We start from the raw sequence: 115,343 nt of genomic DNA, 5'->3' as shown, positions 1-115,343 counted from the left end.
ATAAGTTGATACTGCCCCTACACTTGAACCATCAACCAACACATCTTTTATGTGGTAACCACTATTTGCACTAATTGTGAAGCTTATATCCACTCCTTCGTTTACTGTTACATTTCCGCTTGGGTTTATTGTTCCACCTGTTCCCGCTGTTGCTGTTATTGAGTATGTGATCTGACTATTTGCTTCAAATTGGGCCTCTATTGAGTGATTTGATGTTACACGCTGAAATGTATAGCTTGATACTGCCCCCACACTTGAACCATCAACTAATACATCCTTTATATGGTAACCACTATTTGCACTAATGGTGAAGGTTATGTCATCTCCTACATTTACTGTTACATTGCCACTTGGACTTATTGTCCCACCTGCACCTGCACTTGCACTTATTGTACATGTGTTTTTGTTGTTAAATTTTAATACAAAAGCCACATAACCATGTGGAATGTTAGAGTCATAGGTCCCCTGTGTTTTAGGAAAATCTGATGAATTTGTATATCCGCAAACATAAGCATTGTGAGATGAATCTATTATTATGGAGGTCGCACGATCAGACTTACTCCCACCTATGTATGTTGAATAAACTAAACTACTCCCATCATTGTTTAATTTAAATACAAATCCATCTTCATAACCATCGTTATAAGTTATTTGATAAGCATCTGTAGTTGTTGGAAAATCAGAGGATTGTGTATATCCGCAAACATAGGCATTGTGAGAAGAATCTACAGCTATGGAATTTGGTAATTCCCAATCACTTCCACCCACATAGGTTGAATAAACTAAATCACTTCCATCACTATTCAACTTAAATACAATTGCATCATAACTACCATTATTAGTTGTTTGATAAGCCCCTGTAGTTGTTGGGAAACCAGATAATGTTGCTCCACAAACATAAGTATTACCAGAAGAATCTAAACTTAAAGAGTATGCGAAATCACCATCAATTCCACCAACATAGGTTGAATAAACTAAACTGCTACCATCACTGCTTAATTTAAATACAAAAGCATCATAGCCACCGTTATTAGTTGTTTGATAAGCTCCTGTAGTTGTAGGGAAATCAGAGGATTGCGTAAAACCACAAACATAAGCATTGCCAGAAGAATCTAAACTTAAGGATGTTGCACGATCATTATCACTTCCACCAACATAGGTTGAATAAACTAAATCACTTCCATCACTATTCAACTTAAATACTAGTGCATCATAATCCCCATTATTACTTGTTTGATAAGCATTTGAAGTTGTGGGAAAATCAGATGATCCTATATATCCGCAAACATAAACATTGCCAGAAAAATCTATGGCAATGCTCTCTGCATAGTCAGCACCGCTTCCACCAACATAGGTTGAATAAATTAAGTCGCTTCCGTTACTATTAAGTTTAAATACGAATGTGTCATAATATCCATCGCTAAAAGTTGTTTGATAAGCGCCTGTAGTTGTTGGGAAATTAGATGATTCTGTGTATCCGCAAACATATATATTACCAGAGGAATCTATTGTTATGGAATTTTTACGCTCACCATCCCACTCTCTATCTCCTCCAACATAGGTACTCCATTCTAATACAGGATCAATTATCAATTTATAATTGGGATTATAGTTCCCTAATTCAAATGTATATCTCCCGTTTGATAGAATTTTGAAGGATACTTTTACATCAACCCTTTTCCCGTCTATCTCCTGATAGGCTAATGGTTTTCCTATGTATAACTTGCCTCCGTCTAATTCTGCTATTAAGTTTCCTTCTTCTGTTAGTTCTAAATCTTCAGCACCTGTTATCATTATAATGTTATCCGGGTTAGCATTTGGATTTAAAATCACCCTGTATTCTAATTTATCCATATAGCCTATGTATTCAACATCTATCCCGTCCCATACATTTTCATATACAAGTTTTCTATATGTTGGGATGTTTCTCTGCCAGTTTTCTTTTTCCCCTATTAAGAAGTTTACTTTTGCTTTTGTTTTTTCTTCTAATTCTGGAGTTATTGATTTTGATTTTCCTTTGTTTTTTCCTTCAAAGCCTAACCCTATTACTATTAATTTAGCATCTTTTCCTCTTTCATTTTCTATTTGGTCTATTGGCATTTTGCTATTTTTTTTGTTTGTTCTTCGTCTTTCAATTTCTTTTGGGTTTTTTGGCACTGTTATTCCTATAAATGCACCTTTAGGGGTAAAGAGTATTCTTCCCTTTTTTGTCTGCACAAAGGCTGTTACCTCATTGTTGTCTATTATCTTTTTACCCCCTTTTACTTTTGATCTGTTAGGAATAAAGTATGATGGCGCAAGTTTCAATGTTTTTGAAAGTTTTATCTCTTGTTTGTTAGTTGTATTAGAGTTTGCATTATGATTTATGAGATTTGATTTTCCAAATGTGTCAAATCTTTTCATTTTCTCCTGTGCCTGTGACAAATTAATTGACATACAAAAACCAAGTAATAATAAAAAAATAAAAATACTTTTTGATTTCGCATTAAATTTCACCCCCAAAATTTTGTTTCAAAATTAATATTAAAAAATATAAAATGTTGTTTCAATAAAAATTTTTAATTCCCAATTTATGAACTCAAGTAAACATTTTGAACTGCATGATTCTCTTATATGTTAATTGATTTTTCGTTTTACTATTTATTATTTTTTCTTGATTTTTGTTATAATTAAAAAAAATGGGGATGGGGTCCCCCTTAAAGCGCCTGAGGCTGATGACTCCTGCCTGCTAATTTCAGGAGGTAGATATGGTTAATTCTCATTCTCCGTCCCCTAAAATTTGCGATTGCTTAGCCTTTATTGAAAAATCAAAATCAGTTATAGGAAACCTGAAAGGTGATTTTTTTGAAAATGAGTTAAAGAAACTTACTCTGCTTGAAGAAAGGTTTTCAGAGGGGAGGCTTAACCTTGCTGTTTTAGGCCAGTTTAAGAGAGGTAAGAGCACTCTTTTAAATGCGCTGTTAGGTGTTGATGTACTTCCCTCTGCTGTTGTGCCTTTGACAGCAATACCCACCTTCCTGAAAAGCGGGAAAAACCTGTCGGCAAAGATTGTTTTTAATTCAGAAAGGAAACCTGAAATTTTTGAGGTTGAAAATATATCTCAATTAAGGGTTTTTGTTGGCCAATTTGTTACTGAGGAAAACAATCCTGAGAATGAGAAAAATGTTCTTGAGGTTGAAATTAAAATTCCGGATAATCCACTTTTAAAAAACAGAGTAGTTTTAATTGATACTCCAGGGATAGGTTCAACCTATAAGCATAACACTGAGGCAACCTTGAATTTTCTGCCCCAGTGTGATGCCGCCCTTTTTGTCGTCTCTTCAGACCCGCCTATTACAGAGGTTGAACTTGATTTTTTAAAAAAGGTTAAAGAAAAGGTTCCAAGGTTGTTTTTTGTTTTAAACAAAATTGATTACCTTGATGAAGATGAGAGGGGAGAAGTTTTAGATTTTTTGAAAAAAAACCTTGAAAAGGCCGGGATTGATGGCAATTTAAAGGTTTTCCCTGTGTCTGCAAAGCAGGCTTTAAAGGGGAAATTAAAAAATGATGAAAATTTGTTAATCTCAAGTAATATTCAGGAAATAGAGGAACACCTTGTTGGCTTTCTTGCAAAAGAGAAGTCAGAGGCTCTTTCAAAGGCTATTGCATTGAAGGTTTTGCATTCATTAAATGAAGTGCTTTTAAATGTTGATATTGAATTAAAATCTCTCTTAATGCCAATTGATGTGCTTGAAGAAAAGCTTACTTTGTTTGAGAGAAAGATTGATGAGTTAAAGTATGAAAAACAGGCTGCTTTTGATTTGCTAAAAGGTGATAACAACAGGCTTCATCAGTTTTTAGAGGAGTATTCATCAGAGTTAAGGGAAAAGTCTGAGGAATACCTTGAAGGGGTTATGGACGAGGTAATTGCTTCAAGTAATAAAGAGAAGATTGATGAGATTGAGATTAGAAATAAGCTTGCAGAGGTTATTCCTGTTTTTTTTGAAAAGAAAATGGGAGAAACAACAGAACTTTTTGAAAAAAAGGTTAGTGATTTACTTAACAGGCATAAGGAGAGAGCAAACAGTCTTATAATTTCAATTAAAAACATTGCAGCTGAATTGTTTGATGTCTCTTATTCAAAGTTGCAGGAAGACAGGCTTTTTGAATTAACCCATGAGCCCTATTGGGTTACCCACAAGTGGAATACCACCTTTAATCCTATTCCCCCTGCTGTTGTTGATAAGGTTATGCCTTTAAAGGTGAGAAATAGAAGGATTGTAAAGAGAATTAAAGAGCAGATTCATTCCCTTGTTATTTCAAATATTGAAAATATTAGATGGTCTATTTATCAGAGCATAGATAAAAGTTTTAGAACCTTTGAACGGACACTTGAAGAGAAATTTGATACCACATTAAAGTCAACTTACGGGGCTGTAAAACTTGCAATGAAAAAGAGAGTTGAGCAGAAGGAGAAGGTTGAAAAAGACATTGAAAACCTTGAGTTGATTAAACAACGATTAAACGGTTTGATAGATGAATTAAATTTATTTTTAAAAAGTGGTTAAAAATCTAATAAAAATGGTGCTATCGCTAAAACAATATCACCGACTATTTCAATTACTATATTTGAAAAAAAGTAAGGCCAGAATGTAAGAACTGCTCCGAAAATAATAAAGTTCCATCTTTCTGATTTTTTCCCGTAAATAAAGTATGCCATCCCTAATACGCTAAAAATAAGGTTAATGGTTATTTTTACTGGGTCCATATATCCCTCCTTTTTTCTTTAATTATAACTTATTAAATAAAATTTTGAGTAACCTGTTCTAATGTTTTAAAATCATATTAAGTGAAAACTAAATTAAAGGTGGTAGCCATGAGTAGATTTAAGTGGATTGCTATTGCGTTTATAGGCTTCCTTTTGATAATACTATTCCCAATACAGGGATTGAATTTTAATCAAAAGGCTGTTTTAGCAACAACCTTTGCAATGGCTATTTTATGGTTAAGTGATGCTATCCCAATGGGTGCAACTTCACTTTTGCCCCTTGCACTGTTTCCCCTGTTAGGGGTATTAAGTGCTTCAGAGGTTGCAAAGCCCTATGCCCATAGGCTTATTTTCCTGTTTTTAGGCGGGTTAATTATTGCCCAGGCTATTCAAAAGTGGGGGTTGCATAAGAGAATTGCAGTGAATATTGTGGATTTTTTAGGGGCAAATCCAAATACCATTATTTTGGGATTTATGGTTGCGACAGCGTTTCTTTCAATGTGGATGTCAAATACTGCAACAACATTGATGATGATGCCAATAGGTCTTGCCCTTATTCAGAGTTTTTCCGAGAAAATGAAAGATAGTCTTGATTTTTTAAATTTTTCAAAAACATTGATGTTGAGTATTGCCTTTGCAGCATCAATAGGGGGTGTTGCAACTTTGGTGGGGACACCACCGAACCTTGTTTTTGCGGGGATGTATAATAAACTCTTTGGTGCTCAAATTTCCTTTGCAAGGTGGATGGAAATAGGCTTGCCGATAAGTTTGTTCTTGCTTGCTTTTGCATGGGTTTATATGGTTTTCTTTTGCTTCCCCTTTAAAGGTTTACCAAAAGAGAATATGAAAAAAATTATTGATATTGAAAAAGAGTCTCTGAGTAAAATGAGTTTTGAGGAAAAGATAGTTCTTGTTATTTTTGCTTTAACCGCAATTGGCTGGATAACAAGGGCAGGCTTTAATTTTGGTTCTTTTAAGATAAGGGGGTGGGTTTCATTCTTCCCTTATGGAAAATATATAAAAGATTCAACAGTGGCGATGTTTTTTGCAACATTAATGTTTTTTCTCCCTGCAAAGGAAAAGGGCAAAGCTATAATTGATTTTTCAGATGTGGTAAAGATTCCATGGGAGGTTTTATTCCTTTTTGGTGGTGGATTTGCACTGGCAGAGTCTTTCAAAGCAACTGAATTGACACACTGGGTTGGGCATAAGTTTGCATTTATAACTCATTTGCATCCATTGGTGCTTGTTTTTCTTGTGATTTTAGTTTTAGGCACTTTAACTCAATTTACATCAAATACGGCAACAACAACGATTATGCTTCCAATTCTTGCAGGTATTGCTCAAACGGCAAATATAGATCCTTTGATTCTGCTTATCCCGGCAACATTAGGTGCATCTTTTGCCTTTGTTCTCCCTGTTGCCACTCCACCTAATGCAATTGTAATGGGAAGTGGGGTTATTTCTGTTAAGGATATGGCTAAAGCAGGGATTTGGCTTCAGGTTTTTGCAACAATTTTTGTTACAATTTACTGTTATTTCTTTCTTATGTAAGGTTTTTGATTACAAGTATTAGACCGTTAATCAGTAAAACGGCGGCGGTTATTTTTTTAAATTTGGTTTCAGAAAATGTTAGGTGAATTTTATTGCCAAGGTAAAGCCCTAACATTACAAATGGAAATGTAAAAATTGCAGTTAATAGTATTTTAATGTTGTACAAGCCTAAAAATGTGTAAATTACTGTTCTTAATATACTCATTGAAAAGAAAATTGAGAGAATTGTTGCCCTGAATTCACTTTTATTTAATTTTAATCCCTTTAAAAAAATTATTATCGGTGGGCCTGATATTCCGTACACTCCCCCTAAAATCCCTGTAATAAATGAGAGTATCTTACCTGCAAATCCGTTTTTTTTAAAACTGAATGCTAATTTTTTCTCAAAAAACAGAAAGTACAGGGCAATAATAGAGATTGTTATTCCAAGGTAAATAACAAGTTTTTCTGGAACAGCGTTTTTTAACAAATAAGAGCCAATTAAAAGCCCTGCAAAGAGGAATAGAACAAACTTTTTAACAAATGAAAAATCTATTGTTTTTCTATTTTTGTAAACAATTGCAATTTCGGTGGGTATGCAAAGCAGGAGAAAATAGGGGATTATTTGAGATAAATCTCCAAAAACAAGTGATAAAAGGGTTATAGATACCATTGCAGAGCCAAACCCCAGTGCTGCGTAAATTACCTGTCCCAGGAAAATAATAATTCCTGCGATTAGGAAAACCTGAAAGGAGTTGAAAATTAGATATTCCATTTTATTCTATATTTTGAACCTGTTCCCTTATCTTTTCAATTTCTGTTTTAAGTTCAATTACCAGTTTTGATATATTTTTGTCTTTACCCTTTGAACCTATTGTATTTGATTCTCTCATCATCTCCTGAAGTATAAAGTCAAGTTTTTTGCCTATTGCTTTTTCTTTTTCTTCCATAGTTTCCCTGAAAACTGATACATGGCTTTTAAGCCTTGTTAATTCCTCGCTAATGTCAAGTTTGTCGGCAAGTATTCCTGCTTCAATCATTATTCTGTTTTCGTCACCCTCTTTTACAAGGCCTCCAATCAATTTTCTGTATTTTTCAAGCTGTTTTTCAAAAAAGCCGTCTCTCTGTTTCTCAATCTCTTCAAGCAGAATTTCAATCCTGTTTAGCCTTTCTTTAAAGTCTTTTTTAAGAAATTCCCCTTCCTTTTCCCTTGATTTATTAAAAGTATCAAGTATTGAATCAAGGGTTTCAAGAATTGCTTGTTTAATTTTCTCTTTTAATTCATCGGTTAATTGGTTTTCAAAAAAGCCATTGTTTTGAGATAAAAATACATTTAAAGGCACATTAAAATCAAAAGAGGGGAATTCTTTCTGAATTTTTTCTATCTGCTCTAAAATGGGCTTTACCTTTTCTTCGTTAACAATTACAGGGTATTTAGATGTGTCAAATTCAATTGTTATAAAAATGCTTACCCTTCCCCTTTTAACCTTTGTTTTGACAATTGAAATTATATCGTTTTCAAATGATTGAAAGTTATCATCAATTTTTACATTTGCATCAAGGTATTTACTATTAATGCTCTTTATTACAATATTTACTGTAAAACCATCAAATTCTCTTTTTGCTTCTGCAAATCCTGTCATACTTCTCATACTAAAACTCCCAATTGTCCGCTATTGCGGTTACTTTGTTTAATCTTTCAGTTATTATTTCAAGGTTTTCTTTCACACTTATATTTTTATCTGCAAAGAAAGGTTTGTCATACACATAGACAAAATCAGAGCAGGGAAGGGGGATTATAAAGTTATCCCAGGAGTTTGCCACAATCTTTTTTGATGCATTGTATGCAAAGCAAACTATCGGTTTCCCTGTTGCAAGGGCTATTCTTGCAACCCCGTCTTTAGCTACATATTTTGGTCCTAATGGGCCGTCGGGGGTAACTGCCACAACATAGCCTTTGTCTTCCATTTTTAAGTGCTCAATAGCACTTTGATAGGCATTTTTACCATACCTTGATGAAGAGCCTCTTGCATATGCTTTAACCCCTAATTTTCCTACCGTTCTTGCAATAAATTCTCCGTCTTTAGACTTTGATATTATTGGAACATATTTATGGATATATTCAGGGACTCCAAATGATGCCATAAATATTCTGTTGTGCCAGAATGCATAAATAAAACCCTGATTTTTTTGGTACATGTCAATTACAGGCTCAACATTTATCATTGTTCTTGACAAAGCGGTATAATGGCAGATTTTCATATAAGTGGATACAATTGTTGGAACTAACTTTAAGGCTAAATCACTCATTTTTTGCGCCAAATTGAATATTGTAAAGCCTTTTGTAAACTCCGTTTTTTTTCAACAATTCTTCATGGGTACCAACTTCAACAATTTTTCCCTTGCTTATAACATAAATTCTGTCAGCGTTTCTTATTGTTGAAAGCCTGTGCGCTATAACAAATGTTGTTCTATTTTTCATTAAATTTTCAAGGGCTTTTTGAACAAGCACTTCAGATTCAGTATCAAGTGCGCTTGTTGCCTCATCAAGTATAAGTATTGGCGGGTTTTTCAATAATGCCCTTGCAATTGCGAGCCTCTGCCTCTGTCCCCCTGAAATGAATAACCCGCTTTCTCCAATGTTGGTATCATATCCTTTTTTCATTTTTTTTATAAAATCGTGTGCATAGGCAAGTTTAGCAGCGTATTCAACTTTTTCTAATGGGATATCACTTCTTCCATAAGCAATGTTGTTAAATACAGTATCGTCAAAGAGTATTGTTTCCTGAGTTACAATGCCTATGTTGTTTCTTAAATCTTTCAAATCAAATTCCCTTATGTCAATACCGTTTATTGTAATCTGGCCATCTGTGCAATCGTAGAATCTGGGAATTAGATTTACAAGGGTTGTTTTACCGTCTCCACTTGAACCAACAACAGCGATAGTTTCTCCCCTTTTTGCTTTAAGGTTTATATTGTCCAGCACTTTTTTCTTTCCATCGTAAGAAAATGATACATTTTTGAATTCAATCTCTTTAATCTCTTCGGGAAATTTAACAGGTTTGGTTGGAGATTTAATCTTATTTTTTTCATCCATTAATGAAAAAACTCTTTTTAAAGCACTCATTGCTTGTTGCATTTCATTATTTACCCTGTTTAGCCTTCTGATAGGGGAGTATAAGAGCAATACATTCATTACATATGTCATAAATGTACCTGTTGTCATTTCCCCTGATTTAATTTTCATATTCCCGTACACAATAACAATACTTAAACTTATTGCACCTACTAATTCCATTATTGGGGAAGACATAACGGTTGCAGCCACAAGTTTTACATTTGCTTTAAAAAATTCGTAATTTTTGTTAACAAATTTCTTTATTTCAAAGTTTTCCATTGCAAATGCTTTTACAATTCTACTGCCAGATATAGTCTCTTTTAAGATATTCATCATTTCAGCCATTTTCATCTGGCTTAATGTGGTTGCTTTTCTTATTGCTTTTGAAATGAGGATAACAGGCACAACAATTAGTGGGAAGATTACCATTAAAAGAAAGGAGAGTTTGTAGTCAATATAGAATATTGCAGCCACAATTAAGATTAGAAAAAGGGTTTCTTTAAATAAATCACCTATTTTGCTTGTAACAGCGTTCTGGATTATATAAACATCGTTTGTTATTCTGGATATAAGTGTGCCTGAGTGGTATTTATCAAAGAACGAAACAGATTGATTGATTATTGAGGAATACAAATCGTTCCTTAAATCCCTTATCACCTTGTGCCCTGTAACACCTAAAAGAAAGTACCCCCAGAATGTTGTAATTCCTTTTAAAATGTATAAGATAAGGATTAAAATAACAATTACGGCAACATCCCCGCTTGATGCGTTTTTTAAATTAAGTTTTTTTCCAAATCCCTTTTTTTCAAGATATTTTTTTACCTTATTCTTAAAGTCTGTTACAAATTGAAGCCTGTCTTTTTTATATGTTTTAGTCTTTTCTATTTTTGAAATTGATGTTTTTTCCTTTAATGGGCCGTCCATTATTAGTTTTGCAACTGCTGTGTTTACTTCCCATAAAACTGCAACGAAAAAGAGAATGATAAACGATAATATCAATGAACCCCAGTAAGGCTTAAAGTATCTCAAAAATCTCTTTACTACAGGCATCAGTCCATAATTTCCTTTGTAATGTTTTCTAATATTTTATCTTTGTGAAGCATTGTACCTAATTTATCCAACTTTTTCTTTAATGCCTCACTAAATTCAGGATTATACAACACTTTTTCTGTATAATCCATTATATTTTCTGGGGTTAAAGTGAAATTAATTAGTTCTTTAAAAACTTCTTCTTCAAGAATAATGTTTGGAATTGTAATAAAATCACTTCTTACAACGCATAATCCAAAAAAGTATGTAAGGTTGGAGAGTTTGTAGAGTGCAGCCATAGGGGTTTTTAAAAGCCCGCATTCAAGGGATACTGTTCCTGAACTGCCTATTGCAATATCTGAATACTTTATTGCCTCATACTTATCTTGAGGTTGAATTTCGTAAAGTTGAGTGCTGGTTTCTTTTGTAAATTCCGCTTTAAACAGATTAATAACTTCTCTTTCAAGTGAGGGGGATGGAAGAAATAGAAAATCAATATCGTTGTGTTTTTGTAAAATTAATGTTGCAAAGTCTGTCATATGTGGAGTTAGTGAAATAACCTCTTTTTTTCTGCTTCCTGGAAGCAAAAGCACTCTTTTTTTATCTGATTCAAGGGAGTATTTTTTTTCAAATTCGTTTTCAGAAGACTTTACCTCTATCATTTCTGTTAGAGGGTGTCCATAGTATCTGGCGTTTTCGTACAGTGGTTTTTCAAATGGAAATAAAACAATCACCCTGTCAAAGAGGTTTGAGATAAACTTTGCCCTGTATAGCCTCCATGCCCATACCTGTGGGGGTATAAAATAGACAAGCTTTCCCACATACTTTTTTACTTTTTTTGCAAGGCGAATATTGAAATCAGGGAAATCTATGCATATTAGAATGTCAGGCTTTAATTCTTTTATTTTTTCTACTAAAAGGTTAAATGCTTTTTTTAAGTGCGAGTAATGTTCAATAACCTCCGTTAAGCCGACAACAGAGAGTGCTTTGTAATCAAGAACAACATTTGCCCCAGATTTTTTTAATAAATTCCCACCTAAAGCATATACTTCATAGCCTTGTTTTTTAAAAAATGGGACAAGTTTTGCGGCGTATTGCTCTGCTGACAATTCACCGCAAAGAATAAATATTTTTTTATTCAAATTTGTCTCCGTCTTTCAAATAGCCTCCGTTTACAGCAGATTTACCATCCATAGGTTTTTTTGATTCAGGCTGAACAACCATAAGTTTTAAAAGGTGTTTGTCTCCGCATACCATAAATGGAATCCCGTTTTTTATAACAATTGTCCCCGGCTCTTTTTCAGAAGTCATCTCTGATGGAAATGTTTTTAAAATCTTCATGGTTTTTCCGTTTATCTTTCCGAAAACTGAGGGCCACGGGTAAAATCCCCTAACTCTGTTGTGTATATCTATTGCAGGCAAATTGGGGTCAAGTTTTCCATCACTTTTTTTTATTATAGGAGCATAACTTGCGTGTTCTTCTATTTGGGGGATAGGAGTTATTTTTCCTTCAACATAGTCAAATAATGTGGTTTCAAGAAGTTTTAACCCCTTTTCTGTAAGCCTTTGAAATAAGTCTTCTGCGTTGTCGTTAGGGTCAATCTTTTCGCTTAAACATCCAATTATGGGACCTGTATCAAGACCTTTGTCCATTTTCATCAAGCAAACATCGGTAATAACCTCACCGTTTACAATTGCCCAGTTAACAGGTGCCGCACCTCTGTATTTTGGTAATGCTGAAAAGTGAATGTTTAAACATCCATATTTGGGAAGGTTTAGTATATTTTCTGGAATAATTTTCCCATAAGCGACAACAAGAATTAAGTCTGGGTTAATTTTTTTAAGTTTTGATAATAATTCTTCGTTTTTCTTTATTTTTTCTGGCTGAATTACTTCTACATTAAGTTTTTCAGCCTCAACCTTTACTGGAGGGGGAGTTAAAACCCTCTTTCTTCCTTTAGGTTTGTCAGGCTGGGTTATAACAAGCTTTACATCGGTTAATTCATTCAGTTTTTTTAAAAAAGGTACTGCAATTTCAGGAGTGCCCATAAAAACAGTTTTTAATAACCCCATCTTCCTTCCTTCATAAGTTTTTTAATCTTTTTCATTACAAGCTGTCTTTTTACCGGTGCAAATTTAAATATAAACAATTCTCCGTTTAAATGGTCAATTTCATGGCAGAGTGCCCTTGCAAGAAGACCTTCCCCTTCAATTATTTTTTCATTCCCGTCTAAATCAGTGTACTTTACCTTAACCTTTTCAGGCCTTTCAACAAAACCAAAAATTCCAGGAAAGCTTAAACAACCCTCTTCTTCCTTTTGCAAACCCTCTTTTTCAATAATCTCTGGATTTATCAGGACAAGCCTTTCTTCGGGATTTTCTCCTGCACTTAAATCTATTATTGCAAGTTGAAGGCTTTTGCCTACCTGAGGGGCAGCAAGTCCTATTCCAGGTGCTGCAACCATTGTTTCATACATATCTTCAACTAATTTTTTTATTTCTTCGTTTATCTCTTTAATCTTTTCCCCCTTTTTTTCTAAAACAGGGTCACCGTAAACAACGATAGGGAGCTTCATTTATTTTCATCCTCCTCTTCTTCAATCATCTTTTTCATTTCTTCTTTATGTTTTTCAATTGTTTCTAAAACCTTGCTTTTAATTTCAATTGTTTTTTTCTTTACCCCCTGAGTAACTAAAAATGCTGAAATTTTCGGATGGGTTGCATAATCTTTTATTGTCCAGTCTGTTACATCAACATAAATTTCCTGAAAAGTAGGAGGATTTTTCTCCATAAAGTAAAAAGACATCCCTTTTCTTATTACCGTATATTTATAAGCAGTAAACAGAAAGGTAAAAACAATTAATAATAGAATGATATTCAAAACCTTTTTCATAATCACCTCCGCTATATAATTATAGTAGATTTAGATTAATTAGGAAAATTTTAAATTTTTACTTTTTTTTCATGATTGACGGAGTTGTTTAGCATATTATAATTACTTTAAGTTCAGGAGGTGTAATATGAAAAGCTTAAAAGGGACTAAAACTTTAGAGAATTTATTAAAAAGTTTTGCCGGTGAATCTCAAGCAAGAAACAGGTACGATATGTACGCAAAAATAGCCGGTAAAGAAGGTTATAAGCAGATTGAGGCTTTATTCCTTGAGACTGCAGATAATGAAAGGGTGCATGCAAAGACTTTTTACAAACACATTGTTGAGAATTTAGGGTTAAATGAGCCACTGGGGATTGAGATTCAGGCAGAATACCCTGTTCAGTTAGGCAATACTCTTGAAAACCTTAAAGCTGCTGCCATGGGAGAGCATGAAGAATTTGTTGAGCTTTATCCGACATTTGCAAAGATTGCGCAGGAAGAAGGTTTTCCTGAAATAGCCGCATCCTGGAATGCTATTGCAAAGGTTGAGATGTGGCATGAGAAGAGGTTTTTAAAGCTTGCAAAGAATATTGAGGATGGCACTGTTTTTGTAAAAGATGGCAAAGTTTACTGGAAGTGCAGAAAGTGCGGTTATGTCCATGAAGGGATTGAGGCACCTAAGCAATGTCCCGCCTGCAAGCATCCACAGGGGTACTTTGAACTTTTAGCTGAAAATTATTGATAACGCAACCTATTGATATTGCAAGCGGGGATTTTCCCCGCTTTTTTTGTTTTTTTAAAAAATTTACTTGACTGCTTTATAGTTATGGCTATAATTTATAGGGTAAACTATAAAGGGGGTCGTTAATGAGGATAAAACTTGCTTTGCTATTATTAGTTTTTGGTGTTATTTATAGTACTAATGTCTCAGCCTTTAATTTGTTTGATAATTTTTCTTTAAACGGAGGAACAGTTATTTATTTTCAGGGGGCAAATCCATCTATTACCTCTCAATTGCCTTCTCCTCAAAAAGGATTTGGTGAAGTTTTAGACCTTGCATTAAATTACGAGGGGAAATATTTTAACTTTTATTCAAGGTTTCACAATGGAAATGGGCAGGGGGCTGATAAGCTTTTTGCTGATTACCTTTTTGCTAATTTAAACACCCTTGCAGACGACAACACAGACGATAACTATGACTTAAAATTGCTTGAGGCATATTTAAGTTTTAATTTTTTTAACGACAATTTAAACATAATTTTAGGTAAAACAGAGCCCTTTCTCTTTATTGACCAGAATGAGTTTGCAAACGATGAAATAACCCAGTTTATAGGAAAGCCTTTTGTCAACAATATTTTCTTTGATGTGGAGGACAGGTATTCTCCAATTTTAGGTTTTGCATACACTTCCGGAAGTTTTGAGTTTTCTGGGTTTTTGCAGTCAATTGAAAACCACAAAGTCTTTTTTGATGGAAAAGAATGGGTTATGGAAGAGACAGGGGTGCACCATTATGATGAGAATTTAGCAAGCGGTTTTCAGGTAAATTATAAAGCTGACTTCCATGGATTAAAGGGGAATTATAGATTCTTTATATACAATAACACTGTTCCCCATTTCAGATGTTATGATGATTTATCAGACCCAGATAGAAAACCTTCACTTATCAGGGCAAGTGGTTTTGGATTATCTTTTGACCAGTATGTAAGTGAGAAGATAGGTGTTTTCTTCAGGTATGGTAAATCCTATCACAATGTGCACCATTACGACAATTTCTATTCATTTGGATTTTCTATTGATTGTTTAATGTTTGAAAATGATTCAATATTGATTGGTTTTTCAAAAATAAATGGAAATGAAAAGGGTTTCAAAGATGAAAATCACTTTGAAATGCAGTATAGGTTTTTTTTGAATGAAAATATGCTTGCTGCATTTGACTATCAGTATGTTGAAAATTTGATTGATTTTCCAAAAGCTGATTTGACTGCAATAACGGTGAGGCTTACTTTAAGTTTTTAGGGGGCTTTTGTTCCCTCCCTTTTTACATAACAGCTTTTTCTTTTAATTCTTTTATTTTTTCCCTTATTTTTGCAGCTTCTTCAAATTTCAAATCTTTAGCAAGTTTTTTCATCTCTTTTTCAAGTTTTTTAATATGCTCTAATAAAGCCTCTCTTGAGTAATCCTCAATTTTGCTTTCCTCTTCAAGTTTTACTGTAAAGTAATCCCTCTCAAATATTGAAGAGAGTATATTTTCGTAAGATTTAACAATTGTTTTTGGTGTTATACCGTGTTTTTTGTTGTACTCAATCTGTTTTTTTCTCCTTCTTTCACTCTCTTTAATTGTGTTTTCAATAGCCTTTGTCATTCTATCTGCATAAAAGATTGCTGTGCCGTTTACATTTCTTGCAGCCCTTCCTGAAACCTGAATAAGGGAAGTTTCACTTCTCAAAAATCCCTCTTTGTCTGCATCAAGCACTGCAACCAATGAAACCTCCGGCAAATCAAGTCCTTCCCTCAATAGGTTTACTCCAACAAGCACATCAAATTCTCCCTTTCGTAAATTTTTGAGAATTTCAACCCTTTCAAGGGTATCTATGTCTGAATGAAGGTATTTAGCTTTTATTCCTGCTTCAATTAAATACTCGCTTAAATTTTCAGCCATTTTTTTTGTTAAGGTTGCAACAAGCACCCTCTCATTTTTTTCAACCCTTTTTCTTATTTCTTCAAGCAGGTCATCAACCTGATTTTTTGCAGGTTTTACAATAATTTTAGGGTCAATTAACCCTGTTGGCCTTATTATCTGCTCAGCTGTAATTCCCCCTGTTTTTTCTATTTCATACTTTCCAGGCGTAGCAGAGACAAATAGAATCTGGTTAATCTTTTCTTCAAACTCTTCAAACCTTAATGGCCTGTTGTCAAGGGCTGAAGGTAACCTGAAGCCAAACTCAACCAGGGTTTCCTTTCTGCTTCTGTCCCCCCTGTACATTCCCCCTATCTGGGGAATCGTTATGTGGCTTTCGTCAACAATAACAAGAAAATCGTCTGGGAAGTAGTCTAAAAGTGTAAAGGGTGGTTCTCCCTCATTCCTTCCCTCAAGGTGTCTTGAATAGTTTTCAATTCCCTTGCATATCCCTGTTTCTAATAACATTTCAATGTCGTAATTTGTTCTCTGGGCAAGTCGTTGTGCTTCAAGAAGTCTTCCCTTTTTTTCAAAAAAATCAAGCCTTTCCTTTAACTCTTCCTTAATCCTCTCTATTGCAAGCATTAGCCTATCTTTGCTTGTTACATAGTGAGAGGATGGATAAATTTCCACTGAATCCAGTTTTTTAATTGTTTTTCCTGTAAGAGGGTCAAATAATTTAATTGACTCAATCTCATCGTCAAACATTTCAATCCTTATCCCCTCATCCTGGTATGAGGGGAAAACCTCAATTGTATCTCCCCTTACCCTGAAAGTGCCTGCCTCTGATTCAAACATACTTCTTACATACTGGATTTGTGCAAGTTCCATTAAAAGCCTTCCTCTGTTTTTAATTTCTCCTTGAGCTATTGAAATAGCCATATTTTTGTATTCCCTTGGGGAGCCTAAACCGTATATGCAGGAAACAGATGCAATAACAATTACATCTCTTCTTGTTAAAAGGCTTTTTGTGGCTGATAGCCTTAATTTTTCAATCTCTTCATTTATTGAAGAGTCTTTTTCAATGTACAAATCGCTTTCAGGCACATATGCTTCTGGCTGGTAATAATCATAGTAAGAAACAAAGTATTCAACAGCGTTTTCAGGGAAAAATGTTTTAAACTCATTGTAAAGCTGGGCTGCAAGTGTTTTATTGTGGGCAATTATCAGGGTTGGTTTTTGCCATTTGCTTATTATGTTTGCCATTGTGAAGGTTTTTCCAGAGCCTGTAACTCCAAGAAGAGTCTGATACCTGTTCCCTTTCTCAAGGCTTTTTAGTATTTTTTCTATTGCCTCTGGCTGGTCTCCAGTTGGTTTGTAATCGGAAACAAGTTTAAATCTATTCATTTTTTTTTGAAAGGCTCAATTGTTTCAAGGTATTTTTTCATTTTAACAGGGTAATTTGTAATAATTCCGTTAATTCCCTGATTGTAAAAGTATAAAACATCTTTTACATCGTCAACAGAGTAGCAGTAAACCTGTTTTCCATTTTCAATAAGTTTTTTTATCTCTTTTTCAGAGAAGAATTCGTGTTCAAAAACAACTCCGTCAACCTTGTGTCTTGTAATATAGCTATGTAAATCAAAAAAATCTCCGCTAATAAGAAAGAGGCAGGGAATATCTGGAAATATTTTTTTTAGTTTCTTTACCGTATGGTGATGAAAGGATGAAAGTATAAATCTCCCTGGATTATTTTTTAATTCAGGGAAATCTGTTAGTTTTTCAGCAACAGCACTCTCTTTTAATTCAAGGTTAAAGTTTAATTGGGGGAAAGAATTTAAGGCATCTTTCAGTTTCGGCAAAAGCCTGAAATTTTTTGGTTTGTTCGCAATGTGGTTTTCATATTTTTTATCGTGGTGGAGAACAACTTCTCCATCTTCGTTAAGCCTTAAATCAATTTCAGCCCACTGTATCCCATTTTTCAAGATATATTCAAAGCCTTCAAGGGAGTTTTCTGGCATTTCCCCCTTTGCCCCCCTGTGGCCTATAATTCTGAATTTTTCGTTCATTTTTCTTAGTCTAATTCAAATGGCGAATTATCTGTAAGAATGTTATCCTTTTCAAGCGCCTCTTCCATATTCTCCTGAGCAATATCGCTTGTTGACTGAATTCCCTGAATTTTAAGTTTAAATTCATCAGGATTTGATGCTCTTCTCATTGCTTCGTCAAGGGTAATTAAACCCTGTTTGTAAAGGAAGTAAAGAGACTGGTCAAATGTTTGCATACCGTACTGAGAGGTGCCTCTCTCAATTGCATCGTGTATAAGCTTTGTTTTTTCTTTATCTTCTATAAGGGTTCTAATGTACGGGGTAACCCTCATAACCTCAACAGCTGGTACCCTGCCTTTTCCATCAGCCCTTGGCACAAGTCGCATTGAGATAACAGCTTTTAAAACCTGAGCAAGCTGAAGCCTTATCTGTTTTTGCTGGTGAGGTGGAAAAACTGAAATAATACGGTTAATTGTTTCAGTTGCGTCTAATGTATGCAAAGTTGAAAGAACAAGGTGGCCTGTTTCTGCTGCCGTTAGGGCTGTTTCTATTGTTTCATAGTCTCTCATCTCACCGACAAGTATTACATCAGGGTCCTGACGGAGTGCCCCCCTTAAAGCATTGGCAAAGTCTCTTGTGTCTACACCTATTTCTCTTTGGTTAATAATAGATTTTTTATCCCTGTGCAAAAACTCAATCGGGTCTTCAATTGTAATAATATGCTCTGTTCGTGTTGAATTTATAAAATCAATCATTGCAGCAAGGGTTGTTGATTTTCCTGAACCTGTTGTTCCTGTGCAGAGAACCAATCCTCTCTGTTCTTCGCATATTTTTTCAATAACTTTTGGAAGGAGAAGTTCCTTTATTGTTCTTATCTTCACAGGAATTACCCTTAAAACAAGGCCTACCGTTCCCCTTTGCTGAAATATGTTGCATCTAAACCTTCCAAGCCCTGGAACAGAATAAGCAATGTCTATTTCAAGATTTTCTTTAAACTTCTGCTTTTGCCTTGCGTTCATAAGAGAGAATGCCATTGCTATTGTATCTTCCTGCATTAGTTTTTTTAGTTCAGTTAAGGGGGTAAGCTTACCGTTAATCCTTAAAACAGGGTATGAGCCTACTTTTAAGTGAAGGTCGGATGCCCCTCTTTGTGTTGCAATCTTTAGCAAATCGTTAATGTGCATAAGTCCTCCAAATATTTGATTATCTATAAATAAGTTAACATAATTTCAAAAATGATTAAATACCAAATTTTTTCATATTGTAAGATGAAATGGCTTGAAATAAATTAATCAGAAATTCTAACATAGTTAAAATTTTAATCAATAGTATATTTTATTTTTTAGGTAATGATTTATGCAAAGATTAGATTTTTTAAATAGGTTATGCAATATCTTGAAAAATAAGAATTTTTTAAAGGCATGGCATTGGCTCTTGTATTAAAAAACATAATAATTAGCCTTTGTAAAAAAGTTAAAAAAAGTGTTGACTTAAAATAGGCTGATTTTACAATTGCCATGCCTGAAAAAGGCTTAACAAAATTAAGAGGAGGAAGGTTAGATGAAAATTTTAAAGTCAATGAGGTTTAAATTTAGTATTTTAGTTTTGCTATTGATTAGCAGCGTTGTTTTTGCAAAGCCACCTGTTATTAAATCTTTCAAGGCAACAGGGTGGAAGGATTTAACCCTATGACTGTTAAATTTACAGTAGATGCTTATGACCCGGAGGGGGATGCACTTTTTTACACTTTTCATATCTTTAATGAAAATGGTGAACAATATGACATAATTTCAGAATCAAATATTTTTTATTACACTTTTTACGCAGATGGAAATTATACCGTGAAAGTGAGCGTATCAGGGTCTCATAACGAAACCACTTTAAGCAAGGCTTTATCCGTTAAAGTTTTACCTTCAAATACACCTATTAAAATCTCAGTATTAACATCAAGGCAGCTTGCGGGCATTTTGAATGAAGATTTTGGGAAGGTTAGCGCAAAAACGGTTTTTTACAATGACAAAGACTACAATGTAACAATTAACATAAAAGGATACAATAACGGAGAGCCTGTTATTGATAAGAATGAAACAATTTTACCCAACCAGACATTTGTAATTACCGAACACTACCTTGTTGTGCCTACCACAGATGTTATTGTTTATTCTTCTGCACATATTAAGGTTTCTGCATCGATTTTTACACCGGAAGGCATTGCAAGGGCATGGTACAAATATGACAACACAATTCAAATGTATGTCCCTTATATTGAAGAAAACACAGGTTTTAGAGATAGTTATGTTTACATTTCAAACCCTTATGTTAAACCTGTAGCTTACACTTTTAATGAAACAATCAATGAACTTCCTGAAGATTACACAATTATTTTAAATGCAGGAAGTTATGTTTCTCCTCTTATGGATAGCAGCAAGTGCTGGGGATTGGTGAGAGACGAGATTATCCAGACATTTAATAATCTTGTTGAAGAAAAAACTCTAAACGGGCTTGGCATTTCGGTTGATTTTGATAAAAAGCCTGCAATGTACGAATTGAAACAGGATGGAAGCACAAGGTTGTATCTTCCTTTTATACCGCATATTGATTGCTATAACGACCTTGTACTTTTGAATACTGGAGACAGAGAGTCTGATGTTGTTATCAGGTTTTTCGATAATCACGGCATTAAAACAGGAGAATACACTGTTAATATTCCTGACCAGCAGAGGGTTAAAATTTACCTTGAAAAGGTGTTGTATGACCTTGATATTAATGCTGACTATGCTGTTATTGATTCAATACAGCCTATAATTGGTGTTAATGAAGTAAAACTTCTTTACGGTGGAGAGTACGCTTTCACTCTTCCTTCATATGGGGAGATAGGTGGTTATTCTTCAGTTGTATTAAGTGATGATTATTATTGGACTGCATTTTCATTGGTAAACACTACAGACCAGGAGATTTCCATTACCTTTGCCCTTTATACTGCAAGCGGAAATTTTAAGGTAAATAAATTTATTACTGTTCCCAAGAGGGGAATGCTTGCTTCATATATAAAGGATATTTTCAATGATGTTGAAATTCAAAACGGCGATTCGGTTGTTATTATTTCAACAAAGCCAATATCGGGTTTAACCTTGCAGGGAAATTACTCTCTGACAAGGGTAAGCGCCCTCCCGATATTTTAAGGCGGCTTTTTGCCGCCTTTTCCCCTTTTTGAAAAATTCCTTTATAATAAAAAGGAAATTAATTTCAAAAAGGGGGTTTTTTATGAGTTTTCCTAAAATGTTTCATAGATTCAGGCCTCATCCATGGCATGGACTTGAGGCTGGTAAAGACGCACCAAGAATTGTAAATGCCTATATAGAAATAACGCCTTTTGATTCAGTTAAGTATGAACTTGACAAAGAAACAGGGTACATAAGGGTTGATAGGCCACAGAGAACTTCTTCCCAGCCTCCAGCACTTTATGGATTAATACCAAGAACATACTGCGGGAGAAGGGTTGCAGAGCTTTCCCCCACCGTGAAAAAGGCAGACGGAGACCCTCTTGATATATGCGTAATAAGCGAAAGGCCAATAACAAGGGGAGAGATAATTTTAAGGGCAAAGGTAATTGGGGGAATTCAAATGGTTGACCATGGAGAGGCTGACGATAAGATAATAGCTGTTTTAGAAAAAGATAATATCTGGGGAAATGCTGAGAGTATAAAAGATATTCCCGATATAATGGTTGACAGGTTAAGGCATTACTTTGCAACATATAAGATTTTACCGGGAGAAAATTCAGCCGCTGTAAGTGTTGAATTTGTCTATGATTTTGATCATGCTGAAAAAGTTATAAAAGCCGCTATGGAAGATTACATAGAGATGTATGGAGAATAATTTATAAAATAAAAAAATCACCCCTAAAATTGATTTAAATCAAAACTTTATTTTAAAGTAAAGATTAAAATATCGGTGTAAGAATTTATATTGGAGGATTTTATGAGCGGTGTAAATGGTAGCGAAAAACTTACGGAATTATTTGACAAGTATCCTGATTTAAAGGGCTTTTTTATAAACAATGGTTTTAAAGAGGTTGATGATACTAACTTTTTAAAAACAACTGGAAAGTTTCTAAAACTTTCTTCTTTTTTAAAACTAAAAAAGAGGGATGAAAAGGATTTTATTAAAGCAATAAACGATTATTTAAATAAAGACCAGGTTGAAGATATAACTTTAAAGGAATCTTTAAAAGAAGGTGATTTTTCAGTCGAGGGGCTTCTTCCATGCCCTGTAAGAATTCCCCTTCTTGAAGGGTTAAACAGGGTAATTGAGCAAAGTAAAAATAAAGGGCTGACAGTTTCCACCAAACTTGAAGCTGCAAGCACGGGAGCAAAATGGCTTGAAGAAAGGTTTAGAGATGTAAAAAGCGCAGATGATTTGCCTGACCTTTTTATTTCAGCTGGCTTTGATGTTTTCTTTTCAAATAAAGGTATAGGTGGCATTATAAAGGAAAGCGGTGAGTTTATTGATATTTCATGGGATAAGTACAATAAATCATTTAAAGACTATCAATTGAAAGACCCTTCAAAAATATACTCCCTCATAGGTTTTGTTCCAGCGGTTTTTCTTGTAAACCTTGAGATTTTAGGAGACCTTCCTGTCCCTGAATCCTGGGAAGACTTGCTTGAGGGGGATTACGACCAGATGGTTTCCCTTCCTGTTGAAGATTTTGATTTGTTTAACGCATTGGTGCTTGGAATATACAAGCTTTACGGTGAAGGGGGTGTAGCAAAACTTGGGAGATTGCTTATAAAGGCAATGCATCCCTCTCAGATGGTTAAATCTGTGCAAAGGACAAAGGCTCATGTTAGGCCAGCAGTAACTATTATGCCTTACTTTTTCTCAAGAATGATGCAGGGTTCAAAAAAGGTTAAGGTTGTTTGGCCTAAAGACGGCTCAATAGTTTCTCCAATCTTTGTTGTTGCAAAAAAGAAGCTTGTTAAAGAGTTAAAAGAGGTTGCAGATTACTTTGTGTCAAAGGAAGTGGGGGAAATACTTGCCCATAAAGGATTATTCCCTTCAACCCATCCGGAAGTTGAAAACATACTTCCTGATTATGCGCCTATTAACTGGATAGGGTGGGATTTTGTATACGGAAATGACATTCAGGGGTTAATTGACAATTTATTTACTGTTTTTAACCAAAATGCAAAGGAGATATCATAATGAAACTTATAACTGTTTCTGGACCACCTTCTTCAGGTAAAACTGCAGTAATCATGAAGGTGATAGAGTCTTTAAAGGCTCAAAATAAAAAGGTTGGTGTGGTTAAGTTTGACTGTTTGTTAACCGATGACGATTTGTTGTTCAAAAAGCAGGGGATTCCTGTTTTAAAGGGGTTATCCGGTGCTCTTTGTCCTGACCATTACTTTGTTTCAAACATAGAGAAGTGCTTTAACTGGGGAAAGGAAGAAAAACTTGATATCCTCATTTCTGAAAGTGCAGGGCTTTGCAACAGGTGTTCACCTCATATTAAAGATATTACTGCTGTTTGTGTAATAGACAATTTAAGTGGCTTAAATACCCCAAAAAAGATTGGCCCTATGCTTAAATCTGCTGATATTGTGGTAATAACCAAGGGAGACATTGTTTCCCAGGCTGAAAGGGAGGTTTTTGCGGCAAAGGTAAGGCAGGTTAATCCAACTGCAAAGATTTTACATGTAAACGGATTGACAGGGCAGGGTGCCTACGAACTTACACTTCTTTTAAACCAGAGCCAGGATGTTGAAACCCTTGAAGGAAAAAGCTTAAGGTTTTCTATGCCTTCTGCTTTATGCTCCTATTGTCTTGGAGAGACAAGAATAGGGGAAAAGTATCAGGTTGGAAATGTAAGAAAAATGGATGTGTGAGGTAAATATGAATGTTGTCGAAATGAAATTAAGAGATATTTTTGAAAAACAACCTGTCGCAAAAGACTTTTTTGACTCTATAGGGATTGAAATTACAGATGATAACCTAACACTAAATCAATACATAGAAAATGTTGATGAAGAAAAGCTTGAGGATTTGGGGCTTTCAAAAGAGTTTATTATTGAGAATTTTAAGGAATTTTTAAACAACTTGCAGGATATTGAGTCAAACGAATTACAACAGGTAAAGTCTATAACCATTATTGGAGGATACAACAAATTAGGCGAAAAAGAGGATATTGAAATTGAAATAAAAGCCGGGGAGATTGTATCAATTGTTGGCCCAACAGGTTCAGGGAAGAGCAGGTTGCTTGCAGATATTGAGTGGATGGCGCAGGGAGATACCCCAACTAAAAGGCATATCCTATTAAACGGTGAGGTGCCTGACAGAGATTTGAGGTTTTCTTCAGAGTTTAAGCTTGTTGCCCAATTGTCTCAAAATATGAATTTTGTTATTGATTTAAGCGTAAGAGAGTTTTTAATTCTTCATGCTGAAAGCAGATATGTACAGAACAAGGAAGAGATTGTTGAAAAAGTTATTGAAAAGGCAAATCACCTTGCTGGAGAAAGTTTTACTGGTGACACCCCTTTAACCTCTTTAAGCGGAGGGCAGTCAAGGGCTTTAATGATTGCAGATACGGCTATTTTAAGTAAATCTCCAATAATACTTATAGATGAGATTGAGAATGCGGGAATAGACAGAAAAAAGGCTTTAGATTTGCTTGTGGAAGAGCAGAAGATTGTTTTAATGGCAACCCATGACCCTATTCTTGCATTAATGGGGGATAAAAGGTTTGTTATAAGCCATGGGGGAATTGTTAAAATCCTTGAGACAACAAAAGAGGAAAGAGAATTGCTGAAAAAATTGGAAGAGTTAGATAAAACCCTTCTTGAATATAGAAACAGGTTAAGATTAGGGGAAAGATTATCTTAAAATTTATTTTAATTTTTTTAAGGAGGCTTTATTATGCACGATGGATGCATGGGAAGTTTTGAAAATGGTAAACAGGTTGTTATGAAATTGAGAATGATGGGATTTTCAAATCAGTTTATGCCAATGCCATTTGAAATCACCTGTGAGAAGTGTAATCATACATTTTTAATGGAGACATTTGAAACAAAGTGCCCCGAGTGTGGAATGGTTTATGGGGTTACCCCCTGCCATGCATTTGACCCTTCAAATGTAATGGCTGCAGGCGACGATATTTAAAAGACAAAGATTTTTTAATAGATTTTAATCTAAAAAAAGTGGGAATATATATTTGAAGGTTAAGTTTGCATTTTCTCCGTAATTTGTGTAAATTATAGATACGGAGAAAGCAGTGATAGAAAAATTAAAAGAAAATGAAATTACATTTAAAAAGATTATTTTCCAGTGTATGGAAAAAAATGAAACTACAAGGGCATTGTTGTATGTAATGGATGAGGGTAGTGGAGAGTTTGTCCTCATTGCATATTACGGTTATTTGAAATTAAATCCTAATTTAAAGGTATATGACTTTTCCCATCCGATTGTGGAATTGGTGAGACAAAAAAGAACTCCATTCTTTATAAATGACATTTCGACCGAGCCAATTGTAGAGGATTACTATAGAGATCATGCTATTTATAATGTTCAAATCACTCCAATTTACCATAAAGATAAAATCTACGGTTTTCTTGAGGAGAGAAACAGAGCGGCTAAGCAGCAATACGATGAGAAAACATTGGAAAACTCAAAGAAAATAGTTGAGGAAATTAATGAAACTCTTTTATTTTTTGATAAAAAAGAAGAAAAACCAGTAGAGAAAAAGAAACAAACAGATAGAAAAGAAGAGTATTTAAAAACTATAAAAGAGATTATAATTCGTTTCTCCTCTTTTAAAAAGTATATACCTGTAATTAGTGATTTTTTTGTTTCTTCAGCAGAGGTTTTTGCCTCTGCTGTGAATTACGACATAGCATTTTTGTCAATTGGAATAGGAAACAACAGTATAAACCTTGTTTACAGCAAAGCTCCTATAAGCATTAGAGGCAAAAAAGCCTTAATGAGTTCGTTAAAGGATTTATTTCCTTACGATTATTCAAAGGGAGAGAGTTATTCCCAATTTTTTTATGGAAAATTAAGAGGTGATGAGATAAGGGATGTTCCTAAAACCTTTTATACAGTGAAAATTGCAGATAAAAGAACTTTAAGGGTGCATCTTTGTTTGTTGAGAAACTCAAGTGTATATTTTGATGCAGAAGAACTTGTTCACATAAGCAATTACAACAAAATGCTTACCTCTTATTTTGAAAGGCTTTTCAGGGATTACAGGTGCAATGAAACATTTATAGGGCTTATTTTAAACCTTCTTGAACTTTCAAAAAAGAAGTCTGAGGTTTTTGAAAGACACTCTTTAAATACTGCAAAATATGCAAGACTAATTGCTGAAAAAGTAAGTGATGATATGGATTTTATAGATTCAGTTACAATAGCAGCATTGCTTCACGATATTGGTATTCTTCTTATTGATTCAAACCTATATGAAAAATTATATTTAACTGAAGAGGATGTTGAGAAAATAAGGCAACATACCCTTGTTTGTATGAAATTTTTAAGTAAAATAAGAATGCCTGAGGAAGTGAAGGATATGATAAAGTACCATCATGAGAGGTATGATGGTTTTGGGTATCCTGAAGGCTTAAAGGGAGAGGAAATTCCTTTAGGAGCAAGGGTTATAGCAGTTGCTGAAGCGTTTGAAACAATGACAGGGGAAGATAGTTATAAAGAAACCCTCTCCTTAAAGGAGGCAATAGAAGAGTTGAGAAAGAATGCAGGAGACCAATTTGACCCTGAACTTGTTGTTGCTCTTGAGTCAGTAGTTAAAGAAAGGATGAATAAGGAGAATGGTAAAGATTCTGGCAAAAAATAAAAAAGCCTATCATAATTACTTTATTGAGGAAAAAATTGAGGCTGGTATTGTTTTAACAGGGACTGAAGTAAAGTCATGTAGGGAAGGTAAAATTAGTTTTAAAGATTCTTACTGCGATTTTGATAACGGAGAATTGTATATTAAAGGGCTATATATTGCTCCATATAAACACGCATCTCCAACCTTTAACCATGACCCTGAAAGGGACAGGAAATTACTTCTCCACAAAAACGAGTTAAGAAGGTTAATAGGCAAAATTAAAGAAAAGGGGTACACAATTATTCCCCTTGCTTTTTATCTTAAAGGAAAGGTTATCAAGGTTGAAATTGCTCTTGCAAGGGGTAAAAAGCTTTACGATAAAAGGGAGACTGAGAGAAAGAGGGATTTAGAGAGAATGGTAAGAAGTGAGTTAAAGAAAGGGCTCTTCAAATAGATAAATGATTCAATATATTGAAAAAGACAGAATTGTTATAAATGAAAAATTTAGAATAAGAAGTGAGTTAAATAATTCAATTGCAAAATCTGTACGAGAATTCGGGATTGTCTCTCCTGTAATTCTTTTAAATGATTTTACGCTGATTGATGGTTTTTCAAGGTTAAATTTTTCAAAAGAGGATAAAATCCCGGCAATTATTGAAGAAGACAGTAAGAAAGCCTTTTTAAAATCAGTTGAATTGAATATGCTTGTAAATCCTTATTCTGAGTTTGAAAAGGCAAGGGTTATTAAATTTGCAGTTGAGTATTTTAATTTTTCAGAAGAGTTTATAGTTAAAAAACTCAATCCTGTTTTAAAATTTGCAAAAAAGGTTTCGGTTGTTTACGATTGTTTTAAAATTTTTGATTTAGATAAAGAGTTATTCTCATTGCTTGAAAGCAAAAAATCTCCTATATCATTTGCCCTTTCCCTTTCAAGAGAAGATAAAGAAAACCAGGTTTTTCTTGCAAAAGTCTTTAAAGAAAAAAGGTTATCATTTTCAAGAATGCAAATTGCATACGATTTAATGTTTTACATAAGAAAGAGGGATAGTATTGATTTTAAAGAAATTGCTAAAAAATGCAAAGAAGAGGATTTTGTTTTGTGCCTTGAAAGGATTCGCTCTCCAAAATACTCTGAATTTAAAGATGAATTAAATGAAATTTTATCAAAATACAAAGGCTATCTTAACTTTCCAAAGGATATGGAGGCAGGCTTTTTTTCCTTTTCTTAAAAATTTCTGAGCAGGCAGATATTGACAATGGAAAAGAAATACTTGAAAAAATAAAAAACGATAAAAAATTATGGGAATTTTTAAAAAAGGCAAAGGGTAATGATTAAAAGGATTTTTATAACAGAAGAGGCGAAAAAATATCCCTATTCCTTTGAAATATGCGAAAAAGCAGAGATTGAGCCTGAAATAATACCTGACGAAGAGTATTACAGGGAAAAAATTGAGGCTTTTTTAAAGGATGACATAAAAGAGGGAAAGTCTCATCTTGTTTTAACCGTTTTCAAAGGTGATTTTTTTAGAAAGTGCCCCGGCACAAGGGGGAAAATATGCTGCAATTACTATGTAATTGACCAGACAACAAATTGCCCTTTTGACTGCTCATACTGTTTTTTGCAGAGTTATCTTAACTTCAGGGCTATAAGGTTTGCTGTAAATGTTGAAGACTTATTTTCAGAGCTTGACGGAATTTTAAAAGATGGAAGGTTTATAAGAATTGGCACTGGAGAGTTGTCGGATAGCCTTGCATTAGAACCTATAACAGGTTTTGCAAACAAATTGATTGATTTTTTTGAAAGCTATCCAAATGCAATGCTTGAATTAAAGACAAAAAGCAATAATGTTTACTCTCTTCCTGATTTAAAGGAAAGAAAGGCAAAGGTTGTAATAGGCTGGACAATTGCCCCTCAAAAAATAATTGATAATGAGGAAAAGCTTGTTGCATCCTTAAAAGAGAGACTTGATTCAAGCAGGCATTCTGCTCACAAAGGCTATCTTGTTTCATTTCACTTAGACCCGATAATCTTTTATCCAGATGCGCAAAGTTTGTATATTGAAATGCTTGAGGATGTCTTCAAAATACACAAAAAACTTGCCTGGCTTTCAATGGCAGGCTTCAGGTATGAGCCTGATTTAAAGTGGTATGTTGAAAACAGGTTTGAAAAATCTCGTTTGCTTGACGGTGAGTTTGTTAAGTGCAGCGATGGGAAATACAGGTATTTATTTCCTGAAAGGATAAAGTTTTACAGAAGATTGATTGATTTTGTCTCCAAAAAATCCCCTGATACACCTATTTATTTCTGCATGGAAGATAAAAATGTCTGGGAATTGGTTTTTCCCCAAAATTACCTTTCAAAAGAAAAGATGAAAATCCTATTTTAAACTTTTTTTATCCCGTATTTTTGCATTTTGCTTCTTAATGTTGTTCTTGGGATTTTCAAAAATTCCGCTGTTTTTGAAATATTCCAGTTGAATTTTTCAAGGCTATTTAAGATTATCTCCCTTTCTCTTTTGCTAATATATTCGTCAAGGGGGATTTTTCCGTCAAAAATAGCACTGTTTTCATCTGTTTTTTCAAAGTAATTATATGGAAACTCAGGGAAAGCGCATATTCTCTGGACAAAGTTTTCCAATTCCCTTATGTTTCCCGGCCAATTGTATGCCATTAAAACATCTATATGTTTTTCTATGATTTTTTCTGTAGTTTCATTTCCATTGTATTTGTTTATAAAATGCTTGATAAGTAAGGGGATGTCCTCTTTTCTCTCCCTTAGAGGGGGTAATTTCAGGTTAACAACATTTAATCTATAAAACAAATCTTCCCTGAATTTCCCTTTTTTAACAAGTTCCCCAAGGGGTTTTTTTGTTGCACTTATAATTCTAATGTCAATTTTTACCGGGAATTCAGAGCCAACAGGGAAAATTTCCCTCTCCTGAATTACCCTTAAAATCTTTACCTGAACATTTTTAGGCATATCATCAATATCATCAATAAACAGAGTACCCCCGCTTGCTATTTCAAAAAACCCCTTTTTGTCCGATACGGCGCCTGTAAATGCCCCCTTTTTGTAACCAAATAACTCTGATTCAAAAAGTGAATCTGGAATTGCAGAGCAGTTTATTCCGACGAAGGGTTTGTCTTTCCTTTCGCTAAAATTATGAATTGTCCTTGCAAGCACTTCCTTACCTGTTCCGCTTTCTCCTTCAATTAGCACAGTTGCGTCAGTTTCAGCAACGATTTTTGCCTGGTTAAGTAATTTTTTAATTTTATCAGATTCTCCAACAAAGTCGGGAGTTTTCAAACTTTGAGCCTCTCTTTTTAACTTTTCATTTTCTTCTTTTATTTTAAGATACTCCTCAATCTGCTTTACTTTGTTCATTAATTCTTCAAGTGGGTATGGTTTTATTAAATAATCGTAAGCTCCTAATTTTAAAGCTTTAACCGCTGTTTCCACAGTTGCATATCCAGTTATTACAATGACAAAGCATTCTTTATTCTTTTTTTTGGCAATTTCAAGCACCTTTATTCCGTCAAATCCAGGTAGTTTTAAATCTGTAATTACCAGGTGGTAATTGTTTTCCTGAATTTTGTGCCCTCCTTCATTCCCGTTTTCAGCCACATCTACGGTGTAACCGTTTTTTGTTAAAGCATTTTTCAGGGCAATTCTATTTATTTTATCGTCTTCCACAATTAAAATTCTCAATTCTTGTCCCCTTTCTTAAATATTAAAGTTACTTTTGTGTACTTATCTTTTTCACTTTCAATTTTTATGTCACCTTTGAGTGTTTTCATAATTCCTAAAGCAACATACAATCCAAGGCCAGTACCTTCTCCTACAGGCTTTGTTGTGAAAAATGGGTCAAATATTTGAGTTAAATATTCTTTTTCTATTCCTCTACCATTGTCTTTAATTTCAAGAATGATTTTTTCATTTTCTTCTTTTGTTAATAATGTAATCTTTTTGTTTTCTCTTGTCTTTAGGGCATCAATAGAGTTTTGAAGTACATTCATTATAACTTCCTGTATTAAAACTTTGTTCCCTGAAACAATATATTCTTTTTCGTCAATTTTCTTGTTTATTTCAATGCTTTCTTTGTTTAGGTGATAGTCAATTAAGGAAAGTACTGAATCCAGGCATTCTTTTAACAAAACTTTTGTTGTATCTTTTTGAGAGCTCCTTGCAAACTCAAGCAATTTTTTTACAATTTCGCTGATATAATCCACTCCTTCGTTGATTAAATCAATATATTCTTTGTTTGTTTCTCTGTCTTCAGGGTTTTCTTTAATAAGGGTGATACAATGTTTAATTCCATTTAAGGGATTGTTAATTTCATGAGCTACTCCAGAAGCAAGCCTTCCTATACTTGCTAATTTTTCAGCCTGAAGTATTTTTCTTTCAGCAATTTTAACATTTTCCTTTGCTTTGCCAATCTTATTTTGAAGTTCATTTAGCTTTCTGGATATTAATCCTGTTTCGTCTTTAAATTCAGGGAATTTCACAAACCTGTCTTTTTCCACATCAATATCCTCAAGCAAATTGGAAAGTGTAATTATAGAGCGGGTAAATTTTTCAGTTACAATGTAAATGATTAAGATTACGAAAAGCAGGATAAATAATGTTGAGATGTAAAACATTTTTGAGACAAATTTTACCTCGTTTGCAAGGTAAGAGGCATTCATTCCTATGTGAAGTATTCCTAATTCCTTTTCCCCTGATTTTATTGGATAATAACATTCCCCTATCCACCCATAAGAATGGTTTTTATAGATTCTTACTGAAATATCTTTAATGTTTTTGCTTAATTCTTTTGCTTCATTTAATTTGATTTTAGGTATTTTTTCGCTTGAGATTAAAACTTTACCTGAAGGAGAATAAACAGCAATAAAGAGTGCATCTTTTTCGTCTTTCAAAAAAGCTAATATTTCCCCTGCAAGAATATCCTCACTTTTTTCAAGTTTGTTCTGTTTAAGTATCAGTTTATTTTTCACATCAACAGCAAATGCCCTTGCAGTTGATTTTATAGCGTTAACATAGTTTCTTACAATGAGTTTTTTCCAGATAAAACCAAAGTATATAAAGATTAAAAAAAGGAAAAAGGTTAGGGTAAATCCAAGGAAGACAAAAAGTTTTGTTTTTATGCTTGAAAGTATATTACTTCTCATAAACAATCCCGTTTTTTTTCAAATAGTTTTCAAACTTTAAATACAGTGATTTTTCAGGAATAGTAAATCCATAATAGAATTCTTTGTCTATCAACCTGTTGCTGTTTTTAATTCCTTTAAATTTAAGCAATTTTTTTCTTACCTCTTTTATTATTTGTTTATCTGTTGAAGAAAGGGCAACGAGGGGGGGAGAGGGAATAGGGGGAGAAAAATCAGCAAGCTTTATCCCCTTTTCCTTAAATTCTTCAGCAACATATTCTCTGACCACTCCTGCGGCACAAACGCCGTTTAATACCTGAAGCACAACAGTATGGTGGAAGTTGAATTTCTTGATTTTCACCTGAATACCGCATTTTTTTGTTTTTAATATTCCCCATTTAAAGGAGAATGAAGATTCTGAGGGTAGAGCCAATTTCTTACCGTTTAAATCACAAAAGTTATTTATTTGTGAATCATCTTTTGTTATAAGAACCACTCTTAAATATGGCTTACCTTCTTTGTTTACAGGGCACACTACGGGAATCAGGTTTAACTTTTTTCTGTTTGCAATAAAAACCATATCCCCTAAAAAAGCCAGGTCAATTTCTTTATTTTTCAGTTTTGAAACTGTTTCATGATAGTTTTTGCTGAGCACAAGTTCAAAATAGTAGTTTGTATTTTCGTTTAGATAATCTATTATAGGCTGGTATCCATCGTAGATAAGGGAAGGAGAATACCTTGAGACAACCCCAATTTTAATTATTTTTTTGCTGATTTTTGTTGTTGAGGGGGGGGTTGTTTTAAAACCTTCCATGTATGATATGTCGGTAAGAAAATTGTATGCAATAAATGATAGAAGAGAGATGGTTAATATGAAAATCAAAATTAAAAGACCAAAAAATTTTTTCATATATTTCCCCTTCTCAATCTTTTCATTTCTCATAAACAACTCCGCAAGAATTATGCCTGGTATAATTTTACCTTATCAAAGCTTTTTGATAGAAAAAAATGACGAAATTTAGTCAAAATGGCGAATTTTAGTCAGTGCGCTAAGGCTTTTTTGCCTTTATATAGTGGGAATTGTGTTTTGTTTCCTGTGGCATATATCTTGCTGAAAATATGATAAGTAGTTGCTCTTTATAGGGCAAAAAAATAGGAGGTTGCTATGAAATCAAGTTTTTTTGTTTTTTTGCTTATTGGCTTAATGTCAATTAGTTTTGCTTTCTCTCAGAACAGGATTAAAATGGAAAACTATTTTGACAGCGGTTATTTTGTAACCGCAAGTGAAGATGGTTCTTTCAAACTCTGGATTGACGGAAGGGTTATGATTGATTCTGGTTTCTTTTTCGGTGATGACAACAATTTTGCAAACGGAACGGAGACAAGAAGAGCAAGGGTTTCCTTTAAGACTACTTTATATGACCAGTGGGCAGGAGAATGGGATATTGATGTAGCAGATAACGAAGTTGAAATTAAAGACTTCTGGATGGCTTATATTGGTTTTGATAACACAATTATCAAGTTAGGTAACCACAAAATGCCTTTCTCAATGGAAGAGGTTACCTCATCAAGGTATATTGTTTTTATGGAAAGAGCTCTTCCCAATGTTTTTACGCTTGGAAGAAGAATCGGTGTCTCTTATACAAAGTGGGCTGACAATTGGAGAATTCAGGCTGGTTTCTACGGTCAGGAAGTTGGAACAGGGGAAGAATCAGGACACAATGAATCCTGGGCTTACGCTGCAAGGCTTACCTATGACCCTATTTCCGAAAAAGGTAAACTCCTTCACTTTGGTGCATCTTACCAGTATGCAATTCCTGACGCTGAAGATGACAACAAAATTAAATTTAAAGAAAGACCTGAGCTTCATTTAACAGAAAAGATTTTGAACACTGGAAAAATTAAGAATGTTGACGATTTTTCAGCTTACGGTTTAGAGTTTGCATGGCAATTGGACAATATAATGGTTCAGGCTGAGTATATTTCTCAGGATGTAAATAGATATGACGGAAAACCTGATGCATCTTTTGACGGTTATTACATTTTTGTTAGTTACTTTGTAACAGGTGAAACAAGGCAGTGGAAAAAGAGTGAATCAGAATTTGCAGCAGTCACTCCTAATAGCAAGAAGGGTGCACTTGAAATTGCTTTGAGGTATAGTTCACTTGATTTAAATGATGAGTCTGCAGAAATTTTTGGTGGTAAAGAAGAAAATGTTACATTAGGAATAAACTATTATTTTAATGCAAATGTAAGATTCATGATGAACTATATTTTTGTGAACAACGATGAATATGCAGATGGTGATGGAGACTTTATAGGAAACGACGATTTCCAGATACTTGCTTTCAGATTCCAGTACTTATTCTAAAGATTTAAAAAAAGAGGGGGAATTTTCCCCCTCTTCCATTTAAAAAAGCCAATAAAATCAGGAGGTTTTCATGGGTAAAGAAATAGAGAGGAAATTTTTAGTTAAAGGAAATTTCCCTAAAGAAAACGGAATCAGGATAATTCAGGGTTATCTCTCTTCCGTCCCTGAAAGAACTGTAAGGGTAAGAATAAAAGGAGATAAAGGCTATCTGACTGTTAAAGGAATTGGCAATGAATCAGGTGCATCAAGGTTTGAATGGGAGATTGAAATACCTGTTGAAGATGCAAAGCAATTGTTAAATATATGCGAGCCAGGCGTTATAGATAAAACAAGGTACAGAGTTAAGGTTGGAAACCACCTGTTTGAAATTGATGAATTTTATGGAGACAACGAAGGGCTTGTAATTGCAGAGGTTGAGTTAAGTGACGAAAACGAAGAGTTTGAAAAACCTGAATGGTTAGGTGAAGAGGTTACAGGAGATGTAAGATATTACAACTCAATGCTTATGAAAAATCCTTATAAAAACTGGCGGGAAAAGTAAAGAATGAAAGGTAAAAACGGAGAAAACGGGGTTATAGATTTAAACGGTAACGGTTTTGATCCCCTTGATATGAGCAATTACAAATTAAATAAACTCCCTAAAAGAGAGTTTTCTAAGTTTGAAATCTGGATGCATAAATTAGGGGGGCCATTAGCCATAATCGTTTTTATTACTTTAAATTACCTTGTTAATTTCTCCTTTTTTCAGCATATAGATGCATCAATTCTTCCTAAGGAGGCACAGCAGGTGCTTCAAACTGTTGGGCATAATGCTTTTGTTGCAAAAAACATTTCAATGCTTGCCCTGTTTGTTGCTTCTCTAATTTTGTGGATTACCGAGGCTATTCCCAACTATTTAACTTCACTGATTTTGATAATCGGTTTAGTTCTTTACAAAGTGTTGCCAGAGGTTGAGGCTTATCACCAGTTGGGGCACAAGGTAATGTGGCTCAATATTATGTCATTTATTCTGGCAAGTATGCTTGTTAAAACAAGGGCTGCAAAGAGGTTTGCCCTCTGGTTTATTGTAAAATTTGGTAAAACAGCGTCCTCAATTTTTATAAGCTTTATTGTAATTAATGTTATTCTTTCAGCCTTTATCTCTGCAACAACTGCAAAAGCTGCAATTCTTCTTCCTATTATGATGGTGGTTGCTGCTATTTACGGTGCAACAGGTGGTAAGAATAAGAATAACTTTGGAAGAAACCTGATTTTACAAAACCTTTTCCAGATAAACATGGGGGCAAGTGCTTTTGTAACAGGGTCAGGTGCAAATTTGCTTGCTGCTGCGTTTATAGGAGAAGCCATAGGGAAAGATATTTATTTTTCCGACTGGATGAAGGTTGCATTCCCAATCTCCATTCTCATTATGTTTATAGGCTGGATTGTCGGTACAAGGTTGGTTTTCCCCTTGTCTGATAAAGAGAAAACTCCACACATTAAAGGAGGAATGGAGAGGTTAAAGCAGGAATTGGAAAAAATGGGGAAAATTTCAGTTGAGGAGATTAAAGCAGTTGCTATTTTTGTTACAGTTTTACTTCTTTGGGTTACAGACAGGTGGCATGGTATAAGCCCCACAGCGGTTGCTTTCTTAGGGGGTGTTGTAGCTTTAACTCCAAAAATTGGAGTGGTTGAGTGGAATGATGTTGATATCCCCTGGCACTTACTTTTATTCTCCGCAGGTGCTTACACTCTTGGGGCTGGATTAAAGCACACAGGTCTTGCCACAATTTTGGTTGATGCAATGTTTAACTCATTAGGTTTTGGACCTCATACACCTTTCTGGGTGTTGTATCTGATTTTAACAGGGGGCATGCTTTTTAGTGCTTTGTTTTTCCAGTCAAAAACAATGAGGACTTTGATATTTATCCCTATAGCCATAGGGGTTGCAAGAAAGTTTGGCTATCCTGTAATGAGCCTTGCTTTTCCGGTTGCACTGTTGATAGAGCATGTTTATGTTCTCCCCTTTAACAGTAAACCTGCGGCTTTACTTTATGTTACAGACCAGTACAGCTGGTCAGATACATTTAAATTCGGCATAACAATGATGTTAATAGCATGGGCTATAAGTATTGTTTCAGCAATGACATATTTCAAATGGTGGGGGATTACTCCACACGGATTGTTCTTTTAGATTTTTAAGGAGGTGAAAAATGGCTAAAGAAAAACTTGAAATAGGACAAATTTCAAAACCAAGGTTTGAATTTAGAACATTCGGCCAGAGGTTTGATAAGGAAATTTACAGAATGCAAAGGTTGTCTGTTCCTGTACCTGAAAAGGTCTGGGAAAGGTATTCAGAAGAGATTTACATTGTTTCAAAGACAAATGATAAAAACAATACCAAAATAAGAGATGGGAAAATGGATATAAAAACACTTGTTCAGGTGAAAGATGGCCTTGAACAATGGAATCCTTTAATGAAGGGGGAATTTCCAATAAAAAGAGAGGTTCTTGAAAAAGAAGTCTTCCCTGCATTTATGGTTGAGGGGATGCCTGAATTGACAAAGGATGAATATACACTTGAAGAGTTTCTTGAAATGATTAAGAATCACCCTGATTTACAGGCTGTAAGGGTTAAAAAGCAAAGATTTGGATATATGGTAAATGATACCATCTGTGAGGTTGCAAATGTTTTAATAAACGGTGCTAAAGTAACCACTTTAAACTCTGAATCAACTGAAATTGATGATATAAAGAAAACTCTGAAAGATATTGGGTTAGACAGGTTTGAAAACATAAACTATCTTCAGGCAATTAAAAGGGTTATTGGTATGATAGACAAACCTCTTGCAAACGAGGAGTTTTACAAATAATATGTGGTTTTTGGGAGGGGCAGACAAGCTTCAAAAAGAGATAGATATACTTCTTGAAAAGATTAAAGAAAGTGCATCTATTTTTTGTACCGGTATTGAAGCATATATGAATAAGGACAATGAAAACTTTTTGCTTTCTCTTGAAAAAGTTAAAAACCTTGAAAGTGATGTTGATAAATTAAGGAGAAGCATTGAGCAGGAATTGTATCAAAAATCTCTCATCCCTGAAAACAGGGGAGATGTTTTAGGCCTTCTTGAAACACTTGATGATATAATTGACGCGGCGGAAAGTACTATGGAAAAGTTTGAAACAGAGATCCCTGATATACCTGCAAAATGGCATTCCGATTTTGTGAAGCTTGCAGAAAAATCTAAGGATGCGGCATTCTCATGTGTTGATGCTGCATCCGCTTTCTTTAAATCAGTTTTTGAGGTAAAATTTTATCTGAATAAAGTTTTTCTATATGAGAAAGAAGCAGATAGGGTGAGTAGGGAATTGAAGAGAAAGATTTTTAAATCAGATTTAAAACAGAGTCATAAGATTCATTTAAGGTATTTTGCTTTAAGTATTGAGACAATGTCAGATAGGGCTGAAGAGGTTGCGGATCGACTTGCTATCTATGCCATTAAGAGGGAAATGTGAAATGTCTATAATTTTTCTGTCAAGTGGGTTGTTTTTAGGCTGGTCTTTAGGAGCAAATGATACAGGAAACATCTGGGGAACTGCTGTTTACTCAAGAATGGTGAGGTTTAAAACCGCGGCTATTCTTGCAAGTATTTTTGTTATATTAGGTGCAGTTATAAGTGGGGCAGGAGCAAGCCAGACTTTAGGGAAATTAGGTGCTGTTAACGCTATTGCAGGTTCTTTTACAGTTGCGTTTGGTGCTGCTTTAGCGGTTTATTTGATGGTAAGGAACAAACTTCCGGTTTCAACATCTCAAACAATTGTTGGCGCTATTGTAGGCTGGAATTTGTTTTCAGGAATGCCAACAGATTATAATTCATTAACAAAAATAGTTTCAACCTGGATAATTTGCCCTATTCTTGCAGGAATTTTTGCTGCAATTTTATACTATATTTTTAGATTTGTTTTAAAAAGGTTTGCAATCCATCTTTTAACCCTTGATTTTTTTACAAGGTTAGGGCTTATTTTGATAGGCATTTTCGGTTCTTATTCCCTTGGTGCAAACAATATAGCAAATGTTGTTGGGGTATTTGTTCCTGTTAACCCTTTTCCCAATGTTAAATTTTTAGGAATGGCAATCTCTTCAACCCAACTTTTATTTTTTATGGGGGGGGGTTGCCATTGCAATAGGTATTTTTACATACTCCCACAAAGTGATTTCAACAATAGGTGGTGGTATTTTCAGACTTTCTCCAGAAACTTCGCTTATTGTAGTGCTTGCAGAATCTCTTGTATTGTTTTTATTTGCATCCAAAGGGCTTGAAAAATTTTTGATTTCTCACCACCTTCCCCCAATTCCACTTGTTCCTGTGTCTTCCACACAGGCTGTTGTGGGGGCTATTACTGGCATAGGATTGGTTAAAAGCAAAGGCAGGAATATTCAGTACAGAACATTGGGAAAGATTATGGCAGGCTGGGTTATTGCCCCTGTATTTGCAGGATTTATAACATTTTTTTTCACTGTTTTTTATGCAAAATGTTTTTATGCAAAAGGTTTATATAGATAAGAAAGTTTCGGTAAAAACTGAAATGCAGTTAAAAACGCTACCTGGTAAAAATCTTAAAAAGTAAGATCTATTCTTTTGATTTTTTGCATCTTTTAAAATATAATTGCTTAGCATTACCAAAAGGGGGAAATATGAAAAAGTATGCTTTATTATTTATGGTAATATTTTCATTCACCATATTTGCAGGGGATGTAATTGTTATTAAATACAAAGACGGGTCAAGCGAGAAAATTGTGATTAAGCAACAACTATCCGCTATAAAATCTATAAAATTTGTTTCCTCTAACAGTGAGAAAAAAGAGGCAGTTAAAACTGAAAACAAACCTAACAAAGTTGTAGTTAAAAAGAAGGTTCAACCTGCAAAGAAAGTTGAAAAGAGTAAAGATAAAAATGACGAATTTGCTAAATTTGAAAATGAAATGAAAGCAAAATTAAAGCCAACCTTTGAAGGTATGTGGAAAACAAATTTTGGAAATATGATTATAAAGATAAAGGGCAATAAAGTTTTAGGTTATTACAAGAACGGGAAGGGTAAAATTGAAGGCACTCTCTCTGAAGATGGATACACAATAACAGGCAGATGGGCGGAAGTTCCAGACTTTAAACCGCCAAAACACGCAGGGAAATTTATTTTTCACCTGTCTGAAACAGGGGCAAGTTTTCACGGAAAGTGGGGTTTTGGAGACGAAGAACCTGATTCGGAGTGGGTTGGCAGAAAGATTGACTAAAATTTACAGGGAAACATAATATTTTTAAGAAAAAATTAATTTTAGTTTTCCCAGTCTAAAAGCCTTTTTTCACCTTCAAGGGATTTTGTGTTTGTTATGTCCTGAGTTACCTCAAGCACTCCCTTATACTCCCCCTTTTCGTTTCTAACAGCAAAGTATTGAATAAGGATAAACTTACCTTTAAAGTTTATCCAGAAATCTGCCCTATCTTTTTCCCCATTTTTAAAGCTTTCAACAATTTTGTTAACAGTGTCTATACTCTCTGGTGGATGGCAGTTTTGAACCTTTCTCCCTAAAACTGATTTTGTTCTCGGGAAAATCCTCTCTTTCGGGGTTGAAAAGAATTTAACCTCATTGTTTTCATCAACATAGGTTATATCAACGGGCAGATGATTGAATATGAGAGTTATTTGTTCAGGTTTGAGTTTTCCTGTACCTAAATCTACAAATAAATCATTAGTTACAGTGTTTTCTTTATTTTTTAAATCTTTTTTTTCAACCTTTACAAAAGGTAATCCCATTTCATACACTTCATCAAGCATAAGGTTTATCTCTTTCTCTTCCGCAATTTCAAGTAAGTATGGGAAAAGTATCTTGTTCTCCCTGAAAGAGATTGCAAACATATCAAAGAAAAGCCTTCCTGATAGAATGTTAAAGTCTTTTAAGTTAAACTCTCCTTCAAGCAGGGTCAAAATGTTTTTTATGTTTTTCTTAATGTCATCGTCAAACGACCACATTATTTGAGTGCAGCCAAAGAATTCGCTTTTTTTCTCTAAAAAAGGGAAAATAGTATTCTCCTTAACAACATAGTGAAGGGAGAATTCTGAAATTTCGGAAAACATTTTATGTAGTTTTTTTATTGTTTCTTCGTTATGCTCCTTGTTTAAACTTTTTATTAAAGGTTTGATTTTGTTAAGCCTTTTCTCCATCTCAAGGTTGTCTTTAACAAGTAAATCTATTAGCCCGTTTTCAGAAAATGGAAGGCTTTTGTAATCTCTTAAAGGAATGTAAACAGTGTGCAAGATTTTATTTACAGCCTTTTTAATTTTCTCAATAGGGTATTTGTCTTCAACAAGAAAATGAAAAACCTCAATCACATCCCTTGGGGTAATTGTTTCAAGAAGACTTTTATTCTTTTCAAACAATTCTTTGCCGTTTTGCCCTTCTAAAATCCCTTTACAGTACTGGTAAAATTTCTCTCTTTTTTCTTTATTGTATCCACTCATTTAATCTCCCATATCATTTTTATACCAAAAATATAATACTATTGCTTAAATCCTTTGTTAATTTATTTTTTCTAACTTTTTGAAATCTATTCAAAAGAATAGGGCAAATCTTTTTTTTCTTTAAACTCCCCCTTTTTTGGAAAACTAAAAAGTAAAGCAATGAGAGACAAAACAAACATAGGGATAAAATAAATTGATTCCCCTGTTCTAAACGCTGAAATCAAGCCTAAAAGAGCAGGAAATTCAGCAAATGCCCATAAAATTAAATATTTACCAAGGGGATTAAGTGATTTTAGAAGTGTGATTTTTCCCTTTTGAATTGTGAAAAAGAAAATAAATTCAATTAGTCCAACGAAAAATAAAATTTTTACAAAGTGAGGGGCATTATAGTAAAACATTTTAAAAAACATTTTGTAATCTTCAATTTTTGTTGAAAATCCTCCCATACTAATACCTACCGGGATTCCATAAAGGAATATTGAAACAAAGAATGAATACCATATCATTAAGCTTGTTCTATATGCTTGTTCTTTGTTTTCCATTCTATTCCCCCTTTGATTTTTTCTTTATATACTCAAGGATTTCCTTTGGGTTTCCCTCAGGGTTTACACTTCTATAAATTTTTTCAATTTTGCCTTCAGGGTTAATCAAGATTGTATCTCTTCTGCACATACCGAACAATGACTTTACTCCAAAAAATTTTGATACTTCCCCTGTCTTATCGTATAAAAGAGGAATAGTAATGTTGTGTTTCTTTTTAAATTTTCTATGGCTTTCAAGATTGTCTTTATTTATGCCGAAAACAATAGCATTTACCTTTTCAAATTCTTTTTTTAGTTCTGAAAAGGTTATTGCCTCTTTTGTGCAGCCTGATGTGTCGTCTTTAGGATAAAAGTAAAGAATAACCCATTTTCCTTTAAATTTTGAAAGTTCAATAAACTCACCGTTATCAGCCTGAACCTTGAAATTAGGGATTGGGTCCCCTTTTTTTGCACTTTTAGCATAAATATTAAAACTGAATAAGCCTGAAATTAATAATACAGTCATAAAGACTTTCATTTTTAAACTCCTTTGTGTTTTGTATTTGTATTATAACAAAAAAAGCGGGGAATTATTCCCCGCTTCTGTCTTTGACTTGTTAATTATTTTTAATAAACTCCAACAGCATCCCATCCAGTCTGAACAATATTATATTCAGTGCTGTTTTCACCATACATCTCTGCTGCAGTCTGCAATGTAACCTGTCTTGCTACAGAGAAATCTGCGTCTGCTGGCATATAATTAGTAAAAGCGTTGAAAACAAGGTCTCTTGCTTTATCAAGCCCCATCCCATCTACTTTAATACCAGAGTAGGGGTTTGTTCCGCCGTGTGCAATAAGGTAGAACCAGTGTGAAACAATTGTAGAATTAATATGAACCCCACCATTATCCTGAGTTCCTGTGTATCTTTGGTCATAATGGCAAGGGTCACCAGCTTTTGTTGGGTCATCAAGATACCTTAAAGCATCACCAAAAGGTTCGTTAGGATACCAGATATCCTCACCCATCCAGTAATCTGCTTTAAGAAGCCCAAATCCTTCAGGCTGAAAATAGAATTCAACGCATGTTCCCATAATGTCTGAAAATGCCTCATTTAATGCACCAGATTCGTTTGAGTAAATTAAATCTGATGTGTAATCTGTTACCGCATGGCTTAATTCGTGAGCAACAACATCAAGTGCACCTGAAAGATAAGTAGCCTGAACGCCATCTCCGTCTCCAAAAACCATCTGTTGCCCATTCCAGTATGCATTAACATAATTTGTTCCATAATGAACAGTAGCTATCATAGCTGAGTCCATATCGTCATAACTCTTTCTGCCGTAAAGTGTGTAATAGAAATCATAAACATCTTCAAGATATTTGTGAGCACATACAGCTGCACTGTCTGTCCAGTAATTGTCATCATCAGTTACAATATTTCCAGGGAGGCTTCTTCCCACCGCTTTGTAAGTTTTAATTTCAGCTCCTCTTGTCCTATTTATCATCTGATAGCTTGACCCGTCAAAAACAACATGAAGGTCTGAATAAGTTTCCCCATTAACTCCAATTCCTGTTCCAGTTACATCTGTTAATGTGGTTGAGCTGCCTCCTCCTACCCATGAAGGTTTGCCTTCTTTAACATTTTCATATTTAAATAAAATTGTTCCAGTTTCGGCATCAACAAAGTAAATCATATTTGAATCAAATTTAAAACTATCTACTTTATATGCAAGGTAGTAAACATCGTTTTTAGGGAATATAACAAGTTTGGTGTTCCTTATTTTATATTCAGGGTTATTTAAGTCCTGAACAACAATTTTTGTTGCATCGTAGTTGGATAAAACAGGAACAGTTCCTACATTAATGTTTTCAAAAATTATTCCGTTAACTGATTCAAGATTTTTCCCATTGTAATGCTTTATAAGTTCACCGCCAAAAACCTCAATCCCATGATAAGTTTGGCTAAACCTTATGTGGGTTTTTTTGCCAGTTTTTAGAATTCTTTTTTGAGAGAATTCAACTTCCAATGGAAGCATGGCTTTAACATTTTTACCATTTGCTTTGTAATTAAAATAGTGACCCTTAGAAAAACCAAGTGTGGAAAAAATAAATACAAAGGTGAATACAAAATACACAAATTTTTTCATTACGCGCCCTCCATTAAGAAAATATAATTTTTTAATATCACATTGAATTTTTAAAGTCAAAGAATTTTTTATTTTTTATAATAATTAATATTTAAATTTTAAATTTTTTGAAAGCTTAATAAAACTTTTGCTCTTTTTAATTTTTATTTTTTTATTTTGTTGTGAAGTAGATAAAAAGTTACCTATAAAATATTCCCTAAAATCCCCTTTTTCTTTTTCAGTTTTTCTTTTAATTTGTTTTTGTATTTTTTCTCTAATTTTTTCTTCTTTTTGTTTAGTTTTTCTTTTGCTTTGTCTTTCCAGACTGATTTTATTTGTTTAAGCAGGGTTTTAGTGTCAACTTTAACCTTTGGGTTGTCAAGTTTTCCAGTAAGATAAAGGGGGAATTCTAATTTTTCAACCTTTTCTTCCCCTAATTTTGAAATTTTCATTAAAGAGTTTTCAATTGTAATATTCAAAACAGCATCAATCATAACATCCTGTTTTTCAAAAATTTTCCCCTTTCCTGAAATTGTGATTGTACCGCCTTTGAGGGTATTCTGGTTTTTTAATTTAATAGATTGAAGGAGTTTGTCTGTATCTATTTTGTTTACTGAAAAATTAAAGTTATTTTCCCCTTTTTGAGAGGATAACCCTGTAAAAATTCCGTTAAAATCAAATGTGTTTTTTGAAGATTTAATATGAATTTCCGGGGCGATGGGTGAAAGGTTAGGATTTGTTGAAATCTCTTTCATTTTAAGTTTTAAAGTTTCTTCTTTTAATAAGTCAAGGGTTTTTATATTATCTGCTTCAAGATTGCTTATTGCAAATTGAGGAGATTTTCTAATTAAGTGCTTTGCAATTACATTTCTGTAACCCAGGCTTTCAGCCTCTCTTTTTAGCCTATCCGAAAGGCTTTCTCCCTTTTGCCCGGTGTACTTTTTAATCATTTCACTTGATTCTGATAGCTTTTTATACCACCTTTTTGCTTTTTTCAATTTTTTCTTTATTTCTTTAGCGTTTGAAATGTAATAGTCAAGTGATTTTGCTTCTCCCTTTTTCTCACTTTCTTCAACTTTCAGAGGTTTTAAAAGTTTCCCTTTTTTCTTTCTTTTACTTTCAATTTCTGCACCAATGATTTTGACATTATCAAGCCTCAACCTTTTTGCTAAAAGGCTTTTGCTGCTAACATCTGCCATAATCTCTTTTGCTGCAAAAAGGTTTTTATCAAGGTGTTCAGGGTCGCATATTGCAAGGTTTTGTACAATGAATTTGCCCTCTTTTAAGTTAATATAGGCTTTTCCTATATCAACTGTTGCACCGTTTGCCTCTTCAAGCCCCATTTTCATATACTTTTTTATAAAATTTCCTGCAAAAAACTGCTGGGTAAAGAAAAGGATTAGAAAAGCTATAACAACAAATACAATGCCTGAAATTCTAAAAGGAAAGGATTTTTTTTTCAAAATTTCTTCGTAATCTTCAACCTTCCCCTTTCCGAAAAGAATATAAATAAGGGTTTTCCCAAACTTCGATTCTGTAAAGGCTAAAACTTTTGAATCTTTTTCTTTTGTCTTTACCATTGTTTTTCTATATTTTTGTACAGAGTAAACCACAAAAATACCCCATATAATTCCGATTAGAATACCTAAAACAAACCCTCCGCTTGTTACATAGTATTCAAATCCGCAGAGGGCAAAAACTGGGGCATTTATAAGGTATATGAACAGTTTTTTTGCGAAACCGTCCATAAGAATATGTCCAATTTCAAAGGTGAGAGGGGTGAGAATATATGACAGAATTTTTGTAAGTGCAAATGTTGTTAATGCAAGGCCTAAATTTGCGTTAAGGATAATTAAAAGGGTAATTGCAAAAACAGTCAACCCTGGTGCCCTGCTAAAGCCTGGAAGAAATCCTAAAATTGAACCTAAAAAACAGGCAAAGAATATCTGCACAGGTGTTGCATTTCCCCTTAAAATCTTCCCTATCTTTCTGGTAAAAACCATATTTCCCCCTTTTTCTTTCTTATCTTAATCAAATTATACAACTATTATAGGAGTGAAAATGAGTATTTTTAAATCTTATTTATATAAATGAAATCAAAGTTTTATTAATGGTATGTTTAAATTAATTGTTGACATTTAAGGTTATATCATTATAATTATTAATTGCCTGTCGCGGGGTGGAGCAGCCAGGTAGCTCGTCGGGCTCATAACCCGAAGGTCGTGGGTTCAAATCCCACCCCCGCTACCATTTTTATTTCCCCTGAAAAACTTAAAAAATCCCTTAACAAAATCAAATCTCTGTGTCTGGTATATATCTTTAACTTAATGTATAATACTTTTGATGTTATTGCAGGAGGATAGTATGAAGATTTACAACACTTTAAGTGGTAAGCTGGAAGAGTTTAAAACATTGAGAGATAAAGAGGCAAGAATTTATACCTGTGGCCCTACTGTTTACGATTATGCACATATAGGTAATTTCAGAACATTCTGTTTTGAGGATATATTCAGAAGGTATTTGAAGTACAAAGGTTATAAGGTTATTCAGGTTATGAATTTAACAGATGTTGACGACAAAACTATTAGAAGGGCAAATGAAGAAGGTTTGTCTTTGAGGGAGTATACAGAAAAGTATGCAAAGGCTTTTTTTGAAGATTGCGAAACTTTAAATATAGAAAAGGTTGAGTATAATCCAAGGGCGACAGAGCATATTGAAGAGATGATAGAGCTTGTAAAAACCTTAATTAACAAAGGCTTTGCTTATGAGAAAGATGGGTCTGTTTACTTTGATATATCTGCTTTTAATGAGTACGGGAAGCTTTCCAAACTTGATAGAAGGGAGATTAAGGAAGGGGTTTCAGTTGACGCTGACGAGTATGAAAAGGACGATGTGAGAGACTTTGTTTTGTGGAAAGCTAAGAAGGAAGGAGAGCCTTCCTGGCCATCACCCTGGGGAGAAGGGCGTCCAGGCTGGCATCTTGAATGCTCTGTTATGGCAATGAAGTATCTTGGCGAAACAATAGATTTACACGCAGGGGGTGAGGATTTAATTTTTCCTCACCACGAAAATGAGATAGCACAAAGCGAGGCTGCAACAGGCAAGCCTTTTTCAAATTATTGGCTTCACTGCAAGTATTTGATTGTTGAAGGAAAAAAGATGAGTAAATCCCTCGGCAACTTTTTTACCTTGAGGGATTTGATTAAAAAGGGCTATAACCCGAGGGCAATCAGGTATGTGCTTATTTCTTCCCATTATAGAAAACAGTTAAATTTCACTCTTGAAAGTGTTAAGGCTGCTGAGAAGGCTATTGAAAAGGTTGAGGGATTTTATCAGGCCGTAAGTCAAACAAAGAATAAGGCAGATTACGATGAGAGAATAAAAGAATTGATTGAAAAATACAGAAAAGATTTTGAAGAAGCAATGGATGATGATTTAAATGTTTCAGGTGCATTAGGGGCACTTTTTGAGTTTATAGGAGAGGTTAACAAGCTTTATCCAGATTCTAATATCCCTGAAGCAAACAGGGATAAGGTTTTGCAATTTCTTGAAAAACTTAACAGTGTTTTTGCTGTATTTGATTTTTCAACTGAATTGCCTGATGATGAGATTTTGAAACTTATTGAAGAGAGGAATGAAGCAAGGAAAAACAGGAATTTTAAAAGGGCAGATGAGATAAGGGATATGCTAAAAGAGAAGGGAATTATTCTTGAAGATACAAAGGATGGGACAAGGTTTAAGAGAATAAAATAAATTCGGGGGGATTATGAAGAAGTTTATTTTGTTTGCTGTATTGATTTTATTGACTGTTTCTTGCAATACAAAGATTGACAGGGAGAATGAAATGAGACTTTTTATAGAAAACTATGTTAAAAAGGTTGCACCTTTAGTTAAAAAGGCAAACCTTGCATACTGGGAGGCATCTGTTACAGGAAATCCAGAAAAGTATAAAGAGGCTGCAAAGTATGAGTTTGAGATAGCAAAATTACATTCAAATAGAGAAGAATTCCTTAAGCTTAGAGAGTTTTTGAAAGAAGACATAAAAGATGAGTTGTTAAAGAGGCAGATTGTTTTGATTTACCTTTCCTATGCGGGAAAGCAGGGAGACCCGAATTTAGTTAAGCAGATTATTGACAAGCAAAACGAGATTGAGGAGAAGTTTAATACCTTCAGGGCTGAACTTAATGGTAAAAAGGTAACAGACAATGAACTAAAAGAGATTTTAAGAAGTGAAAAGAAAAATATGGCTTTGAGAAAGGAAGCCTGGCTTGCATCAAAGCAGATTGGCAAGGTTGTTGCAAAAGATGTTCTTGAACTTGCAAAGTTGAGGAATAAACTTGCTAAGTCATTGGGTTATAAGGATTACTTTGAAATGGCTCTTAAACTTCAGGAGCAAACACCAGAGGAGATTATTGGGCTTTTTGACAAGCTTGATAATGAGATTTCCCCTGAATACCAGAAGGTTAAGGCAGATATTGATAAAATGCTTGCAAGAAGGTATAAAATTTCTTCTAAATCAATTATGCCCTGGCATTATGAAGACCCGTTTTTTCAGGAAGGGATTTCATTTGATAGTGTAAACCTTGATAAATATTACAAAGGCAAAGACCTTGCAAATATAGCAAAGGATTTTTATGCTTCTATTGGGCTTGATGTTACAGATATTCTTGAAAGAAGCAGTTTGTATGAAAAAGAAGGCAAGATGCAGCATGCTTTTTGCACCGATATTGACAGGGAAGGGGATGTCAGGATTTTAACAAATATTAAGGACAATGAATCCTGGATGGATACTGTTTTACACGAGTTAGGACACGCTGTTTATGACAAATACCTTGATAAAAATTTGCCCTATGTTTTAAGGGAAGCCTGCCATACCTTTACAACAGAGGCTGTTGCAATGCTTTTTGGAAGGCAGTCTAAGAACCCTGAGTTTTTGAAAAAATACTGCGGTTTGTCTGATAGAGAGGCAAAGAATATTGCCCCTCAACTTTACAAAATGCAGAAATTCCAGCAACTTGTTTTTTCAAGGTGGTGTCAGGTTGTAACAAGGTTTGAAAAAGAGATGTATGCTCACCCTGAGAAGGGAGTGGATTACTTTAACAATTACTGGTGGCAGTTAAAGGAAAAGTATCAACTAATTAAAAAACCGAAAGACAGGAATAATCCAGATTGGGCGGCTAAAATCCATATTTCAGCCTATCCTGTTTACTATCACAACTATATGTTAGGTGAATTATTTGCTTCACAGATGAATTTCTATATTGCAAAGAACATAATCCACACTGACAATATAAAACAAACATTTTTAGGTGATAACAAAGAGATAGGCAAATACTTTATTGAAAAGATATTCAAGCCCGGGGCAAGGTATAGGTGGGATAGATTTGTAAAAGAGGCAACAGGGGATGAACTAAATCCAAAGTACTATAAACTTCAATTTGTTGATTAAACTTTATGTTTTTTAAGAATTATTTTTCTTCAAAGGCAGACAAGTTTTACAACCTGATGAAGTATCATGTTCAGGATGTATTGCTTGTTGCATCCCCTTACGATGCTTACATACTTGAGGAAGACGGTGCATTAACAAAGAGGATTTTTAACGATTTTCTTGAATTGGATTTGCACTATATCCCGAGAATAACAAGGGTGTTTTCAGCAAAAGAGGCTCTGTCTGTTCTTAAGAATAATAGTTATGATCTTGTTATTACAATGCCAAGGCTTTCTGAAATGACCCCAATTGAATTTGGGAAAAAGGTTAAAGAGATTAAAGATGATTTACCGGTTGTACTTTTAACCTATTTCCCTGTTGAAAAGGATGTGTTAATCCTTGTAAGAGAGAAGAAATACATAGATAAGATTTTTTACTGGATGGGGGATTCAAAACTTTTTCTTGCAATAATTAAATATATTGAAGATAAGAAGAATGCGGACAGAGATACAGAATTAGGGGTTAATGTTATCCTTGTTGTTGAGGATTCTCCAAGGTACTATTCATTTTTTCTTCCGTTGATATACACAGAAATTTTAAAGCAGACAAGAAAGATAATTAAAGATTCAATAAACGAATCTGATGTGATTTTTAGGGTAAAGGCAAGGCCTAAAATTCTGACTGCTGAGACTTTTGAAGATGCAATCAAGATTTATGAAAAATATAAAAAAAATCTTTTAGGGATAATTTCAGATGTTCAGTATCCCAAGGGGGGAAGGTTAGATAAGGAGGCAGGTTTTGAGTTAGTAAAAAAGGTAAAAAGTGAGGTTAAAGATTTAAGCGTTATTCTGCAATCTTCAAATTTAGAAAATAAAAAAGTAGCAAAAAAATTGGGCGTTGACTTTTTCCATAAACATTCAAAAAACATGGTAGGGCAGCTGAGAAAGTATATACTTAAGGATTTTGGTTTTGGGGATTTTGTTTTTAAATTTCCAAATGGAAGGGTAATTGACAGGGCTAAGACTTTAGAAGAGTTTGCTGAAAAGATTTTAAATATACCTGACGAAAGTGTGCTTTACCATGCATCTCACAATCACTTTTCAGTCTGGTTCAGGGCAAGAACGCAGTTTGAAATTGCAGAGGTTTTAAGGCCTAAAAGTATTGAAGATTTCAAAGATGCAATGGAGATAAAGAAATTCCTTAGAGACACAATAGTAAATTTCCTTAAACATAAAAAACAAAGTTCTGTTATTAGTTTACAAGCTTTGTCTGATGCAGAATCAACCATTTTTGTAAAAATAGGAGATGAATCTTTAGGGGGGAAGGCGAGGGGGCTTTCTTTTATTCAGGCTGTGTTATCTGAAACAGGGTTTGAAGAAAGATTTTCCGATGTTGACATAAAGGTTCCCTTTTCAACAGTGCTTGCAACTGACATTTACGAAGATTTTATGAATAAAAATAAGTTATTGGACAGGGCTTTTGAGATTGAAAGCGATGAAGAGATAAAATATCTGTTTTTAAATGCAAAATTGCCTAAAGGGGTGGAAAAAGACCTTATTAAACTATTAAAAAAATTAAAAACGCCTATTGCTGTCAGGTCTTCTTCCATATTTGAAGATTCTCAAACACTGTCTTTTGCAGGGGTTTACAAAACCTATATGCTTGCAAACAATGAGCAAACACTTGAGCACAGGCTTGCTAATCTAATTGCCTCAATTAAACTTGTTTATGCTTCTGTTTTTTCTTCGGTAGCTAAAAAGTTTATAAAAAACACAAATTATAATTTAGGCGAAGAAAAGATGGCTGTTTTAATACAAAAGGTTGTGGGTAAAAATTACGGTAAATACTTTTTCCCGACAATTTCTGGCGTTGCGCAAAGTTACAATTACTATCCGGTTTCAAGTTTAAAACCTGAAGATGGAGTTGTTTACCTTGCATTTGGCCTTGGGAGAATAATTGAAGAGTCAAATTTTATAAAAAGAATTTCTCCTAAAAATCCTTTAGTTGATCCTGTTTGTGTAACCCCTGAAGAATGTTTGAAGAATAGTCAGAAGTATTTTTATGCTCTTAATCTTGAGGAATCAGAATTTGATGCAAAAAAGGGAGAATTGTCAGGCCTTGAGAGGTTAAAGGTTTCTAAATTTGAGAAAAACGAGGCTTTAAATTTTGTCTCTCAATACTATTTACCTGAGGAAAATATGCTTTCTGACTTTGAAAAACCTGGGGCGAAAAGGGTGTTAACCTTTAAACATTTTCTTTCAGACAGGTTTTTCCCCTTTTCTCAATTGATTTCTGAGTTGCTTACAATTTCTTCAGAGGCTATAGGAGAGGCTTCAGAGATAGAGTTTGCAATTAATTTAAACAGGGATAAAAACCATCAATTCTTCCTTCTTCAAAACAAGCCGTTGGCGTCTGGAAGCGGGATTGGAATGGTTTTAATTGGTAAAAAGGAAATTGAAAATTCCCTCTGTTTTTCTAATGAGGTTTTAGGAAACGGAATTTTTAACAACTTGAGACACATTATTGTTGTTTCCCCTGAAAGATTTAATAGAAAGCACACAGTTGAGATAGCAGATGAGATAGCAAAACTAAATGCAGAATTTAAAGAAAATAGAGAACACTATATTTTAATTGTTCCAGGAAGGTTAGGCTCAAGCAATCCACTAAACGGTATTCCTGTTAATTTTAATGATATATCAAATGCACAGGTTATTGTTGAATACACAAAAGAGGATTTCAGGGTTGAACCTTCAAAGGGAAATCACTTTTTCCAGAAAATGCTTGCTTCAAAAATAGCGTACTTTTACATTGACCATTTGAACAAAGAGCAGAGGTTAGACTGGGATTTTATAAAGAAATTGAATATTTTAAATAAAACTAAATACCTCGATGTTTATTCTTCAGATTTGCCTTTTATTACAAAAATAGACGGTAAAAAAGGGATAGGACTTATAAAAAAGCCTGTTTAAGGGGGGATTATGAGAGATTTTATTTTTTTTAACCCTGTTAAAGTATACTTTGGTAAAAAATGTATGAAATACTTTGGAAATGAGGCTAAAAAACACGGTAAAAAGGCTTTACTTGTTTACGGCAAAGGCTCTATAAAAAAGAATGGTGCATACCACGATATAGTTAACTCTCTTGAAAAAGCAGAGATAGAGTTTGTTGAATTTTCAGGCGTAAGGCCAAACCCTGTGCTTTCCCATACAAAAGAGGGTATTGAGTTGGCAAAAAAAGAAAAGGTTGATTTTATAATTGCAGCAGGGGGTGGAAGTGTTATTGACGAATCAAAGGCAATTGCCGCTGGTGCAGTTGTTGATTTTGATGTCTGGAATTTTTATACAGGTGAGAAAACTCCTGAAAAGGCATTGCCTTTAATTACTGTTTTAACTTTGCCTGCGACTGCATCTGAAATGAATATGGGATCAGTAATCACAAACGAAGAAAACGGCCTTAAACTCTCAACAGGTGCAGAGGTTTTATATCCAAAGGCATCTTTTCTAAATCCCAATTACACAATGACCTTGCCTGAAGAGCAGATAGTTTACGGCACTGTTGATGCCATTTCCCACATAGTTGAGCCATACTTTAACCATACTGCTGAATACAATATCCTTTCTTTGAATGTTGCAGATGGGGTATTGAAATCTTTAAAGGAAAATTGCGAGAATATTTTAAATGAGCCAAATAATTACAATTTCAGGGCAAATCATATGTGGTCTGTAACTGTTGCATTTAATGGATTGATTAGAACAGGTCTTGGAAGAAGTGAATTTCCAAACCATGCAATAGAGCACGCAATAAGCGGATTATTCCCTGATGTTGCCCACGGTGCAGGGCTTGCAGTTGTAATGCCTGCATGGATGAGGTTTGTTAAAGAAGAAAAAGAAGAGTTGTTAAAAAGGTTTGGGCAAAACCTGTTTAAACTTGAAAATCATAAACCTGATCATACAATAGAAGCATTCAAAAACTGGCTAAAATCAATCGGTGCACCTGTTAGTTTAGGTGAAATAGGGATAAAAGAGAATGATATTGAAAAAATTGCAGAAAAAGCCTATGAAGTAATGCAATTCTGGGCAATGGATACAGATAAGTACTCAAAAGAAAATATAGAAAAAATCCTTACCTTTGCACTTTAACAATTAACAATTGATTTATTTATGTAATTTTTTTAATTTTTTAACTTTAATTTTTAAAGTTCGTATTTTACAATTTTTTTGTATAAAGCCGATTAGTAAGGAGTTGTTTATGAAAAAGTTTTTTGTTTTGTTTCTGATAATGAGTTTTATTTTTGTGTCCTGCGGTAAAAAAGAATCTGTTAAAACTAAATTGCCGCAAAACAAAAAAGTGTCAGAATTTAAGGAGATGGGAAATCTAAAATGGTTTACAGAACAAAGCTTTGACAAAGCTTTAGAAAAAGCAAAGAAGGAAAATAGAAAGCTTTTTGTTGTTTTTGCAAGTAAAATGTGTGGAGGCTGCGAATTATTAAAGTATAAGGTTTTTATGAGAGATGATTTTAAATTTGTTTTAAAAGACCTAATCCCTGTTTATGTTGAAGAAACGACAGATTTAGGTAAAGAGTTATTTGAAAAGTATAAGGTAACAAAAGTTCCAACTTTAATAGTCTTTGATTCAAATGGCAAAAGAATAATTTCCACCTTGGGAGTGCAGTTAGATATTGATTTTTATAAATCCTGGCTCTCAAAGGCTGGGGTTTTTATTTCAAAAGATAATATTTTAAACCTTGTAAAAAACAATAGGGTTAGTTTTGAAGATGCTTATTATTTTGCCAATTCTTTAAGGGTTTCGGATTTAGATTTATCTGTTAAGGTTTTTAATGAGATTTTTAAAAATTTAGATACCAAAAATCTGAAATTGAAAACCAAAGCATTGCTAAGTTTTATTTCAGCACTTAAAAATCGTTATAGAAAGAATACTAAAAATAAACAAGAAATAATGACTTTTTATAGAGAGATTAAATCATTTGCTGAAACACTTCCCGATAGATATGAGAATCTTGTTCTTATTGATTTATTTGATTTGTCTAACCAATACAAAGGTAAAGTTGATAATGCGGATAAACTTTTTTCCGATTTTTCATTAAAAATATTGCTGGAAAAATATCCCAATCAACTTGCCAATGCTTTAAAAATTCTTTATGCAAATGGTGAAAAGAAAAGGGTTTTTGAGACTTTAGAAAGATTAGAAAATGTTGTACCAAAAGATTTATCCAAAGTTGAATGTAGTCATCAAATTAATTCTGTTGCTTTTATATACTGTAAATTGGGATTGTTGGCTAAAAACGAGAAAAAAATTGAAGATGTAAAAGAAATAGGGATAAAGCTTATTGATTTTGATTCCAGAATAAAAAAGATGTTTAAAACAAAACAGTCTTTGATTGGCCCGATTATAATTTATTATTGTCAACAAATAGGTTGTATTGAGAATGAGTGTTTAACTTTTTTTAAGCAAAGATTAAAAGAGTGTGATTTAGCCTACAAAAAAATTGTCTATGGAGAAAGAAGCTATCTGGAAGTAAAAGTTTATTCAAAATTGGTAATTAGTTTTCTTTTGAAAGAAAATAGAATAGATGATTCAAAACATTTTATAGATTTTGTGTTAAATAAATTAAGCCTTGTAAAAAAGATGAAAAAGAATACTATTGCAGATTTTATAAATAATATGTGCTGGAATTTTGTGGAGGCAAAGTATTCAGACGATTACTTAATATCCCTTTGTCAGAAGGCAATCTCTTATGATAACCATCCCCTTTACCTTGATACTCTTGCCAATTTGTATTTTTTAAAAGGTGAAAGAAACAAGGCTATTGAAACTGAAAAACAGGCAATTGATTTGCTTAAAAAGGCAAAGAATATAAAGGAAATGAGAAAGCAGGCATATTTAAAGGATATGGAAAAAACATTAAAAAAATTTGAGGGGAAAAAATAGAGAAGATTGTAAAAAAGGGGCAAAAGCCCCTTTTTTTATTTTGAGATTCTTATTCCCCTTAATCTATTGATTGCAGCCATTATTTCGTATTTTCTTGCAAGTGCTAAATTCCCGCTTTTGTATTTAACAAAGCCGTCTTTTTCTATTTTGCTTAAAATGTGTTCAATTTTGTCAACTGTTGGATTTTCTGTTTTATCCATATAAAGAAACCTTAATACAAGGCCAATAAATTCAGTCTGGTTTGCTTCGGCAATCTGTTCAACAAGGTTTAAATCTATACTGCTTTTCCCGAATTGAATTGAGTTTTTCCCCTTTGAAGCAATCTTTTCCCTTTTCCCCTTTTGGGGGGAGGGAAGGGTAATAACCCTTTTTTTTATCTCAATATTTGCTTTTTTGTTAAACCTATTTCTGTGTTTTACAGCATTGTCTGTAACATCGTATGGCAAATATTCATCCATTAAAATTACTCTGTCGGCAACATCAAAGTAATCTCCGCTTCCCCCTGTAATAATGATTGTTGAGATACCGTAATCTTTGTAAAGGGATTTTGCAACATCAATATAGGGGGTAATTGGCTCTTTTTTTACTATTTCCCTTATTTTTTCATCCCTGATTAAAAAGTTTGTTGCTGATGTGTCTTCGTCAATTAAAAAGAGTTCTGCCCCACACTCAATAGCCTCAACAATATTTGCCGCCATTGATGTTGAACCGCTTGCATTTTCTGTTGAAAAGTTTTTTGTATCCTTTTTAAATGGAAGGTCTTTTATAAAAAATGAAATGTCAACACCTTCAATGTTTCTGCCGTCTTCTGCCCTTATTTTTACAGCATTTTCAACTGTTGCAACAAGTTCTCTTCCATCCTCGGGGATGTGCCCGTAAATCCCCCTTTCAATTGCCTTTAAAAGGGTTGATTTCCCGTGAAATCCCCCGCCTGTAATAACGGTTACTCCCTCAGGTATTCCCATACCGTGTATCTTTCCATAGTTAGGCAAATCAAACTCAACCAAAAGGCTTTCAGGTGATTTAAAGGGAATGATAGTTGTCTTGTTTAATTCAGGCGGTCTCTCGTCAATACCGCTTCTCCTTGGCAAAATGCTTCCGTTTGGGATAAATGCAACAAGTCTTTTTTCTTTTAATGATTTTTTAATAAAGCAGTAATCCCCATACACTTTTATATGCTTTAGCAGATTGTTGTAAGTTGTGTCGTCAAAATGTGTGGAATAGTAAACAATGTCAACAATCTCTTTAAAAAACATTTCCTCAGCAATCTTTCCTAAAACACTTCTCCCCCTTGCAGGTAGGCCTGCGTAAAACCTGAATTCAAGGGCTTTATTTTCAGTATCTATTACAGCGGAACTTCTTTCTAATATTTCCTGACCGCACTTTTGGATTGATATTATTCCGCTGTTTCCTGTGCCCCTCAAGCCCCTGCTTAACCTTTTGCAGTTTTTATCAAACAACCTTGTTAAAAAATCGCAGGTTGCTATTCTTCTTTCCTTTGTTTTATAGGTATCTTCTGTTAACTGGGTGTTGTTTAATTTTATAGTTGCAATCAGGCTTGAAGGGGACGCAAAGGGGTCTCCCTGTACATGGGTTATCTCAAGGGTAAAGTTTGTAAATTCATAAATTCCTTTAATGTCTTTGTAAGCCTTGTATCCTCTTCCGTTTATTCTTCTTAAAATTTCTTTTAATCTATTTGAATTTGCCATATCACTCTCCTTTTTTTAGTCTTTATAATTATACTCTATTTATTACATTTTTTTCTTGTTTAAGATAGGTTATAATTTTAGCGATATGGAGAATGTAAAAAATCAAAGTATTTACAAGAGGATTTTTAAGAAGTTTGTTTATTCAATTCTTGAAGTTGATAAGGTGTGCGGGTTTTTAGGCAAGGATGTTGTTGTCGGGGTGTCTGGTGGGCTTGATAGCCTGTCCCTCTATACATTTTTGAAGGAATACTATAAGTTGAGAAAATTTGAAGGAAGGGTTTACGGGGTGAATGTTGTTTTAGGGAAGGGTGATTTAAAGCCGGTTAGGTTTGACGATGTTATAAATATTTTTCCTGAAAGAAAAGACTTTGATAACTTTAATTGCAGTTTGTGTGCAAGGTTGAGAAAGATAGAGGTTTTTAAGTTTTGTGAGGGAAGAGGGATAAAATTTGTTGCCTTTGGCCATATTGCAAACGATTATGCAGAAAATTTTATCTGGAATGCTTTGTATCATAAAAGGTTGGAATCAATGCCTTTGTGTCGCAATTACTTTAACGGGAAATTCTTTGTTGTAAGGCCTTTTGCCTTTGTTTTTAAAAAGGATATTTTAAGGTATGCAAATTTAATGGTTTTAAAGGATATTGAAATAAAGTGTGAGTTAAAAAACAGGGTAAGGCAGGATGTGAGAGAGTTCTTAAACAAAATGGAGACCGACGAGGTAAGTGTGTACAAGAATTTACTTGAAATAATTAAAGAAAATAAGTTTTACGGAGAGTAAATTACCGTTTACTAATTGTTCATTTTATGGTATCTTTTTTACTGCTTGATTGTTCTTTGTAAACTTTAAGGAGAGGTGACCGAGTGGACGAAGGTGCACGACTGGAAATCGTGTGTACCGCAAGGTACCGCGGGTTCGAATCCCGCCCTCTCCGCCATTTTTATACGGAATACTTTACGGGGGTCTGGTCCTGTGCAACGGCGGTATCCGAACCGTGTCAGGCCCTGACGGGAGCAGCACTAAGGATATTTGCCGTGTGCCGCAGGTAACCAGACTCCCGCAAAGTATTTCATAAAAGGATGAATATGAGTTACAGCGTTATTGCAAGGAAATGGAGACCTGCCACCTTTGATGAAGTTATAGGCCAGGAAGCGGTAATTCAAACGCTGAAAAACTCCATTGCTGAAGGAAGAATCCACCACTCACTTATTTTTTCAGGTTTAAGGGGAACGGGGAAAACCTCAACTGCAAGGATTTATGCTAAGGCTTTGAATTGCAAAAACGGTCCAACTGTTGAACCCTGCCTTGAATGTGATGCCTGCAAAGAGATTGCAGAGGGAAGAGATATTGATGTAATGGAGATAGATGCAGCGTCAAACAAAGGGGTGGATGATATAAGGAATTTAAAAGAGATTGTTCAATACCCGCCTATTAGAGATAGGTACAGGGTTTTTATAATTGATGAAGTTCACATGCTTTCAACTCATGCTTTTAACGCTCTTTTAAAAACAATTGAAGAGCCGCCTTCCTATGTGGTTTTTATACTTGCAACAACTGAACCTCATAAGATCCCAGCAACAATCCGTTCAAGGTGTCAGATTTTTGAGTTTAAGAAAATCCCCCCTGTTCAAATTATCAGGCATTTAAAGGATATTTGCGACAAAGAGGGTATTGACATTGAAGAAAGTGCTTTAAAGTTGATTGTAGACGCCTCAGAAGGAAGTATGAGAGATGCTCAAAGCCTTCTTGACCAGATTGTTTCTTTTTCAGGTGGAAAGATAACGGAGGAAGATGTTTCAATTGTTCTTGGGGTTCCTGATTCAACAGTATTTTTCAAAATATTTAAAGCAATTGTAAACGATGATAGAAAGTCTATTGTTGACATTCTTGATAAATTAGAGGAGAGAAATACAGATTTTGTTAAGTTTGTTTTAAGGCTTGGAGAATTTTTTAACAACCTTTTACATGCTATTGTTAATAATGACAAAGACTTTTTCCCTGAAGAATTAAAGGAGAAAAAATTTTCAGTTGAGGATGTAATTAGATATCTTAATGTTATCCTTCAAAATGAAAGGTTTGTAAGGGAATCCTTTAATCCTCGTATAGCAGTAGAACTATTGCTGTTTAAAATGGTTTTTGCTTCAAAGGTTATGCCAATTTCAGAGTTGATTTCAAAAAAAAAACTAATAAATAAAACCACTACAAAAACTGAAAGTGAAAAATTGCAAAATTTAAATTTAGATGAAAACCAATTGAAAGAAAATCATTCAGATAAAGGTGATGATATTTTAAATTTTGTAAGAAAGAGTTTCGAAGATTTTGAAGAAATAGCCCCTATTTTAAGAAAAGCTAAACTTGATTTAGAGGGAGATATAATAACCGTTAACCTTCACCCTTTGCCAAATTCAGTGAAAGAGTTAATAGAAAACAAGGTTTTTAAATCAATTGAGGGAAATGCTCATATTAAATTTCAAAAAAGGATAAAGTTGAATCTTGAGATATCAGGGGGGAACAATAACCCCGTGTCAGAAAGTGAAAAAATTGCAAATCATCCTCTTGTAAAGAAAATATTGGAGGAGTTTGAGGGAAGGATTGAAAGAATAATTAAATAAATGGAGGAATTATGGCAGATATTAATTTTTTAATGAAACAGGCAAAAAAAATGCAACAGATGTTGCAGAAGAAACTTGAAGAGTTGAGGGTAGAGGCAACAAGTGGAGGTGGTGCTGTTAAGGTTGTGTTGAACGGGCATAAAGAGGTATTGTCTTTAAAGATTGAGGATGATTCAATTATTGAAGACAAAGAGATGCTTGAAGATTTGATTGTTGCAGCTTTATCAGAGGGTTATAGAAAGGTTGATGAAGAGGTTGAATCATCAATGAAGGGATTAGGTGGATTAGGATTCCCCGGGCTATTTTAGTCTTTTTATTTTTTCATATAAAAAAAGGGGGCTTTTATAGCCCCCTTTTTATTTTCTCAAACCCTTCAATTTAGTTTACAAGGTCTTTAAGCTTTTTGCCAGGTTTAAATCTAACAACCTTTTTAGCTGGGATGGTAATTTCTTTTCCAGTCTGAGGGTTTCTTCCCTTTCTTGCTGCTCTTTCAACAACTTCAAAAGTTCCAAAACCAACGAGAGATACTTTGTCCCCATTTTTCAAAGTATCGCCAATAGCACTGATAACACCATCAACAGCTTCAGCAGCTTTGACTTTTGAGAGACCAGTTTTCTCGGCAACAGCATTTACTAAATCAGTTTTGTTCATAAAAGCCTCCTTCATTATTTCACAAGTTTCCTTGTGAGATTTAAACATGTAATTACGGGTTAATATTATTAGCAAACTCCTTTACTGTCAAGAAAAAATTTATTTTTTTCATCTTAAATTAATCTCCAAGAGACAATTCATTTTTTATAAGAGTATAATTATATGTTTTTCCGTCAAAATTATAAACAAAAATTTGGGTATTTTTATTTTTTTTAACAATTTTATCAGGGTATCCCAATGCAGTGATTAGCTGTAATTTATGCATCCCGTCCATAATCTCTCCATGTTTTGCATATTCCCAGTAATAATCGTATACTTTTGGGGTTTTTGATATAGGATTATAGGCAAGGAAATGAGATTTAAAAAAGCTAAGTGCAGAGTTTACATCTTGAATATCCCCAATCATTAACACTTTGTAAACAACAAGGTTATTTCCTTTTAATAGGTTAAAATTGACACTTTTTATTCCAGTTGATGGGTCTACTGATATATCTACGCTATCAACCTTGAATTTTGTTAAATTTAAAATCTTTTTGGATATCCCATTCTCATCTACAGTGATATTTCCTATGCTCCACAATGTCTCTCCCTTTAATGTTTTAGAAAGGATATATGATGCCATGTGTTCTTCAAGTAAATTATCACTTCTCAGTTTGTGCCATTTTCTCGTTCTTTTATTATAAGCAGTTAAATCAACGGAGATGCATATTTCATTTTTTTCAATTTTTGCGGTGATTTCAATTTTTTCTTTTTTCCACTTAGGCTTTTTCCTGAAATCATCAACTGGAGTGCCTATCAACAACTTTTTTTTGTTTCTTTTTTTAACTTTAAATAATCTCTCCCCTTTGATTGTTTTTGTTGCTTTATCAATATTAAAGGTCTCGACCCTGTATAATTTCTGAGAGTAATCTTTTAATTCATTTGCAATGCTTTTAAAAAGTGCAGGTGAGGGGTTATCTACTTTTATGCATATTGTTTCTGCAAAAATAGCATTTACAAACAGTAGAGTTAATACAACTAAAATCGTTTTTCTCATTTACTTCTCCTTTTTAATCAATTCCTTCATCTCTCTTACAGCTTTATCAAGCCCTACAAATATTGCTCTCGCTATAATTGCATGCCCTATATTTAACTCTTCAATTTCAGGAATTTGTGCGATTGGTTTTACATTTCTATAGTTTAACCCGTGGCCTGCTGCAACCTTCAATCCTGATTTTGCTGCAAACCTTGCTGCATTTTTGATTTTCTCAAGTTCTAATTCTCTTTCCCTTTCGTCTTCAGTTTCTGCATATTTACCTGTATTAATTTCAATTATATCTGCATTTAGTTTTATACACCTTTTAATCTGTTCATTATCTGGGTCAACAAAAATAGAAATCTTTATGTTATGTGATTTATATTCAGGAATAAGGGTTTTTAAAACAGACTGGTGAAGGATTACATCAAGGCCTCCTTCAGTTGTTACTTCTTCCTTTTTTTCAGGTACCAATGTTACGCTATAAGGTTTGATTTTGCAGGCAATTTCAAACATTTCAGTGGTGGTTGCCATTTCAATGTTCAGCCTTGTTTTAATGAATTTTGAGAGCAATTCAACATCTCTCTCTTTAATGTGTCTTCTATCTCCCCTTAAGTGCACAGTTATTCCATCCGCTCCTGCAAGCTCGGCAATTACAGCAGCATAAACAGGGTCTGGTATATCTATTTTTCTTGCTTCCCTCACTGTGGCAATATGATCAATATTAACGCCTAATTTAGTCATTTTTACCTCCAATATTATTTAAAAAAGTTTTTTATTATTTTTTGTGCTTCATTTACTCTATCTTCAGCCTGACATTCGATGAGAATCCTCAACAGGTTTTCAGTTCCCGAATATCTCGGAAAAATCCTGCCTTTATCTCCCAGTATTATTTCACATTTTTCCATTAATTTTTTAAAGCCTTTTATTTGTTCAAAAGGTTTTTTTTCTTTTACAGGGATATTTATTACTTTCTGGGGAAATAATCTGTATTTTTTAGTTAAATCATTAATGTCTATTTTAAAAGTATTGAGAAGTTCAAGTATTTTAAGGTAAACAGCAAAGCTGTCTCCTGTTGAGTTTAAATCAGTTAAGATTATATGCCCTGATGTTTCCCCTCCCAATTTGGCATTTGTTTCATTCATTTTTTCTTTTACAAACCTATCACCAACCTTTGTCCTGTAAAATTCTATTTTTCTCTCTTTGCAGAAAGATTCAACAGCCATATTTGTCATTACAGTTCCCACAAGTTTATCTAAATTCAGTTTATCAGCTAAAAACATAAGGATTATATCCCCATTGATTATATTTCCATTTAAGTCTTTTCCCATAATTCTGTCACCGTCACCGTCAAAGGCAAAACTTTCTTTTTTAATAAAATCAGGTTGTGCAGCTCCACATTTTAGGTTTATGTTTTTTCCATCAGGGTTGGTGTTGTATGGATTAAGTTTAATGTTTAGAGTTTTTTGTGCAAGTTCTATGAAAAGGGAAGTTGCCCCGTTTGCGCAATCAACAGGGTAGGTTTTTATTATTTTGCTTAAATCTATTTTGTTTTTTATATGGGAAAGGTATGTTTTTACAATTTTTTCCTCAATAAATAGTATGTTTTTTATTTTTTCAGATAGTTTTATTTCTCCTAAAAAGTTATAAAATTCTTTTGTAATTTCATTTTCTACTTCATCGCTAATTTTTTCGCCTTTATAGTTAAAAAATTTAATTCCGTTATCAGTGTAAGGGTTGTGAGAGGCTGTTATCATAACACCACCGTCAAAAGAGTCTGATGTGCAGAAAGACAAAACAGGTGTCGGTATGCAACCTAAATTTACAGGTTTCCCCCCTGCATTTTCTATTCCTGAGATTAAAGAGTTTGCTATCCATAGTGAGGACTCTCTCGTGTCCCAGCCTATAGCAATATTTTTATAGCCGGTTATTTTTACAAAAAGGTATCCTAATTTGTAAATATTTTCAGGGGTAATAGGGAATTCTCCTGCCTTTCCCCTGATTCCGTCTGTACCAAAGATTTTTTTCATTTAAAAACCCTGACATTAACAAGTGATGGTATTGTTTTGAATTTTACATTTTCCTTTATTTGTTCGCTGTTTGCACCTACATAGTCTACCTGCGGAGTCAGAATATAGTCTTTTTCATTTGGTTTAAGATTTTTGCAGTCAACGAAAACCTTTATATTTTTTCTTAAAACCATATCAACAAATTTCTTACTCCCTTTAACCTGAACCGCTACTTTTTTAGGGTTTATCCATACAGTATGTTTCCCTATGTTTGCCAGTGTCACTGTAATATTTCTAAATAATTTAACTCTGTCTTTTTCCCCGATAATAACTTTAACTTTAATGTTAGGCTCAGATAGCAATTTTAAAAAGTTTGAATTTAGAATAACCACTGTGCTTGTTTCGAAAGTTTTCATTTTGTCGCTAATATCAATAACCTCTGTTTTAAAGTATTGAATTTTTCCTAACACTGATTGGGGTCCTTCAACTTTCACAGTAGGAGGTGAGAGTATTATTTTTTTTACTTCAAGGTCATCTGGTAAATCTCCCACAAGGTTTGCTTTTATGGGGACAAGCCTTGTAACCTTTCTTTCAATTTTAAACTGTATTGTATTTGGAATAATGTTAACTACTTTAACTCCATTAGGTTTATGAACAAGATCCTCGGTTAAAGGAATTGAGTGAAGTCCGAATTTTTTATTTTTTAAATCTATTGTTATATAAACATCTTCAGATTTAATTTTTTTGATAATTGTCTCGGGGCCTCTCAATTGTACGGTAATTTCATACAAAACATCTCTGGTTAAAATCATATTGTCTGAAGTATTTTCAAAGTAAATAGGAGCTGTGAAGTTTTTTTCAATAATCTTTGGAGTTTTTTGTCCGCTTATGTATGCCCACATTGTAAAGGCTATAATTAACGAGATTACTTTTAAAAACCAGTCTGACTCAAAAATTTTTATTTTTTTCATTTTTTAAACGCTTCCTTAATTTTTCCCAGTAAATTCTTTTTAGAACCTTTTTTATTTTCCATTTCTAAAAGCCCTATTAAATGGTTTTTCATACCTTCAAAAGATTTATCTTTGTAATGCATAATAGTACCGTTTTTAGCAAAAGAGATTTTTCCAGTTTCTTCAGAAATAATAATAGCTATTGCGTCTGTTTCTTCTGTAATTCCTATCCCTGCTCTATGTCTTGTTCCAAAGTGAGGCGGCAAATGTGGGTTTGAAGATAGAGGTAGAAGGCATGATGCCGCTGCAATTCTTCCTTTTGAGATAATTATTGCCCCATCGTGTAATGCTGTTTTAGGCTCAAAAATATTTATAATAAGGTCAAATGAGATTTTTGCGTCAATTGTTATACCAGTTTCAATATACTGTCCCAATCCCTGTCCCCTTTCAATAACAATTAAACCACCTTTTTTTTCCTTTGAAAGCATATTTGCTGCTTTTAAAATTTGTTCTATTATATGCTCTTCTATACTTTCGTGATTTTTTATAAAAGAGTAGGTACCCATCCTGGCGAGAATCTTTCTTATTTCATATTGAAAAAGAACTATTACCGCAATTGGTAAAAAGCTGATTGTTGAATCAATCACAGTCTTTAATGTGTTTAAATGAAAAACACCAGAGAGAAAACTTGCAAAGAATAGTAAGGCAATGCCTGCAATCATTTGCATTGCCCTTGTCCCTTTTATAAGGACAAGGAGTTTATAGATGATATAAGCAAGAATAACGATGTCTATAATATCAGTAATTGTAGGAATCCTTATTGCTTCAATGTTTAAAATTTCCATAAAACCTCTGAAATAAAAAGTATATCCATAGAAATTTTAACAAATTAAAACATATTCTTTAAAAAAAAATTGCAAATTCAAATTACCTGTATATATTCTTATTTGTGCATAGAAACTTTTATGGTATAAATACCTTTTGGATTTTAAAATATTAGGGGGGGGTAAAATTGGCAAAAAACAGCAAGTACTCACACATTAAAGAATACGCCATAAGTAAGGGGTCAATCTCATTTGATGAATTAAATAGTATGCTTGACCCTGATGCAACAATTGAGGAGATTGATAAATTAATAGGGGATATTAAAGCTGGTGGAGTTGATTTGGTTGATTTTGAAAAGGAAGATGGTGATTATTATGGTACAGGTGAATTAGACGAGGTAGAAGAGAACGAAGAAACTGAAGAAGATATTGAACATAAAACCTTTGCTCCGGGAGAAGTTGACAGGGTAAATGACCCTGTAAGGCTTTACCTCAAGGAAATGGGCAATGTGCCTCTTTTAACAAGGGAAGAGGAAATTTATTATGCAAAAGAAATTGAAGCTGGAATGAAAACTACCTTAAAAGCCCTGTCAAGAATGAGGGTTGTTGTTCCCTACTTGTTAAAATTAGGAGAGTTAATTGAAGAAAAGCCATTCCACCTTAAAGAAGTAATAGGTTTAGACGATGATGCTTTTGGTGAGGATAATGAGGCACTAAATTTTGCTTTGCAGATTTTCAGAAATATTAGAGTAGAGGAAGGTAAACTTCAAAGTTTAATACAAAAGTATAATGATACTGTTGACGAAGAGGAAAGGAAAAAGCTCTTTTCTCAAATTAACAGGCAAAAGGTAAGGGTTTCAAGGGAAATAAGAAAATTAAAATTAAATTTTCACCATATGCACAAACTTATTGAGATGGTAAATGAAACACATAAAGAGCTTCACAACTACAATAGAAGAATAAAAGAGATAAAAGAAAAACTTGAAAAGCCTGCATATGAAAAATTAAGACCTAAGTTGACAAAAGAATTGGTTGAGCTTGAGGGGAAATTAAATAAAAGGTTAAATGAGTTAGGCACAACCCTTGAAATTTTTGATAAAAATTACAAACTTTTAAAAGAGGGGGAAAATAGAACTGAAAAGGCCAAGAATGCTTTAATTGAAGCAAATTTAAGGCTCGTTGTTTCAATTGCTAAAAAGTACACCAATAAAGGTTTGCAGTTTCTTGACTTAATCCAGGAAGGAAATATTGGTTTAATGAAGGCGGTAGAAAAATTTGAATACAGAAGAGGGTATAAGTTTTCCACATATGCAACATGGTGGATTAGGCAGGCTATTACAAGGGCTATTGCAGACCAGGCAAGAACAATAAGGATTCCTGTGCACATGATTGAAACAATTAATAAGGTAATCAGGGTTTCAAGACAACTTGTCCAGGAGCTTGGGAGAGAACCTTCTCCAGAAGAAATTGCTCTAAAAATGGAAATGTCTGTGGACAAAATCAGAAAGATAATGAAAATTGCACAGGACCCAATTTCTCTTGAAACTCCTATTGGTGAAGAGGAAGATTCACATCTTGGAGATTTTATTGAAGATGAAAAGAATGTGTCTCCCATTGATAATGTAATTGATCTTGATCTTAAAAACTCTGTTTTAGAGGTATTAAAAACACTTCCAGAGAGGGAAGCAAAAGTGCTGGAAATGAGGTTTGGTTTAACTGAAGATGGTGAGCACACCCTTGAGGAAGTTGGGCAATTATTTGCAGTAACAAGGGAAAGAATCAGGCAGATTGAATCAAAGGCGTTAAGAAAGCTCAGACATCCATCGAGGAGTAGAAAACTAAAAGCCTTCCTTGAAGGTATGAGGTAATAGTTATTCAGGGTTGAGGATTTAAGGTGTTTTGTATAGATAATCAGTATCAATTTTTAAGATAACACTTTAAATCTTCACCCTTTCTTGTTTCATTAAAATGAAAAACCACCTGTAAGCTGCAATTTTATAATTGGTTACAATCCATATTTTAAGTTGAAAAACTTTTTTCTAATCTTATAATTTAAATAAGGTTTCATTGAAAAAGAAGGGAGGAGATATTTTATGAAAAAGGTAAAAGATGTTTTAAAAAGAAAACCCGTTGATGGGGTGATTACAGTTGAAAGCGGTACAACTATAAGAGATGCAAGTAAAGTAATGGCTGAAAATAAAGTAGGTAGTGTGCTGGTTGTAAAGGGGAAAGATATTAAGGGAATCTTTACCGAAAGGGATGTTTTAGTTAAGGTGTGTGCAGCCGGAGTTGATCCTGATAAAAGTAAAGTGGATGATTTTATGACCAAAGATTTGCTTGTTTGCTCACCAGACGACACAATTGAAGAGGTTTCAAGAATGATAACCGCTGCAAGAAAAAGGCATATCCCTGTGATTGATAAAGGAAAATTGATTGGCCTTATTACCAGTGGTGATATTATGGTTACTGTTTTAGAAGACAGAAAGATTGAAATAGAACACCTGCACAATTATATTCAGGGCAATCTTCAAACCTGATTTTTATTAAAAAGAAAAATCAGCCTCCTGAATAGGAGGCTTTTTTATTTTAAAAGAATTTATCAAATGAAGAAAAGAATTCATTGATAGTTTTTGCTGCTTTGAATTCTGCCTTTCCGCCGTTTTTTAAGAATAGTGCAAAAGAATAATCAAGTCTTTTATAATTTGCAAATCCCACAATAAATGCATTGAACGGTTTTTTGCCTGCCGTTCCTGTTTTAAGGTAAATTTTAATGTTGTCAACCTTTGCCCTTTTCCCAGTGCCAATAGGAAGTTCAACTGCTTTAAGCATTCCATTGTATAGGGGTTTTATTTTATCATTATATTCAAAAACAGTATTTTCGTTAAAGGTTGAATCTTCAAATAAAGCACAGGTGGGGGTGGTATCTTTCCCGTATCTTGCAATTATTGCTGATGTTTTTAAAAGCCAGTAAGGCGTTACATAGGGTACTTCAATTCCAATTCCAGCTTCAGCAAGGGTATATTTATCTAAAATTTCTTTTTTAACATAGGCCGGGTTAAACTCAAATTCGCATACCTTTACCTTTTTGTTTTTGTCTATGTAGAATTTTGAATACCAGTCCATTAAATCTGTTTTCCCTAATGACAATGCACATTCAGCAAACACAAGGTTGCATGATTCTGCAAGTGCCTCTTCAACAGACGGGATTTTGCCGTGCTTTTTCCAGTCATAGAATGCTTTCCCGTCTATGTTTAATGGTTTTATGCAATAGAAGGGAAATTTTACATCGTTTCTGTTTTCTTCAAGATAACCTGTAAGAGTGATTAATTTAATAACAGAGCCAGGCTCAAAATAGTCTGTGAATGGGTCAACACCATTTGCTACCATGCAGTAAATAAATCCCGCCTTCTGAACGGCAAAGAAACCTTCCTGCTTGCCTAACATTGTTTCAGCGTATTCCTGCATTCTTTTGTTAATAGAAGATTTGTAAATCTTTAAAAAATCTCTTTTTGCAGGGAAATGTTTTTCTAAAAATTTCATTCCCCTGTAAACACACCTGTATTTCTTTGTTTTCATATTATAGTAAAGCAGGTTTTCAATTACAGGAACTTCTCCGCTTTTATACATATTTGCAAACTTTTTATCCTTCTCAAGATAGGGCTTTGCTTGCTCAAATTCACCATTGTTAAAAAGATAGAGAGCATTAAAGTAAGGTAATTCTGGTTTTTCTTTTTTTGAATTTATGTATTCCATTAAGGATTTAAATCTATCTATTAAATTATTTTCTATAAGTTTAGCAAGGATTGTTTTATAACTTGATGAATAAAGTTTTTTATCAAACGGTTCAACCTTTTTACCGTTTAAAATCTGCCATACATTGTTTACCTCTTCTGTGTATGACGGAAAGAATTTTATTAACCTCAGTATTTTAACCTGTTTTTCTGGATTTTTTAGATTTTCAAGGTTTTTGGTCGCTTTGTATGAAAGGTATAGCCCGCTTGCCGCCCAGACGATAATTAAAACGACAATAAATTTTAAAACAGGTCTTTTTTTCTTTTTTTTAGCTCTTAGTATTGACATTTACACCTCCGATATTTTTATTTTTTGAGATATTTTTGCATTCAAAATTTTTGCAGCATTGTTTTGAGGAGAAGCAATTTCCAGTAAGCCTTTACTCCCATTTGAGATAAATAGGTCGTATCCTTTTAGCTTTGCCTCTTCAAAGCTATTTGCAAAGTGGGATATTGTCTTTCCGTTTACTTCAATCTTAATTTTTTCAAAGAGTTTGTCTGAAATGTTAGTAATAATATTGCCAAAGTTGTCAATGTGGAGAATTTCTCCTCTGTCTAACTGATTTAAACTTTTAACCTCTTCTAACTCTAACAAAGTGCTTAAGTTTTCAATTCTTTCAAAAAAATCTCCTCTTCCCTGATAGAGGTATGCTGCAGCAGGGGCAAAAATATCTCTACCGTGAAAAGTGTTGCTAATTGATTTTGTAATGGGGTTTTTAACATTTTTTATCCTGTAAACAATTCCATTTTGTGCAAAGCTTAGTATTCCATTATCAGGTGTTATAAACCACCTTTCTTCAAACCTGACACAAACCTCAGCCCTTTCTCCCCCGACTCCAGGGTCAACAACTGCAACAAATATTGTGTTTTTGGGGAAAAATTTGTATGAGTATTTTAAAAAAAATTGCCCGTGTTTTATGTTTCCAGATTCAACAAAGTGTGTTAAATCTATTATTTCAACAGACGGTTCAATGTATTTTATAGCTGCTTTCATCTCAGCAACATATTCATCTTTTAGCCCGAAGTCAGTTAAAAGCACAATCATGAAAAAATCCCCCTTTTATAGGGGGATTATAGCAGATTAACCTGTTTACTTTAAGTTATTTAATCATTGTCACCGCAAATATGTAGTCAACATTGTTGTCACCGCTTATCCCTATTATTAGAGGGTCATTTGGAGATATGCTGTAAGAGGACTGAATAATTTTCCATTTTTTGTAAACATCTTGTGACGGAATTGGTTTGTCTTTATAATATGCCTGGACTTTTTCTTTGGTAATTTTATACACGGTAAAATCGTAAAGCCCTATTTTATTTCCGTCTTCTGTAAGAAAAAAGGTTATCTGAAACTGGGTGCCATAATCAGGGTCTTTGAGGCTTACCATAACGCTTTTACCTGTTTTGCTTGTTATAAAAGCGTTTGCAAGGATTTCGGCACCATAAATATTTATTTTTTCAAGTTTGTTAACAAGGCTTTTAGGGAGTTTTTTAATATCCCCTTTTTCTTTTGACTCGGTCAAAATGTAAATCTTTAAATTCACAGGAATTCCCTTTACATCAAACTTGTTTATAAACCTTTTAATTTTGTCAATTGTTACATTTGTTGCTGTAACTATAATTGCATTGTTTTTCTTGTCAAAAGTAAAGAATGCATTTCCTGAATAATCTGTATCAATTATTGTTTTAATTGTCTCTTCTATAGGCTTTGTAAAGCTTATATGCCTGAGTTTAATTACCTCTGTTTGAAGCCTTGCGGGAATTTCTTTATCTTCTGAGAAAGAGTATATCCCGTTTAAAAAGGTTGTTAACACAAGCAGGAAAACCAAAAATCTTTTAATCATTTCTTCCTCCTAATATTTTAATCATATAGATATTGTCACCTACTTTGTTTACCCTTGTTTTAAGTTTTCCGTCTATAAAAACCACATCCTTTATTATTGGGGATGAGAATTGTACGGTGCGGATAACAGGAGTTGTTATTTTTATTGTTTTATTTTTTTGTTTTCCAGAGAGGAAAATGATAAATGCAATAAAAAAACTTGCAGCAATTGCAATAGCAAGTTTATTAAACATACTAAACTTTAGGAATGTTTCTTTTTTAGTTTCTTTAAATTCAATATTCAAAGGGGTTGCTTTTTCAAATTCTTCCTCAAAAAATTCAGAAAGGCTTTCTTCTATTTGTTTTTCCAATCTTAAAGTATCTGTGCATTCTTTGCATAAAGCTATATGCTTTTCAATTTCAATTTTTTTATTTTCATCAAGTAAGCCTTTTAAATACAGTGGAATTAGTTTTTGAATCTCTTTGCAATTCATAATGCCCTCGCATAATCTGGATAGTTTTTAATAATAAAGTTTTTAATCTTGTTCCTTCCGTTCATAAAGTGGTTTCTAACTGTTGAGTCTGAAATATTCATAATTTCTCCCACCTCCTTTGATGAGAAGCCTTCAAAGGTTAAAAGAGAGATAACCATTCTCTCCTGCCGGTTGAGGATTTTCATTGCCTCTTTAATAATCTTTTTCCTGTCCATGCTTTCAATTCTGTTGTTTATCTCTTTTAATGGTATATTTTCAATCTCTTCTGTATTTTTTCTGGAATTCAATATGTCAAAACACACATTTTTAACTATCTGGAAAAGGTATGCTTTTAAATTCCTGTTTGCATCAAGCCTGTTTCTTGCTTTATAAAACTTCATAAATCCCTCTTGCACTGCGTCTTTAGCGTCTTCCCTGTTCATTAAAATAGAGTAAGCAAAAGAAAACGCTGTTTTCTCATTCTCCTTAAAAAACTTTTCAAAATCTTCTTCACGAAACAATTCTGGCGCTTTTTCTCTTTCCATTTAGCTTCCTTAACTGTACTTACATTTAATATACAGAGGATTATTTGATTTTGTCTACTAATTTTCCCTGATATGAATCACGTTTTATTAATTCTTTTTCAATTAGTGTTGAAGGTTTGTGGTGGAATTTCCCCCATTCAGGGGCAATTAGGGTGGAGTGGTTATCAGCCCTTGCTGAAAGCCTATGGATAACAATTCTGAAGGGGATTCTCTCCAAAAAATCTGTTACAAGGTTTACATAAAAATCAAGTTCTATTGGTTTTAATTCTCCGCTTAAATAAAGTTTTTCCATCCCTGTATTTTTTAATATATTTAACTGGTGAAATTTTACTCCATCAAGTTTGTAATCTAAAAATAGTTTATGAGAATTTAGCATCTCTTTCCTTGTCTCTGTTGGAAGTCCAAATATGAGGTGTGCAACAATGTGTAAATCAGGGTATTTCTCTGCTTTTTTTAAGAATTTTATAGTATCTTTTACTGTGTGTCCCCTTTTTATAATTTCAAGCACTCTATCTGTTGTGCTTTGAATTCCAAGATCAAGGATGACCAATTTTTCCCTTGATAAATCCCCTAAATAGTCAAGGAGTTTGTCTTCAACACAGTCTGGCCTTGTTCCAATAGCAATACCAACCGCATCAGGAAGGTTTAATACTGCTTCATACCTTTTTACACAGGTTTGAAAGTCTGCATAGGTATTGGTAAATGATTGAAAATATGGGATGAATTTGTTTATCTTCAACTTTTCCTTTAAAATTTTTCTACCTTTTAAATACTGGTTTTGTAAGTCAAGGGTTATGTCAATATGTCTTGCGCCACTCCCCCTCTCATCACAGTATAGACAGGGAGTCTTTCCCTTTTTCCCGTCTCTGTTTGGACAGGTAAATCCTCCGTCAACGGTTATTCTGTAAACCTTTTCTCCAAACCTTTGTTTTAAAAAGTCTGAAAACTTATTGTATCTTTTTAAGTTTTTCATCCCAGTGCTCATTTGCCTTTTTCAAAAACATGTCAATAGGGATTAAAGGTTTTTCCCAGCTTTCTATTATTTTTTTCTCAACATGGCCATTTTTTACCAATTGGTATCCTGCTTTTTCCACGCTTTTTAAAAATTTGTAAATTATAGGTTTTAACAATATGTGGTCAGCACTTAACAATTCTCCTTGAGTCCTGAAAATCTTTAAAAGAAGCTTAGCGTTTAATTCTCTTGCAAGCCTCTCTGAAAAGTGCTCTAAAACCTGAAATTGAGAGTATTCTGGATAGCCACAGTTTGATATAAAGACAAAATCAGGGTACTTTTCATACCTTGGTATATGCTTTGTTTCACCGTTAACCCTCTCAAAATGGGGTTTAACTATTGGAAGCAGTCTCTCAAAGAATTTCTTTAAAATAGAGGATACTGAATCAGTGTACAGTGGTGTTGCAAGTACAACTATATCTGAAGACATAAACTTTGGAATTAATTGGTCCATTTCGTCTCTCTGAATACATTTCCCCGGGGTTTTTGTCCAACAGTGAAAACACCCCATACAGTGATTGATTTTTTTAGATGCAAGAAAAATATTTTCTATTTTTGCTCCTGCTTTTTCACATCCTTTTAAAAAAGCTTTGACTATTCTATGTGTATTTCCTGTAAACTTTCTTGGACTGCCGTTGAACACTGTAATTTTCATTACTCCCCCTAAAATCTTTTAAGATATTTTAACTTATAAAAAGAATTTTTAATAAAAAATGTATTTCTTGTGGAAAACCTTGAACACACTTGCCATTGGTAGGTATAATTATTAAACAAAAAATGCAATTTATAGTAAATAAAGAAGATATTTTTATGAACATTATTTTGTGCACTATGATAAAGTGACTGTTTTATAAAGGATTTTTTATTTTTAAACAATGTTTTCCACAGGTTTTTTCACAAAAACTGTTAATTTTTTGTTAAGTTATTTTTTAGCGCAATTCTCACAGATACCGTATACGTTCAATTCAAGTTCACTAATTTTTCCAGGAATTTCTTTAAAACACTGTTGAATTATTTGATTATCACAGGGCTCAATATCATAAATGTTATGACATGATGTGCATATAAAATGACTGTGATTGTATATGGTGATTTCATAGAATGCTTTATCTTTTTGAGGGTTTATTTCCCTTAAAACACCTTTTTCATAAAGGTTATGAATGTTTTTGTAAACAGTTGCAATTGAGATAGAAGGGTATTGTTTTTTAACCTGATTATAAATATCATCAATTGTTGCATGACCCTTTTCTTTGATTACCTCAAGAATTAAAATTCTCTGAGGGGTAATCTTTAAATTTGCTTTTTTTAAGATGTCTTTTACATTAATGTTTGAAAGTGTTGTTTGCATGATATACTCCTTTAAATTCATTTCCTTAATTAATATAATAAAAAAATTAGTTTTTTGCAAATAATTTTTTTAATTTGAGAAAAAATGAAAAAAATAAAAAATATTTGTTGACAAAAATTGTTATTTAGATTAAATTTATATGCGGGAGGTTAAAATGGCTTGTTCAAAAGGGATTAAAAAAATTGAAGAAAAAAAAGAAGTAAAGAACGAAGTTGCCGAACAAAAAAAATTAAGGAGGTAGTTATGGCAAACATGGTTTTAAAGGAATTACCGAAATTTGAGATGATGGCTTTTAATGCAGAAACAGGGAAATTTGTTAAGGTTTCTGACGAACAGTACAGGGGGAAATGGGCTGTAATATGTTTTTATCCAGCTGATTTTACCTTTGTATGCCCGACTGAGATTGCTGCAATGAATGCTAAACTTGACGAATTAAGAAGTCTTGGTGTTGAAGTGCTTGCAATTTCAACTGATACTCACTATTCACATAAGAGATTTGTTGAAACCGAACCTTTACTTAAAGGCTTAAAGATGACCATTGGTGCTGACCCAACTGGAGAGGTTTCAAGGGCTTTTGGCGTTTATATTGAGGGTGAAGGAGTAGCTTTAAGGGGAAGGTTTATAGTTAACCCTGATGGAATAATTGTGGCAGAAGAGACAATTGCTCCTGCTGTTGGTAGAAATGTAAACGAATTAATCAGACAGATTAAAGCATGGCAGCATGCATATAAAACAGGGGAAGTAACTCCTGCAAACTGGAGACCTGGTAAAAAGACACTTCCTGTTAACACAGACGAAGAAAAGATGACAGGAAGAGTAGGGGATTATGTAACTATTGAAGAAATACTTTCATAAAGGTTTGTTACTTTAAGTTTTAGAGGGGCTTAATGCCCCTTTTTTTATTGAGATTTTTGTAATTTTAAAGCTTGTGTTATACTTTTCTATAAATAGAGGTGAGGTTTTAAATGTTATTTGATTTAAAAGAAAATAATTTGATAAAGCTTTTTTTAAGATTTTTAGGACCTGGTTTTTTAATAACTGTAGGTTTTATTGATCCTGGAAATTGGGCAACAAATATTTCTGGTGGTGCTGAATTTGGTTATCAACTGCTCTGGATTATAACTTTAAGTACATTGATGTTAATATTAATTCAAAGTATTTCTGCCCGGATAGGAATTTCAACTGGTAAATCACTTGCTGTAAACATTAAGGAAAATTTTTCAAAACCTGTTTCAGCAGTAATTGGATTTACAATTGTTTTGGCATGTGTTGCAACAGATGTTGCAGAACTTTTAGGAGGTGCAATTGGATTTAAGTTGCTTTTTCATTTTCCTCTCTGGCTTGGGGCAGTTCTAACAGTTGCAATTGAGGTGTTTTTTATTGTTACTCAAAGGTATCACCGGCTTGAAAAAATAATAATTTTATTTCTTGGAATTATTGCTTTTTGTTATGTCATAGAACTTTTAATAGTAAATCCAGATTGGAGTAGGGTTGCTTCATCGCTTTTTATTCCTAAAATAAGCGGTAAAAGTATTTATATAGCAATGGGGATACTTGGGGCGGTTGTTATGCCTCACAACATCTTTTTACATTCAAATGTAATTCACAGCAGAGAGTGGGGGGAGAGTGAAGAAGAGAAGAAAAAACTTTTAAAATTTGAAAAGATAGATACCACTATTTCAATGTTGCTTGGTTGGGTGGTAAATTCAGCAATGATAATTGTTGCAGCAGCAGTTTTTTTTAAGTATGGAATTAAAGTAGATAGCATAGAGCAGGCTTCTCAGACCCTTTATCCACTTGCCGGGAATTTAGCTGGTCTTTTATTTGGTATTGCACTTCTATTTGCTGGAATTTCTTCTTCTATTACCTCTTCAATGGCTGAAGTTAATGTAATAACAGGCTTTTTGGGAAAGCCAGAAGATCCACGGACAAAACTTTACAAATTGGCAACATTTATAACTGCTATTCCGTCACTTTTCATAATTTTACTTGGTTTAGACACATTTAAGATACTTATTTTCAGCCAGGTTGTTTTAAGTGTGCAACTTCCATTTACATTGATTCCTCTAATTATTTTAAGCAATAACAAAAAAATAATGGGAGGGCTTAAAATAAATAAGTTTGAGCTTATTGCTTCCATCATTGTTTCAGCAATTGTTATTTGTTTGAATGTTTATCTTTTGTATGCAACCTTATTTATAGGAGAGGTATAAAATGTCATTGTATAAAAAGATTTTATTGCTTTTAGATTGTTCTAAAGTAGATGAGGTAATTATTGACCATGTTTTAAAACTTTCTCAAATACATAAATCAAGTGTTCATCTTTTCCATGTTGTGCATGCCCATACACTTGACCAAGAGAGGTATTTGATAGAAAAGACAAAAGAGTGTTTTGAAAAAGCAGAAAATTTTTTTAAAGATAACCAGATAGAAGTAACAAATTCATATAAACTTGGTGAACCTGAAGATGAGGTTTTAAAAATAGTAAATGAGGGTAATTGGGATTTAGTATGCCTTGCAACCCATGGACACAAGGGAATAAAAGATTTTTTAGAGGGTAGTGTTTCCGATGTTTTAAAGCATAGTACAGATAAACCAATTTTAATGATAAGGGGAAAATTAAAATAGGCTTTGAAAGGTTTATAAATTTTTAAGTCTTTAACTTAACTCTGTTTAAAAAATTTTATTTTGGGTACTGGAGACATGATTTTCTTTGATTTTTTTAAATGGTAAAATATCATATTTAATTGCTCTGAATGGCAGGTCATTTCTATCTTTCTTTTGAAAAGGTTAAATTGTTTTTAGTAATTTGATATAATTTTTTTGCTAAAATTTTGCCACCGTAGCTCAGCTGGTAGAGCATCCCGATTTTAATCGGGAAGGTCAGGGGTTCAAATCCCCTTCATGTCTCGTATTAAAAAGATAAGCTTGTGGGTTTGATATTGGAAATTCCCCTATTAAAAAATAACAAATTGTTGTTAGTAATTTGATATAATTTTTTTGCTTAATTTAAGCCACCGTAGCTCAGCTGGTAGAGCAACTGATTCGTAATCAGTAGGTCAGGGGTTCAAATCCCCTCGGTGGCTCCATTTTTTAAAATCACCAGTTTTTAATTCTGACCATGTAAATATCTTCCGAAAAATTAGACCGTAACTCAGTGGTAGAGCATCCCGATTTTAATCGGGAAGCTCAGGGGTTCAAATCCCCTCGGTGGCTCCATTTTTTAAAATCACCAGTTTTTAATTCTGACCATGTAAATATCTTCCGAAAAATTAGACCGTAACTCAGTGGTAGAGCATCCCGATTTTAATCGGGAAGGTCAGGGGTTCAAATCCCCTCGGTGGCTCCATTTTTTTATTTATTTAAAAATTACTTTTTCTAACAGTTATAAAAAATTAGAGATATTTGGTGTGGGATTCTGGTACAGATTTTAAGCTTTACAATATATTTTGGGGAGTTAAGTTCCTTTTTTTACCACCAGTAAGGGGATACAAGGTCTAATATCTTTTCAACTCTGTCTAAATTTGTTCTGTTTATTTCTTCTTTTCTCGGTATTGGTTCAAATGGATTTTCAGGGTCGTGAATTTCAGGGTTTATTTTCTTGCCTAATATCTTTTCCCATTTTTTTAGAACTCTGTCAGGTAATTTTTCAGGGTATTGCTTCCCTGTGAAAATAGAACACATAATAGACCATATTTTCGCTGAAACTATGTGGTTATAGCCCCCGCCTAATGTTATGAGCATTTTCCCATTTGAGTATTCTTTACTCCATTTAAGAATTTTTTTAAAAATTTCTTCATAATCCCTTGTTGTAAGCATTAAATCAGCAAGAGGGTCTAAATAGTGTGAATCAGCCCCTGCCTGCAATACAATTAAATCTGGTTTAAACCACTTTATTGCCGGGATAAATATCTCTTCAAGCACTTTTAAATAGTTTTCTCCCTCTGTGAATGGTTCTAATGGAATATTAATTGTTGTTGCCTTCCCCATGCTTCTTCCTAATTCATAAGTCCAGCCTGTACCGGGGAAAAGGTATTCCCCTGATTCGTGTAGGGAAATATTTAAAACCTTGTCGTCTGAGTAAAAGATATTCTGCACTCCGTCTGAGTGGTGGGCGTCTATGTCAAGGTAAAGCACATGCAAGCCTTTTAATGTCAATCGCTTTATGGCATAAGCAATGTCGTTGTATAAACAAAAACCTGAAGCGTTATTTTTTTGTGCGTGATGAAGGCCGCCGCCTAAGTTTATTACTATGTTGCATCTGTTTTCATAAATCAATTCAGCACCAAGAGAAGTTCCTGCAACCATAAAGCGGCAGCCTTCTGCCATTTTGGGAAATATTGGGTTGTCGGCTGTTCCAAGCCCGAAAAACTCTGCGTTTTCAATTTCAATTCCATTAGATGCTTTTTCAACAATTGAAATGTATTCTTTGGTATGGATGATTTCAAGTTCTTCTGAATTTACCGGTGCTTCTGGGAAAATTAAATAGTTTTCTCCAATAACTTCTTTTACAAATTCATAAACTAAAAGTGAGCGTAAGGGTGAAAAGGGGTGATTTTCCCCGAAATTGTATAGGAGATAATCTTTGTGGAATACTATTTTACACATGATATTTTAGGCGGCCAGACAACCTCAATTCCTAAATTGCATATTTCTTTTGCCAGAGGCCTGATTTCCATTGTTCCAACTCTGAGAATAAGCCTACTTCTTTTCCCATTTTCAGGGTAGGTTAGTATTGAATGAATGTTTATGTTTTTTTCTGCAAGAAGATTTGCAAGCTTTGCAAGTTGTCCAGGTCTGTTTTCCATTCTTAAATCAAGCCTTCCTGATGGCAGGTTTATACCTATCAGTTTAAGCATTGCATCAAGTATGTCTGAAACAGTGATTAAACCGACAATTTCCCCCCCTTCTATGACAGGAAGACAACCGATTTTTAACTCTCTCATTATTCTTACAGCTTGCTCAACAGGGTCATTTGCGTTTATTGTTTGCACTGGTGAACTCATTACTTTTTTAACTTCATCTTCAGGGTTAAAAGGCTTTTTTGCAAGCCTGCTTGTTGCAAGCCTTAAATCCCTGTCTGTAACCACTCCAACTAATTTGCCGTTTTCAATGACTGGAAGATGCCTTATACCGTTTTTTTGCATAATTTCGTATGCTTCGCACAGTTTGGTGTTTGAATTAATCAATTTAGGGGATTTATTCATTATTTCTTTTACAAGCATATATTCTCCTTTAAAACTCTATTTTTATAAAGCCTGACGGTCTCAATGCCATTTTAATGTCTTTTGCTATAATGCCCTTTTCGCTTAAGGGAATTTTAAGGGAGTATAGCCACGGTATTTCTTCTATCATCTGGGATACTCTCCCGAATATCTCACCAATTTTATTACATTCAGGAAGGTTTAATCTTTCAACTAACTCTTCAATATCTCTTTCTGTGATGGGGGTTATTCTTACAATTGAGTGCCCCTTATGAGTTTCAAGCCTTAACAAAGGGCCAAAGACAGGGTCAGGCTTTACAAACAGGGTGCATTTAAATGCATTAGGATTGTTGCATTGAGGCAGGTTGAAACAGTCAATAATTTCCTTTGCTTCTTCTGGTTTAAGCAAAATCTCAATGTTTTTTTCCTTTTCGTTTATGTATTTTTGGCAGAGTTTTCTTGCCTTATCCCCCTTTGTATCTTCATACCACGCTATTTTCCCCACAGGTTTTTCTATAAATTCAGAGTATTTCACTATTTGAGATAAAGCCTTTGGCGCTGATTCTGGAAATCTGAATGCAGGGAAGGTGTATTCTTCATTCTTTTCTGTGTATTCAGTTTTTAGATTTACAGTGCCGTACATTCCCATTAAGCACAATAAAACAGGTTTTTTGATGCCATTTTCCCTTTCCGCTTCAACAACTCCCTTTTTGATTGATTGAGCAATATCTTCTGGCCCGCAGTTTCCAACACAGGCAAAGCCCACCAATAGAGAATGGACATTTTCTTTAAGCAACAACTCTTTAACAGATTTGGTGTAATCATCAGGTTTTGCAAAGGCACCTAAATTTATTAAATTTTCCTCTTTGATTTCAAGCCCGTTTGCTTCGCTTGAGTCTGCAAATAAAGTGGCAAATCCTGCTGAATTTGCTATTATGCCAACTCCTTTTCCTTGAGGCAGAGGCTGGTGCACAAGAATCATTGCTATGTCAAATAATTCATCTAATGTGTCGGCAACAATTATGCCTGCCTGATGAAATAACGCTTCTGTTTCTTCTTTGCCGCCCCCTGATTTGCCTGTTTTCTCCTCTGCTTTTTTTCTTCCCGCTTTGCTTTTTGCGGTTTTTATGCACAAAATAGGCTTTTTCCTTGACATGTTTCTTGCAATTCTTACAAATTTTCTTGGATTGCCAAATGTTTCAAGGTATAAAATTGCAAGTTTTGTGTTTGAATCTTCATACCAGTATTGAAGCAAGTCGTTGCCAGAAACATCAGCCCTGTTTCCTGCAGAGACATAGGTGGTAAATCCAATTCCTTTTTTTTTTGCATAGTTTAAAATCACAAGCCCCAACGCTGCGGAGTGGGAGAAAAAGCCGGCTGTACCTCTTTCAGGCAGGGTGGGGGCAAGGCTTGCATTCAAATTTACTTCAGGGTGGGTGTTCATTACACCTAAACAACTTGGGCCAATTAGCCTCATACCTCTATTTCTAACAAGGTTTAATAGTTTTTCCTGCCTTTTTTTTCCTTCTTTACCGCTTTCAGCAAATCCTGCACTTACAACAATTAGCCCCTTTGCCCCTTTGTTTGCTGCTTCTTCACTTACCTTAATAACCTCTTTTGCTGGAACTGCAATAACGGCAAGTTCGATTTCTTCAGGTAAATCCTCCACTGATTTGTATGCCTTAACACCGTTTACAGATTCTGCTTTTGGGTTAACAGGGTAAACAGTGCCGGTAAATCCGTTTGAGAGGATGTTTCTAAAAATCATATTTCCTATAGAGTTTTTGTCCCTTGACGCTCCAATTACGGCTATTTTTTTAGGTTTAAGTATTGGCATTAGAGAGTTTGCAACCGCAATCCTTTCCCTCATTGCTGCCTGTTCCCATAGTGAGGCCCCGCCTATTACTGGCAGTTCTATGTGCACTGCATCAGAGTCCCATAATTGATGAACCTTAAAGCCCGAATTTTTGAAAACATTAAGCATTTGCTGATTATCAGGCAAAACCTCTGCAACAAGTTCTATGTATCCGTTTGCTGCGCATATCCCTGCAAGGCGTTCAAGTATTATTGTGCTTATTCCTCTTCCCTGATATTCATCCTGAACTAAAAATGCAACTTCAGCAGAGCGGGAATCCCCCATTGATATAAAATTCCCAAGCCCAATAACCTTTGGTTCAGTTTCTTCGTTGATTATTGCAAGGAGGCAACCGCTTTCAACAAAATCCCCTGTGCATAAATCTTCTATTATATTTTGAGGCACTTCATTAACAGCAGCCATAAACCTCATTCTTAAAGATTCTTTTGATAATCTTTTCATAAATTCAGAAACGAGAGGGATATCCTCTCGCTTTGCAGCTCTAATAAGGATTCCCTCTCCGTTTTTTAAAAGCACATGCTCTTTAAAGGATTTCCCATCGGGAATTATTTTAAACATATTCCCCCTTTAAGCCATTGACTGAATTTGTTTTACTATATCGGGGTTTGCAAGGGTGGTAATATCTCCCACATCCTGTTTATTTGCAATAGCGGCAAGCACTCTTCTCATAATCTTACCAGACCTTGTTTTAGGCATATCCGGAACAATCCATACCTTTCCAGGCTTTGCAATTGGGCCTATTTCTTTTACAAGGGTTTGAGTTATTTTCTCTTCCAATTCTTTTGAGGGGCTAAAGCCAGGTTTTAAGGATACAAATACATGGGGCACTTTTCCTTTGATTTTATCTGCAACAGGAACAACTGCTGCTTCTCCCACCTCTTCAACAAGAAGCACGGCGGATTCTAATTCTTTTGTTCCCAGCCTGTGGCCTGCAACATTAATTACATCGTCAATTCTTCCTAAAATTCTGAAATAGCCGTCTGGCGCTTCAACAGCAGCATCCCCTGCAAAGTATGGCCAGTCTCTCCAGTCTTTGCTTTCTGGGTCTCTGTTAAACCTTCTATAGTATTGATTAACAAACCTTTCATCATCTCCCCAGATTGTAAGCATTCTTCCAGGCCATGGGTTTCTAATAACAATATTTCCTGCTTTGTTTGAGCTTGCTTCAAGTTGATTTCCATTGTCGTCTAATATTGCAGGGTAAATCCCAGGTGCTCCAGGGCCTGCGCTTCCAGGTTTCATTGCGTGGATTGCAGGTACAGTTGTGCACAAAAATCCGCCTGTTTCTGTTTGCCACCAGGTATCAATTATTACAGCCTCTTCCTTGCCAACAACATGGTAATACCATTTCCATACCTCAGGTTCAATAGGCTCACCAACTGTTACCATAAGTTTAAAGTGATAATTAAATTTTTTAGGTTCGTCAGGCCCAAGCCTTCTTAAAGCCCTGATTGCAGTTGGTGATGTGTGGAATATGTTTACTCCCAACTCCTCAGCAATTCTCCATGGCCTTGCTGCATCAGGATAAGTTGGTACTCCCTCAAATATTACACTTGAAGCACCAAGCGCAAGGGGGCCATAGACAATATATGAATGGCCTGTTATCCAGCCGATATCTGCCATGCACCAGTAAACATCTTCAGGTTTAATGTCAAGGATGTACTTTGATGTACCTGTAACATAGGATAAGTATCCGCCAATTGAGTGCTGTGCCCCTTTTGGTTTTCCTGTTGTTCCTGATGTGTACATTAAAAATAAAGTTCCTTCTGATGGCAAAATTTCAGGTTCAATTTCTCTGTGATAGTAATCTTTCAAAACATCGTTTACAATAAAATCTCTCCCCTCCACAAGTGGTGTTTCGCTTGAGTATTTGCCGGGGTATCTCTGCCAGATTAAAACCTTTTCAACCTCCTGTCCCATCTCTTTTGCCATATTGCAAGCAATGTCTGCTTTCTTCTTGTGGTCTAAAAGTTTTCCATTTCTGTAATATGAATCCATTGTTATTAAAACCTTGCTTTTCGCATCAACAATTCTGTCTGCGCATGCCTTTCCTGAAAATCCTGAGAAAACCTGTGAATGAATTACCCCTAACCTTGCGCATGCAAGCATTACTATTGGTAATTCAGGTACCATTGGCATGTGAAGGGTAACTGTATCACCAGCCTTTAACCCGCAGAAATCTTTTAGAAGTGCGGCAAATTCATTTACCCTTCTGTACAATTCCTGGTAAGTAATATGCTGAATTGGCTCATCTTCTGGCTCGGGGATATAGTGCAATGCTGCTTTATTTTTGTATTTGTCAAGGTGTCTATCCAGACAGTTATAACATGCGTTGAGTTTTCCTCCTACAAACCATTTAAAGAAGGGTGGGTTGTTTGTATCCAATGTGGTGTGCCAGTATTCGTACCAGTCAAGTAAATCAGCATACTCTTTAAAGCAGTTTGGAAAATTCTTCTCTCCAAATTTCTCAAGGATTTTTTCATCAGTCATATTTGCCTGTGCTATAAAATGTGTTTTTGGATAGTAATAATCCTCTTCCTTCCAGTGAACGGCAATTTGAGCTTCAGTAATACCATCATTTTTTTTAAAATCTGCCATATCCCCCTCCTGAAAAAATAATTTTAATTACACTTATCAAATAACTTTTTTTAGATTTAACTTGATTTTATTTTAAATAAAAAACATTTCTGTTGCAAGGTGAAACATAAGAACAAAATAGATTATAGGTTTATCCTGTTTTAAATTTAAGGGAATTTATGTATAATCAATTTATAAAAAACAAGGTGAAGGTTATGAGTGAGTTAAATTGGATAAGGGCTAAAGAGTTTGCAAAAATAGCAAAAGTGTTTAGCACTCCTTTAAGGGTGTATATTGTTGGGTTACTTGAAAAAAGAGAGTATTCTGTAGGAGAGTTAGCAGAAACTTTGGGAATAAAAATGCCGACCCTTTCCAAACACCTTTCAATATTGAGAGATGAGGGGATAGTAAAGGTTAGGAAAGATGCTCAAACCTCTTATTACAGTTGTGAGTGTACTTGTTTATCAACATTCCATTCCTGCGCTATTTCAATTGCAAAGAAAAGCCTTGAAGAAAGGAAAAAGATTTCAGAGATTTAATTTTTTCTTGACATATTTTGCTATTTGGTTAAATTGTAAAATAGAGGTGTTTATGAAGGAAAAAGAAAAATTCAAAAGTGAATTATTAGCAAACATTATGAAGGCGTTGGCTCACCCCACAAGGGCTTTTATCGTTCTTGAACTTGAGAGAAAAGAGCTGTGTGTTTGTGATTTGACGGAGAAAATAGATGCTGATGTCTCTACTGTTTCAAAGCATCTATCTGTTTTAAAAAAAGCAGGGATAGTCAAAAGTGAAAAGAGAGGATTGCAGTTTTTTTATTCTCTTGTTACACCGTGCGTTTTGAACTTTTTTCTCTGTGTGGAGGAGAAGTTAAAGAGAGATTTAAAGAGAAAGTCTGATTTTTTAGAAGAGTAGTTTCTATTTTTTTTCTTATATTTTGTGATTATTTTCATATTAGGAGGTTGTTATGGCATGGTTTGCTGGTGTAAAAAGGAGCGAAATTAACTGGGCACCTTCTATAGACCCTGATAAATGTGTTAAATGTGGAATGTGTATGAATTGCGGTAAAAATGTTTATAAATGGACTAAAAATGGACCTATTGTTCAGAATCCTCTTGACTGTGTAGTTGGGTGCACAACATGTGCTAACCTTTGCCTTGGCGAGGCAATAACCTTTCCTCCGCTACAGGAATTAAAAGAATTTTATAAAAAACATGGAATCTGGTCTAAGGTTAAAAAACAGTTAAAAGAATCTGGTAAAATTTTTTAGCTGAATATTTGGTTATTTTGGAAAATAAATTAATTTTAATTTGACAATTTAGCCAAATAGTAATATATTTAGCTTAAAAGTGAATTAAATCATTATTTAGGGAGCTCTAATGTATAAATTATTACTAAATCAGGGGGTTGGAAAATTAATGCGTTTTGTTATGTTTCTAATTGTTTTTTCTTTCTCTTTTCTTTTATGTGCTTCCGATGGGATAAAAGTATCTACTGATTTTAGTTTAGGGTACAGTTTTCTAAATTCTGATAGGGGAAATTTTTACAGAAACCATTTTGACCTATCAGAAGGGGAGTTGATTGATTATTTAAAGATTAATGTGACAAACAATAAGAAGAATTCATTTTTTGACGAGTTTTATTTTTTTGCAAGTACAGGGGACAGGTTTGACAATGGAAGGCTTGTTAAATTTACGTTAAAGAAGTCATTGAAATGGAGGTTTAAGTTTTACTACAAACAGGATTTTGATTATTTTTATCTCCCAGATTACAACTTTGGCTCAAATAATAGAAACCTTGTAAGAAGCAGATTAAATTTGAGTTTTAACTATAAAGTGAATAGCAATTTAAACCTATTTGCAAATTATACTAAAAATAAAGTTCATGGCTATTTGAACCTTCCCCACCAGGACTGGAGTGATATTTACAACTTATCCTATTTAAAGAGAACAAGCTATGAAGCGTTTGAACTTGGGTTGAATTATAGAATAAACAGATTGAGTATTATTGCAAGCCAGAGTGTTGGTGTGCTTGATAAACCTGTTTTATTAAATAAAGATGTAAACGGACTTGCTCTTAATAATATGACTACAAGTCTTGCAATTAATTCAGCAGGGGAAAACACCAGCGATTTGAATACAAGTAAACTGCTTATCAATTACAATCTTTCTAAATTAAGTGTTGGGTTATCAATGTATTACACAAATGGTTCAATAAAAAATAATTTAAACAGTAACAAAAGTTTTATTTTTTTAGATGCTGGCTCAAGAAATGATTTTTTTGCAACAGTTTCAGGTAGTGCTGATGCACCTGAGTATATTGCTAACTTTAATTTAACATACATGCCGAGTGACAAACTCACTTTAGGGTATGTTTTAGATTACAACTCTCTAAAAACGGAAAGCAATTTGGCTAAATCTTTAGAGTGGGTGGTTTATGGTGTTTCAGATACACCGGTTTTTTCAACAAATACAAGTTCAATTGAGTATTACTATTACAAGCATCATAGAAATGCCAATAGTTTTTTTATAGACTATAACATTACAAATAATGTAAGTGTAAACATTAAATCTGAGTTTTACAACGATGATTATATTTACCATGACAACAACTATCAAACAGCCAGCAATCATAATGAAATTGGGTTTGATTTAAAATTGTCCAAATTGAGGGTTAAAGCAAGCGTCTTTCATGAATATATAAATGCCCCTATTTTCAGGAATGCAGGAAAGAATAGAAATGGTTATACTTTAAGTGCAAATTATTTGTTAAATGACAGATTAAGTTTTTCTGGAAGTGCAACGCAAATTACAAAAAACAATGACGACGAAAATATTGATTTAAAGGATGATTCCCTCTATTACAACGCATCAATTAACTATTCATACTCAAAAGGTTACTTTTCTCTTGGTTACACAAGAATGGAAATTGATTTCTCAAGCCTTTTGTTTATTAACGAAAACATAAATGTTGATGACAACTACTATGAATTGTCAGAGAATGCCTTTTATTTAAGCGGAACTTATAAATTCAATAGGTTTTTTGCAAGGCTGAGGCTTTACTACTACGACGATAGTGGTGACAGTTTCCCCCTTCAAAACTGGGAATGCTTTGCAGATTTAACATACACTGTTAACAAATGGCTTTCTATCTGGTTAAAGGGGACTTACCTTGATTATTCTGAAGATAAACAGAGCATTTACAACTACAACATAAACCAGATAGCTTGCGGACTTAGAATAATTAAATAGGAGATTTTTATGAAAAAGATAAAGTTTTGTTTTGCAATTTTAGCAATTGTTTTGACTCCCTATATTTTAAAGGCAAATGTAGGGAGCGAAACCTGTATTGAGTGTCACGACGATATTGAGCAACCTATTTTACACACTCCGCACAATGAAAAGAATGGGGTAAGCTGTGAAGATTGTCATGGAAGTGGGGACAGGCATGCAGATGACCCTTCAACCGAGAACATAAACACTTTTAAAGGTGTATCACCAAAAAAAATAAACCAGATTTGCTTGAAATGCCATAGTTCTTTTAACTATTCTCACTCAAGTCACTTTTCTAAAAACAAAAGTTGTTTAAGTTGTCACACAATGGCACACACAGGCAAATATTTGGAAGGTAAGAAAAAGCCGTCTGAGAAGCTTTTAATAACTTCAAATTCCAAACTTTGTTTAAATTGCCACAAAGAATTAAACGCCAAAATAAATATGCCTTATCACCATCCAGCTGGTGAGTATTCAAACCTTTGCTTAAACTGCCACAACCCTCATGAAACTTATAGAGAACTAAGGACTCATTTAATTAAAAAGAAGTGTGAGAAATGCCATGCTGAAAACAAAGGACCTTATATTTTCCCTCACCTTGCCAATGAAAGAAAAGGCTGTATTGAGTGCCACGACCCCCACGGTTCAAACAATGCTAATTTGTTGAGATTTAATTCAACGAGGCTTCTTTGTTTATCCTGTCATGCTGATGCACCGGCATTTCATAACCAGTGGGATATAAGGTACAGAAACTGTACTGCATGTCACAATGCTATCCATGGCTCAAACACAAATAAGTATTTTATGGAGTAATTCTTTAACAAATAGGAGGCTTTATGAAAAAAACGGTAATTTTGCTGGTAATGATTTTTTTTGCCAGCATGGTCTGTGCGGCTAATCGGTTTAATACTGTAAGCGGTGAGCAAATGGTTATCAAACACAAAAAGATTGAAGACCCGGAGACCGTGCGTCAAAGAATGAATACTCCCTATGTTAAGAAGATAATTGAAAAATTAAGAAAAGAATTGGCGAAGAATGGAAAGACGAAAGATAATGAGGAAAGAACCTATGTTGGTTCAGAATACTGTCTTGCCTGCCATACTGAATATTCAACATGGAAAGACACAAATCACGCAAGGACATTGAGAGTGCCAAAGGTTGAAAATTCAATGATTGAAGGAAAGGGCGTTATAGCTGATTACAACCAAAACGGTATTGACGATTTTGTTGAAGGGCTTGATTTCAATGAAATCTCATCTCCATTTGACCCATATAAACCCTATGCCCCCAAGCTTTCTGTAAAAGACGGTGTTTATACAATTACTATTGGAGATGTTGATTTGCCTGTTGTAATGGTAAACGGGGGGATGCAGCAGTGGAGAGAAAGATATATTGTAAGGATTCCTGCAACAGACAGTCCGACAGGTTACTCTCTTGATACATACTTTTCTGTTGTTCAGTACAATTTAGCACCTCATGCTTATGAAGCTTACAAGGCAAAAGCGTGGTACAAGCCAGACGGAACTCCAAAAATTCATAATGGCATGACTCTCTCTGAAATTGCATCTGTAATGAAGCCATCTTTTTCTAAAAACTGTATAGGTTGTCATACAACAGGGATAAGGCATTTAGGTAAATGGTCAGACGGTGAATGGGAGTATCAGCCTTTTCCTGCGACACTATATAACCCTGATGACCCGTATTACCTTGATTATGACAACGATGGAATAAAGGATATTTTAAATGTTGGCTGTGAAGCCTGCCATGGCCCTGGTTCTGCACATATTTTAGGTGGTGGAGACCCTACAAAAATTGTAAATCCAGACAAACTTGACCCAAATAAGGCAAATGAAACATGCGGAAGGTGCCATAACAGGGTAAGGTCTGTCCCCAATAAAACATTTAACTGGCCTTACAATGATTCAGAAGATAAAGAGTGGAATATAGCTTTAAATGAGCCTCTGCAGGATTATTATATTAATGCAAATGAGTTCTGGCCTGACGGTGTTTCATCTTACGAACACAATCAGCACTATTCAGAGTTAAACAGGTCTAAGCATGTTCAAAATCCTTATCATGTTTTAAGGTGCTTTGACTGCCATGACCCGCATGGAAGAGAACAGGATTTTCAGATAGTAACAAGCTTGAATGTGGATGGAGTTGAGATTAAAACAAGTGATAAGGATGATACCCTTTGCCTTGCATGCCATGCATCGCACGGCCCTTTTAAAGATATTACCCCTGAAATGGTTCAGGATTTTGAAAATAATGTTGATGCAATAGGTAAGGTTGTTAGTGCTCACACTCATCACCCCTTTGCGCCGGATAGAACAATGGGGTTGTCAAGGTGCACATTGTGCCATATGACAGCTGTTGCCAATACAAATATTGAATCTGTTTTAAGAGATCACAGTTTTGAGGTAATTCCTCCTGAGAAAACATTAATGTATCAGGACGAAGGGGGAATGCCAAACACCTGCGCAGATAGCTGTCATAACGACAGGGTGAATTTGTGGAAGCTTGGCCTTGACCCAACAGCAACAGTATGGAATGAGGATTTTGATGTGAAGAATGCCACCATACTTAAAAAGTATTTTGGCCCAGAAGGTTTATGGTGGATTTATTCTGTAGATACGGAAAATAATAATAAAAAATAAACCAGACAAAAAGAGAAGTTAACCTCCCTAAAGGGCACGCAAATAGGCGTGCCCTATTTATTTTTTAAAAAATTAATTTTTTTGTTGACAAAAGATTGTTTTGGAATTATGTTAGTTAGTGTTAACTAACTATGGGGGTGATAGGTGAACACATTATCAAAAAGACAACAGGAAATAGTTGAGAAGGCAATTGAGATTATTGCAAATGAAGGTTTGCATAAATTAACCACAAAAAACCTGGCTGAGAAAATGGGCTTTTCTGAGCCTGCTTTATACAGGCATTTTAATGATAAGAAAGAGATTCTGGTTACTTTAATCCATTTTATTGAGAAAAATATGCTTAGACTTACAGATCAAATTAATAGCAAAAAGCCTGCTGAGGAGTTATTTAACGATTTAACCTGTTTAATAACCGCTTATTTAAAAAAGGTTAAAGGAGTAACAATTCTTATTATGTCTGAGTCTTCCCTTGAAAATGATGAAATAACGAGGGAAGCCATGTTTTCTTTTTACAAAAAAATGTTAGAAAAAATTGCTAATTTGCTATTATTAAAAAAACAATCTGGTGAGATAAGAAAAGATGTAAATGAATGGGTTGCTGCACAAGTATATTTGGGGATTATTCAGTCAATGGTTTTGAAGTATTTTCTATCAGGAAAGGTTTTTGGAATTGATAAAGATTGTAATGAAATTGTAAAAATATTTTTAAAGGGGGTTTTAGTATGAAAAGGATTTTACCTGTTTTTTTGTTGTTGTTAACTCCATTATTATTTGCTCAAAATTTAACGCTAAACGATGCTATACAGAAAACATTAGCAAATAATCCAGATTACAAGGCTTTGAAACTTAATTTAAAGGCAAGTGAATACGGGGTTAAGGCGGCGAAAAAGGTTAAGTACGGAGAATTAGATTTAAATGCAGGTTACAGGAAGACAAGCGATGAAGATATTATAAGACCTATGAGTAAGGATTTAATGCTTGCTGGAATTACAAATATGCCGTTTGATAACGAATACTGGTACTGGGGGCTTGACTATAAGCTTCCAATTTACACTGGTGGAAAGATTATGGCGGGAGAAAAAATTGCAGTTGAGAAGAAAAACTCCACTTACTACAAATTGAAATATCTTGAATGGAATTTAAGGTACAAAACGACAAAGGTTTTTTTAAGTATTATTTCGGTTGATAAGCAGCTTGATTCATTGAATGCTTACTTAAAATCTCTTGAAAGTTTAAAGACTCATATTGAAGAAGGGTATAAATTAGGCAAATTTGCTGAGGTCGATGTTTACAAGGTAAATTTTCAGATTGAAGATGCAAAGTACAAGATTGAAACCTTAAATCAGATAAAAGAATCACTTTTAAATGCTCTTGCAAATTTAATGGGAGACGAAAAGGTTAAAGATTATAACCTTGTTGGAGATGTTAAAGGTGAGCCTGAATTAAATCTCCCGGATTTAAACAAACTTATTAGTATTGCTTTTGAGAATAGAAGTGATTATAAGGCAACAAAATCCTTTGCAAACATTAAGAAGCTAAACTTAAAAATAACAAAGGCAGACTGGATGCCAAAGGTAAGTATAGATGCCAACTTAATGAGTGTTAACGGCGACAATATTGATTTTAACGATAAATTCTGGACTGTTACTGCAAATGTTTCTTTTCCTCTATTTGACATGGGAAAAAGGTATCACAAAATTAAGCAGGCAAAAAAAGAGCAAGAGTCAGCTTTAAACCTTGTTGAATCCAAGAAACTTAATGTTAGGAAAGAGGTTGTTGACGCTTACACAAAGGTTAAAAAAGAGTATCAGAATTATAAAACAGCCCTTGCTTCTTTAAAGTTTCAGAAGGAAGTTGAGAGGATTGAGCAGTTAAAGTATGACAATGGAAGAGGCGACATTGATGATTTACTCTTTGCAAAGGCAAGGAAACAGCTTGCGGACGCAAATGTAATTAAGGCGAAGTATGATTATTTTATTGCTATGGAAGAACTTAAGAAATCTATAGAAGGAGAGTTAAAATGAAAAGATGGACTATTTTAATCATTGTATTTCTTGTTTTAGTGATTGGGGGTATTGCTCTTGTTAAACTTAGATGGCATCAACTTCAATCAATCAGGATTGAAACAAAGTTGCCAGTGCCTGTTGACACTGCCAGGGTTAAAAAAGGTGTATTTAAAAAGTGGATGCTTTACATTGGTACCCTTGAATCTAACAAGCAGGCAATGGTAAGGGGCAGGATTCAGGGACAGGTAACAAAGATTCTAAAAAGGGAAGGTGATTTTGTAAAAAAAGGCGATAAGATTATTGAACTTGACGGGATTGAAGGCTCAAGCTTTGGAACAAGGAAAGCGCTGGAAAAATCTATTCAAGACCAGAAGAAAGCAATTGCAGATATGGAAAAGACAGTTGCGAACTTAAAAAATATTTACGAAAGAGACTTAAATTTATATCAGAATAAGGCAATTTCAAAGCAGGCGTTGGAAGTAAGTGAAAACAGACTTAAGGCAGGGGAAATTCAACTTTCCAATTTAAAGAAGGGATTGTACAACTTGCAGGACAAATTCTCATTTTACTCAGTTAGGGCTCCCTTTTCAGGGGTTATAACAAAGGTTATGGTAAATGAAGGCGATGTTATTATGCCCTCTATGCCTCTTGTTCAATTGGAAAATAAAAATGCGTGCAAGCTTGTTGTAACAGTTGCATCGGACGATATCCCTAAAATCAAAGTTGGAAGGGAAGCAAAGGTTCTCTACAACAATCAAGAGTTGGATGCTGAAATTGCAAGGGTTTATCCTTCTGCAAGGGGTTTAGGTGTAGGTTCTGTTGAAATTGACTTTTCAGAGCATCCCTTTAATCTCCCGCTTGGAAGCAAGCTTTCAGTTGAAATACCTGTTGAGGTTATTCAGGACGCATTGCTTGTGCCAGATGGTGCTGTTTTAACATCTGCATACACAAATACTGTTTTCAGGATTGTAAATAAAAAGGTAGAGCCAATTAATGTTAAGGTTTTAGGTGCTTCAGCAAATAGCTATGCTGTTGAAGGTAATTTACATGAGGGAGATTTAGTAGTTGTTGGTAGCGATTCTCTTTTAATGAGGTTAGAAAAGGGGACTGAAGTTTTATTAGGTAAAGGAGAGTAAAAATGGAAGAAACCAAAAGAAACGCATTTGTGGATTTTATCTTTAAAAATCCACATTTAGTAATGGTGCTTTCTCTCCTTGCCTTTGTAATGGGGGTGTATTCTTCATACACCTTAAAGACTGACCTATTCCCTGAGGTTCAGAGGCCCACAGTTGCAGTTTTGGTTATGGAGCCTGGCGCTTCTGCAAGGGATATGGCTCAGTATGTTGCAAGGCCTATTGAGAGGGAATGTAACGCATTATCCGGGGTAAGGAGAGTGCAGAGTATATCAAAGGATGAGTTAGCCGTTGTAACAGTTGAATTTCATTATTCAAAAAAATTGCAAGAAGCGGCAACCGATGTTGTAATTGCATTGCAGAAGGTTCAAAGTAAATTACCTAAAGACATACTGCCTCCGCAGATATTTAAGGTGGGTGATTTTACCAACCCTGTTATGACTTTAGCAATTACACCAAAAGAGGGAAGCGGATACGACCTTGCTTTAACAAGACAGTTGGCTGAAAATGAGTTAAAGGACGCAATATTACAGATTCAGGAAGTTTCAGACGCAGAGGTTTTTGGTGGACAGATAAGAGAAGTCTCAATTCAGGTTGACCCTGCAAAGCTTGCTCAGCTTAGAATTCCCTTTTCTGCAGTTATTAAAGCTATTAAGGCAAACAACCTTGATATTCCTGAAGGGTTTATCTTAAATAAAAAATCACAGGTTGTTATCAAAACAAAGGGTGAGTTGGAGAATATCAATCAGATAAAAGACATCCCTGTATCTTACAAAGGTACAACAGTTCATTTGAGGGATTTTGCAACAATTAAAAACACTGTAAAAGATAGATTTTCAGCATTTCATTTCAATGGTAAGCCTGCAATTTCAATCAACATTGTAAGGCACGAAGACGGAAACACAATGGATACCATTAAAGCGGTAAAAAAGGCTTTACCAGCTTTAAGAAAGAAATTCCCTCAGGTTAATATCAACATTGCAGACTCCCAGGAGAGGATTATTAACCTTACAGTTTCTAATCTGAAAGAGTCTCTGAAAGAAGCGATTATCTTTACTGTACTTGTTATCTTCTTAATGATTTCTGATTTAAGGTCTGCATTAATTACAGGTATTTCAATTCCATTTACCTACTTTTTGACATTTGCAATAATGTGGTTATTCCACATGCAGTTCAACATGGTAACCTTAACTGCGGTTATCCTTGCAGTTGGTATGCTTGTTGACGATGCTATTGTTGTTGTAGAGAATATTGAAAGGCATTACAGGGAAAAGGGAGGCGACTTAAAGAAGGTTGCGAGAGAGGCAACATACGAAATTATGCTTGCTGTTTTTTCAGGTACATTCTCTTCAGTTGTTGTTTTAATCCCGATAATGTTTTTAGGCGGATATGTTCAAAAGGTTTTAAGGCCGTTAACTGTTACCTTATCCATTGCGCTTATATCTTCCTATGTTGTTTCAATTACCATAATTCCTTTAATAGCACCTTTTATAATTAAAAAGCATGATAAGGATGAGTACAAGATTATCCTCTGGTTAAACAAGTTTGCCCACTTTTTTGAGGTAAACTTTGTTGACAGGCTAAAGGTTTTCTTCCTTGCAACATTTGAGTTTGTCCACCAGTTTAAATGGATTTTTATTCCTATTATTGTAATAGCTTTGCTTTTATCTGGAAGGGCAATGAAAAAGGTTGTTGGAAGAGACTTAATGCCTCCTATGGATACAGGTATTATAAAAATTAGGGTTGAAACAGAGTCAGATTTCTCAATTGAGCAAACTGAAAAAGTATTATCAAATATTGAAAAGAAGATTGCAAAGCTTCCTGGATTGATTTCAGAGTTAGGCTTTATTGGTTCTGAACCAGGCTTGATAACCTACGGAAAGGGAAGAACCCCACAGCAGATTGACATTACAGTTAACATTGTTGACAGGTTTCAAAGAAAGAAGAATATCTGGCAGATTGAGGACGAGTTGAGAAAAGAAATTAGAAGAATGAAGGGTGTAAAATACGCTGATGTATTTGAATTTGGTGCAACACCTCTGTCAAGTATTGCATCCACAATTGATGTTGAGATTGCAGGAGACAATTTAGAGAGGCTTGACAAACTTGCTGAAGAAGTGGGTAAGAATTTAATATCAATGCCGGGATTCAAGTCTGTTTCAAGAAACTGGAAGCTTGACAGGGAAGAGTATCACCTATTCTTTAACAGGGATAAACTTGCAACATACGGGCTTACCCCTATTGATGTTTCAATGCAGATTGCTACAGCGGTTAGAGGTGTACCAGCAAGTGTATTTAGAATATTCAACCAGGATGGAATAGGAATAAGGTTTAGATATCTTGACACAAAGAGAGACAATGTTCAGAAGATTATGACAATGAATATTCTGACACCTAAAGGCTTTTACATCCCTTTAAAAGAGGTTGCGAAGGTTGAAAAGGTTTATGTTCCCACTGTTATCACAAGGGATAAGTTAAGATATACCGCAGATGTTTACGGATACAGAGCCACCGCTCCGGTTACATTTCTTTACGAGCAGAGGAATAAGGCTGTAGGCAAGGTAAAATTCCCTGCAGGTTACCATGTTACTGAAGAGGGAGAAATGTCTCAGATGAATGAGTCATTTGGAAGGCTTGCCAAGGCTCTTATTCTTTCTGTTCTCTTCCTGTACTTAACATTTGTTGTAACATTCAAGTCTTTCTCAGACCCGATTGTTTTAATGATTGCTATTCCATTTGCTTTTATCGGTGCTGTCTGGGGCTTGCTAATTGCTGGTAAACACGGATGTATGCCTGCCTTTATGGGATTTATCTTGCTTGCAGGTGTTGTTGTTAAAAACTCAATTCTCTTAATTGACTTTATTAAGATTTACAGGGAGCAGGGACATCCATTCCTTGAATCTGTTAAAATGGCAATTAAGGTAAGAACAAGGCCTATTTTAATGACAGCTGTTACAACAATTGTTGGTATGATTCCTATTGCTTTAGAGTGGGCAGTTGGTCTTGAAAGGCTGTCTCCTCTTGCAATTGTTGCAATTGGGGGTTTGACTGTTGGAACATTTTTAACACTTGTATTTATTCCAACATTCTATACCATTAAAGAGAGAATCAGATACTCCATTTCAGGCAAAAAGCTTGACGAGTAAATTTTAAAAATTAAAAAAATTAGCGAGGATTTTCCCCGCTTTTTTTTACTATGAATAGTAATAGTATTTGCTAAATTATATGGAGCAGAAATGGAAGAAATAAAAAGAAACGCATTTGTGGATTTTATCTTTAAAAATCCACATTTAGTAATGGTGCTTTCTCTCCTTGCCTTTGTAATGGGGGTGTATTCTTCATACACCTTAAAGACTGACCTATTCCCTGAGGTTCAGAGGCCCACAGTTGCAGTTTTGGTTATGGAGCCTGGCGCTTCTGCAAGGGATATGGCTCAGTATGTTGCAAGGCCTATTGAGAGGGAATGTAACGCATTATCCGGGGTAAGGAGAGTGCAGAGTATATCAAAGGATGAGTTAGCCGTTGTAACAGTTGAATTTCATTATTCAAAAAAATTGCAAGAAGCGGCAACCGATGTTGTAATTGCATTGCAGAAGGTTCAAAGTAAATTACCTAAAGACATACTGCCTCCGCAGATATTTAAGGTGGGTGATTTTACCAACCCTGTTATGACTTTAGCAATTACACCAAAAGAGGGAAGCGGATACGACCTTGCTTTAACAAGACAGTTGGCTGAAAATGAGTTAAAGGACGCAATATTACAGATTCAGGAAGTTTCAGACGCAGAGGTTTTTGGTGGACAGATAAGAGAAGTCTCAATTCAGGTTGACCCTGCAAAGCTTGCTCAGCTTAGAATTCCCTTTTCTGCAGTTATTAAAGCTATTAAGGCAAACAACCTTGATATTCCTGAAGGGTTTATCTTAAATAAAAAATCACAGGTTGTTATCAAAACAAAGGGTGAGTTGGAGAATATCAATCAGATAAAAGACATCCCTGTATCTTACAAAGGTACAACAGTTCATTTGAGGGATTTTGCAACAATTAAAAACACTGTAAAAGATAGATTTTCAGCATTTCATTTCAATGGTAAGCCTGCAATTTCAATCAACATTGTAAGGCACGAAGACGGAAACACAATGGATACCATTAAAGCGGTAAAAAAGGCTTTACCAGCTTTAAGAAAGAAATTCCCTCAGGTTAATATCAACATTGCAGACTCCCAGGAGAGGATTATTAACCTTACAGTTTCTAATCTGAAAGAGTCTCTGAAAGAAGCGATTATCTTTACTGTACTTGTTATCTTCTTAATGATTTCTGATTTAAGGTCTGCATTAATTACAGGTGTTTCAATTCCCTTTACATTTTTCCTTACCTTTACAATAATGTGGCTTTCAAAAATGGAATTCAATATGATAACACTTACAGCTGTTATTCTTGCAGTTGGTATGCTTGTTGACGATGCTATTGTTGTTGTGGAGAATATTGAAAGGCATTACAGGGAAGGAGAAGGAAACATAAGAGATGTTGCGAGGAAGGCAACAGCAGAGATAATGCTTGCTGATTTTTCAGGAACATTTTCTACCGTTATTGTTCTTGTTCCCATTATGTTTTTAGGTGGATATGTTGAAAAGGTAATGAGGCCGTTGACGGTAACACTATCTATTGCACTTTTGTCTTCCTATGCGGTTTCCATAACCATTATCCCGCTTTTGGCTCCATATTTTATCAAAGATAGGGATAAAGCAGAGTACAAAGCAATACTTTGGGCTAATAAGTTTGCTCACTTTTTTGAAATAAACTTTGTGGACAGGCTTCGGGTGTTTTTTCTTGCAAGTTTTGACTTTGTAAACCGGTATAAGTTTATTTTTATTCCTTTGCTTATAATTGTTTTTGTTGTTTCTATGAGGCAAATGCCTATTGTAGGAAGGGATTTACTGCCCCCTATGGATACCGGTATTGTTAAAATAAGTGTTGAAACAGAATCCGACTCTTCAATTGAAAAAGCAGAACAACTTTTAAAAGATATTGAAAAGATAATTTTAAATGAAAAAGGGGTTATCTCAGAATTAGGCTATATAGGTTCCGAGCCCGGGCTTATTACATTCGGAAAGGGAAGATCGCCTCAAAAGATTGACATAACGATAAACTATGTTGACAGGTTTCAGAGGGATAAAAACATATGGCAGATTGAAGATATCTTGAGGAAAAAGATCAGGGGGATGAAAAGGGTTAAATATGTTGATGTGTTTGAATACGGCTCAACACCTCTTTCAAGTATTGCATCTACAATTGATGTTGAGATTGCAGGAGATAATTTAGAGAGGCTTGACAAACTTACTGAAGAAGTGGGTAAGAATTTAATCTCAATGCCGGGATTCAAGTCTGTTTCAAGAAACTGGAAACTTGACAAGGAAGAGTATCACCTATTCTTTAACAGGGATAAACTTGCAACATACGGGCTTACCCCTATTGATGTTTCAATGCAGATTACAACTGCAGTGAGAGGTGTACCAGCAAGTGTATTTAGAATATTCAACCAGGATGGAATAGGAATAAGGTTTAGATACCTTGACACAAAGAGAGACAATGTTCAAAAAATTATGACAATGAATATTCTTACTCCTAAAGGCTTTTACATTCCTTTAAAAGAGGTTGCGAAGGTTGAAAAGGTTTATGTTCCCACTATTATTACAAGGGATAAGCTAAGGTACACGGCAAATATTTATGGATACAGGGCTACTGCGCCAACTTCATTCTTGTATAACCAAAGAAATAAGGCTGTGGCTAAAATTAAGTTTCCCGAAGGTTATCATGTTTCGGAAGAAGGAGAAATGACACAAATGAATGAGTCTTTCGGCAGGCTGGACAAAGCCCTTATTTTATCTATTTTGTTTTTGTATCTTACTTTTATTGTTATATTTAAGTCATTTTCCGACCCGTTTGTTATTATGATTGCAATACCATTTGCTTTTATGGGTGCTGTCTGGGCGCTTCTAATTGCCGGGAAACACGGATGCATGCCTGCCTTTATGGGATTTATCCTGCTTGCAGGTGTTATTGTTAACAATTCAATTTTGTTAATTGACTTTGTAAAGATGTATAGAGAGCAAGGGCATCCTTTATTGGAATCCGTTAGAATGGCTATTCAGGTAAGGACAAGGCCTATTTTAATTACCGCAGTTACTACAATTGTTGGTATGTTGCCGGTTGCGCTTGAGTGGGCAGTTGGGCTTGAAAGGCTTTCACCTCTTGCAATCGTTGCAATAGGCGGTTTGATTGTTGGTACATTTCTCACACTGGTGTTTATACCTACATTTTATATAATCAAGGAGAAGATAAGGTACAAATTGGCGGGTAAAACCCTTGATGAGTAAACGCAGATTAACATAATTTACATTTGCGGGGATTTTCCCCGCTTTTTTTGTTTATTATTCAAAACTATGTTAGCATAAACCATTACATTTTAAGGAAGGATGGTTTATGAGAATAGGAAGAACAAATGCAAGCGCAAAATCACTATTTTTTATTTTCCTGATTTGCCTTGCAGCAGGATTAGGCAGTTTTTTTATGTGGAAATCTGGGATGAAGAAGGTTAATGCAAGCAAAAAATGGCCTTCTGTTTCAGGGACAATAACAGAATCTAAATTGATTACCAAAAGGGAATGGGATAAAAAGAAGAAAAAGTACAATAATACCTATTCCTATAAAATAAGATATCAGTACTCTGTTAACAATACTGATTATGAGGGGAACAGGGTATCGTTCGGAAGGTTTACCTCTAATTCAAAGTATGTTGTTAAAAGTAAGTTAAAGGAATACCCTGTAAACAAAAAAGTTAATGTTTTTTACAATCCAGAAAAACCAAATGAGGCAGTGCTTGAAACAAAGGCAGGCTTAGGTTTGTATATTGCATTGATTGTTGCTGTTATGTTTCTGTTTGGAGCTTTTATCTCCGGTTACTCTTTTGTAAGGCGTTTATTAACGGGAATATAAAGAAAGAAACTTGCTTAAAAAAAATTATAAAATATTTCAAACATAACAACTTATCAGGAAATTTGTCTTTTCTTGCAAATAACTTATAAATTACTTATTATTAAAACAGTTGAATAACTTTTTAGGGGGTATTTATGAGTGTTGTGGTTATTGGCACTGGGCACACAAAGTTTGGGAAGTTAAAAGAAAAGACTTTGTACGATTTAATTGTTGATGCGGGAAAAGAGGCTATTGAAGATTCGAGAATTGAACCAAAGGATATAGGTGCAATTTTTGTTGCAAGCTATGATTCAGGGGGGTTCAATAACCAGGGGCATTTAGGCCCTATTGCACTTGAAATTCACCCTGATTTAAGGTTTAAACCGACAACAAGGCTTGAATCAGCCTGCGCAAGCGGTTCTGCGGCAATTTTAATGGCGATGAATGCAATTGAAGCAGGGATGGTAGACTATGCCCTTGTTATAGGGGTTGAAAAAATGACTTCCCTTCCCACAAGCGGGGTAACAAAGGTGCTTGCAACAGGCTCTCATTGGCCGACTGAGGGAGAAAAAGGTATGACATTTCCCGGTCTTTTTGCAGAGTATGCAAAGGGCTATATGGCTCATCACGGATACTCTCTTGACGAATTAAGGGTTTCGCTTGCAAAAATTTCAGCAAAAAACCATAAGAATGCCCTTGAAAACCCATTAGCACAGCTTCCCCTTGATATAACTTATGAAGATATATTAAACACACCGGATGAGAAAAACCCTATAATCGCTGAGCCTTTAAGATTGTACGATTGCTCTTTAATTTCAGACGGGGCTGCCGCAATGGTTATTGCAAGAAAAGATAAGGCTGAAAAAATCAAGGAAAACCTCATTGAAATTGCTGCTATGGAGTGTGCAACAGACTATTTGCCAATGTCAAAGAGGCCTAATTATGAGTTTACTGCTGGCAAGGTTGCAGTAAAAAAAGCATATGAAAAGGCAGGAATTACAGTTGATGACCTTGATTTTGCAGAGGTGCACGATTGCTTTACCATTGCTGAATTGCTTGCATATGAAGCACTTGGGATAACAAAGGATGGGGAAGGGTATAAAGCCCTTGAAGAGGGGATTGTTTACAAAGATGGGAAATTACCTGTAAATCTCTCAGGAGGGCTAAAGGCCAAAGGCCATCCAGTTGGTGCAACAGGTGTTTCAATGGGTGTTATTGCAACAAGGCAATTGCTGGGTAATGCAATAGGACATCAATTAAAAGACCCTAAAATAGGCATTACTTTTAACATAGGCGGCTCCGCAGCTTCCAACTATGTGGGAATATACAAAAGAGTGAAGTAAACATTATAAATTTTAAAGATTTAGCATTTTGGCGGGGGAAACCCCGCTTTTTTTGTTTTTCTAAAAAATCATAAAAATACAACTTATTGAAAATCAAGGAGAATTTTTTTTCTGTTGACATATTGACAGAAAAATTTTTTTGGAAAAGAATTAAATGTAGACAAAAAAAGGAAAAATATTGGGGGAAATCATGTCTAAGTTTGCCTGGTGGGATAAGTGGATTGAAAAAAAGAAAAAGTATGCAAAGTGTGATTCTATTTTTGCAGATGAAGATGTTTTTAATGCAAAAGCGGTTGGTACAGGTTTACCACCTATTTATCAGAAAAGTACCTTTAATTTCCAGAGTGCAGAAGACGGAAAGTTAAGATTTTTAGGAAAATCAAAATCAGGCGAAAGGCCTTATGCAAGGATTTACACAAGGCTTGGAAACCCTACAACCGAATATCTTGAAAAGGTTATTTTTCAATTAGAGTGTCAGCACATAATAGACAATGCCCTTGATGCTGATGAAAAAGAGCCGACAATAGGTGTGCTGATTACATCTTCAGGTATGGGTGCAATTTCAACAGCATTGATGGCTCTCCTTGATTCCGGAGATGAGTTGATTTGCGGTACTGTTTACGGATGCACAGATTCTCTTTTAAGGCACTGGGAGAAGAAGTACGGAATTAAAACACACTTTATTGACACAACAGATACAGAGCTTGTAAAGAAAACACTTGAAGAAAATCCCAAGATTAAGGGAGTTTATGTTGAGACGCCTGAAAATCCGACTTTAAAGGTAAATGACATAAGGGCACTTGCAGATTTAACTGAAAAGTATGAGATACCTTTAATAGTTGACAACACATTTTGTTCCCCTTACATTCAGCAGCCTTTCAGGTTAGGGGCTGATATTGTTATTCATTCAACCACAAAATACATAAACGGCCATTCAACCTCTGTTGGTGGGGCACTTTTAGGGCCATGGGAGTTTATGCTGAATTATGCTTTTGGTTTTTACAAAGATTTAGGTGTTACTCCATCACCATTTGATTCCTGGCTGAATGCTCAAAATGTGCAGGATTTAAGTGTAAGGGTAAAACAGCAGTGTATAAACGCTTTTGAGATTGCTAAATTCCTTGAAAAACACGAGCTTGTTTCAAAGGTTATCTACCCATTTTTAGAATCCCATCCACACTATGAAAGGGCTAAAAAGCAGATGAGAATGGGTGGTGCAATGATTTCTTTTGAATTAAAGGGTGGATACGACGCAGCGGTTAAGCTTATGAATTACTTTGCAAGGCACGATACTCCAATGGAGTTGGCTGTGTCTTTAGGGAGTGTAATTTCCTATATTCAGCATCCTGCGTCAATGACTCACTCTGAGGTACCAAAAGAGGAAAAGGAGAGAATGGGAATTACTGAGGAGTTAATAAGGATATCTGTTGGTCTTGAAGGCTCAAGGATTTTAATTGAAGCCCTTGATGAGGGAATAAAATTAGCACACAAATAACTTACAAAAATATAGCCCCTGAATTTCAGGGGCTTTTTTAATTATTAACACCTTGTTTGCGTTGTGCTATCATTAACTCCTATGAAACTGAACACTTACTTTGACGATAAATTTTCAAAAACAGTTTGGCAGATAGGCAAAAAATTCGACTTAAAAATTATTTCAGTTGGGGGAGTTGTAAGGGATTTTTTGTTAAACAGAGAAATTAATGATTTTGATTTTCTTATCCTTTATAAAGATGATAATGAATTGAAAAATAAGATTAAGCCTTTTTTAAAAGATTTTTCTGAAAATTACAAACTAAACATTGTCAAACCTAAAAGATTTGAAACTTACCGGCTTGTAAACAGAGAGATGACGGTGGATTTTTCCCCTGTTGAAGAACATTCCCTTACAGAGAATTTGTTATCAAGGGATTTGACCATAAATTCAATTGCTTTTTCCTTTGAAAAAAATGAATTTATTGACCCTGCAAAGGGTATATTAGATTTGGAAAGCAGAATGTTAAAAACACATTTTGAGAATAATTTCAAACAAGACCCTTTGAGGATTTTAAGATTATTCAGGTTTTATGTTTACCTTGATGAATTCAAAATAGAGGAGAAGACAAAGTCTTTTGCCTTTAAAAATTCTTCTTTGCTTAAACAAACTGCAAAGGAGAGGGTAAGGGAAGAGTTATTTAAGATTTTTAAAAATGATAACGGGTTTAAAGCTATAAGGGAGATGATTTACCCTGTTCTTTCAACCCTATTTCCATCTTTTGAAGAAATAAAAAATATCCCTCAAAACGGTTATCACCACTTAGATGTGGTTAACCATACATTAAAGGTTGTTGAAAATTCATTTAACTATCAAAAATTTGCAAAGTTTTTCCCCTTTTTTAGTTTTAAGTTAAACGATTCTGACAAAATAGTTTTAAGGTTTGCCGCCCTTTTTCACGATGTTGGCAAGGCAAAAACCCTTGATTACGACGAAAATGGCTATACCACATTTAGAAACCACCAGTTTGAAAGCGGTTCAATAGTTTTAAAAGAACTTGATTTTTTACCTAAAGATTTGCTTGAAAGGATTTATCTTCTTGTAAGAAGGCACATGCTTTTTCTCAACTTTATGATAAACGGGTATTCAAAAAAGTCATTCAGAAAGTTGATAAATATGATGAGAGAGGATTCAATCCTTCTTGTTTTGTTGTTTCTCTCTGACAAAGACGCAGCAAGGGGGCCTTTATCCAAAGGGAATTTTGAAAAAGCAATTAAAGTTGCCGGAGATTTTTTAAAATTTTATAAAGAAGAAAAGGAAAAGATTTTAAACCTTCCAAAGTTAGTGTCAGGGTATGATGTAATTAAAATTCTTGACATTGCTCCTTCAAGAGAGGTTGGCAAAGTTTTAAATCTCATAATGGAAAAGCAACTTGAAAACCCTGATTTTACAAGGGAGGAAGCGTTAAAGCTGATATATTCTTTGAAAAAGGAGAATGCAAAGTGAAGGTTAAATTTTTAGGAACAGGAACTTCAATGGGGGTACCCCTTATAGGTTGCAATTGCAGGGTTTGCACCTCAAAGGATTTCAGGGATAAAAGGTTTCGCTCGTCTATTTTAATTGAGCACAAAGGGAAGACAATACTTGTTGATGCATCTTCAGATTTCAGGCTTCAGGCTTTGATTTATAAGATTAAAAAAATAGATGCAATCTTTATTACCCATCCCCATGCAGACCATGTATTTGGATTGGATGACACGAGAATATTCTATTTAAGGCAAAAACAACCAATGGAAGTATGGGGAAGTGAGTTTACTGTTTCAAACTTAAAGAAATTATTCTTTTATGCATTTGAAGGCAAGAGGGATGAAAGAATGGTTAAGCCTTCATTTCATTTGAATATAATAGAAAGCACTGTAAAGCTTTTTGGTTTAAAGATTACCCCTGTAAAAGCCATTCACGGTGATATGCCTGTAACAGGCTTCAGGTTTAACAATTTCGGATATATTACAGATTTCAACTTTATTGAAGATAGAGAGATTGAAAAATTAAAAGGGGTTAAAACCCTTGTTGTTGGTGCGCTTCGCTATACCCCCTCAATTTCACACTTAACCATAGACAGGGCTATTGAATTTGTAAACAGAGTAAAGCCAAAAATGGCATACTTTACTCATTTTTCCCACGAAATACTTCACTCTCAACTTGAAAAAGAGTTGCCGGGAAACATAAAGCCTGCCTTTGACGGGCTTGAAATAGAGGTTTAAAGATGAAAAAAATTGTTCTGATATTTATTTTGTGCAGTTTGCCCTTATTTGGATGGAGTGATTTAACCGTCAACTATATGATTGTCAACGCTTACAAAACCTTTCCGGAAGGGTTAAGGCTTTATTTAGAAAACAATAAAAAAGATATTTTAAACGGTGCAAAAAGCGTAAAAGAGAGTGATTTTTCTTCAAAAAAAGAAATTGAAGCCTTTGTCTGTATGGAAAAAAAAATTATTGAGAGAATGATAAAAAACAGGCAAAAGATAAAAAAAATTGCCTATGAGTTTGGAAGAATGTTTAAGGGAATTGCTATTCTGTCATATCCCTTTTCTTTTGAAAAATCATTTTATTCAAAAGACTACAACAATTACACTGAATACAAATTAGAAAAATTTATTTTTGCTTTTAAAAAGGTTAACATAACCAATCTTAAATCAAATAATTGTGAAAATCTGGTAAAATCATTGTATAGAAAAAGCAGAGAGTTAAGGGTAAGAATTGTGAATGATTATAAAATTTACGGAAATTCATCCCAGTTTGACGATTTATCTGCTGCTTTCGGGTCAGCAAGCTTGCTTTTTTCAGATAGCTGCCTGACAATGTCTATTTTATCTGCGGATATATGGCTTAAAGCCAATGGGAGTTTATCCGGTTGTCTTACAGTTAAAAGGGGGAATGAATGAGAAAAATTTTAGTAATTTCATTTTGTTTTTTTGTACTACCGCTTTTTTCCTATCAATTAAAGCTAAACATAAATAAAGGTGATGAATTTATTTACAGCATTAAGAAAAGTCAGGCAATGGAAACCGGGAATGGGCAAAATATTTATAGAAATGAGACAGAGTCAGAATTGGTTTTTAATGTAAAGGTTGTTGATTCAACAAAGACTGAGATTACCTTATCTTTTCAGTTGAAAAAAGGGAAATTAAAGATTAAATCACCGTTAGGGACTAATGAATTTGATACAGATAAATTTGAAAATTATCCTCAAAACCCATTTTTAGCCACACTTGTTGAGATGAAATCAAACCCTTTAACCTATGTATTTGACAAAACTGATTTTAAGGTTAAAAGGGTATCAGGGTTTGAAAAAGTAATAGAATCTGTTTTGGAAAATCTAAAATTTAAAGACAAAAGTTTGAAAAAGAAAATAAAAAAATCTTTAAAAAATAAAAATGTAGGTAAGAGTTACGGGTTAGATTTTAATTTATTCCCCTATTTAAATAGGGAAATCACAGAGGGAAAGGAATTTGCAGTTAATCAGGATTTTGAACAGGGTAATTCTAAAATTAAGGCCAAAGTTATTTATAAGGTAGAAAAGATTACGGACAACTCTGTATTATTTAAAATAAAATCTGATTTTGAACTTCCTGAAATGGAAAAAAACATTAAAGGTTTAAAAGCAATAAATTATTTAAAAGGTGAACAAAAAGGGAGTGTTACCGTAAACAAAGATACAGGGCTTCCCAGCTTTTACTCTGTAAAGCAGAGTGCAAATGGCTATTTATTTTTTAAAGAAACTGGAGAGAAAATTCCTTTTAAGGTGAGAACTATTGTAATTATCCGTTTTGAAAAGGCTAAATAAAATGGCTCATTCCCTTAAAGAGATGGTGGAAAATCAAATAATCTCAAGAGGGATTAAAGACCCAAAGGTAATTGAAGCATTGTTTAAAATTGACAGGGCAGACTTTGTTTTGCCTGAGGATATTCAATTTGCCTATAACGACAGCCCTTTATCCCTTGTTGACGGGCAAACTATTTCCCAGCCTTACATTGTTGCTTTAATGACAGAAGCATTGGAGACTGACAAGGATAAAAGGGTGCTGGAAATAGGAACAGGTAGCGGGTATCAGACAGCATTACTTGCTTACCTTTCTAAAGAGGTAGTGTCCGTTGAAAGGCTAAAATCACTATATGAACTTGCCAAAAAAAACCTTTCTAAGTACCCTTTTAAAAATGTAGAACTAATTTTAGGGAATGGCAAAAACATTGAATTTAACGAAAAGTTTGACAGGATAATGGTAACGGCAGCGGCATCAGGTTTTCCTGAAAAGTTATTTGAGAATTTAAAGGAAGATGGAATAATGGTAATTCCTATTGAACAGGGGTTTTATCAAATTTTGTATAAAATTAAAAAAGTAAAGGGAAAGCCTGAATTCAGGCAGCTTTGTCATGTCAGGTTTGTCCCTCTTGTTTAAGGAGGCTTTATGGAAGTTTACACGGTTAATCCAGATATTGAAAAGTATAAGAAACAGGCAAGAAAGTTTCTTTTTTTACTATGGCTAATCCCTCTGATAATTCTTGCTTTTACATCATACTACACTATTGCACCAGATGAGGTGGGAGTTGTTACAAGGTTTGGAAAATTTGTAAGGATTGAAAAGCCAGGGCTTCACTTTAAAATTCCTTTTGGAGTGGAAATTGTTAAAAAAGTTCCTGTAAAAAAGCAGTTAAAAGAGGAATTTGGATTTAGAACATTAAGGGCTGGGATTAAATCTCAGTACTCAACGGAAAATTACCTTCACGAATCCCTCATGCTTACAGGGGATTTAAATATAGGAGAAATTGAGTGGAGTGTTCAATACAAAATAAAAGACCCTGTTAAATACCTTTTTAAAGTAAGGGATGTTAAAGGGACATTTAGAAATATATGCGAAGCGGTTATGAGAGAGGTAATAGGAGACAGGTCTATAAACGAGATTTTAACAACAGGAAGGGAAGAGATTGCTCAGGAGTGCAAAAATAAAATTCAAAAACTGTGCAATGAATATGAGACAGGGCTTGATGTAAAACTTGTTGTTTTACAGGATGTAAACCCCCCAGACCCTGTTAAGCCTTCCTTTAACGAGGTAAACCAGGCATTGCAGGAGAAGGAAAATATGATTAACCAGGCATGGGCGCAGTACAACAAGGTAATTCCAAACGAAAAAGGTAAGGCATTGCAGATTATTCAGGAAGCAGAAGGCTATGCTTTGAAAAGGGTCAACGAAGCAAAGGGCGATGTGGCAATGTTTAATGATGTTTTAAAAGAGTACAAAAAAGCCCCAAAGGTTACCAAAGACAGGCTGTACCTTGAAACAATGCAGAAACTCTTGCCTAAATTCGGGAAGGTAATAGTAATTGATTCAAAACAGAAGAATATCCTTCCCCTTTTAGATTTAATGAAAGGGGGTAAGTAATGAAATCAGCAGTTGTTATTATAGTTTTAGCCATCTTAGGTTTATTTTTGTTATCATCTTCAGCTTTTATAGTTAAAGAAACAGAGCAGGTTGTTATAACTCAATTTGGTAAGCCTGTTGGAAAGCCTATAACAGAATCAGGCTTGCACTTTAAAATCCCCTTTATTCAGAAGGCAAACTTTTTTGAAAAAAGATGGCTTGAATGGGATGGAGATGCAAATCAGGTAACCACAAAGGATAAAAAATACATATGGATTGACACATATGCAAGGTGGAGAATTAAAGACCCTCTTAAATTCTTTGAAACAGTTGGAAATGAGATGGGAGCACAGAGCAGGCTTGATGATATACTTGACGGGGAAACACGAATTGCAATAGCAAAGTACAATTTAATTGAGGTTGTAAGAACAACAAACAGGCCGATGGAGATGGCTGCAACTTACAGCGGTGAATTATCCGATAATTCAGAGTTTACTGTAAAGGTTGGAAGGGAAAAAATAACAAGGCAGATTTTAGAAAAAATTTCAAAGATTACCCCTTCCTATGGAATTGAAGTTGTTGATGTCAGAATAAAAAGGGTCAACTATGTTGAATCGGTTAGAAAAAAGGTTTATCAAAGAATGATAAGCGAAAGAAAGAGGATTGCAGAGCAGTACCGCTCTGAGGGTATGGGTAAAAAGGCTGAAATTATAGGTAAAACTCAAAGAGAGCTTGAAAAGATAAGGTCTGAGGCATACAAAAAGGCGCAGGAAATAAAAGGTAAGGCAGACGCAGAAGCCACAAAAATATATGCTCAGGCTTATTCAAAAGACCCTAACTTTTATAAATTTTTAAAAACACTTGAAACTCTTGAAAAAACGGTAAAAAAAGACGATGTGTTAATACTATCAACAGACAGCGATGTTTACAATTTAATGAAAAGGGCTAAATAGCATAGATGAGAGAAATTGCATTTACCGTCAATTCAAAACTTAAACTATTGAACATTGTTGAAGACGGAGTTGATTTTTTCTTAAAAAACCAGTGTAAATTAGATGAAGACTCAATCTACTGGTTTAAGGTTGGTTTTCACGAATTGCTTATCAATGCATATCTTCACGGAAATAAAAAAAGGGAAGATTTGCTTATTGAGGTTAAAGTTGTTTATAAAAACAAAAAAATTAAAGCAAATATCAGCGATTGCGGTGTAGGATTTGATATTGAAAAAATCCCCGACCCGACAAGGCCTGAAAATATTTTAAAGCCTTCGGGGAGGGGTTTGCTTTTTGTAAAAAAAGCCTGCGATAGTGTTTCTTTTAAAAGGGAGAATAACAAATTTACCGTTGAAATAACAAAGAGGGTAAAAGAGGTGCAAAATGCTTGAAATTAAAGAAAGAAAGGTTAACGACATTATAATCCTTGATTTAAAGGGCAAGATAACGATAGGAGAGGGGGATAAGCAGTTAAGGGAAAAGATAACCTCTCTTCTTGAAAAGGGTGAGAAAAAAATCATTCTAAACATGGCAAGGGTAAGTTACCTTGACTCCTCAGGCACAGGAGAGGTTGTAAGCCTCTTAATGAAGGTAAAAAAAGCAGGGGGAGAGTTAAAGTTATTGAGTTTATCTCAAAAAATAAAAGACATATTCCAGATAGCGCAATTGTTAAGCATTTTTGACTACTACACCGACGAAGAAGAGGCGCTCAAGGCTTTTGAATAAGGATAATTTTTGACTTATAACATCACCTGTTTTTTAATTGAAAAATTAATTTTTTTTTAGATTTATTCTGTTTTTACTAACTTCTTTAAAAATTATTTTTCTATTTATCCACTTGCTTTTATTTTGTCTTTTGTTTATAAGGTTATTTTGGTATAGTGAATTTAAGAATAAAAGGCGTATTTGGTATCTTAGTAGTTAACCTGTATTGTTTTTTTAGAGATTTTAGCATTAATTTCTTTTAAATCAGAAGTTAACTAACTTTTCCCGCCTCTGTTTTTTGTTGTTCATAGTTAAACCTCTGATGAAAAGAAAATTTTTAAAGGAAGTTTTTAACTTTTAAATATTCAGGAGGTTTTATTATGTACAAAAGTTTTTTTTACGGCGGGCTAAATGATTTTTTCAAATTCAAGAGATTTATTCTAATCTTTTTGCTCTCTTTTTTACTGAGTTTTAGTTTTCTATATGCTGAAAACTGGCAGAAATGTACGGTATTTCCGGGCAGTAAGAAAATAGCAACTTTTACCGCTCAGTTTCCAGAGTGCTGGGAGAGGAATATTTACAATTACAACGAATTTATAAATTGCAATAATAGTAAGGACAGAGTTTCATGGGAGCAGGTATCAAAGAAGATTAGCAGGACTTACGAATTTTCACTTCCTTCAAAGCAGTATGTAACATTTAATTTTGAATCAAAAATTCCTGAAAATGTTTTTTATCATCAAGCCCCATCTTTTGAGGTATCCCATTTAGGCAGAGACAATAAATGGCATAAGGTAATTACATACGCATATTACAAGCATACACAAGGAAATAAGGTTAAAAGCGAATCAAGCAAGTTTTCATATCAGGTTAAGCCTGACGGCACGCTAAAGTATTTAATTGACCCCTTTCTCTATGAGGCGGGAAGGTACAAGGTTGTAATTTATGCAGGTAAAAGAACAGGTTCTTATGACCTTTGCTTTGTTCCTGGAAGTGCAAAACTTGATGTATATTCCTTTTCACCTGGCGGGACTGTTTCGCAGGGTGTTGCTGTTAGCGGTGGGAATACAGCAGGTAATTCTCAAAGGTATACCAAAAAGATAGGCTATATTCAGGTTATAATCGGTAATGCCTCTGTTGTTGACAAAAACACAGGACAAAAACTTAAAGCCCATGACCCGATTTATGAAGGGCAGGAATTAAATGTAGATGGTGGCTTTGCTAAAATAATTTTTACCGATTACCATGCTGACACAGCGGTTATAATGCTAAGGCCGAATACAAGAATTAAATTTAATAAACCAAAACCAAAGGATAACTCATTTTCTCACAGGGTTTATATGTTTTTTGGAGGTTTGTTTTTCAAAAATTTAACAGGCAAAAGCCACTCTTTCCACATAGAGTGTGAAAATGCAATAGTGGGAGTTGAGGGAACGCAATTTGAGGCAATATACGACCCTTCAACTGAAGCCTTAACTGTTTCTGTTATTAAAGGCAGGGTGAAAATGGTTTGCAAAGAAAATCCTGAATATGTAATTAATGTGTGTGAAGGGCAGAGGGGAATGATGTATGCAGGGTGTAACAGGGCTTTAAGGCTGTTATCTAACAATGAATTGGCAAAGCTTAAATCAACATACTCTTTGCCTGCTCAACCACAAAATAATTATGGTGATAACACATATACGCAAAATCCCTCAAATAAAATGGTGAGGGAGGTTACCGCCTCGCTTAAAGGGCTTTTCTGGGAAATGCCCTGTAACGGTGGATTTGATGGTGCAGGTTACAATGCACTCTATCAACATCCGGTTAAATCAGCTGTTTTAGGTGGAGACCCGAACAGCCTTTACGAGGTTACCCTCAGGTTTTTAGGTGTTGTTGAGCAGGAGTCTTATGCAGGGGGAAAGAAGGACGGAATGTGGTATATAGGCGGATATCCTACCGACAGATATTACAACATATACAAATTAGAAATCAGTGCCCCCCATCAGGTTTACTATTTAAATGCTGGACAGGCGGGAATACCAAAGTGCTTCAAGATAAATTACACAAAAACAATTCAGGTAAGGGGCGGGGCAAAAGTTATACTATCAGCGGATGCTCAGGATGGCAAGTTAATAGGGAATAACGATAAATTGATTGTGCCTGGTGTAACGGTGGTTTCCCAGCCGTTTGACGGGCAGTTTATCCAGATGTATGTTTTAAATGTAAGAAAAATAAGGTAATGTAAAAGATAAAGGGTTAGAAAAAACAAAATTTTCTCTGAATTGAGTCTATCTTTTTGTATTTCAATAAGTTAGACTTATTTATAACTCTTTTTTAAAAAGTGCTTGCATTCTTTTTCTAATTTTGATATTTTATTCTTTGCGTGAGCCGGCGTAGCTCAACTGGTAGAGCAACTGACTTGTAATCAGTAGGTTGGGGGTTCAAGTCCCTTCGCCGGCTCCATTTTTTATGCCCTGAAACGAAAATCCCCAAAATAAATCGTGGAAGTCAAGAAAATACATTCTTGAGAAGTTTAATATCACATTGCCATAGCGAAAAGGAAAGAGCATCCCGATTTTAATCGGGAAGGTTGGGGGGTAAGTCCTTATCATTGGCTCCATTTTTAAAATATTCCCTCTTAAATAACTTCAAGTATTTAATATTGTTGCTAATTTTCCACTTAAATGTATAATATTTAAAGGAAGAAAGGCGGGTAATCGCAAAGGCTTTTGCCTTTGAGGAAAGTCCGAACTCCGCAGGGCAGTGCGCCGGGGAAAGCCCGGTCTCCGAAAGGAGAAGGAAAGTGCCACAGAAAACATACCGCCCAGCACCTACTTTGCGTGTTTATTTATTGTTGTGGGCAGTAATTGAAATAGGCAAAGTAGGTGCTGGGTAAGGGTGAAAAGGTGGGGTAAGAGCCCACCGCTCCAATGGTGACATTGGAGGCACGGTAAACCCCGCACGGAGCAAGGCCAAATAGGGGAGCGTACGAGGGTGGCCCGCCCCATGCTTCCGGGTAGGCCGCTTGTGGTATCGGGTAACCGATATCCCAGAGGAATGATTACCCGAGACAGAATTCGGCTTACAGCCTTTCTTCCACTTTATTTTTTATGAGGTGGCTGAATGAAAAAGATTTTTATTATAACTTTATCCTTTCTTTTGCTTTCTGGATATTCCTTTGCAGAAAATAATAATAAAAACATAAATAAGTCTTTGAAAGAATTTACTGAGGGGGTTTTGTTATCAGCCCGAGGTGATTGCGAAAAGGCTATATCTCATTTTGAAAAAGCCCTTGAATACAACAAAGACATATACATTTACTTTGAATTAGCAGATTGCTATAAGTCTCTTTCAGAGATGGAAAAGACAATTGAATACCTTGAACTTGCAACAAAGGAGTTTCCTGATAATCCGGAAGGCTATTTAAGACTTGGAGACTATTACTCAGACCTTGTTAATGTGCTGAAATCAGGTGAAATTGTCAAGAAAGCGCTTGAAAATTATAGAAAGGCTTTTGAGTTATCAAAGGATTATGAGATTTATTACAAAATTATAGAGGCTGAATTTTTATTGCAGGATTATGACAGCATAATTAAAGATTATGAAAATTTACCAGAATCATTTAGAAATGATTTCTATACCCTTTTTTATGTAAGCGTGGCCTACAATACTAAAAACAAAAAGTTTGAACTTTTTAAAACTTTAAAAAAATTGTCCCGCTTAAACATTAACAATCCAAGAATTTTAAATGAATTGATAACATTGAGTTTTCAAAACGGGTTTTACCTTTTTTCCTACAAATTTTCCCTAAATTTAAAGGCAATTTACAGGGATTACAATGATTGGGACAGGCTTTTATTGTCAGCATTAATGTCTGCTAAGTACAATGATGTAGTTAAGATTTTTGATAAAAATCTAAAGAAATCTCCAACACCTGTATCCCTTTACTGCCTTGCTACTGCATATGCCTATTTGCATCAATACAAAAATGCTAAAGAGAATTATCAGAAGATTTTGAAAAGCAAGGATATAAAACTTCCAGGAAGCCTCTCCCAGGATGTTTACCTTGACTATATCCGCCTTTTAATTGCGATGAAAGAATATAAATCTGCTTACAAAGAGACATTAAATTACGAAAAGATTTACGGGTTATCCCCTGACGATATTTTAAAGGAAAGGTTTGAGGCATTGCTACTTGATGGCAATATCAAAGAGGCAAAAAAGGCTTTGTACATTCTTAAAATGGTTGCCAAAGACAAGGATTTTGTTCAAAAGGTGGAAGAGATTTTTAATAAAAATCCTAAACTTTTAGGCTATGATTACCTTTCTGCTCTCTATTATTCTTTTAGAGACTATAAAACTTCAGCTAAATACTATTTGAAATGTGCAAAAATGACTAAGGACAATAAACTTTATTTAGAGGGGCTTGCCCTCTGCTATCATAACCTTGGAGAGATTAATAAAGCACTTAAAATTTACAAAAAACTTTATGAAAGATACCCTGAAGATGCAGGAGTTTTAAACAATTATGCATATTTTCTTGTTGAGTTTGACATAGATATTAAAAAATCTCTGGAACTTGCAGAAAAGGCGGTGGAAAAACAACCTGAAATGCCTTCGTACAGGGATACATTGGGATATGCGTATTTGAAAAACGGGAATATAGAAAAAGCAGAAGAAAACCTGCTTTTTGCTTATAAAAAGGCTCCTTTGAACCCTGAAATATGTCTTCATATGGGTGATTTATACTTTAAAAAGGGTGATTTTGATAAAGCAAAAGAGTACTGGTTAGACGCAATAGATTTTGGAATCTCAAATGTTAAAGAAGTTAAAGACAGGCTTAATCTTATTAATTCTGATTAGTATTGCCTGTGTAAAGAGGCCGGTATCAAGTGAAGGCAATATTTATTCAGTTTTATTCCGCTTTTCCGCAAAGGTAGGCGAGAAAAGTATCCACTCTTTAAGAATATACATAAACACAGATACTTCTAATAAAATAAGCATGAGTGTGCTTCTTCCAACAAACAAATTGATAGCAAATGTTTTTTATGATAAAAAGAGTTTAATTATAGTTGATTATAATAACAGAACTGTTTATATTGATAATAAGAAACCTTTTGAATTGAAAAAGGTTACGGGAGTTGATATCCCTGTAAATTTGTTTTTTGATTTTTTCGTTAACTGTTATTTGAAAAACAATTGCACAACAGGGAAGAAAGACGGGTTCAGGTTCATTGTTAATGAGAAGAAGGAAATTGTAATTATTGGAAAACAGGGTAATGTTCTTTTAAAACCTTTAAGCGGTGTTGTTAAAGGTGGAGTAACTAAATTGACTGTAAAAATTCCGAAAGGGTTTAAGGTGATTTTCAATGACAACCTTTAAGTTAAAATCATTTGCCAAGATTAATCCCCTTTTGTACATATCAGAAAAAAGAGAAGATGGGTATCACAATTTATTTACTTTGTATCAGACTGTTTCAATCTTTGATGAGATAGATTTAACAATTGAAAAAGGGAAAAAGGGAATTGAGATTTCTTCAAACAGGGATATTCCCCTTGATTCGTCAAACCTTGTTTATAAAGCAATTGAGCTTTTTGTTGAGGAGTTTAAGGTTGAGCCCTGTTTTTTTAAGGTTTTTATTGATAAAAGAATACCTCCGGGAGGGGGTATGGGCGGTGGCAGCTCAAATGCCGGTGCTGTTTTATATTTTTTGAAAAAGCATTTTAAAATTAAAGCAAATAAAAGAATACTTGATTTAGCCGCTAAAATAGGCTCTGATGTGCCTCTATTTCTTTTAGGCGGGACTGTTATGGGTACAGGCAAAGGCGATAGGGTAACAAAGATTAAAGACCTTGTTAATACTGAATTTCTTGCCGTTTTTACAGGAAAGCATTATCCAACAGAAAAGATGTATTCTCTCTTTGATGAAAAATGCGAGAAAACTGATATTGATTTAATTAAATTTTCAGAAATTGTTTTAAACACATACAAAAAAGGTTACCATTCATTTTACAATGACTTTGACAGACTTCTTCAATATTACGACAGGGATTTATTTGAATTATTTGCTTATTTGAAATCAAAAGGGTATAAACCAATGCTGTCAGGCTCAGGCTCAACATTCATCATATTTGGAGAAGA

Annotated in this window: 103 protein-coding genes, 5 tRNA genes, 2 other RNA genes and 1 riboswitch (2 of these 111 running past the window's edge); of the genes, 70 read left to right on the top strand and 40 right to left on the bottom strand. The window is 34.4% G+C overall.

Annotated elements, in window-relative coordinates:
- On the bottom strand, positions 1 to 2,403 hold the 5' portion of the coding sequence (locus TTHT_RS05550) for an SBBP repeat-containing protein (RefSeq protein WP_201326990.1). It extends 2,100 nt beyond the left edge of the window; only the first 2,403 of its 4,503 coding nucleotides appear in the window; the start codon lies at positions 2,401 to 2,403; its stop codon lies off the left edge, out of view.
- 268 nt (positions 2,404 to 2,671) lie between these two features.
- A riboswitch (Fluoride riboswitch) is annotated at positions 2,672 to 2,731 on the top strand.
- 16 nt (positions 2,732 to 2,747) lie between these two features.
- Between TTHT_RS05550 and TTHT_RS05545 the strand changes: the two genes are divergently transcribed.
- On the top strand, positions 2,748 to 4,547 hold the full coding sequence (locus tag TTHT_RS05545) for a dynamin family protein (RefSeq protein ID WP_201326989.1): 1,800 nt from the start codon (positions 2,748 to 2,750) through the stop codon (positions 4,545 to 4,547).
- On the opposite strand, the gene TTHT_RS05540 is transcribed toward TTHT_RS05545, so the two are convergent.
- Positions 4,544 to 4,747 carry a hypothetical protein gene (locus TTHT_RS05540; protein WP_201326988.1) on the bottom strand — a complete coding sequence of 68 codons (204 nt, stop codon included), beginning with the start codon at positions 4,745 to 4,747 and terminating at the stop codon, positions 4,544 to 4,546. The genes TTHT_RS05545 and TTHT_RS05540 overlap by 4 nt on opposite strands.
- 108 nt (positions 4,748 to 4,855) lie before the next feature.
- On the opposite strand from TTHT_RS05540, the gene TTHT_RS05535 reads away from it, so the two are divergent.
- A complete protein-coding gene (locus tag TTHT_RS05535) occupies positions 4,856 to 6,301 on the top strand; it encodes an SLC13 family permease (RefSeq protein ID WP_201326987.1) in 1,446 nt (481 codons plus the stop codon).
- Here TTHT_RS05535 and TTHT_RS05530 read toward each other — a convergent pair.
- The 8 genes from TTHT_RS05530 to TTHT_RS05495 are packed head-to-tail and all read right to left on the bottom strand — an operon-like array spanning position 6,294 to position 13,320.
- Complete coding sequence (locus TTHT_RS05530) at positions 6,294 to 7,055, bottom strand: sulfite exporter TauE/SafE family protein (RefSeq protein WP_201326986.1); 762 nt, start codon at positions 7,053 to 7,055, stop codon at positions 6,294 to 6,296. The genes TTHT_RS05535 and TTHT_RS05530 overlap by 8 nt on opposite strands.
- Position 7,056: 1 nt before the next feature.
- Entirely contained in the window at positions 7,057 to 7,932 is an 876-nt protein-coding gene (locus TTHT_RS05525) for a YicC/YloC family endoribonuclease (RefSeq protein ID WP_201326985.1), read from the bottom strand.
- 1 nt (position 7,933) lies between these two features.
- On the bottom strand, positions 7,934 to 8,590 hold the full coding sequence (locus TTHT_RS05520; protein WP_201326984.1) for a lysophospholipid acyltransferase family protein: 657 nt from the start codon (positions 8,588 to 8,590) through the stop codon (positions 7,934 to 7,936).
- The gene (locus tag TTHT_RS05515; RefSeq protein ID WP_201326983.1) at positions 8,583 to 10,448 is read right to left on the bottom strand and encodes an ABC transporter ATP-binding protein; all 1,866 of its coding nucleotides are present in this window, start codon (positions 10,446 to 10,448) and stop codon (positions 8,583 to 8,585) included. The genes TTHT_RS05520 and TTHT_RS05515 overlap by 8 nt, the downstream gene beginning before the upstream one ends.
- Positions 10,448 to 11,569, bottom strand: a complete 1,122-nt coding sequence (lpxB, locus tag TTHT_RS05510; RefSeq protein ID WP_201326982.1) for a lipid-A-disaccharide synthase — start codon at positions 11,567 to 11,569, stop codon at positions 10,448 to 10,450. The genes TTHT_RS05515 and lpxB overlap by 1 nt, the downstream gene beginning before the upstream one ends.
- Entirely contained in the window at positions 11,562 to 12,500 is a 939-nt protein-coding gene (fmt, locus tag TTHT_RS05505) for a methionyl-tRNA formyltransferase (RefSeq protein ID WP_201326981.1), read from the bottom strand. Before fmt ends, lpxB begins: the two co-directional genes overlap by 8 nt.
- The gene (def, locus tag TTHT_RS05500; RefSeq protein WP_201326980.1) at positions 12,488 to 13,003 is read right to left on the bottom strand and encodes a peptide deformylase; all 516 of its coding nucleotides are present in this window, start codon (positions 13,001 to 13,003) and stop codon (positions 12,488 to 12,490) included. Before def ends, fmt begins: the two co-directional genes overlap by 13 nt.
- Positions 13,000 to 13,320, bottom strand: a complete 321-nt coding sequence (locus TTHT_RS05495) for a hypothetical protein (RefSeq protein WP_201326979.1) — start codon at positions 13,318 to 13,320, stop codon at positions 13,000 to 13,002. The genes def and TTHT_RS05495 overlap by 4 nt, the downstream gene beginning before the upstream one ends.
- A 127-nt stretch (positions 13,321 to 13,447) precedes the next feature.
- Between TTHT_RS05495 and rbr the strand changes: the two genes are divergently transcribed.
- Together rbr and TTHT_RS05485 are read left to right on the top strand one after the other, a co-directional pair.
- Positions 13,448 to 14,041: a rubrerythrin gene (gene rbr, locus TTHT_RS05490; RefSeq protein WP_201326978.1), complete on the top strand. Its 594-nt coding sequence runs from the start codon at positions 13,448 to 13,450 to the stop codon at positions 14,039 to 14,041.
- Between the two features lie 125 nt (positions 14,042 to 14,166).
- Complete coding sequence (locus TTHT_RS05485; protein ID WP_201326977.1) at positions 14,167 to 15,315, top strand: hypothetical protein; 1,149 nt, start codon at positions 14,167 to 14,169, stop codon at positions 15,313 to 15,315.
- Positions 15,316 to 15,337: 22 nt separating this feature from the next.
- Here TTHT_RS05485 and uvrB read toward each other — a convergent pair whose 3' ends face one another.
- The 3 genes from uvrB to TTHT_RS05470 are packed head-to-tail and all read right to left on the bottom strand — an operon-like array spanning position 15,338 to position 19,148.
- Positions 15,338 to 17,323, bottom strand: a complete 1,986-nt coding sequence (uvrB, locus tag TTHT_RS05480; RefSeq protein ID WP_201326976.1) for an excinuclease ABC subunit UvrB — start codon at positions 17,321 to 17,323, stop codon at positions 15,338 to 15,340.
- Positions 17,320 to 17,985 carry a glycerophosphodiester phosphodiesterase gene (locus tag TTHT_RS05475; RefSeq protein ID WP_201326975.1) on the bottom strand — a complete coding sequence of 222 codons (666 nt, stop codon included), beginning with the start codon at positions 17,983 to 17,985 and terminating at the stop codon, positions 17,320 to 17,322. Before TTHT_RS05475 ends, uvrB begins: the two co-directional genes overlap by 4 nt.
- Positions 17,986 to 17,990: 5 nt before the next feature.
- The gene (locus tag TTHT_RS05470) at positions 17,991 to 19,148 is read right to left on the bottom strand and encodes a type IV pilus twitching motility protein PilT (RefSeq protein WP_201326974.1); all 1,158 of its coding nucleotides are present in this window, start codon (positions 19,146 to 19,148) and stop codon (positions 17,991 to 17,993) included.
- A 376-nt stretch (positions 19,149 to 19,524) separates the two neighbouring features.
- Between TTHT_RS05470 and TTHT_RS10920 the strand changes: the two genes are divergently transcribed.
- The 11 genes from TTHT_RS10920 (at position 19,525) to TTHT_RS05420 (ending at position 29,175) form a co-directional block, all read left to right on the top strand.
- Entirely contained in the window at positions 19,525 to 19,656 is a 132-nt protein-coding gene (locus TTHT_RS10920; protein ID WP_269089377.1) for a hypothetical protein, read from the top strand.
- Positions 19,653 to 21,146 carry a hypothetical protein gene (locus TTHT_RS05465; RefSeq protein WP_201326973.1) on the top strand — a complete coding sequence of 498 codons (1,494 nt, stop codon included), beginning with the start codon at positions 19,653 to 19,655 and terminating at the stop codon, positions 21,144 to 21,146. The genes TTHT_RS10920 and TTHT_RS05465 overlap by 4 nt, the downstream gene beginning before the upstream one ends.
- A gap of 82 nt (positions 21,147 to 21,228) precedes the next feature.
- Positions 21,229 to 21,843 carry an inorganic pyrophosphatase gene (locus TTHT_RS05460; protein ID WP_201326972.1) on the top strand — a complete coding sequence of 205 codons (615 nt, stop codon included), beginning with the start codon at positions 21,229 to 21,231 and terminating at the stop codon, positions 21,841 to 21,843.
- Between the two features lie 102 nt (positions 21,844 to 21,945).
- Positions 21,946 to 23,172, top strand: coding sequence for an ABC transporter substrate-binding protein (locus TTHT_RS05455; RefSeq protein WP_201326971.1), 1,227 nt, complete (start codon positions 21,946 to 21,948; stop codon positions 23,170 to 23,172).
- Positions 23,172 to 23,855 (top strand): GTP-binding protein, encoded by a 684-nt coding sequence (locus TTHT_RS05450; protein WP_201326970.1) that lies wholly within the window; start codon positions 23,172 to 23,174, stop codon positions 23,853 to 23,855. The genes TTHT_RS05455 and TTHT_RS05450 overlap by 1 nt, the downstream gene beginning before the upstream one ends.
- 7 nt (positions 23,856 to 23,862) lie before the next feature.
- Complete coding sequence (locus TTHT_RS05445) at positions 23,863 to 24,849, top strand: ATP-binding cassette domain-containing protein (RefSeq protein ID WP_201326969.1); 987 nt, start codon at positions 23,863 to 23,865, stop codon at positions 24,847 to 24,849.
- Between the two features lie 33 nt (positions 24,850 to 24,882).
- Positions 24,883 to 25,125: a hypothetical protein gene (locus TTHT_RS05440; RefSeq protein ID WP_201326968.1), complete on the top strand. Its 243-nt coding sequence runs from the start codon at positions 24,883 to 24,885 to the stop codon at positions 25,123 to 25,125.
- 112 nt (positions 25,126 to 25,237) lie between these two features.
- Positions 25,238 to 26,809, top strand: coding sequence for an HD domain-containing phosphohydrolase (locus tag TTHT_RS05435; RefSeq protein ID WP_201326967.1), 1,572 nt, complete (start codon positions 25,238 to 25,240; stop codon positions 26,807 to 26,809).
- Positions 26,784 to 27,242, top strand: a complete 459-nt coding sequence (gene smpB, locus TTHT_RS05430) for an SsrA-binding protein SmpB (RefSeq protein WP_201326966.1) — start codon at positions 26,784 to 26,786, stop codon at positions 27,240 to 27,242. Before TTHT_RS05435 ends, smpB begins: the two co-directional genes overlap by 26 nt.
- A 4-nt stretch (positions 27,243 to 27,246) precedes the next feature.
- Complete coding sequence (locus tag TTHT_RS05425; RefSeq protein WP_201326965.1) at positions 27,247 to 28,017, top strand: ParB/RepB/Spo0J family partition protein; 771 nt, start codon at positions 27,247 to 27,249, stop codon at positions 28,015 to 28,017.
- Between the two features lie 99 nt (positions 28,018 to 28,116).
- Positions 28,117 to 29,175: an SPL family radical SAM protein gene (locus TTHT_RS05420; protein ID WP_201326964.1), complete on the top strand. Its 1,059-nt coding sequence runs from the start codon at positions 28,117 to 28,119 to the stop codon at positions 29,173 to 29,175.
- Here TTHT_RS05420 and TTHT_RS05415 read toward each other — a convergent pair.
- Genes TTHT_RS05415 through TTHT_RS05405 form a run of 3 tightly spaced genes read right to left on the bottom strand, consistent with a single transcriptional unit; the run spans position 29,172 to position 32,879 of the window.
- Complete coding sequence (locus TTHT_RS05415; protein WP_201326963.1) at positions 29,172 to 30,497, bottom strand: sigma-54-dependent transcriptional regulator; 1,326 nt, start codon at positions 30,495 to 30,497, stop codon at positions 29,172 to 29,174. The two genes, TTHT_RS05420 and TTHT_RS05415, sit on opposite strands and share 4 nt — an antisense overlap.
- On the bottom strand, positions 30,494 to 31,957 hold the full coding sequence (locus tag TTHT_RS05410) for a sensor histidine kinase (protein WP_201326962.1): 1,464 nt from the start codon (positions 31,955 to 31,957) through the stop codon (positions 30,494 to 30,496). Before TTHT_RS05410 ends, TTHT_RS05415 begins: the two co-directional genes overlap by 4 nt.
- On the bottom strand, positions 31,947 to 32,879 hold the full coding sequence (locus TTHT_RS05405; protein ID WP_201326961.1) for a phosphate/phosphite/phosphonate ABC transporter substrate-binding protein: 933 nt from the start codon (positions 32,877 to 32,879) through the stop codon (positions 31,947 to 31,949). The genes TTHT_RS05410 and TTHT_RS05405 overlap by 11 nt, the downstream gene beginning before the upstream one ends.
- A 222-nt stretch (positions 32,880 to 33,101) precedes the next feature.
- On the opposite strand from TTHT_RS05405, the gene TTHT_RS05400 reads away from it, so the two are divergent.
- From TTHT_RS05400 to TTHT_RS05365, 8 genes are all read left to right on the top strand, one after another.
- Positions 33,102 to 34,307, top strand: a complete 1,206-nt coding sequence (locus TTHT_RS05400; protein ID WP_201326960.1) for an OprO/OprP family phosphate-selective porin — start codon at positions 33,102 to 33,104, stop codon at positions 34,305 to 34,307.
- A gap of 70 nt (positions 34,308 to 34,377) precedes the next feature.
- Positions 34,378 to 34,848, top strand: a complete 471-nt coding sequence (locus TTHT_RS05395) for a CYTH domain-containing protein (protein WP_201326959.1) — start codon at positions 34,378 to 34,380, stop codon at positions 34,846 to 34,848.
- A gap of 3 nt (positions 34,849 to 34,851) precedes the next feature.
- A complete protein-coding gene (locus TTHT_RS05390) occupies positions 34,852 to 36,480 on the top strand; it encodes an SLC13 family permease (protein ID WP_201326958.1) in 1,629 nt (542 codons plus the stop codon).
- A gap of 19 nt (positions 36,481 to 36,499) precedes the next feature.
- Positions 36,500 to 37,159 (top strand): hypothetical protein, encoded by a 660-nt coding sequence (locus tag TTHT_RS05385; protein WP_201326957.1) that lies wholly within the window; start codon positions 36,500 to 36,502, stop codon positions 37,157 to 37,159.
- 1 nt (position 37,160) lies between these two features.
- Entirely contained in the window at positions 37,161 to 37,802 is a 642-nt protein-coding gene (locus TTHT_RS05380) for a DUF47 domain-containing protein (RefSeq protein ID WP_201326956.1), read from the top strand.
- Position 37,803: 1 nt separating this feature from the next.
- Positions 37,804 to 38,607 (top strand): inorganic phosphate transporter, encoded by an 804-nt coding sequence (locus tag TTHT_RS05375; protein WP_201326955.1) that lies wholly within the window; start codon positions 37,804 to 37,806, stop codon positions 38,605 to 38,607.
- Complete coding sequence (locus TTHT_RS05370; RefSeq protein ID WP_201326954.1) at positions 38,579 to 38,851, top strand: inorganic phosphate transporter; 273 nt, start codon at positions 38,579 to 38,581, stop codon at positions 38,849 to 38,851. Before TTHT_RS05375 ends, TTHT_RS05370 begins: the two co-directional genes overlap by 29 nt.
- Before the next feature lie 131 nt (positions 38,852 to 38,982).
- A complete protein-coding gene (locus TTHT_RS05365; protein WP_201326953.1) occupies positions 38,983 to 39,579 on the top strand; it encodes a hypothetical protein in 597 nt (198 codons plus the stop codon).
- Between the two features lie 41 nt (positions 39,580 to 39,620).
- On the opposite strand, the gene TTHT_RS05360 is transcribed toward TTHT_RS05365, so the two are convergent.
- The 5 genes from TTHT_RS05360 to TTHT_RS05340 form a co-directional block, all read right to left on the bottom strand.
- Positions 39,621 to 40,805, bottom strand: a complete 1,185-nt coding sequence (locus tag TTHT_RS05360) for a DUF438 domain-containing protein (RefSeq protein ID WP_201326952.1) — start codon at positions 40,803 to 40,805, stop codon at positions 39,621 to 39,623.
- Between the two features lie 86 nt (positions 40,806 to 40,891).
- A complete protein-coding gene (locus TTHT_RS05355; RefSeq protein ID WP_201326951.1) occupies positions 40,892 to 41,347 on the bottom strand; it encodes a hypothetical protein in 456 nt (151 codons plus the stop codon).
- 1 nt (position 41,348) lies between these two features.
- Positions 41,349 to 41,864 carry a peroxiredoxin gene (locus TTHT_RS05350; RefSeq protein ID WP_201326950.1) on the bottom strand — a complete coding sequence of 172 codons (516 nt, stop codon included), beginning with the start codon at positions 41,862 to 41,864 and terminating at the stop codon, positions 41,349 to 41,351.
- 89 nt (positions 41,865 to 41,953) lie between these two features.
- Positions 41,954 to 43,474: a M4 family metallopeptidase gene (locus TTHT_RS05345; protein WP_201326949.1), complete on the bottom strand. Its 1,521-nt coding sequence runs from the start codon at positions 43,472 to 43,474 to the stop codon at positions 41,954 to 41,956.
- 182 nt (positions 43,475 to 43,656) lie between these two features.
- The gene (locus TTHT_RS05340) at positions 43,657 to 45,456 is read right to left on the bottom strand and encodes a TIGR03546 family protein (protein ID WP_201326948.1); all 1,800 of its coding nucleotides are present in this window, start codon (positions 45,454 to 45,456) and stop codon (positions 43,657 to 43,659) included.
- 170 nt (positions 45,457 to 45,626) lie between these two features.
- Here TTHT_RS05340 and TTHT_RS05335 point away from each other — a divergent pair.
- The 6 genes from TTHT_RS05335 to TTHT_RS05310 all read left to right on the top strand — a co-directional run bounded on the left by TTHT_RS05335 (position 45,627) and on the right by TTHT_RS05310 (position 54,830).
- Positions 45,627 to 45,703, top strand: a tRNA-Met gene (locus TTHT_RS05335).
- A 114-nt stretch (positions 45,704 to 45,817) separates the two neighbouring features.
- Positions 45,818 to 47,206 carry a cysteine--tRNA ligase gene (gene cysS, locus TTHT_RS05330; RefSeq protein ID WP_201326947.1) on the top strand — a complete coding sequence of 463 codons (1,389 nt, stop codon included), beginning with the start codon at positions 45,818 to 45,820 and terminating at the stop codon, positions 47,204 to 47,206.
- 13 nt (positions 47,207 to 47,219) lie between these two features.
- Positions 47,220 to 48,902 carry a M2 family metallopeptidase gene (locus TTHT_RS05325; RefSeq protein ID WP_201326946.1) on the top strand — a complete coding sequence of 561 codons (1,683 nt, stop codon included), beginning with the start codon at positions 47,220 to 47,222 and terminating at the stop codon, positions 48,900 to 48,902.
- A 5-nt stretch (positions 48,903 to 48,907) separates the two neighbouring features.
- Positions 48,908 to 51,850, top strand: a complete 2,943-nt coding sequence (locus tag TTHT_RS05320) for a PEP/pyruvate-binding domain-containing protein (protein ID WP_201328997.1) — start codon at positions 48,908 to 48,910, stop codon at positions 51,848 to 51,850.
- Positions 51,851 to 51,859: 9 nt separating this feature from the next.
- Entirely contained in the window at positions 51,860 to 53,020 is a 1,161-nt protein-coding gene (locus tag TTHT_RS05315) for an iron-containing alcohol dehydrogenase (protein ID WP_201328996.1), read from the top strand.
- Between the two features lie 109 nt (positions 53,021 to 53,129).
- A complete protein-coding gene (locus TTHT_RS05310; protein ID WP_201328995.1) occupies positions 53,130 to 54,830 on the top strand; it encodes a thioredoxin fold domain-containing protein in 1,701 nt (566 codons plus the stop codon).
- A 35-nt stretch (positions 54,831 to 54,865) separates the two neighbouring features.
- Here TTHT_RS05310 and TTHT_RS05305 read toward each other — a convergent pair whose 3' ends face one another.
- Positions 54,866 to 56,539, bottom strand: coding sequence for an ABC-ATPase domain-containing protein (locus TTHT_RS05305; RefSeq protein ID WP_201328994.1), 1,674 nt, complete (start codon positions 56,537 to 56,539; stop codon positions 54,866 to 54,868).
- Positions 56,540 to 56,624: 85 nt separating this feature from the next.
- Here TTHT_RS05305 and TTHT_RS05300 point away from each other — a divergent pair, with 85 nt between their 5' ends.
- The 5 genes from TTHT_RS05300 (at position 56,625) to TTHT_RS05280 (ending at position 59,457) form a co-directional block, all read left to right on the top strand.
- On the top strand, positions 56,625 to 57,317 hold the full coding sequence (locus tag TTHT_RS05300; RefSeq protein WP_201328993.1) for an adenine nucleotide alpha hydrolase family protein: 693 nt from the start codon (positions 56,625 to 56,627) through the stop codon (positions 57,315 to 57,317).
- Positions 57,318 to 57,386: 69 nt separating this feature from the next.
- Positions 57,387 to 57,474, top strand: a tRNA-Ser gene (locus tag TTHT_RS05295).
- 24 nt (positions 57,475 to 57,498) lie between these two features.
- Positions 57,499 to 57,596: signal recognition particle sRNA small type (gene ffs / locus TTHT_RS05290), an RNA gene on the top strand.
- Positions 57,597 to 57,622: 26 nt separating this feature from the next.
- Positions 57,623 to 59,149: a DNA polymerase III subunit gamma/tau gene (dnaX, locus tag TTHT_RS05285; RefSeq protein WP_201328992.1), complete on the top strand. Its 1,527-nt coding sequence runs from the start codon at positions 57,623 to 57,625 to the stop codon at positions 59,147 to 59,149.
- Between the two features lie 11 nt (positions 59,150 to 59,160).
- Positions 59,161 to 59,457, top strand: a complete 297-nt coding sequence (locus TTHT_RS05280) for a YbaB/EbfC family nucleoid-associated protein (protein WP_201328991.1) — start codon at positions 59,161 to 59,163, stop codon at positions 59,455 to 59,457.
- 70 nt (positions 59,458 to 59,527) lie between these two features.
- Here the strand turns inward: TTHT_RS05280 and TTHT_RS05275 are convergent, their stop codons facing one another.
- The 6 genes from TTHT_RS05275 to cdaA form a co-directional block, all read right to left on the bottom strand.
- Entirely contained in the window at positions 59,528 to 59,815 is a 288-nt protein-coding gene (locus TTHT_RS05275; protein ID WP_269089408.1) for an HU family DNA-binding protein, read from the bottom strand.
- A gap of 103 nt (positions 59,816 to 59,918) precedes the next feature.
- Positions 59,919 to 60,836: a hypothetical protein gene (locus TTHT_RS05270; protein ID WP_201328989.1), complete on the bottom strand. Its 918-nt coding sequence runs from the start codon at positions 60,834 to 60,836 to the stop codon at positions 59,919 to 59,921.
- The gene (locus TTHT_RS05265) at positions 60,837 to 61,559 is read right to left on the bottom strand and encodes a pyridoxine 5'-phosphate synthase (RefSeq protein ID WP_201328988.1); all 723 of its coding nucleotides are present in this window, start codon (positions 61,557 to 61,559) and stop codon (positions 60,837 to 60,839) included. It abuts the gene before it with no gap.
- A 14-nt stretch (positions 61,560 to 61,573) separates the two neighbouring features.
- Positions 61,574 to 62,845 carry a phosphohexomutase domain-containing protein gene (locus tag TTHT_RS05260; protein WP_201328987.1) on the bottom strand — a complete coding sequence of 424 codons (1,272 nt, stop codon included), beginning with the start codon at positions 62,843 to 62,845 and terminating at the stop codon, positions 61,574 to 61,576.
- Positions 62,842 to 63,795 (bottom strand): CdaR family protein, encoded by a 954-nt coding sequence (locus tag TTHT_RS05255; protein WP_201328986.1) that lies wholly within the window; start codon positions 63,793 to 63,795, stop codon positions 62,842 to 62,844. Before TTHT_RS05255 ends, TTHT_RS05260 begins: the two co-directional genes overlap by 4 nt.
- Positions 63,792 to 64,619, bottom strand: a complete 828-nt coding sequence (cdaA, locus tag TTHT_RS05250) for a diadenylate cyclase CdaA (RefSeq protein WP_201328985.1) — start codon at positions 64,617 to 64,619, stop codon at positions 63,792 to 63,794. The genes TTHT_RS05255 and cdaA overlap by 4 nt, the downstream gene beginning before the upstream one ends.
- Before the next feature lie 167 nt (positions 64,620 to 64,786).
- Here cdaA and rpoD point away from each other — a divergent pair, with 167 nt between their 5' ends.
- Together rpoD and TTHT_RS05240 are read left to right on the top strand one after the other, a co-directional pair.
- Complete coding sequence (gene rpoD / locus TTHT_RS10975) at positions 64,787 to 66,466, top strand: RNA polymerase sigma factor RpoD (RefSeq protein WP_201328984.1); 1,680 nt, start codon at positions 64,787 to 64,789, stop codon at positions 66,464 to 66,466.
- A gap of 225 nt (positions 66,467 to 66,691) precedes the next feature.
- Entirely contained in the window at positions 66,692 to 67,135 is a 444-nt protein-coding gene (locus TTHT_RS05240; RefSeq protein WP_201328983.1) for a CBS domain-containing protein, read from the top strand.
- Positions 67,136 to 67,184: 49 nt separating this feature from the next.
- On the opposite strand, the gene TTHT_RS05235 is transcribed toward TTHT_RS05240, so the two are convergent.
- The 8 genes from TTHT_RS05235 to TTHT_RS05200 all read right to left on the bottom strand — a co-directional run bounded on the left by TTHT_RS05235 (position 67,185) and on the right by TTHT_RS05200 (position 73,586).
- The gene (locus tag TTHT_RS05235) at positions 67,185 to 68,678 is read right to left on the bottom strand and encodes a penicillin-binding transpeptidase domain-containing protein (RefSeq protein ID WP_201328982.1); all 1,494 of its coding nucleotides are present in this window, start codon (positions 68,676 to 68,678) and stop codon (positions 67,185 to 67,187) included.
- The gene (locus TTHT_RS05230; protein WP_201328981.1) at positions 68,679 to 69,434 is read right to left on the bottom strand and encodes an SAM hydrolase/SAM-dependent halogenase family protein; all 756 of its coding nucleotides are present in this window, start codon (positions 69,432 to 69,434) and stop codon (positions 68,679 to 68,681) included. It abuts the gene before it with no gap.
- Positions 69,435 to 69,489: 55 nt separating this feature from the next.
- Positions 69,490 to 70,230, bottom strand: a complete 741-nt coding sequence (locus TTHT_RS05225; protein ID WP_201328980.1) for a secretin N-terminal domain-containing protein — start codon at positions 70,228 to 70,230, stop codon at positions 69,490 to 69,492.
- A complete protein-coding gene (locus TTHT_RS05220) occupies positions 70,223 to 70,702 on the bottom strand; it encodes a zf-HC2 domain-containing protein (protein WP_201328979.1) in 480 nt (159 codons plus the stop codon). The genes TTHT_RS05225 and TTHT_RS05220 overlap by 8 nt, the downstream gene beginning before the upstream one ends.
- Positions 70,699 to 71,226, bottom strand: a complete 528-nt coding sequence (locus TTHT_RS05215; RefSeq protein WP_201328978.1) for an RNA polymerase sigma factor — start codon at positions 71,224 to 71,226, stop codon at positions 70,699 to 70,701. The genes TTHT_RS05220 and TTHT_RS05215 overlap by 4 nt, the downstream gene beginning before the upstream one ends.
- 40 nt (positions 71,227 to 71,266) lie before the next feature.
- Complete coding sequence (locus tag TTHT_RS05210) at positions 71,267 to 72,199, bottom strand: TIGR01212 family radical SAM protein (RefSeq protein ID WP_201328977.1); 933 nt, start codon at positions 72,197 to 72,199, stop codon at positions 71,267 to 71,269.
- Entirely contained in the window at positions 72,174 to 72,893 is a 720-nt protein-coding gene (locus tag TTHT_RS05205; protein ID WP_201328976.1) for a flavodoxin family protein, read from the bottom strand. Before TTHT_RS05205 ends, TTHT_RS05210 begins: the two co-directional genes overlap by 26 nt.
- 267 nt (positions 72,894 to 73,160) lie before the next feature.
- Positions 73,161 to 73,586: a Fur family transcriptional regulator gene (locus tag TTHT_RS05200; protein ID WP_201328975.1), complete on the bottom strand. Its 426-nt coding sequence runs from the start codon at positions 73,584 to 73,586 to the stop codon at positions 73,161 to 73,163.
- A gap of 243 nt (positions 73,587 to 73,829) precedes the next feature.
- On the opposite strand from TTHT_RS05200, the gene TTHT_RS05195 reads away from it, so the two are divergent.
- The 5 genes from TTHT_RS05195 (at position 73,830) to TTHT_RS05175 (ending at position 76,675) form a co-directional block, all read left to right on the top strand.
- Complete coding sequence (locus TTHT_RS05195) at positions 73,830 to 74,441, top strand: peroxiredoxin (RefSeq protein ID WP_201328974.1); 612 nt, start codon at positions 73,830 to 73,832, stop codon at positions 74,439 to 74,441.
- Between the two features lie 110 nt (positions 74,442 to 74,551).
- Positions 74,552 to 75,799 (top strand): Nramp family divalent metal transporter, encoded by a 1,248-nt coding sequence (locus TTHT_RS05190; protein WP_201328973.1) that lies wholly within the window; start codon positions 74,552 to 74,554, stop codon positions 75,797 to 75,799.
- Between the two features lies 1 nt (position 75,800).
- Positions 75,801 to 76,214, top strand: a complete 414-nt coding sequence (locus TTHT_RS05185; protein ID WP_201328972.1) for a universal stress protein — start codon at positions 75,801 to 75,803, stop codon at positions 76,212 to 76,214.
- A gap of 214 nt (positions 76,215 to 76,428) precedes the next feature.
- Positions 76,429 to 76,494 (top strand) — tRNA-Lys (locus TTHT_RS05180).
- Between the two features lie 105 nt (positions 76,495 to 76,599).
- A tRNA-Thr gene (locus TTHT_RS05175) sits at positions 76,600 to 76,675 on the top strand.
- A 382-nt stretch (positions 76,676 to 77,057) separates the two neighbouring features.
- Here TTHT_RS05175 and TTHT_RS05170 read toward each other — a convergent pair.
- From TTHT_RS05170 to acs, 4 genes are read right to left on the bottom strand one after another with little or no spacing between them, the layout of a single operon-like run.
- Complete coding sequence (locus TTHT_RS05170; protein ID WP_201328971.1) at positions 77,058 to 78,194, bottom strand: acetoin utilization protein AcuC; 1,137 nt, start codon at positions 78,192 to 78,194, stop codon at positions 77,058 to 77,060.
- The gene (locus TTHT_RS05165; protein ID WP_201328970.1) at positions 78,182 to 78,811 is read right to left on the bottom strand and encodes a CBS and ACT domain-containing protein; all 630 of its coding nucleotides are present in this window, start codon (positions 78,809 to 78,811) and stop codon (positions 78,182 to 78,184) included. The genes TTHT_RS05170 and TTHT_RS05165 overlap by 13 nt, the downstream gene beginning before the upstream one ends.
- Before the next feature lie 10 nt (positions 78,812 to 78,821).
- Entirely contained in the window at positions 78,822 to 81,224 is a 2,403-nt protein-coding gene (locus TTHT_RS05160) for a bifunctional acetate--CoA ligase family protein/GNAT family N-acetyltransferase (protein WP_201328969.1), read from the bottom strand.
- A gap of 9 nt (positions 81,225 to 81,233) precedes the next feature.
- The gene (gene acs, locus TTHT_RS05155; protein WP_201328968.1) at positions 81,234 to 83,264 is read right to left on the bottom strand and encodes an acetate--CoA ligase; all 2,031 of its coding nucleotides are present in this window, start codon (positions 83,262 to 83,264) and stop codon (positions 81,234 to 81,236) included.
- 194 nt (positions 83,265 to 83,458) lie between these two features.
- Here acs and TTHT_RS05150 point away from each other — a divergent pair, with 194 nt between their 5' ends.
- The 29 genes from TTHT_RS05150 to TTHT_RS05010 all read left to right on the top strand — a co-directional run.
- Positions 83,459 to 83,782, top strand: a complete 324-nt coding sequence (locus tag TTHT_RS05150; protein WP_201328967.1) for an ArsR/SmtB family transcription factor — start codon at positions 83,459 to 83,461, stop codon at positions 83,780 to 83,782.
- 52 nt (positions 83,783 to 83,834) lie between these two features.
- Positions 83,835 to 84,158, top strand: coding sequence for an ArsR/SmtB family transcription factor (locus tag TTHT_RS05145; RefSeq protein WP_201328966.1), 324 nt, complete (start codon positions 83,835 to 83,837; stop codon positions 84,156 to 84,158).
- Positions 84,159 to 84,210: 52 nt separating this feature from the next.
- Positions 84,211 to 84,513: a 4Fe-4S dicluster domain-containing protein gene (locus TTHT_RS05140; RefSeq protein WP_201328965.1), complete on the top strand. Its 303-nt coding sequence runs from the start codon at positions 84,211 to 84,213 to the stop codon at positions 84,511 to 84,513.
- A 109-nt stretch (positions 84,514 to 84,622) separates the two neighbouring features.
- Positions 84,623 to 86,494 carry a hypothetical protein gene (locus TTHT_RS05135; RefSeq protein ID WP_201328964.1) on the top strand — a complete coding sequence of 624 codons (1,872 nt, stop codon included), beginning with the start codon at positions 84,623 to 84,625 and terminating at the stop codon, positions 86,492 to 86,494.
- Between the two features lie 9 nt (positions 86,495 to 86,503).
- Positions 86,504 to 87,328 (top strand): cytochrome c3 family protein, encoded by an 825-nt coding sequence (locus TTHT_RS05130; protein WP_201328963.1) that lies wholly within the window; start codon positions 86,504 to 86,506, stop codon positions 87,326 to 87,328.
- Between the two features lie 23 nt (positions 87,329 to 87,351).
- Positions 87,352 to 89,172 carry a cytochrome c3 family protein gene (locus TTHT_RS05125; protein WP_201328962.1) on the top strand — a complete coding sequence of 607 codons (1,821 nt, stop codon included), beginning with the start codon at positions 87,352 to 87,354 and terminating at the stop codon, positions 89,170 to 89,172.
- A gap of 144 nt (positions 89,173 to 89,316) precedes the next feature.
- The gene (locus tag TTHT_RS05120) at positions 89,317 to 89,898 is read left to right on the top strand and encodes a TetR/AcrR family transcriptional regulator (RefSeq protein WP_201328961.1); all 582 of its coding nucleotides are present in this window, start codon (positions 89,317 to 89,319) and stop codon (positions 89,896 to 89,898) included.
- Complete coding sequence (locus tag TTHT_RS05115) at positions 89,895 to 91,196, top strand: TolC family protein (protein ID WP_201328960.1); 1,302 nt, start codon at positions 89,895 to 89,897, stop codon at positions 91,194 to 91,196. The genes TTHT_RS05120 and TTHT_RS05115 overlap by 4 nt, the downstream gene beginning before the upstream one ends.
- Positions 91,193 to 92,314, top strand: a complete 1,122-nt coding sequence (locus TTHT_RS05110) for an efflux RND transporter periplasmic adaptor subunit (protein ID WP_201328959.1) — start codon at positions 91,193 to 91,195, stop codon at positions 92,312 to 92,314. Before TTHT_RS05115 ends, TTHT_RS05110 begins: the two co-directional genes overlap by 4 nt.
- Positions 92,315 to 92,316: 2 nt before the next feature.
- Entirely contained in the window at positions 92,317 to 95,457 is a 3,141-nt protein-coding gene (locus TTHT_RS05105) for an efflux RND transporter permease subunit (protein ID WP_201328958.1), read from the top strand.
- 90 nt (positions 95,458 to 95,547) lie between these two features.
- Positions 95,548 to 98,685 (top strand): efflux RND transporter permease subunit, encoded by a 3,138-nt coding sequence (locus tag TTHT_RS05100; RefSeq protein WP_201328957.1) that lies wholly within the window; start codon positions 95,548 to 95,550, stop codon positions 98,683 to 98,685.
- A 106-nt stretch (positions 98,686 to 98,791) separates the two neighbouring features.
- Complete coding sequence (locus tag TTHT_RS05095) at positions 98,792 to 99,304, top strand: DUF3592 domain-containing protein (protein WP_201328956.1); 513 nt, start codon at positions 98,792 to 98,794, stop codon at positions 99,302 to 99,304.
- Positions 99,305 to 99,438: 134 nt separating this feature from the next.
- Positions 99,439 to 100,626 (top strand): thiolase domain-containing protein, encoded by a 1,188-nt coding sequence (locus TTHT_RS05090; protein WP_201328955.1) that lies wholly within the window; start codon positions 99,439 to 99,441, stop codon positions 100,624 to 100,626.
- Positions 100,627 to 100,816: 190 nt separating this feature from the next.
- Complete coding sequence (locus tag TTHT_RS05085) at positions 100,817 to 102,121, top strand: trans-sulfuration enzyme family protein (RefSeq protein WP_201328954.1); 1,305 nt, start codon at positions 100,817 to 100,819, stop codon at positions 102,119 to 102,121.
- 81 nt (positions 102,122 to 102,202) lie between these two features.
- On the top strand, positions 102,203 to 103,606 hold the full coding sequence (locus TTHT_RS05080) for an HD domain-containing protein (protein WP_201328953.1): 1,404 nt from the start codon (positions 102,203 to 102,205) through the stop codon (positions 103,604 to 103,606).
- On the top strand, positions 103,603 to 104,364 hold the full coding sequence (locus tag TTHT_RS05075; RefSeq protein ID WP_201328952.1) for an MBL fold metallo-hydrolase: 762 nt from the start codon (positions 103,603 to 103,605) through the stop codon (positions 104,362 to 104,364). The genes TTHT_RS05080 and TTHT_RS05075 overlap by 4 nt, the downstream gene beginning before the upstream one ends.
- A gap of 2 nt (positions 104,365 to 104,366) precedes the next feature.
- Positions 104,367 to 105,047, top strand: coding sequence for a hypothetical protein (locus TTHT_RS05070; protein ID WP_201328951.1), 681 nt, complete (start codon positions 104,367 to 104,369; stop codon positions 105,045 to 105,047).
- The gene (locus TTHT_RS05065; RefSeq protein WP_201328950.1) at positions 105,044 to 105,949 is read left to right on the top strand and encodes a DUF6263 family protein; all 906 of its coding nucleotides are present in this window, start codon (positions 105,044 to 105,046) and stop codon (positions 105,947 to 105,949) included. Before TTHT_RS05070 ends, TTHT_RS05065 begins: the two co-directional genes overlap by 4 nt.
- A gap of 1 nt (position 105,950) precedes the next feature.
- Positions 105,951 to 106,562 (top strand): protein-L-isoaspartate(D-aspartate) O-methyltransferase, encoded by a 612-nt coding sequence (locus TTHT_RS05060; RefSeq protein WP_201328949.1) that lies wholly within the window; start codon positions 105,951 to 105,953, stop codon positions 106,560 to 106,562.
- A 9-nt stretch (positions 106,563 to 106,571) separates the two neighbouring features.
- Complete coding sequence (gene hflK / locus TTHT_RS05055) at positions 106,572 to 107,543, top strand: FtsH protease activity modulator HflK (protein ID WP_201328948.1); 972 nt, start codon at positions 106,572 to 106,574, stop codon at positions 107,541 to 107,543.
- Positions 107,543 to 108,475 (top strand): protease modulator HflC, encoded by a 933-nt coding sequence (gene hflC / locus TTHT_RS05050; RefSeq protein WP_201328947.1) that lies wholly within the window; start codon positions 107,543 to 107,545, stop codon positions 108,473 to 108,475. The genes hflK and hflC overlap by 1 nt, the downstream gene beginning before the upstream one ends.
- Before the next feature lie 5 nt (positions 108,476 to 108,480).
- A complete protein-coding gene (locus TTHT_RS05045; protein WP_201328946.1) occupies positions 108,481 to 108,906 on the top strand; it encodes an ATP-binding protein in 426 nt (141 codons plus the stop codon).
- Entirely contained in the window at positions 108,899 to 109,240 is a 342-nt protein-coding gene (locus TTHT_RS05040; RefSeq protein ID WP_201328945.1) for an STAS domain-containing protein, read from the top strand. The genes TTHT_RS05045 and TTHT_RS05040 overlap by 8 nt, the downstream gene beginning before the upstream one ends.
- 359 nt (positions 109,241 to 109,599) lie before the next feature.
- On the top strand, positions 109,600 to 111,441 hold the full coding sequence (locus TTHT_RS05035) for a FecR family protein (RefSeq protein ID WP_201328944.1): 1,842 nt from the start codon (positions 109,600 to 109,602) through the stop codon (positions 111,439 to 111,441).
- Positions 111,442 to 111,588: 147 nt separating this feature from the next.
- Positions 111,589 to 111,664 (top strand) — tRNA-Thr (locus tag TTHT_RS05030).
- Positions 111,665 to 111,902: 238 nt separating this feature from the next.
- Positions 111,903 to 112,302, top strand: an RNA gene (gene rnpB, locus TTHT_RS05025) — RNase P RNA component class A.
- 22 nt (positions 112,303 to 112,324) lie between these two features.
- Positions 112,325 to 114,064, top strand: coding sequence for a tetratricopeptide repeat protein (locus TTHT_RS05020; RefSeq protein WP_201328943.1), 1,740 nt, complete (start codon positions 112,325 to 112,327; stop codon positions 114,062 to 114,064).
- Positions 114,018 to 114,584 (top strand): hypothetical protein, encoded by a 567-nt coding sequence (locus TTHT_RS05015; RefSeq protein ID WP_201328942.1) that lies wholly within the window; start codon positions 114,018 to 114,020, stop codon positions 114,582 to 114,584. Before TTHT_RS05020 ends, TTHT_RS05015 begins: the two co-directional genes overlap by 47 nt.
- On the top strand, positions 114,571 to 115,343 hold the 5' portion of the coding sequence (locus tag TTHT_RS05010; RefSeq protein ID WP_201328941.1) for a 4-(cytidine 5'-diphospho)-2-C-methyl-D-erythritol kinase. It continues 97 nt past the right edge of the window; 773 of the gene's 870 nt are visible here — the first part of the coding sequence; it begins with the start codon at positions 114,571 to 114,573; the stop codon falls past the right edge of the window. Before TTHT_RS05015 ends, TTHT_RS05010 begins: the two co-directional genes overlap by 14 nt.

It is taken from the genome of Thermotomaculum hydrothermale (genome assembly GCF_016592575.1).
Lineage (GTDB): Bacteria > Acidobacteriota > Holophagae > Thermotomaculales > Thermotomaculaceae > Thermotomaculum > Thermotomaculum hydrothermale.
The sequence above is the reverse complement of the archived record's forward strand: the minus strand, read 5'-3'. Positions and strand labels throughout refer to the sequence as shown.

What these genes read in the sequence shown, in the direction of transcription:
- TTHT_RS05545 (WP_201326989.1), top strand. Translation starts at nt 2,748, where the DNA reads ATGGTTAATTCTCATTCTCCGTCCCCTAAAATTTGCGATTGCTTAGCC.
- TTHT_RS05540 (WP_201326988.1), bottom strand. Translation starts at nt 4,747, where the DNA reads ATGGACCCAGTAAAAATAACCATTAACCTTATTTTTAGCGTATTAGGG.
- TTHT_RS05535 (WP_201326987.1), top strand. Translation starts at nt 4,856, where the DNA reads ATGAGTAGATTTAAGTGGATTGCTATTGCGTTTATAGGCTTCCTTTTG.
- TTHT_RS05530 (WP_201326986.1), bottom strand. Translation starts at nt 7,055, where the DNA reads ATGGAATATCTAATTTTCAACTCCTTTCAGGTTTTCCTAATCGCAGGA.
- TTHT_RS05525 (WP_201326985.1), bottom strand. Translation starts at nt 7,932, where the DNA reads ATGAGAAGTATGACAGGATTTGCAGAAGCAAAAAGAGAATTTGATGGT.
- TTHT_RS05520 (WP_201326984.1), bottom strand. Translation starts at nt 8,590, where the DNA reads ATGAGTGATTTAGCCTTAAAGTTAGTTCCAACAATTGTATCCACTTAT.
- TTHT_RS05515 (WP_201326983.1), bottom strand. Translation starts at nt 10,448, where the DNA reads ATGCCTGTAGTAAAGAGATTTTTGAGATACTTTAAGCCTTACTGGGGT.
- fmt (WP_201326981.1), bottom strand. Translation starts at nt 12,500, where the DNA reads ATGGGGTTATTAAAAACTGTTTTTATGGGCACTCCTGAAATTGCAGTA.
- def (WP_201326980.1), bottom strand. Translation starts at nt 13,003, where the DNA reads ATGAAGCTCCCTATCGTTGTTTACGGTGACCCTGTTTTAGAAAAAAAG.
- TTHT_RS05495 (WP_201326979.1), bottom strand. Translation starts at nt 13,320, where the DNA reads ATGAAAAAGGTTTTGAATATCATTCTATTATTAATTGTTTTTACCTTT.
- rbr (WP_201326978.1), top strand. Translation starts at nt 13,448, where the DNA reads ATGAAAAGCTTAAAAGGGACTAAAACTTTAGAGAATTTATTAAAAAGT.
- TTHT_RS05485 (WP_201326977.1), top strand. Translation starts at nt 14,167, where the DNA reads ATGAGGATAAAACTTGCTTTGCTATTATTAGTTTTTGGTGTTATTTAT.
- uvrB (WP_201326976.1), bottom strand. Translation starts at nt 17,323, where the DNA reads ATGAATAGATTTAAACTTGTTTCCGATTACAAACCAACTGGAGACCAG.
- TTHT_RS05475 (WP_201326975.1), bottom strand. Translation starts at nt 17,985, where the DNA reads ATGAACGAAAAATTCAGAATTATAGGCCACAGGGGGGCAAAGGGGGAA.
- TTHT_RS05470 (WP_201326974.1), bottom strand. Translation starts at nt 19,148, where the DNA reads ATGCACATTAACGATTTGCTAAAGATTGCAACACAAAGAGGGGCATCC.
- TTHT_RS10920 (WP_269089377.1), top strand. Translation starts at nt 19,525, where the DNA reads ATGAAAATTTTAAAGTCAATGAGGTTTAAATTTAGTATTTTAGTTTTG.
- TTHT_RS05465 (WP_201326973.1), top strand. Translation starts at nt 19,653, where the DNA reads ATGACTGTTAAATTTACAGTAGATGCTTATGACCCGGAGGGGGATGCA.
- TTHT_RS05460 (WP_201326972.1), top strand. Translation starts at nt 21,229, where the DNA reads ATGAGTTTTCCTAAAATGTTTCATAGATTCAGGCCTCATCCATGGCAT.
- TTHT_RS05455 (WP_201326971.1), top strand. Translation starts at nt 21,946, where the DNA reads ATGAGCGGTGTAAATGGTAGCGAAAAACTTACGGAATTATTTGACAAG.
- TTHT_RS05450 (WP_201326970.1), top strand. Translation starts at nt 23,172, where the DNA reads ATGAAACTTATAACTGTTTCTGGACCACCTTCTTCAGGTAAAACTGCA.
- TTHT_RS05445 (WP_201326969.1), top strand. Translation starts at nt 23,863, where the DNA reads ATGAATGTTGTCGAAATGAAATTAAGAGATATTTTTGAAAAACAACCT.
- TTHT_RS05440 (WP_201326968.1), top strand. Translation starts at nt 24,883, where the DNA reads ATGCACGATGGATGCATGGGAAGTTTTGAAAATGGTAAACAGGTTGTT.
- smpB (WP_201326966.1), top strand. Translation starts at nt 26,784, where the DNA reads ATGGTAAAGATTCTGGCAAAAAATAAAAAAGCCTATCATAATTACTTT.
- TTHT_RS05425 (WP_201326965.1), top strand. Translation starts at nt 27,247, where the DNA reads ATGATTCAATATATTGAAAAAGACAGAATTGTTATAAATGAAAAATTT.
- TTHT_RS05420 (WP_201326964.1), top strand. Translation starts at nt 28,117, where the DNA reads ATGATTAAAAGGATTTTTATAACAGAAGAGGCGAAAAAATATCCCTAT.
- TTHT_RS05410 (WP_201326962.1), bottom strand. Translation starts at nt 31,957, where the DNA reads ATGAGAAGTAATATACTTTCAAGCATAAAAACAAAACTTTTTGTCTTC.
- TTHT_RS05405 (WP_201326961.1), bottom strand. Translation starts at nt 32,879, where the DNA reads ATGAGAAATGAAAAGATTGAGAAGGGGAAATATATGAAAAAATTTTTT.
- TTHT_RS05400 (WP_201326960.1), top strand. Translation starts at nt 33,102, where the DNA reads ATGAAATCAAGTTTTTTTGTTTTTTTGCTTATTGGCTTAATGTCAATT.
- TTHT_RS05395 (WP_201326959.1), top strand. Translation starts at nt 34,378, where the DNA reads ATGGGTAAAGAAATAGAGAGGAAATTTTTAGTTAAAGGAAATTTCCCT.
- TTHT_RS05390 (WP_201326958.1), top strand. Translation starts at nt 34,852, where the DNA reads ATGAAAGGTAAAAACGGAGAAAACGGGGTTATAGATTTAAACGGTAAC.
- TTHT_RS05385 (WP_201326957.1), top strand. Translation starts at nt 36,500, where the DNA reads ATGGCTAAAGAAAAACTTGAAATAGGACAAATTTCAAAACCAAGGTTT.
- TTHT_RS05380 (WP_201326956.1), top strand. Translation starts at nt 37,161, where the DNA reads ATGTGGTTTTTGGGAGGGGCAGACAAGCTTCAAAAAGAGATAGATATA.
- TTHT_RS05375 (WP_201326955.1), top strand. Translation starts at nt 37,804, where the DNA reads ATGTCTATAATTTTTCTGTCAAGTGGGTTGTTTTTAGGCTGGTCTTTA.
- TTHT_RS05365 (WP_201326953.1), top strand. Translation starts at nt 38,983, where the DNA reads ATGAAAAAGTATGCTTTATTATTTATGGTAATATTTTCATTCACCATA.
- TTHT_RS05360 (WP_201326952.1), bottom strand. Translation starts at nt 40,805, where the DNA reads ATGAGTGGATACAATAAAGAAAAAAGAGAGAAATTTTACCAGTACTGT.
- TTHT_RS05355 (WP_201326951.1), bottom strand. Translation starts at nt 41,347, where the DNA reads ATGGAAAACAAAGAACAAGCATATAGAACAAGCTTAATGATATGGTAT.
- TTHT_RS05350 (WP_201326950.1), bottom strand. Translation starts at nt 41,864, where the DNA reads ATGAAAGTCTTTATGACTGTATTATTAATTTCAGGCTTATTCAGTTTT.
- TTHT_RS05345 (WP_201326949.1), bottom strand. Translation starts at nt 43,474, where the DNA reads ATGAAAAAATTTGTGTATTTTGTATTCACCTTTGTATTTATTTTTTCC.
- TTHT_RS05340 (WP_201326948.1), bottom strand. Translation starts at nt 45,456, where the DNA reads ATGGTTTTTACCAGAAAGATAGGGAAGATTTTAAGGGGAAATGCAACA.
- cysS (WP_201326947.1), top strand. Translation starts at nt 45,818, where the DNA reads ATGAAGATTTACAACACTTTAAGTGGTAAGCTGGAAGAGTTTAAAACA.
- TTHT_RS05325 (WP_201326946.1), top strand. Translation starts at nt 47,220, where the DNA reads ATGAAGAAGTTTATTTTGTTTGCTGTATTGATTTTATTGACTGTTTCT.
- TTHT_RS05320 (WP_201328997.1), top strand. Translation starts at nt 48,908, where the DNA reads ATGTTTTTTAAGAATTATTTTTCTTCAAAGGCAGACAAGTTTTACAAC.
- TTHT_RS05315 (WP_201328996.1), top strand. Translation starts at nt 51,860, where the DNA reads ATGAGAGATTTTATTTTTTTTAACCCTGTTAAAGTATACTTTGGTAAA.
- TTHT_RS05310 (WP_201328995.1), top strand. Translation starts at nt 53,130, where the DNA reads ATGAAAAAGTTTTTTGTTTTGTTTCTGATAATGAGTTTTATTTTTGTG.
- TTHT_RS05305 (WP_201328994.1), bottom strand. Translation starts at nt 56,539, where the DNA reads ATGGCAAATTCAAATAGATTAAAAGAAATTTTAAGAAGAATAAACGGA.
- TTHT_RS05300 (WP_201328993.1), top strand. Translation starts at nt 56,625, where the DNA reads ATGGAGAATGTAAAAAATCAAAGTATTTACAAGAGGATTTTTAAGAAG.
- dnaX (WP_201328992.1), top strand. Translation starts at nt 57,623, where the DNA reads ATGAGTTACAGCGTTATTGCAAGGAAATGGAGACCTGCCACCTTTGAT.
- TTHT_RS05280 (WP_201328991.1), top strand. Translation starts at nt 59,161, where the DNA reads ATGGCAGATATTAATTTTTTAATGAAACAGGCAAAAAAAATGCAACAG.
- TTHT_RS05275 (WP_269089408.1), bottom strand. Translation starts at nt 59,815, where the DNA reads ATGAAGGAGGCTTTTATGAACAAAACTGATTTAGTAAATGCTGTTGCC.
- TTHT_RS05270 (WP_201328989.1), bottom strand. Translation starts at nt 60,836, where the DNA reads ATGAGAAAAACGATTTTAGTTGTATTAACTCTACTGTTTGTAAATGCT.
- TTHT_RS05265 (WP_201328988.1), bottom strand. Translation starts at nt 61,559, where the DNA reads ATGACTAAATTAGGCGTTAATATTGATCATATTGCCACAGTGAGGGAA.
- TTHT_RS05260 (WP_201328987.1), bottom strand. Translation starts at nt 62,845, where the DNA reads ATGAAAAAAATCTTTGGTACAGACGGAATCAGGGGAAAGGCAGGAGAA.
- TTHT_RS05255 (WP_201328986.1), bottom strand. Translation starts at nt 63,795, where the DNA reads ATGAAAAAAATAAAAATTTTTGAGTCAGACTGGTTTTTAAAAGTAATC.
- cdaA (WP_201328985.1), bottom strand. Translation starts at nt 64,619, where the DNA reads ATGGAAATTTTAAACATTGAAGCAATAAGGATTCCTACAATTACTGAT.
- TTHT_RS05240 (WP_201328983.1), top strand. Translation starts at nt 66,692, where the DNA reads ATGAAAAAGGTAAAAGATGTTTTAAAAAGAAAACCCGTTGATGGGGTG.
- TTHT_RS05235 (WP_201328982.1), bottom strand. Translation starts at nt 68,678, where the DNA reads ATGTCAATACTAAGAGCTAAAAAAAAGAAAAAAAGACCTGTTTTAAAA.
- TTHT_RS05230 (WP_201328981.1), bottom strand. Translation starts at nt 69,434, where the DNA reads ATGATTGTGCTTTTAACTGACTTCGGGCTAAAAGATGAATATGTTGCT.
- TTHT_RS05225 (WP_201328980.1), bottom strand. Translation starts at nt 70,230, where the DNA reads ATGATTAAAAGATTTTTGGTTTTCCTGCTTGTGTTAACAACCTTTTTA.
- TTHT_RS05220 (WP_201328979.1), bottom strand. Translation starts at nt 70,702, where the DNA reads ATGAATTGCAAAGAGATTCAAAAACTAATTCCACTGTATTTAAAAGGC.
- TTHT_RS05215 (WP_201328978.1), bottom strand. Translation starts at nt 71,226, where the DNA reads ATGGAAAGAGAAAAAGCGCCAGAATTGTTTCGTGAAGAAGATTTTGAA.
- TTHT_RS05210 (WP_201328977.1), bottom strand. Translation starts at nt 72,199, where the DNA reads ATGAAAAACTTAAAAAGATACAATAAGTTTTCAGACTTTTTAAAACAA.
- TTHT_RS05205 (WP_201328976.1), bottom strand. Translation starts at nt 72,893, where the DNA reads ATGAAAATTACAGTGTTCAACGGCAGTCCAAGAAAGTTTACAGGAAAT.
- TTHT_RS05200 (WP_201328975.1), bottom strand. Translation starts at nt 73,586, where the DNA reads ATGCAAACAACACTTTCAAACATTAATGTAAAAGACATCTTAAAAAAA.
- TTHT_RS05195 (WP_201328974.1), top strand. Translation starts at nt 73,830, where the DNA reads ATGGCAAACATGGTTTTAAAGGAATTACCGAAATTTGAGATGATGGCT.
- TTHT_RS05190 (WP_201328973.1), top strand. Translation starts at nt 74,552, where the DNA reads ATGTTATTTGATTTAAAAGAAAATAATTTGATAAAGCTTTTTTTAAGA.
- TTHT_RS05185 (WP_201328972.1), top strand. Translation starts at nt 75,801, where the DNA reads ATGTCATTGTATAAAAAGATTTTATTGCTTTTAGATTGTTCTAAAGTA.
- TTHT_RS05170 (WP_201328971.1), bottom strand. Translation starts at nt 78,194, where the DNA reads ATGTGTAAAATAGTATTCCACAAAGATTATCTCCTATACAATTTCGGG.
- TTHT_RS05165 (WP_201328970.1), bottom strand. Translation starts at nt 78,811, where the DNA reads ATGCTTGTAAAAGAAATAATGAATAAATCCCCTAAATTGATTAATTCA.
- TTHT_RS05160 (WP_201328969.1), bottom strand. Translation starts at nt 81,224, where the DNA reads ATGTTTAAAATAATTCCCGATGGGAAATCCTTTAAAGAGCATGTGCTT.
- acs (WP_201328968.1), bottom strand. Translation starts at nt 83,264, where the DNA reads ATGGCAGATTTTAAAAAAAATGATGGTATTACTGAAGCTCAAATTGCC.
- TTHT_RS05150 (WP_201328967.1), top strand. Translation starts at nt 83,459, where the DNA reads ATGAGTGAGTTAAATTGGATAAGGGCTAAAGAGTTTGCAAAAATAGCA.
- TTHT_RS05145 (WP_201328966.1), top strand. Translation starts at nt 83,835, where the DNA reads ATGAAGGAAAAAGAAAAATTCAAAAGTGAATTATTAGCAAACATTATG.
- TTHT_RS05140 (WP_201328965.1), top strand. Translation starts at nt 84,211, where the DNA reads ATGGCATGGTTTGCTGGTGTAAAAAGGAGCGAAATTAACTGGGCACCT.
- TTHT_RS05135 (WP_201328964.1), top strand. Translation starts at nt 84,623, where the DNA reads ATGTATAAATTATTACTAAATCAGGGGGTTGGAAAATTAATGCGTTTT.
- TTHT_RS05130 (WP_201328963.1), top strand. Translation starts at nt 86,504, where the DNA reads ATGAAAAAGATAAAGTTTTGTTTTGCAATTTTAGCAATTGTTTTGACT.
- TTHT_RS05125 (WP_201328962.1), top strand. Translation starts at nt 87,352, where the DNA reads ATGAAAAAAACGGTAATTTTGCTGGTAATGATTTTTTTTGCCAGCATG.
- TTHT_RS05115 (WP_201328960.1), top strand. Translation starts at nt 89,895, where the DNA reads ATGAAAAGGATTTTACCTGTTTTTTTGTTGTTGTTAACTCCATTATTA.
- TTHT_RS05110 (WP_201328959.1), top strand. Translation starts at nt 91,193, where the DNA reads ATGAAAAGATGGACTATTTTAATCATTGTATTTCTTGTTTTAGTGATT.
- TTHT_RS05105 (WP_201328958.1), top strand. Translation starts at nt 92,317, where the DNA reads ATGGAAGAAACCAAAAGAAACGCATTTGTGGATTTTATCTTTAAAAAT.
- TTHT_RS05100 (WP_201328957.1), top strand. Translation starts at nt 95,548, where the DNA reads ATGGAAGAAATAAAAAGAAACGCATTTGTGGATTTTATCTTTAAAAAT.
- TTHT_RS05095 (WP_201328956.1), top strand. Translation starts at nt 98,792, where the DNA reads ATGAGAATAGGAAGAACAAATGCAAGCGCAAAATCACTATTTTTTATT.
- TTHT_RS05090 (WP_201328955.1), top strand. Translation starts at nt 99,439, where the DNA reads ATGAGTGTTGTGGTTATTGGCACTGGGCACACAAAGTTTGGGAAGTTA.
- TTHT_RS05085 (WP_201328954.1), top strand. Translation starts at nt 100,817, where the DNA reads ATGTCTAAGTTTGCCTGGTGGGATAAGTGGATTGAAAAAAAGAAAAAG.
- TTHT_RS05080 (WP_201328953.1), top strand. Translation starts at nt 102,203, where the DNA reads ATGAAACTGAACACTTACTTTGACGATAAATTTTCAAAAACAGTTTGG.
- TTHT_RS05070 (WP_201328951.1), top strand. Translation starts at nt 104,367, where the DNA reads ATGAAAAAAATTGTTCTGATATTTATTTTGTGCAGTTTGCCCTTATTT.
- TTHT_RS05065 (WP_201328950.1), top strand. Translation starts at nt 105,044, where the DNA reads ATGAGAAAAATTTTAGTAATTTCATTTTGTTTTTTTGTACTACCGCTT.
- TTHT_RS05060 (WP_201328949.1), top strand. Translation starts at nt 105,951, where the DNA reads ATGGCTCATTCCCTTAAAGAGATGGTGGAAAATCAAATAATCTCAAGA.
- hflK (WP_201328948.1), top strand. Translation starts at nt 106,572, where the DNA reads ATGGAAGTTTACACGGTTAATCCAGATATTGAAAAGTATAAGAAACAG.
- hflC (WP_201328947.1), top strand. Translation starts at nt 107,543, where the DNA reads ATGAAATCAGCAGTTGTTATTATAGTTTTAGCCATCTTAGGTTTATTT.
- TTHT_RS05045 (WP_201328946.1), top strand. Translation starts at nt 108,481, where the DNA reads ATGAGAGAAATTGCATTTACCGTCAATTCAAAACTTAAACTATTGAAC.
- TTHT_RS05040 (WP_201328945.1), top strand. Translation starts at nt 108,899, where the DNA reads ATGCTTGAAATTAAAGAAAGAAAGGTTAACGACATTATAATCCTTGAT.
- TTHT_RS05035 (WP_201328944.1), top strand. Translation starts at nt 109,600, where the DNA reads ATGTACAAAAGTTTTTTTTACGGCGGGCTAAATGATTTTTTCAAATTC.
- TTHT_RS05020 (WP_201328943.1), top strand. Translation starts at nt 112,325, where the DNA reads ATGAAAAAGATTTTTATTATAACTTTATCCTTTCTTTTGCTTTCTGGA.
- TTHT_RS05015 (WP_201328942.1), top strand. Translation starts at nt 114,018, where the DNA reads ATGTTAAAGAAGTTAAAGACAGGCTTAATCTTATTAATTCTGATTAGT.